The organism is Bradyrhizobium sp. CCBAU 25338 (genome assembly GCF_028128965.1).
GTDB classification, from domain to species: Bacteria; Pseudomonadota; Alphaproteobacteria; order Rhizobiales; family Xanthobacteraceae; genus Bradyrhizobium; species Bradyrhizobium liaoningense.
This window is the reverse complement of the sequence record NZ_LFKY01000042.1, coordinates 662,161-766,535: the sequence shown is the minus strand read 5'-3', so window position 1 is coordinate 766,535 and position 104,375 is coordinate 662,161. Positions and strand designations below refer to the sequence as shown.

The 104,375-nt window shown below is 64.6% G+C and carries 107 protein-coding genes and 2 tRNA genes; 50 read left to right on the top strand and 59 right to left on the bottom strand.

The annotated features are described in order from the left end of the window. Positions 1-132: 132 nt before the first annotated feature. The 3 genes from ACM42_RS33470 to ACM42_RS33460 all read right to left on the bottom strand — a co-directional run bounded on the left by ACM42_RS33470 (position 133) and on the right by ACM42_RS33460 (position 3,004). Positions 133-987 (bottom strand): restriction endonuclease, encoded by an 855-nt coding sequence (locus ACM42_RS33470; protein WP_271532227.1) that lies wholly within the window; start codon positions 985-987, stop codon positions 133-135. 203 nt (positions 988-1,190) lie between these two features. Next, positions 1,191-2,000, bottom strand: coding sequence for a hypothetical protein (locus ACM42_RS33465; RefSeq protein WP_271532225.1), 810 nt, complete (start codon positions 1,998-2,000; stop codon positions 1,191-1,193). A gap of 365 nt (positions 2,001-2,365) precedes the next feature. Continuing rightward, the gene (locus tag ACM42_RS33460; RefSeq protein ID WP_271532223.1) at positions 2,366-3,004 is read right to left on the bottom strand and encodes a hypothetical protein; all 639 of its coding nucleotides are present in this window, start codon (positions 3,002-3,004) and stop codon (positions 2,366-2,368) included. 172 nt (positions 3,005-3,176) lie between these two features. Here ACM42_RS33460 and ACM42_RS33455 point away from each other — a divergent pair, with 172 nt between their 5' ends. Together ACM42_RS33455 and ACM42_RS33450 are read left to right on the top strand one after the other, a co-directional pair. After that, positions 3,177-4,148 carry a DUF4238 domain-containing protein gene (locus tag ACM42_RS33455; RefSeq protein ID WP_271532221.1) on the top strand — a complete coding sequence of 324 codons (972 nt, stop codon included), beginning with the start codon at positions 3,177-3,179 and terminating at the stop codon, positions 4,146-4,148. Positions 4,149-4,471: 323 nt separating this feature from the next. After that, positions 4,472-4,687 carry a hypothetical protein gene (locus ACM42_RS33450; protein ID WP_271532219.1) on the top strand — a complete coding sequence of 72 codons (216 nt, stop codon included), beginning with the start codon at positions 4,472-4,474 and terminating at the stop codon, positions 4,685-4,687. A gap of 102 nt (positions 4,688-4,789) precedes the next feature. Here the strand turns inward: ACM42_RS33450 and ACM42_RS33445 are convergent. Both ACM42_RS33445 and ACM42_RS33440 read right to left on the bottom strand, forming a co-directional pair. Further along, positions 4,790-4,864 (bottom strand) — tRNA-Glu (locus ACM42_RS33445). Positions 4,865-4,921: 57 nt separating this feature from the next. Continuing rightward, positions 4,922-5,266 (bottom strand): hypothetical protein, encoded by a 345-nt coding sequence (locus tag ACM42_RS33440; RefSeq protein WP_028178477.1) that lies wholly within the window; start codon positions 5,264-5,266, stop codon positions 4,922-4,924. Between ACM42_RS33440 and ACM42_RS33435 the strand changes: the two genes are divergently transcribed. Further along, the gene (locus ACM42_RS33435) at positions 5,265-6,272 is read left to right on the top strand and encodes an RluA family pseudouridine synthase (RefSeq protein ID WP_271532217.1); all 1,008 of its coding nucleotides are present in this window, start codon (positions 5,265-5,267) and stop codon (positions 6,270-6,272) included. The two genes, ACM42_RS33440 and ACM42_RS33435, sit on opposite strands and share 2 nt — an antisense overlap. A gap of 219 nt (positions 6,273-6,491) precedes the next feature. Then, entirely contained in the window at positions 6,492-7,391 is a 900-nt protein-coding gene (rpoH, locus tag ACM42_RS33430; protein WP_028178479.1) for an RNA polymerase sigma factor RpoH, read from the top strand. A 210-nt stretch (positions 7,392-7,601) separates the two neighbouring features. Here the strand turns inward: rpoH and ACM42_RS33425 are convergent, their stop codons facing one another. The 4 genes from ACM42_RS33425 to ACM42_RS33410 all read right to left on the bottom strand — a co-directional run bounded on the left by ACM42_RS33425 (position 7,602) and on the right by ACM42_RS33410 (position 11,271). Continuing rightward, on the bottom strand, positions 7,602-8,228 hold the full coding sequence (locus tag ACM42_RS33425) for a peptidoglycan recognition protein family protein (protein WP_271532215.1): 627 nt from the start codon (positions 8,226-8,228) through the stop codon (positions 7,602-7,604). A 131-nt stretch (positions 8,229-8,359) separates the two neighbouring features. Beyond that, positions 8,360-9,568, bottom strand: a complete 1,209-nt coding sequence (locus ACM42_RS33420; protein WP_271532213.1) for a GGDEF domain-containing protein — start codon at positions 9,566-9,568, stop codon at positions 8,360-8,362. 660 nt (positions 9,569-10,228) lie between these two features. Then, positions 10,229-10,840: a LysE family translocator gene (locus tag ACM42_RS33415; protein WP_028178482.1), complete on the bottom strand. Its 612-nt coding sequence runs from the start codon at positions 10,838-10,840 to the stop codon at positions 10,229-10,231. A 56-nt stretch (positions 10,841-10,896) separates the two neighbouring features. Further along, on the bottom strand, positions 10,897-11,271 hold the full coding sequence (locus tag ACM42_RS33410; protein WP_271532211.1) for a response regulator: 375 nt from the start codon (positions 11,269-11,271) through the stop codon (positions 10,897-10,899). Between the two features lie 122 nt (positions 11,272-11,393). On the opposite strand from ACM42_RS33410, the gene ACM42_RS33405 reads away from it, so the two are divergent. After that, entirely contained in the window at positions 11,394-12,224 is an 831-nt protein-coding gene (locus ACM42_RS33405; protein WP_271532209.1) for an SDR family NAD(P)-dependent oxidoreductase, read from the top strand. A gap of 146 nt (positions 12,225-12,370) precedes the next feature. Here ACM42_RS33405 and ACM42_RS33400 read toward each other — a convergent pair whose 3' ends face one another. Beyond that, a complete protein-coding gene (locus ACM42_RS33400) occupies positions 12,371-13,177 on the bottom strand; it encodes a lytic murein transglycosylase (RefSeq protein WP_271532207.1) in 807 nt (268 codons plus the stop codon). Positions 13,178-13,320: 143 nt separating this feature from the next. On the opposite strand from ACM42_RS33400, the gene ACM42_RS33395 reads away from it, so the two are divergent. The 3 genes from ACM42_RS33395 to ACM42_RS33385 all read left to right on the top strand — a co-directional run bounded on the left by ACM42_RS33395 (position 13,321) and on the right by ACM42_RS33385 (position 15,217). Beyond that, a complete protein-coding gene (locus tag ACM42_RS33395) occupies positions 13,321-13,851 on the top strand; it encodes a hypothetical protein (RefSeq protein ID WP_271532205.1) in 531 nt (176 codons plus the stop codon). A 293-nt stretch (positions 13,852-14,144) separates the two neighbouring features. Next, positions 14,145-14,465 carry a hypothetical protein gene (locus ACM42_RS33390; RefSeq protein WP_271532203.1) on the top strand — a complete coding sequence of 107 codons (321 nt, stop codon included), beginning with the start codon at positions 14,145-14,147 and terminating at the stop codon, positions 14,463-14,465. A 515-nt stretch (positions 14,466-14,980) separates the two neighbouring features. Then, on the top strand, positions 14,981-15,217 hold the full coding sequence (locus ACM42_RS33385) for a hypothetical protein (RefSeq protein WP_271532201.1): 237 nt from the start codon (positions 14,981-14,983) through the stop codon (positions 15,215-15,217). Between the two features lie 108 nt (positions 15,218-15,325). Here the strand turns inward: ACM42_RS33385 and rpoD are convergent, their stop codons facing one another. Both rpoD and dnaG read right to left on the bottom strand, forming a co-directional pair. Further along, positions 15,326-17,470 (bottom strand): RNA polymerase sigma factor RpoD, encoded by a 2,145-nt coding sequence (rpoD, locus tag ACM42_RS33380; protein ID WP_271532200.1) that lies wholly within the window; start codon positions 17,468-17,470, stop codon positions 15,326-15,328. A 372-nt stretch (positions 17,471-17,842) separates the two neighbouring features. Continuing rightward, a complete protein-coding gene (gene dnaG / locus ACM42_RS33375) occupies positions 17,843-19,864 on the bottom strand; it encodes a DNA primase (RefSeq protein WP_271532198.1) in 2,022 nt (673 codons plus the stop codon). 203 nt (positions 19,865-20,067) lie between these two features. On the opposite strand from dnaG, the gene ACM42_RS33370 reads away from it, so the two are divergent. Then, on the top strand, positions 20,068-20,631 hold the full coding sequence (locus ACM42_RS33370) for a chlorite dismutase family protein (RefSeq protein ID WP_271532197.1): 564 nt from the start codon (positions 20,068-20,070) through the stop codon (positions 20,629-20,631). Here the strand turns inward: ACM42_RS33370 and ACM42_RS33365 are convergent. Next, a complete protein-coding gene (locus tag ACM42_RS33365; protein ID WP_271532290.1) occupies positions 20,628-21,026 on the bottom strand; it encodes a gamma-glutamylcyclotransferase family protein in 399 nt (132 codons plus the stop codon). The genes ACM42_RS33370 and ACM42_RS33365 overlap by 4 nt on opposite strands. 76 nt (positions 21,027-21,102) lie before the next feature. Between ACM42_RS33365 and ACM42_RS33360 the strand changes: the two genes are divergently transcribed. Next, a complete protein-coding gene (locus tag ACM42_RS33360) occupies positions 21,103-21,906 on the top strand; it encodes an N-formylglutamate amidohydrolase (protein ID WP_271532195.1) in 804 nt (267 codons plus the stop codon). A gap of 3 nt (positions 21,907-21,909) precedes the next feature. On the opposite strand, the gene ACM42_RS33355 is transcribed toward ACM42_RS33360, so the two are convergent. Then, entirely contained in the window at positions 21,910-22,530 is a 621-nt protein-coding gene (locus tag ACM42_RS33355; protein WP_199751509.1) for a LysE family translocator, read from the bottom strand. A gap of 149 nt (positions 22,531-22,679) precedes the next feature. On the opposite strand from ACM42_RS33355, the gene ACM42_RS33350 reads away from it, so the two are divergent. Next, positions 22,680-22,994 (top strand): ArsR/SmtB family transcription factor, encoded by a 315-nt coding sequence (locus ACM42_RS33350; protein ID WP_028178721.1) that lies wholly within the window; start codon positions 22,680-22,682, stop codon positions 22,992-22,994. A gap of 28 nt (positions 22,995-23,022) precedes the next feature. Further along, positions 23,023-23,535, top strand: a complete 513-nt coding sequence (locus ACM42_RS33345; RefSeq protein WP_271532193.1) for an SRPBCC family protein — start codon at positions 23,023-23,025, stop codon at positions 23,533-23,535. Between the two features lie 18 nt (positions 23,536-23,553). On the opposite strand, the gene ACM42_RS33340 is transcribed toward ACM42_RS33345, so the two are convergent. Beyond that, positions 23,554-23,730 (bottom strand): hypothetical protein, encoded by a 177-nt coding sequence (locus ACM42_RS33340; protein WP_271532191.1) that lies wholly within the window; start codon positions 23,728-23,730, stop codon positions 23,554-23,556. A 312-nt stretch (positions 23,731-24,042) separates the two neighbouring features. After that, on the bottom strand, positions 24,043-24,816 hold the full coding sequence (locus ACM42_RS33335; RefSeq protein ID WP_271532189.1) for a DUF2189 domain-containing protein: 774 nt from the start codon (positions 24,814-24,816) through the stop codon (positions 24,043-24,045). Positions 24,817-25,054: 238 nt separating this feature from the next. On the opposite strand from ACM42_RS33335, the gene ACM42_RS33330 reads away from it, so the two are divergent. Further along, on the top strand, positions 25,055-27,286 hold the full coding sequence (locus tag ACM42_RS33330; protein ID WP_271532187.1) for an ATP-binding protein: 2,232 nt from the start codon (positions 25,055-25,057) through the stop codon (positions 27,284-27,286). A 1-nt stretch (position 27,287) separates the two neighbouring features. On the opposite strand, the gene ACM42_RS33325 is transcribed toward ACM42_RS33330, so the two are convergent. The 7 genes from ACM42_RS33325 to ACM42_RS33295 form a co-directional block, all read right to left on the bottom strand. Next, positions 27,288-27,731, bottom strand: coding sequence for a hypothetical protein (locus ACM42_RS33325; protein ID WP_271532185.1), 444 nt, complete (start codon positions 27,729-27,731; stop codon positions 27,288-27,290). A 2-nt stretch (positions 27,732-27,733) separates the two neighbouring features. Further along, a complete protein-coding gene (locus ACM42_RS33320) occupies positions 27,734-28,102 on the bottom strand; it encodes a nuclear transport factor 2 family protein (RefSeq protein ID WP_239621402.1) in 369 nt (122 codons plus the stop codon). Between the two features lie 74 nt (positions 28,103-28,176). After that, positions 28,177-28,644 carry a MarR family winged helix-turn-helix transcriptional regulator gene (locus tag ACM42_RS33315; RefSeq protein WP_271532182.1) on the bottom strand — a complete coding sequence of 156 codons (468 nt, stop codon included), beginning with the start codon at positions 28,642-28,644 and terminating at the stop codon, positions 28,177-28,179. Positions 28,645-28,653: 9 nt separating this feature from the next. Continuing rightward, positions 28,654-30,264: an acyl-CoA synthetase gene (locus ACM42_RS33310; RefSeq protein WP_271532180.1), complete on the bottom strand. Its 1,611-nt coding sequence runs from the start codon at positions 30,262-30,264 to the stop codon at positions 28,654-28,656. Positions 30,265-30,391: 127 nt separating this feature from the next. After that, complete coding sequence (locus ACM42_RS33305) at positions 30,392-31,528, bottom strand: epoxide hydrolase family protein (RefSeq protein WP_271532288.1); 1,137 nt, start codon at positions 31,526-31,528, stop codon at positions 30,392-30,394. Positions 31,529-31,655: 127 nt separating this feature from the next. After that, positions 31,656-32,111, bottom strand: coding sequence for a GatB/YqeY domain-containing protein (locus tag ACM42_RS33300; protein ID WP_271532178.1), 456 nt, complete (start codon positions 32,109-32,111; stop codon positions 31,656-31,658). 51 nt (positions 32,112-32,162) lie between these two features. Then, positions 32,163-32,873 (bottom strand): alpha/beta fold hydrolase, encoded by a 711-nt coding sequence (locus ACM42_RS33295; protein WP_271532176.1) that lies wholly within the window; start codon positions 32,871-32,873, stop codon positions 32,163-32,165. A 146-nt stretch (positions 32,874-33,019) separates the two neighbouring features. Here ACM42_RS33295 and carA point away from each other — a divergent pair, with 146 nt between their 5' ends. Further along, complete coding sequence (gene carA, locus ACM42_RS33290; protein WP_271532174.1) at positions 33,020-34,210, top strand: glutamine-hydrolyzing carbamoyl-phosphate synthase small subunit; 1,191 nt, start codon at positions 33,020-33,022, stop codon at positions 34,208-34,210. 46 nt (positions 34,211-34,256) lie between these two features. Here the strand turns inward: carA and ACM42_RS33285 are convergent, their stop codons facing one another. Next, positions 34,257-34,472, bottom strand: coding sequence for a hypothetical protein (locus ACM42_RS33285; protein WP_024340377.1), 216 nt, complete (start codon positions 34,470-34,472; stop codon positions 34,257-34,259). Between the two features lie 142 nt (positions 34,473-34,614). On the opposite strand from ACM42_RS33285, the gene ACM42_RS33280 reads away from it, so the two are divergent. Continuing rightward, positions 34,615-35,136, top strand: coding sequence for a hypothetical protein (locus tag ACM42_RS33280; protein ID WP_271532169.1), 522 nt, complete (start codon positions 34,615-34,617; stop codon positions 35,134-35,136). A 106-nt stretch (positions 35,137-35,242) separates the two neighbouring features. Here the strand turns inward: ACM42_RS33280 and ACM42_RS33275 are convergent, their stop codons facing one another. Beyond that, positions 35,243-35,764 (bottom strand): Dps family protein, encoded by a 522-nt coding sequence (locus ACM42_RS33275; protein WP_271532168.1) that lies wholly within the window; start codon positions 35,762-35,764, stop codon positions 35,243-35,245. 114 nt (positions 35,765-35,878) lie between these two features. On the opposite strand from ACM42_RS33275, the gene ACM42_RS33270 reads away from it, so the two are divergent. Continuing rightward, positions 35,879-36,580, top strand: coding sequence for a class I SAM-dependent methyltransferase (locus ACM42_RS33270; RefSeq protein ID WP_271532166.1), 702 nt, complete (start codon positions 35,879-35,881; stop codon positions 36,578-36,580). A gap of 239 nt (positions 36,581-36,819) precedes the next feature. Here the strand turns inward: ACM42_RS33270 and ACM42_RS33265 are convergent, their stop codons facing one another. Further along, positions 36,820-37,191 carry an ArsR/SmtB family transcription factor gene (locus ACM42_RS33265; RefSeq protein WP_271532164.1) on the bottom strand — a complete coding sequence of 124 codons (372 nt, stop codon included), beginning with the start codon at positions 37,189-37,191 and terminating at the stop codon, positions 36,820-36,822. A gap of 108 nt (positions 37,192-37,299) precedes the next feature. Here ACM42_RS33265 and ACM42_RS33260 point away from each other — a divergent pair, with 108 nt between their 5' ends. The 3 genes from ACM42_RS33260 to greA all read left to right on the top strand — a co-directional run bounded on the left by ACM42_RS33260 (position 37,300) and on the right by greA (position 42,764). Further along, on the top strand, positions 37,300-38,469 hold the full coding sequence (locus ACM42_RS33260) for an MFS transporter (protein ID WP_271532162.1): 1,170 nt from the start codon (positions 37,300-37,302) through the stop codon (positions 38,467-38,469). Positions 38,470-38,611: 142 nt separating this feature from the next. After that, positions 38,612-42,076 (top strand): carbamoyl-phosphate synthase large subunit, encoded by a 3,465-nt coding sequence (gene carB / locus ACM42_RS33255; RefSeq protein WP_271532160.1) that lies wholly within the window; start codon positions 38,612-38,614, stop codon positions 42,074-42,076. A 214-nt stretch (positions 42,077-42,290) separates the two neighbouring features. Then, complete coding sequence (greA, locus tag ACM42_RS33250) at positions 42,291-42,764, top strand: transcription elongation factor GreA (protein ID WP_027563740.1); 474 nt, start codon at positions 42,291-42,293, stop codon at positions 42,762-42,764. Positions 42,765-43,022: 258 nt separating this feature from the next. On the opposite strand, the gene ACM42_RS33245 is transcribed toward greA, so the two are convergent. Next, positions 43,023-43,502 (bottom strand): Lrp/AsnC family transcriptional regulator, encoded by a 480-nt coding sequence (locus ACM42_RS33245; protein WP_028178740.1) that lies wholly within the window; start codon positions 43,500-43,502, stop codon positions 43,023-43,025. Positions 43,503-43,768: 266 nt separating this feature from the next. On the opposite strand from ACM42_RS33245, the gene trxB reads away from it, so the two are divergent. The 5 genes from trxB (at position 43,769) to ACM42_RS33220 (ending at position 47,589) form a co-directional block, all read left to right on the top strand. Further along, positions 43,769-44,734 (top strand): thioredoxin-disulfide reductase, encoded by a 966-nt coding sequence (gene trxB / locus ACM42_RS33240; RefSeq protein ID WP_271532156.1) that lies wholly within the window; start codon positions 43,769-43,771, stop codon positions 44,732-44,734. Between the two features lie 4 nt (positions 44,735-44,738). Next, positions 44,739-45,662: a LysR family transcriptional regulator gene (locus ACM42_RS33235; protein ID WP_028178742.1), complete on the top strand. Its 924-nt coding sequence runs from the start codon at positions 44,739-44,741 to the stop codon at positions 45,660-45,662. 440 nt (positions 45,663-46,102) lie between these two features. Beyond that, positions 46,103-47,011 carry a 4-hydroxy-tetrahydrodipicolinate synthase family protein gene (locus tag ACM42_RS33230; protein ID WP_271532153.1) on the top strand — a complete coding sequence of 303 codons (909 nt, stop codon included), beginning with the start codon at positions 46,103-46,105 and terminating at the stop codon, positions 47,009-47,011. A gap of 153 nt (positions 47,012-47,164) precedes the next feature. After that, positions 47,165-47,314, top strand: coding sequence for a hypothetical protein (locus ACM42_RS33225; protein ID WP_165935876.1), 150 nt, complete (start codon positions 47,165-47,167; stop codon positions 47,312-47,314). Positions 47,315-47,442: 128 nt separating this feature from the next. Further along, positions 47,443-47,589 (top strand): hypothetical protein, encoded by a 147-nt coding sequence (locus tag ACM42_RS33220; protein ID WP_162131096.1) that lies wholly within the window; start codon positions 47,443-47,445, stop codon positions 47,587-47,589. A gap of 77 nt (positions 47,590-47,666) precedes the next feature. Here ACM42_RS33220 and ACM42_RS33215 read toward each other — a convergent pair whose 3' ends face one another. Then, a complete protein-coding gene (locus tag ACM42_RS33215) occupies positions 47,667-48,344 on the bottom strand; it encodes a ParA family protein (RefSeq protein ID WP_100233799.1) in 678 nt (225 codons plus the stop codon). Positions 48,345-48,683: 339 nt separating this feature from the next. Continuing rightward, complete coding sequence (locus ACM42_RS33210; protein ID WP_271532148.1) at positions 48,684-49,025, bottom strand: hypothetical protein; 342 nt, start codon at positions 49,023-49,025, stop codon at positions 48,684-48,686. A gap of 498 nt (positions 49,026-49,523) precedes the next feature. Between ACM42_RS33210 and ACM42_RS33205 the strand changes: the two genes are divergently transcribed. The 3 genes from ACM42_RS33205 to ACM42_RS33195 all read left to right on the top strand — a co-directional run bounded on the left by ACM42_RS33205 (position 49,524) and on the right by ACM42_RS33195 (position 51,885). Further along, positions 49,524-50,690 (top strand): CaiB/BaiF CoA transferase family protein, encoded by a 1,167-nt coding sequence (locus ACM42_RS33205; protein WP_271532147.1) that lies wholly within the window; start codon positions 49,524-49,526, stop codon positions 50,688-50,690. Positions 50,691-50,692: 2 nt separating this feature from the next. Continuing rightward, complete coding sequence (locus tag ACM42_RS33200) at positions 50,693-51,616, top strand: HpcH/HpaI aldolase/citrate lyase family protein (RefSeq protein ID WP_271532145.1); 924 nt, start codon at positions 50,693-50,695, stop codon at positions 51,614-51,616. A gap of 116 nt (positions 51,617-51,732) precedes the next feature. Next, positions 51,733-51,885, top strand: coding sequence for a hypothetical protein (locus ACM42_RS33195; RefSeq protein WP_271532143.1), 153 nt, complete (start codon positions 51,733-51,735; stop codon positions 51,883-51,885). A 415-nt stretch (positions 51,886-52,300) separates the two neighbouring features. Here ACM42_RS33195 and tenA read toward each other — a convergent pair whose 3' ends face one another. Beyond that, positions 52,301-52,975, bottom strand: coding sequence for a thiaminase II (tenA, locus tag ACM42_RS33190; protein ID WP_271532141.1), 675 nt, complete (start codon positions 52,973-52,975; stop codon positions 52,301-52,303). A gap of 173 nt (positions 52,976-53,148) precedes the next feature. On the opposite strand from tenA, the gene ACM42_RS33185 reads away from it, so the two are divergent. Then, a complete protein-coding gene (locus ACM42_RS33185; protein ID WP_271532139.1) occupies positions 53,149-53,427 on the top strand; it encodes an AEC family transporter in 279 nt (92 codons plus the stop codon). Between the two features lie 129 nt (positions 53,428-53,556). Here ACM42_RS33185 and ACM42_RS33180 read toward each other — a convergent pair whose 3' ends face one another. Then, positions 53,557-54,804: a vanadium-dependent haloperoxidase gene (locus ACM42_RS33180; protein WP_271532137.1), complete on the bottom strand. Its 1,248-nt coding sequence runs from the start codon at positions 54,802-54,804 to the stop codon at positions 53,557-53,559. A 185-nt stretch (positions 54,805-54,989) separates the two neighbouring features. On the opposite strand from ACM42_RS33180, the gene ACM42_RS33175 reads away from it, so the two are divergent. The 3 genes from ACM42_RS33175 (at position 54,990) to ACM42_RS33165 (ending at position 56,157) form a co-directional block, all read left to right on the top strand. Then, positions 54,990-55,280, top strand: a complete 291-nt coding sequence (locus ACM42_RS33175) for a hypothetical protein (RefSeq protein ID WP_271532135.1) — start codon at positions 54,990-54,992, stop codon at positions 55,278-55,280. Between the two features lie 175 nt (positions 55,281-55,455). Further along, complete coding sequence (locus ACM42_RS33170) at positions 55,456-55,869, top strand: nuclear transport factor 2 family protein (RefSeq protein ID WP_271532133.1); 414 nt, start codon at positions 55,456-55,458, stop codon at positions 55,867-55,869. Positions 55,870-55,920: 51 nt separating this feature from the next. After that, positions 55,921-56,157 (top strand): AEC family transporter, encoded by a 237-nt coding sequence (locus ACM42_RS33165; protein WP_271532131.1) that lies wholly within the window; start codon positions 55,921-55,923, stop codon positions 56,155-56,157. Positions 56,158-56,303: 146 nt separating this feature from the next. On the opposite strand, the gene ACM42_RS33160 is transcribed toward ACM42_RS33165, so the two are convergent. The 3 genes from ACM42_RS33160 to ACM42_RS33150 form a co-directional block, all read right to left on the bottom strand. Then, positions 56,304-57,428: a nucleotide-binding protein gene (locus ACM42_RS33160; protein ID WP_271532130.1), complete on the bottom strand. Its 1,125-nt coding sequence runs from the start codon at positions 57,426-57,428 to the stop codon at positions 56,304-56,306. A gap of 175 nt (positions 57,429-57,603) precedes the next feature. Beyond that, positions 57,604-57,680, bottom strand: a tRNA-His gene (locus ACM42_RS33155). A gap of 478 nt (positions 57,681-58,158) precedes the next feature. Then, positions 58,159-58,593: a phasin gene (locus ACM42_RS33150; protein WP_271532128.1), complete on the bottom strand. Its 435-nt coding sequence runs from the start codon at positions 58,591-58,593 to the stop codon at positions 58,159-58,161. A 676-nt stretch (positions 58,594-59,269) separates the two neighbouring features. Here ACM42_RS33150 and ACM42_RS33145 point away from each other — a divergent pair. Further along, on the top strand, positions 59,270-62,740 hold the full coding sequence (locus ACM42_RS33145) for a PAS domain-containing sensor histidine kinase (protein ID WP_271532126.1): 3,471 nt from the start codon (positions 59,270-59,272) through the stop codon (positions 62,738-62,740). Positions 62,741-62,745: 5 nt separating this feature from the next. Here the strand turns inward: ACM42_RS33145 and ACM42_RS33140 are convergent, their stop codons facing one another. Next, positions 62,746-63,306, bottom strand: a complete 561-nt coding sequence (locus tag ACM42_RS33140; RefSeq protein ID WP_271532125.1) for a YybH family protein — start codon at positions 63,304-63,306, stop codon at positions 62,746-62,748. Positions 63,307-63,399: 93 nt separating this feature from the next. Between ACM42_RS33140 and ACM42_RS33135 the strand changes: the two genes are divergently transcribed. Beyond that, positions 63,400-64,380 (top strand): LysR family transcriptional regulator, encoded by a 981-nt coding sequence (locus ACM42_RS33135; RefSeq protein WP_271532123.1) that lies wholly within the window; start codon positions 63,400-63,402, stop codon positions 64,378-64,380. 60 nt (positions 64,381-64,440) lie between these two features. On the opposite strand, the gene ACM42_RS33130 is transcribed toward ACM42_RS33135, so the two are convergent. From ACM42_RS33130 to ACM42_RS33080, 11 genes are all read right to left on the bottom strand, one after another. Beyond that, positions 64,441-65,613, bottom strand: coding sequence for a thiolase family protein (locus ACM42_RS33130; RefSeq protein ID WP_271532121.1), 1,173 nt, complete (start codon positions 65,611-65,613; stop codon positions 64,441-64,443). 283 nt (positions 65,614-65,896) lie between these two features. After that, the gene (gene serA / locus ACM42_RS33125; RefSeq protein ID WP_271532119.1) at positions 65,897-67,486 is read right to left on the bottom strand and encodes a phosphoglycerate dehydrogenase; all 1,590 of its coding nucleotides are present in this window, start codon (positions 67,484-67,486) and stop codon (positions 65,897-65,899) included. 217 nt (positions 67,487-67,703) lie between these two features. Then, positions 67,704-68,876, bottom strand: coding sequence for a phosphoserine transaminase (locus ACM42_RS33120; RefSeq protein WP_271532117.1), 1,173 nt, complete (start codon positions 68,874-68,876; stop codon positions 67,704-67,706). Between the two features lie 79 nt (positions 68,877-68,955). After that, on the bottom strand, positions 68,956-69,147 hold the full coding sequence (locus ACM42_RS33115) for a hypothetical protein (RefSeq protein ID WP_271532115.1): 192 nt from the start codon (positions 69,145-69,147) through the stop codon (positions 68,956-68,958). Between the two features lie 266 nt (positions 69,148-69,413). Continuing rightward, entirely contained in the window at positions 69,414-69,878 is a 465-nt protein-coding gene (locus ACM42_RS33110; protein ID WP_131869240.1) for a GNAT family N-acetyltransferase, read from the bottom strand. A 17-nt stretch (positions 69,879-69,895) separates the two neighbouring features. Beyond that, positions 69,896-70,486, bottom strand: a complete 591-nt coding sequence (locus tag ACM42_RS33105; protein ID WP_271532113.1) for a glutathione S-transferase family protein — start codon at positions 70,484-70,486, stop codon at positions 69,896-69,898. A gap of 69 nt (positions 70,487-70,555) precedes the next feature. Then, positions 70,556-71,437, bottom strand: a complete 882-nt coding sequence (locus ACM42_RS33100; protein WP_271532111.1) for an outer membrane protein — start codon at positions 71,435-71,437, stop codon at positions 70,556-70,558. Positions 71,438-71,604: 167 nt separating this feature from the next. Continuing rightward, entirely contained in the window at positions 71,605-72,435 is an 831-nt protein-coding gene (locus ACM42_RS33095) for an outer membrane protein (RefSeq protein ID WP_271532109.1), read from the bottom strand. Positions 72,436-72,662: 227 nt separating this feature from the next. Further along, the gene (locus ACM42_RS33090) at positions 72,663-73,913 is read right to left on the bottom strand and encodes an MFS transporter (RefSeq protein WP_271532107.1); all 1,251 of its coding nucleotides are present in this window, start codon (positions 73,911-73,913) and stop codon (positions 72,663-72,665) included. A gap of 283 nt (positions 73,914-74,196) precedes the next feature. After that, a complete protein-coding gene (glmM, locus tag ACM42_RS33085; RefSeq protein WP_028180072.1) occupies positions 74,197-75,540 on the bottom strand; it encodes a phosphoglucosamine mutase in 1,344 nt (447 codons plus the stop codon). 222 nt (positions 75,541-75,762) lie between these two features. Further along, positions 75,763-75,930: a hypothetical protein gene (locus tag ACM42_RS33080; RefSeq protein WP_162832046.1), complete on the bottom strand. Its 168-nt coding sequence runs from the start codon at positions 75,928-75,930 to the stop codon at positions 75,763-75,765. Between the two features lie 114 nt (positions 75,931-76,044). Here ACM42_RS33080 and ACM42_RS33075 point away from each other — a divergent pair, with 114 nt between their 5' ends. Beyond that, positions 76,045-77,181 (top strand): alpha-hydroxy acid oxidase, encoded by a 1,137-nt coding sequence (locus tag ACM42_RS33075; RefSeq protein ID WP_271532105.1) that lies wholly within the window; start codon positions 76,045-76,047, stop codon positions 77,179-77,181. Between the two features lie 112 nt (positions 77,182-77,293). Here ACM42_RS33075 and ACM42_RS33070 read toward each other — a convergent pair whose 3' ends face one another. From ACM42_RS33070 to ACM42_RS33040, 7 genes are all read right to left on the bottom strand, one after another. Beyond that, on the bottom strand, positions 77,294-77,920 hold the full coding sequence (locus tag ACM42_RS33070; RefSeq protein WP_165935879.1) for a hypothetical protein: 627 nt from the start codon (positions 77,918-77,920) through the stop codon (positions 77,294-77,296). Positions 77,921-77,978: 58 nt separating this feature from the next. After that, positions 77,979-78,818 (bottom strand): shikimate dehydrogenase, encoded by an 840-nt coding sequence (locus tag ACM42_RS33065; protein ID WP_271532102.1) that lies wholly within the window; start codon positions 78,816-78,818, stop codon positions 77,979-77,981. 117 nt (positions 78,819-78,935) lie between these two features. Continuing rightward, on the bottom strand, positions 78,936-80,678 hold the full coding sequence (locus ACM42_RS33060; RefSeq protein ID WP_271532100.1) for a SulP family inorganic anion transporter: 1,743 nt from the start codon (positions 80,676-80,678) through the stop codon (positions 78,936-78,938). Between the two features lie 93 nt (positions 80,679-80,771). Further along, the gene (locus ACM42_RS33055; RefSeq protein ID WP_124160417.1) at positions 80,772-81,044 is read right to left on the bottom strand and encodes a helix-turn-helix domain-containing protein; all 273 of its coding nucleotides are present in this window, start codon (positions 81,042-81,044) and stop codon (positions 80,772-80,774) included. Positions 81,045-81,343: 299 nt separating this feature from the next. Next, positions 81,344-83,392, bottom strand: a complete 2,049-nt coding sequence (locus ACM42_RS33050) for an elongation factor G (RefSeq protein WP_271532098.1) — start codon at positions 83,390-83,392, stop codon at positions 81,344-81,346. A gap of 213 nt (positions 83,393-83,605) precedes the next feature. Continuing rightward, positions 83,606-84,085 carry a DUF992 domain-containing protein gene (locus tag ACM42_RS33045; RefSeq protein ID WP_271532097.1) on the bottom strand — a complete coding sequence of 160 codons (480 nt, stop codon included), beginning with the start codon at positions 84,083-84,085 and terminating at the stop codon, positions 83,606-83,608. A 175-nt stretch (positions 84,086-84,260) separates the two neighbouring features. Next, the gene (locus tag ACM42_RS33040; protein WP_028176678.1) at positions 84,261-85,463 is read right to left on the bottom strand and encodes a pyridoxal phosphate-dependent aminotransferase; all 1,203 of its coding nucleotides are present in this window, start codon (positions 85,461-85,463) and stop codon (positions 84,261-84,263) included. 664 nt (positions 85,464-86,127) lie between these two features. Between ACM42_RS33040 and ACM42_RS33035 the strand changes: the two genes are divergently transcribed. The 6 genes from ACM42_RS33035 (at position 86,128) to ACM42_RS33010 (ending at position 90,010) form a co-directional block, all read left to right on the top strand. Beyond that, positions 86,128-86,778 (top strand): glutathione S-transferase family protein, encoded by a 651-nt coding sequence (locus ACM42_RS33035; protein WP_271532094.1) that lies wholly within the window; start codon positions 86,128-86,130, stop codon positions 86,776-86,778. A 155-nt stretch (positions 86,779-86,933) separates the two neighbouring features. Beyond that, a complete protein-coding gene (locus ACM42_RS33030; protein WP_162832045.1) occupies positions 86,934-87,110 on the top strand; it encodes a hypothetical protein in 177 nt (58 codons plus the stop codon). 73 nt (positions 87,111-87,183) lie between these two features. Continuing rightward, on the top strand, positions 87,184-87,342 hold the full coding sequence (locus ACM42_RS33025) for a hypothetical protein (protein ID WP_035672192.1): 159 nt from the start codon (positions 87,184-87,186) through the stop codon (positions 87,340-87,342). A gap of 128 nt (positions 87,343-87,470) precedes the next feature. After that, the gene (locus ACM42_RS33020) at positions 87,471-88,283 is read left to right on the top strand and encodes a PAS-domain containing protein (protein ID WP_271532092.1); all 813 of its coding nucleotides are present in this window, start codon (positions 87,471-87,473) and stop codon (positions 88,281-88,283) included. Positions 88,284-88,355: 72 nt separating this feature from the next. Then, positions 88,356-88,811: a GNAT family N-acetyltransferase gene (locus ACM42_RS33015; RefSeq protein WP_061877462.1), complete on the top strand. Its 456-nt coding sequence runs from the start codon at positions 88,356-88,358 to the stop codon at positions 88,809-88,811. Positions 88,812-89,068: 257 nt separating this feature from the next. Continuing rightward, on the top strand, positions 89,069-90,010 hold the full coding sequence (locus ACM42_RS33010; protein ID WP_271532089.1) for an aldo/keto reductase: 942 nt from the start codon (positions 89,069-89,071) through the stop codon (positions 90,008-90,010). Between the two features lie 13 nt (positions 90,011-90,023). Here the strand turns inward: ACM42_RS33010 and ACM42_RS33005 are convergent, their stop codons facing one another. From ACM42_RS33005 to ACM42_RS32995, 3 genes are all read right to left on the bottom strand, one after another. Then, complete coding sequence (locus ACM42_RS33005; RefSeq protein ID WP_024340421.1) at positions 90,024-90,347, bottom strand: antibiotic biosynthesis monooxygenase family protein; 324 nt, start codon at positions 90,345-90,347, stop codon at positions 90,024-90,026. Between the two features lie 141 nt (positions 90,348-90,488). After that, the gene (locus ACM42_RS33000) at positions 90,489-91,706 is read right to left on the bottom strand and encodes a DUF1501 domain-containing protein (protein WP_271532086.1); all 1,218 of its coding nucleotides are present in this window, start codon (positions 91,704-91,706) and stop codon (positions 90,489-90,491) included. A gap of 2 nt (positions 91,707-91,708) precedes the next feature. Next, positions 91,709-93,220 (bottom strand): DUF1800 domain-containing protein, encoded by a 1,512-nt coding sequence (locus ACM42_RS32995; RefSeq protein WP_271532085.1) that lies wholly within the window; start codon positions 93,218-93,220, stop codon positions 91,709-91,711. Between the two features lie 113 nt (positions 93,221-93,333). Here ACM42_RS32995 and ACM42_RS32990 point away from each other — a divergent pair, with 113 nt between their 5' ends. Continuing rightward, entirely contained in the window at positions 93,334-93,531 is a 198-nt protein-coding gene (locus ACM42_RS32990; protein WP_271532083.1) for a cysteine-rich CWC family protein, read from the top strand. Positions 93,532-93,722: 191 nt separating this feature from the next. Here the strand turns inward: ACM42_RS32990 and ACM42_RS32985 are convergent, their stop codons facing one another. The 3 genes from ACM42_RS32985 to ACM42_RS32975 form a co-directional block, all read right to left on the bottom strand. Further along, the gene (locus ACM42_RS32985; RefSeq protein ID WP_271532080.1) at positions 93,723-94,421 is read right to left on the bottom strand and encodes a glutathione S-transferase family protein; all 699 of its coding nucleotides are present in this window, start codon (positions 94,419-94,421) and stop codon (positions 93,723-93,725) included. Positions 94,422-94,545: 124 nt separating this feature from the next. Further along, positions 94,546-94,776, bottom strand: coding sequence for a hypothetical protein (locus ACM42_RS32980; protein ID WP_271532079.1), 231 nt, complete (start codon positions 94,774-94,776; stop codon positions 94,546-94,548). Next, positions 94,773-95,552 (bottom strand): sulfite exporter TauE/SafE family protein, encoded by a 780-nt coding sequence (locus tag ACM42_RS32975; RefSeq protein ID WP_271532077.1) that lies wholly within the window; start codon positions 95,550-95,552, stop codon positions 94,773-94,775. The genes ACM42_RS32980 and ACM42_RS32975 overlap by 4 nt, the downstream gene beginning before the upstream one ends. Positions 95,553-95,675: 123 nt before the next feature. On the opposite strand from ACM42_RS32975, the gene ACM42_RS32970 reads away from it, so the two are divergent. The 9 genes from ACM42_RS32970 (at position 95,676) to ACM42_RS32930 (ending at position 104,238) form a co-directional block, all read left to right on the top strand. Next, positions 95,676-96,590, top strand: coding sequence for a LysR substrate-binding domain-containing protein (locus tag ACM42_RS32970; protein ID WP_271532075.1), 915 nt, complete (start codon positions 95,676-95,678; stop codon positions 96,588-96,590). 114 nt (positions 96,591-96,704) lie between these two features. After that, positions 96,705-96,929, top strand: coding sequence for a hypothetical protein (locus ACM42_RS32965; RefSeq protein WP_028176666.1), 225 nt, complete (start codon positions 96,705-96,707; stop codon positions 96,927-96,929). Between the two features lie 56 nt (positions 96,930-96,985). After that, positions 96,986-97,213 carry a hypothetical protein gene (locus tag ACM42_RS32960; RefSeq protein WP_028176665.1) on the top strand — a complete coding sequence of 76 codons (228 nt, stop codon included), beginning with the start codon at positions 96,986-96,988 and terminating at the stop codon, positions 97,211-97,213. Between the two features lie 94 nt (positions 97,214-97,307). Then, positions 97,308-100,283 (top strand): excinuclease ABC subunit UvrB, encoded by a 2,976-nt coding sequence (gene uvrB, locus ACM42_RS32955; RefSeq protein ID WP_271532072.1) that lies wholly within the window; start codon positions 97,308-97,310, stop codon positions 100,281-100,283. A 370-nt stretch (positions 100,284-100,653) separates the two neighbouring features. Continuing rightward, on the top strand, positions 100,654-101,100 hold the full coding sequence (locus ACM42_RS32950; RefSeq protein ID WP_271532071.1) for a nuclear transport factor 2 family protein: 447 nt from the start codon (positions 100,654-100,656) through the stop codon (positions 101,098-101,100). 232 nt (positions 101,101-101,332) lie between these two features. Then, complete coding sequence (locus ACM42_RS32945; protein ID WP_271532069.1) at positions 101,333-101,773, top strand: nuclear transport factor 2 family protein; 441 nt, start codon at positions 101,333-101,335, stop codon at positions 101,771-101,773. 260 nt (positions 101,774-102,033) lie between these two features. After that, positions 102,034-102,945, top strand: a complete 912-nt coding sequence (locus tag ACM42_RS32940) for a hypothetical protein (protein ID WP_271532067.1) — start codon at positions 102,034-102,036, stop codon at positions 102,943-102,945. Positions 102,946-103,337: 392 nt separating this feature from the next. Beyond that, positions 103,338-103,760, top strand: a complete 423-nt coding sequence (locus ACM42_RS32935; RefSeq protein ID WP_028176660.1) for a hypothetical protein — start codon at positions 103,338-103,340, stop codon at positions 103,758-103,760. Positions 103,761-104,100: 340 nt separating this feature from the next. Then, positions 104,101-104,238: a hypothetical protein gene (locus ACM42_RS32930; protein ID WP_271532065.1), complete on the top strand. Its 138-nt coding sequence runs from the start codon at positions 104,101-104,103 to the stop codon at positions 104,236-104,238. Positions 104,239-104,375: the final 137 nt, after the last annotated feature.

The window sequence follows — 104,375 nt, the reverse complement described above, 5'->3', positions numbered from 1 at the left end:
GGCAGCGGCTTTCGCCAAAGCGTTCGGTGCGAAGGAATGGCAGAAGGGCAACGGCAAGCCGTGCACGGCGAGCACCCTCTGCGTCGTTGATGGCGAGTCCCAGACTAGGCTAGCGAAGCACCTGAAGCTTCTCTAACGCCGGTTGAGCAAATTGGATAACCAGTGCTTCAGCTTGGGACCGTCCAATAGCTCTAGGCGCGTGGGCAGGAACGGCTTGATGAATGGATCAGTGGCGATCTTCGGGGCAAAGCCCGATGTCGTTGTAATAATGCCCTTCGAGGCATCTTGCTCTCCGCTCAGCACTCCCAGGAGGGCGCGCACGTCGTCGTGCTTCACGAGGTGGCCGGGCTTGTAGGCTTTCACCGAGCCGATGATCTTCACGCACCCGACGCCGCTCTTGATAGCAATGACGTCTCTGCCGTGGTCGCCGGAGCGCGGCGTCAGTGTGACCTTATCGTAGCCATCCTTGTGGAATGCGCCCGCGATAATCTCTTCCCAGACGTGAGGCGGGATCTCGAAGGCACGCGCCCAATCGACGTCGATGTTAGCGACGACCTCAGACCAGAGCACCGATACTGACTTAACGAGCACGCCGTGCGGCACGCGGCTTTCAGGGATGAGGATGCCCGAGAGCGTGAGCACCGGCTTTTCTTTAGTCTCGCTTCGTATTGGCGCTTCGAGCGCTTTAAAGAAGTCGTCGAGCTGCTGTGACGTGTCGCCTGCATAGAATGGCCGGTCCTGGATATGCTCGATCTCTTTCGCCAAGATCGCCTTGCGTTCATCGGCGGTCAGGTTTGGCGACATGAAGACGCGGACCATTGTCTTGTTCTCCGCGTTCTTCGTTATGACGGTCATCTCCTTAATAATGTCCGGGTTCATCTCGATCTCTATGATCTCGACGCCATCCAGACCTGGAGGCAGGTTCATAGGGAAGACGCCCTCGTAAGAGGCCTCCCTGTCGAAGTCATCATCGTCTTTGTCTGACATTGCCGACCCCTGCCGTGTGGTACAATTTATGCGTCAGGCTTGATTGCCTTTTCATGGGTGGCCGTGGCAACGGACGCTCAGCCACGGTGTCGTACTATTCCGTCTCCCGATTGCTCGACAACCGGAGCCGTTACTATCATCGTGACTATCGCGATGAACTACCTCATCTCGCACAGCTTCTAGAAGGCGATCCTTGCCTGGCTCTAGCTCGTTATCGGCTGGATATCGTTCCCCTTCTCGGGGCCGCCATCATCGTCGATCGGAGGCACGTACTTGCTGCTTCGAAGAGCGAGCGGCTCTTTTCGGGCGCCAGATTCTGTAAGGCGAAACGGAACATCCCGCAGCGGCAACGCTACTCCTGAGACAAGAGCCCTGCTCGGACTCACACTTTCGAGGTAGGGTCTGATCGCGACCGGCGACGGGGTGATTTCCTGCTGAGCCGGCGGCGCGGGTTTCAATGGCGGCAGGTTCTCGAAGTGCAGCATCAAGGTGTGGAAGCCCTTTTGCTCTTCCTCCGTGAGGTCCTTCTCTATTTGCTGGATGTCATGAATCGCGGCCTCAAGCTGTTCATTCATCTGCTTGGCGTTGAGGCCTGCCCCCTGGAGCTTCTCGAGCTTCTCCGTCACTCGTTTGATCTTGCCAGGCGTCTGAAGCCGCCGCTCGGTGCGGAATACCTGCTTGTCGGTCGCCTTGGATTGTTGCTTCGTTGCTTCGATCATAAAATCGCCGAACGAGCGCGCGTCCTGCACCATCTCCCCAATGCTTTCCTTGAATCCCTTGTAATCGGCGATGGTCCCGTACGCCATATGCGCTATCTCGAGCGCCCCAAGGACCGTTATCCAGAACTTCGCCGAACCTTCCTCTAGGTCGACATCGATCGTGACGCCGCCCCGATAGAATTCGAGCGCCGCGAATTCCGCGCTCTCCTGTATCGCCGCTCCCAGGCGCTGGATCGTCTCGGCATTCAGCTCATACGGCCGCAGATGCACATAGGTCTGTGCAAGGTGTGCCATTCACTTTCCCCCGTACCCATTGGCACTTTAATACCACCAACGGTTGCCGTCACCCCAGGATTCGGGCGGTCCGAGTAGTTATAAAGAAGAGAGAAGCGGAGAACCACGTTCACGCGCTGCATTACCCGAAGCGTCTACGCGGTCGCCGCATCAATCGCAGTTGTGGCCGCACGCAGTACCGTTCATGGGCGCCGAAGCGCACGTGGAAGCTCGGAGTATTGATGCGGAAGCACGACCCTGCAGCGCTAACGGTACGCGGCGGCAAAGGTAGCCAGTCGAACACGACTGAGGGCGCGTCCGATAGCTTCTACCACCCACCTAAAGTACATGTGAGACCGGTCCTACGGCCCCCTCTCCCACGACCTTTAGGCGTCGAACCCCTTTTTCGATTTCTTCTTGAGCGAACCGTCGGGGTTGCGGGGTACGTTCGCATCGGCGATCTTGTCGATCATGCCGCGTAGCGAGCCGATATCCTTCTCGAACTCACCGAGGAAGCCGGTGCATAGGCTGCTCGCGTAGATGACGATCTCCCCGTCCTCGGCGTCCTTGTGCTCCTTCGCATGCTCGGGCGAGGCCTCGGACAGGTACAGCTTGCGGACTTTCGCTATCCGCGACTCGCGCTTCTTGGGCTCGAGATTATGCGCGATCTCATTCCGTAGTTCCGCTATCGCGTGCATGAGCTGCCAGATGGACATCTCATCCTCGCGCAGCGCGTAGGCGCGCAGGATCTCGACCTTATGGAAGAAGTTCATCCGGGCATCGAGCAGGATATCCGGGTGGAAGAATATCAGCCGGATGACGTTATCGACCACACTCTCCATGATGAGATGGCTTTTGAGCACCACCAAAATGAACGGGTCGACCTCCGCTAGGTGCTTTTGAAATTGTTGGACGTATTTGTCCTCGGTTGGGTCTTTAACTGGCTTCGCCATCAAATCCTCCAGGCGGAGATAGAGCGTGAGATAATCAAGCCGGCGGTTCTTTTTCGCGATCGGAGATGCCACAAGCATCTCACACCGACGGCGGGGCTCTACTTACCGTGAAATCTGACCCATATGAACCGTATAGTCATTGACCGAGCCGGTGATGGCACCCAGGTGACCCGAGATAGCGATTTCCCGTGGGACGAGCTATACACGCTGCCCTCACTCACCGACTCGGCTGGAGCCACGTGCCATGGCGGCGCGTAAACACCATTATGTACCTCAGTGTTATCTGAAGCTCTTCTCGGTATCTCACAAGAAGATCCCGCAGCTCACCGTATTCGACCGTGAGCGCAAGAAGGTCTACAAGGCCGGCATCGACAACGTCGCTGCGCAGCGCGACTTCAACGCCATCGACGTCGAGGGCATGGACGCGGACGCGTTCGAAAAGTCGATGTCCGGCTTCGAGACCGAGCTTGCCGACGCGCTCCAACGCGTCGTGGTCGCCCGCTCGCTCGCCAATGAAGAGGACCGCGCATTTCTGCTCAACCTTGTCGGCCTGACCGCGATGCGTAATCCTCGCCTCCGAGAGACCATACGCTCCGGCCACGAACAGGTCGCACGGCTCATCATGGATCAGGTGCTGTCCTCGAAGGAGATGTACGAGAGCCAGGTCAAAAAAGTGAGGGAGGCTGGTGGACTGCCGGAGAGCAACAAGACCTCTTATGAGGAGATGAAGCGGTTTGTGGAAGGCGGGCAGTACGAGCTGACACTCGACAACACCTTCCAGGTCGGCCAGGAGATGCGGGTCTTCGACAAGATCCTGCCGCTGATATTCCAGCGCGGGTGGATCTTGCTTCGAGCGCCCGAAAACTCCGGCGGCTTCATCACCTCTGACCACCCATTCTGCCTCTTTTGGACCGACCCAAAGCGGCGCGGCGGCTTCTACTCTCCTGGACTGGGGCTTCGGGGGACTGAGATACGGTTCACCATCTCGCCGCGGCTAGCGCTGGTGGGAGCGTTCGAATTGAAGAACGGCGACGTTGATGTATCGGAGGAGAGCGTTGCGGGCGTCAACGGCGGCGTAATCGCGCTGGCGGAGGCACAGGTGTACGCGCGCGATCAGAACTTCCATTACGCCATGCAGCCCGATGAGCCATTGCAGAAGGCCTCGAGGCTCATCACCGACAAGCGCTTCTTGTTGCACCGTGGGGAGGAGGAGTGAGTGTAGGCGAGCTGTCTGCAGTTACCGATGGTGAAGCAGTGGGTGCCTTTGCTTGCTCATTGTTGCTTTCTCGTGAACATTGGACGCAGTTGAATTGCCCCTAGGCCCCTCCGACTAACTGCTGGCTTCCTTTGTCCGGCAACTGAGTGCTGAAGGCCGTCATTAACTTTTAGGTGTTAACGCCGTTAACGTTTGCCGGTTGAGATTTTTGGTGACGACCCGTCCGATTTTTACAAGCTATATCAGAAGCTTAGAGGACGACGAGAGGGGCGATTTTAATCAAATTCCAAATTGCCTGCCATGATCATCGCGAGGTTATAGCGATGAGCAGCGGTTTTGACGCAAATGCAGTTTTAGAGATTTTGAGAGCAGCCGGATCGGTCGGGCTATCAACGTCTGTTGCCATTGTCCTCGCGTTGCAATCACCAAAATTACTGCAAGTGATCCTGACCTTCATCCGCAACATCATCAAAGATTTTCGTACTCCACCGCAGCCGCCAACATCTAGAACTCGACAAAATCCCCTAGCAGAGAAATAAACTTCGCTTCGCGCTTCTTCCAGTTGCAATCGACAAAGTTAAGAGGTGGGGCGGTGCAGCGCTGCCTGACGAGGCCGCATCGTATAATATCGTAGTACAGCATGGCGCTCCCTAGGGGAATCGAACCCCTGTTTCAGCCTTGAGAGGGCCGCGTCCTAACCGCTAGACGAAGGGAGCGTGAGGGCTAGCCAATAACCTCGAAATTTGTCCGCTGCAAGGACCCCGACGGGCCTTTTACGGCTCGTTGGCAAATTTCAGCTTTCCGGCCGGCTTCAGGGTGTGGGCGTCGAAGGTGCGGATCTCGGTGATGCCGCCGACGTCCAGCGTGACCACGAGCCGGTCCCCGGCGACGCCGGTCGCGACGATCCTGGCGCCCTTCGGCAGAGTGGCCGTGACGTCGCCCACCGGTTCGGGCGCCCTTCCCTCCGACTTGAAAAGGCGGTAGCCCACCGCGATCAACACGGCGCAGATCGCCAGCGCCGTGGTCAACCCCGCGATCAGCATCATCCGCCGCACCCGCGCGAACAGCGCGGCCTGCTCGGGGGTCGGTTCGGGAACAGCGGTATCAGACGTCGTCATGGAAAGCTCTGGGTCTGCGCAAAGGTTGGAGGTCGTGGTCGCCGGCGACGAGGGCTCGGCCCGGCTCGACCGCGTGCTGGCGGCGCGTCGGCCGGAGCTGTCGCGATCGAGGCTGAAGGCCCTGATCCTGGCGGGCGCAGTGCACCTGAAGGCCTCCGCGGTCCGCGACCCCGCTTATCACGTCAATCCCGGCGATACGATCATAATCGACGTGCCGGAGGCGGCGCCCGCCGAGCCCAAAGGGGAGGAGATCGCCCTCGATATCGTGTTCGAGGACGACGACATCATCGTCATCAACAAGCCGAAAGGGCTGGTGGTGCACCCCGCGGCCGGGCACGAGACCGGCACCCTGGTCAACGCGCTGATCGCCCATTGCGGCGCCTCGCTGTCGGGCATCGGCGGGGTGCGCCGGCCCGGCATTGTGCACCGGCTCGACAAGGACACGACGGGGCTGATGGTGGTCGCTAAGAACGACCTCGCACATGCCTCGCTATCGGCCCAATTCGCCGACCACGGCCGCACCGGCGAGATGCGGCGCGGCTACAAGGCCTTCGCCTGGGGGGTGCCGAACCGGCATCGCGGCACGGTGGACGCGCCGATCGACCGCCACCCGCATGCGCGCGAGAAGATGGCGGTGCGCCAGGGCGGCCGCGAGGCGGTGACGCATTGGGAGATCCTGGACAGCTTTGCGGGGCGCGACGGCAAGCCCGTCGCCGCCCTGCTCGCCTGCGAGCTCGAGACCGGCCGCACCCATCAGATCCGCGTCCACCTCGCTCATATCGGCCACCCCCTGATGGGCGATGCCGTCTATGGCCCGCATTTCAAGACCAAGGCCAACCAGCTCGGCCTTGAGGCGCAGGCCGCTTTGGCAGCGCTGGGGCGGCAGGCCTTACATGCTTACCTACTGGTATTGCAGCACCCGAGAACAGGAGAATTACTCCACTGGGAGGCGGCTCTGCCGGAGGATTTGCTTCTCCTCGAACGCGCCCTCAAAGCGGCGCTATGACGCAGGCCGCTTCAGAAAGCCTTTACATTACAAAAAGTTATAGCTGCCACACGGGGACGTGACGTCAGCAATCCTTCCCTTTTCGACCCCCGATGAGGTATATTGCGCCTGCGTTGAAATGACCAACGCGGAACATCGCAGCTACGGCCGGCTTTAACACAGCGGTCGTCTGCCTGGCCCGCCGCTATCGGGGGCCTGAACCTTTTTGGAGGGCGCACTATGGCCCGTACCGCTGCTTTGCCGGTCCTCAATGGAGAATCCGGCCTTTCTCGCTACCTCGCCGAGATCCGCAAGTTTCCGATGCTGGAGCCCCAGCAGGAATACATGCTCGCCAAGCGTTGGCGCGAGCATGACGATCGCGACGCGGCGCACCAACTCGTCACCAGCCACCTCCGGCTCGTGGCCAAGATCGCCATGGGCTATCGCGGCTACGGCCTGCCGATCTCCGAGGTCGTCTCGGAAGGCAATGTCGGCCTGATGCAGGCGGTGAAGCGTTTCGAACCCGAGAAGGGGTTCCGTCTCGCCACCTACGCCATGTGGTGGATCAAGGCGTCGATTCAAGAGTACATCCTGCGTTCCTGGTCGCTCGTGAAGATGGGCACCACCGCGAACCAGAAGAAGCTGTTCTTCAACCTGCGCAAGGCGAAGAGCAAGATCAACGCGCTGGACGAAGGCGATCTCCGCCCCGACCAGGTGAAGATGATTGCCAAGCGCCTCGGCGTCACCGATCAGGACGTGATCGACATGAACCGCCGCCTCGGTGGCGACGCGTCGCTCAACGCTCCGATCCGCGACGACGGCGAAGCCGGCGAATGGCAGGACTGGCTGGTCGACAACACGCCCAACCAGGAAGCCCTGATGGCGGAGCACGAGGAGTATGATCACCGCCGTGACGCGCTGAACGGCGCGATGGGCGTGCTCAACCCGCGCGAACGTCGCATCTTCGAGGCGCGCCGCCTCGCCGATGAGCCGATGACGCTGGAAGACCTTGCTGCCGAGTTCGGCGTGTCGCGCGAGCGCGTCCGCCAGATCGAGGTGCGCGCCTTCGAGAAGGTGCAGTCCGCGGTCAAGGGCACGATCGCAAGGCAGGAACAGGCCGCACTGGAAGCCGCGCATTAAGCGGGCTTTCGCCGCGGAGACAGATTGGCGGATCGAAAGAGACGAAAAGCCGGCGGCAACGCCGGCTTTTTTGTTGGCATGCACGAGACCTGCTCGAGCGATGAGCCTCAACTCAAGCTTCAGCGTCATGCCCCGGCTTGACCCGGGCGGTGCAGCTGCTCCCGTCATTCCGAGGCGCGCCTTTTGGCGCGAGCCCGGAAGGACGCCGTCTCACTCCCCCCATTCCCTTGCCATCGTCGCGAGCGTGCACCCTTCGCAATAGCGCGCGTCCTTGTAGTCGATCCAGTTGTGCGCGTAGACGCGATCGAGCGGGATGCCGTAGCGCGCGCGCAGCACCTGCACGAGGATCTTCCACGCCGCGACCTGTGCTTCGGTCGGGCCCCTTGTCACGTCGGGATAGTTGCCGGCGAACTCGACGCCGATCGAGTTGTCGCGCACCACCTGGCGATAGGTCGAGCTGTTGTCGATGTACTTGTTGTCGTTGCGGTTGGCACCGTCGCCGTGGGTCGGCACCAGATTCTCGGCGACCGCCCAATAGACCGTGCCGTCGGTCTCGACCCACACCGTGACGCCGCGCCGTGTCGGGTTCTTCGCCTGCGCTTGCGCGCCGCCGCGCGCCGAGCCCGCAGGTCCCTCGGTCTGGTGCACCATGATGTTGCGCCATGGCTTGGCGTTGCGGACGTCGCCCCATGGCGCCAGCCAGACGATCTTCAAGCCGGGAATGTCGGGCGTGCCGGAGGTGCGCGCGAGCTTTGCGAGCTCGGCGTCGGTGGCGGCGGCAGGAGTGATCAGAAGGAGAGCGGCGAAAACGGCCGCGGGCCGGCGAAACATCATCATGCGAGGTCCAATGCGGCCGAAGCCTACAGCATGATCCGGAAAAGTGTGCAGCGGTTTTCCGGAAAGATCATGCTCAAACAACAACCTTAAGCGCGATGGCGATTCCTGATCGCGTCGCGCCTTGGCGGGCTTTACGCGAATTTCCTCAACGCCTCGATCAACTCCGGCGAAAGCGGCGGGGCGGGATCATGGATCGCGAAATCGTTCTTGCCGTTCTTCTTGGCGGCATAGAGGGCATGGTCGGCATTGGCCATCAGGCGATCCGGGAATTCCCCGATGTCGCGGTCCCACTGCGCGACCCCGATCGAGATCGCGATCGGAATGTCGCTGCCGGTGCAGCTGGCGGCATCCTGACGGCAGACCTCGATCACGCGGCGGGCGATCGCGGCAGCCTCGCGCAGGGACGAGGACGGCAGCACGATGCAGAACTCGTCGCCGCCGGTGCGGGCGAGCATGTCGCCGGGCCGGAGGCGCGTCTGCGCCATCAGGGTGAAGTGCTTCAGGCAGGCATCGCCGGCGGCATGGCCATGGGTGTCGTTGATGGTCTTGAACCCGTCGAGATCGATCAGCAGCAGCGAGAACGGCGCGCCACTGCGCTCCGAGCGGGCGCATTCCTCGGTCAGGCGCTGCAGCAGATGCCGGCGGTTGGCGACGCCGGTGAGATCGTCGAGCAGTGCGAGGTCGGCAACCTCGTTGCGCAGCCGCTCGATCGCCATCAGCAGACAGGCGAAATTCCAACCCATGGCCAGGAACACCAGGAGCAGAATCATCACGGCCTGCAGGCCGTTGAAATTGATCGCGGTGATGGCGCCCCCATAGCCGAGCAGCGCCGCGCCGGAGCGGACGACGTGGATGGACAGGAGCAGCAATCCCACGATCGCAGCGAGGCGAGCACCGGGATTTTCCCGCCCGTTCTGCTCACCGAGCAGCAGCGGCAGCGTCAGCAGGATCGGCGTCGATTGCGCCAGCGAGTAGATCACGACCCGCATCGGCATGTCGTCGGCGACGACCAGGAAGAAGGCGAGGCCGGCGCTGCAGAGCAGCGAATGGGCGATCGCCGCCGGCCAGGACACCGGCCGGTGATAGAACCGGATCACCCCCATGCAGGCGAGCCAAGAGGAGAAGATCATCAGGCCGCCGCCGCCGATCAGCGGAAAGCGCGGATCCATCACGTCACGCAGCATCGATATCGCCGCGCCTGCTGCAGCCAGCACCGCCGCCGCCGTCCAGTACCGCGCCGCCTCGAACTTGGGATAGGCGCGCGCCACATAGGCCCAGACCAGGCCCAGCGCCAGGAAGTTGATGACGATGACGGTCCAGAGTGTCGGCACGCTCAGCATGGCGACTGCAGGACGCGCATGGTCCCGCCCTCTTCGTTTGGCAACTGCCCGTACATACCCGCCCCCGTGTTCTTGCGGGCGATCATGTGCGCGGCGCGCTTAATGGAGTCTCACCGCAATCGCGCAAAGTCGGGCATTGGTTTTGGATTGATGAATCCGCGAACGGATTGCGGCATCGTTAATCAAACCTTGCTGCGGAGGAGCGGGCCGCGCCGCGGGAGCGCGGCGAGGCGGATTCGCGGCCAAAACTCACCCGAAGATGCATCTGAGCTGTGGATAACGCAGTGACGGAGATATGACAGAGCGGGGCAGCCGGCTCCGAATCTGCTGAGTTTGTCATCGAGGATGTTGCGAGGCTGGCCCTCCGCCGAGCATCCCTCGTGTCGCGTTCCACCATTAAACCCTTGAGAGGATACTATGGCTAAGAAAGCGAAGAAGGCGGCGAAGAAGAAGGCGAAAAAGGCCAAGAAGGCGAAGAAGAAGTAACGAGGCTTCTGTTTCTTTGCCCGGGTGGAGTCTCGCTCCGCCCGGGCGTCTGGTCGGATCGGGTGGGTTTGAAGGTGGCGGGCGCAAGGCCCGCTTTTTTATTGGGTGAGTGTTCGAGGCGCGTTGCCCTGGACAAGCCCGGGCATGACGACCTTTCGAGACGTGACGAAGAACCTACCGCTCCGAAAACGCGAGCTTGGCGCCGAGCGCGGCAAATCCTGCGGCGAAGCTCCGCCGCAGCCAGGCCATGACGCGGGGGCGGGAGATGACGCGCTCGCGCACCGAGGCGGCGCAGAGGCCATAGAGGACGAACACCGCGAACGTCATCGCCATGAAGGCGCCGCTCAATTCCAGCATGCGCGCCAGCACATGGGCCTCGTCCGCCGCGATGAACTGCGGCAGGAAGGCGAGGAAGAAGATCGACAGTTTCGGATTGAGGATGTTGATCAGGAAGCCGGTGACGATGACGCGGCCGCTCGACCGCTCCTTGATCTCGCCGTCAACCGCGAGCGTCCCCGTCTCGCGCAGCGCCTGCCAGGACATGTAGAGCAGATAGGCGACGCCGCACCATTTCAGCACGGCGAAGGCGAGCGCGCTGGTGTGGAGCACGGCGGCAAGGCCGAGCATCGCCGCCACCATATGCGGCACGATGCCGAGCGTGCAGCCGAAGGCGGCCGCCATGCTGGCCCGCGAGCCGCGAGTCAGCGCCGAGGCGAGCGTGTAGAGCACGCCGGTGCCTGGCGATGCGACGACGATGAGCGAGGTGAGCAGGAAGGACAAGGTCATGGGCGGACCTTATCACCGCGGCTCGCGGTGAGAAAGCGTGCCCGCGGGGGCAGCCGTCAGGACAGCTGAGCGATCTCCGCCTCGCGCAGCACGTCGAGCGGCGCCCAGGGTTTGGCCCAGAACTTGGCGCCATCGGGCAAGGGCTGCTTCAAGGGGCGGCCGGAGGTGACGACGACGTCGAGGTTCGGATTGCGGTGCTTGGCGACGTGCGCGAGCTCGACGCCGTTCATGCGGCCGGCAAGCTGGACGTCGGTCAGCATCAGACAGAGCGCGCCGGCGCTCTTGTCGAGGACGCGCTCGGCGGCCTCCGCGCTTTCGCACTGGATGACCTGGTAGCCGCTCTCTTCCAGGAGAACGCAGAGCATCTCCCGCTGCATGACGTCGTCTTCAACGATCAGCGCGGTCGCGCGAAACGGCTTTGCTTGTCCCATCGGCGGCTCCCAATGCATGCCTCCACAACGCATGTTAAAAACCGAGGCCGGCAACGGTTCGGTTTCATTTCAAAAAAAAGTAACTCATAGTTCCACGATCGGGGGACTTGACGGGGGAATTCATGACGACGATTCGGGGCGCGGCCGCCATCACGGGAGCGGCGAGCGGCATCGGCAGGGCGCTGGCCATCGAGCTGGCGCAGCGCGGCTGCGATCTCGCGCTGGCCGATCGCGACGAGGCCGGATTGAAGGCGCTCGCGGCGGAGATCGAAACAACGCGCAAGGTCAGCGTGCATCGCGTCGACGTCGGCGAGCCCGCCGACATCGCGCAGTTCGCAAGCGAAGCGACCACCGCGCATCCCACCCTCGGCATCGTCGTCAACAATGCCGGCGTGGCGCTGATGGGCTCGTTCGAGGAGATCGACCAGGCGCAGATGGACTGGTTGTTCGACATCAATTTCTGGGGCGTGGTGCACGGCACGCGCGCCTTCCTGCCGCATCTGAAGACGAGGCCAGAGGCGCACATCGTCAACCTCTCCTCGATCTTCGGCATCATCGCGCCGCCGGGGCAAGCGGCCTATGCGGCGGCAAAGTTCGCCGTGCGCGGCTTCTCCGAGAGCCTGCGGCATGAGCTTTCGGCGGCAGGAAGCCCGGTGAAGCTGTCGGTGGTCCATCCCGGCGGCGTCGCCACCGCGATCGCGCACAACGCGCGCACCGGGGTCGGCGTCACCGACAATGCCCGCCGCGCGCAATCGATCGAGCGGTTCGAGAACGCAGCGAAGACCACGCCGATGGATGCCGCGCTGCGCATCATCAGGGGCATCGAGAACAACGAGCCCCGCATCCTGATCGGCAACGACGCCCGCTTCATGGACCTGTTGCAACGCTTCCGCCCGGGAACGTACTGGGCGCCGCTGCAGCGGCGACTGGAGAAGATGGCGAAGGGGACGTGAGCTGGGCACGGGACGGCGTCGCCTCACACTCCACTGTCATTCCCTGCGAAAGCGGGGTACGCCGAGTCTTATCGATTGAACCACAACCGCCTCGGAGTACTGGATCGCCCGGTCAAGCCGGGCGATGACACCGTATATGTGGCCCCTCACTGCCCCGCCAGCCGATCCGCGAAATACCCGATCGTCTTGCGATAGACCACCGCCCTGTTCCACTCCCTCATCGCCTCGAAATTCGGCGTGCCTTCATCATAAGGCTGGCCCATCTTGAAGCCGCTGGTGTGCAGTAGGTTCGCGGTCGAGGCGAGCACGTCGGGGACGCTGTGGCGGAGATCGACATGGCCGTCGCCGTCGAAATCGACGCCGTACTTGATGTAGGACGACGGCAGGAACTGGGTCTGGCCGATCTCGCCGGCATAGGCGCCGATGAGGTCGCGCAGCGGCAGGTCGCCGCGCTGCACGATCTTGAGCGCAGCGAGCAGCTCGCCCTGGAACAGGTCGGTGCGGCGGCAATCATGCGCGAGCGTCGCCAGCGTGCGGATCACCGGCAGCTTGCCGGTGTCGCCCTTGCCGAAATCGCTCTCCAGCCCCCAGATCGCGACCAAGATATAGCGGGGCACGCCGAACTGCTGCTCGATGCGGGAGAGCAGCGCGGCGTGACGCTGGAGCATCGCGCGGCCGCCATTGATGCGGCCGGGACCGACACGGGTCGAGACGTACTGCTCGAAGCTCTTCTTAAAGGTGTAGCGCTGGCGCCGGTCGAAGGCGAGCACAGCAGCGTCCTGGGTCACGCCGCCGAGCGCCGCATTGGTCACGCCCGCCGAGACGCCGGCGGCCTGCGCTTCCTGCGCCATGCTGGCGACAAAACTGTCGAAATCGCCGCCGCAGCGGGCGGCCTGCGCCGACCCGCCGGCCAGACAAACGACGAAGGCGGCGGCGAGAAGCGGTCTCAGCATGTGCGGCAGTTCCCCAAATTCCTTGCGCGAAGCAGCTCGCGATCATGCCCGGGAACGCAGCGAGGGTCAAAGCGGCAGGCTTGATCCGCATCAATCCATCTCACGCCGTGCTTTCTAGATTGAGGCAAACAGGAGAACGGCACATGACCGGAATCACCTTGACCGCTGAGCAGATCCGCAATGCCCCCGCTCCGGTGCGGCAATGGATCGAGCAGGAGGTGATCGCCACACTCGGGCTTGCGCCACGGACACCGGAGGCCGCGCCGCCACCACAGGCGGCCCATCTCGTCGCCTGCAGCGTGGAAGAGATGGCCGGCGTGCTCGAGCACATCCGCGGCGTACTTCCTGCGGTGAACGTGCTGTTCGAGCTCGGCCGCCCCGGCATCAGCTTCGGCCGCCCCGCGGTGATGACGTTCCGCCTGATGGACATCCTGCATCACACGCGCCTGCAGGACGTCGGACAGGTGATGACATGCCTCGAGATGATCAACCAGGCGCTGACCGAGGTGAAGAAGGACCCGACGGTGCGGTTCTGCGGCTTCGACAATGAGGGGCACTGCCTGATCGCGCCGCAGACGCAGGCGAGCATCGCAACGCTGTGGCAGACCATGATGGAGCGCCAACAGGCGGCGCAGGCAAGCGAGGCGGGCAACCGGGTCGCGCCGGCGGCATGAGACGGACGGCGGCGGGTTTCCGAACGATCGAGTTCCAAAGGTCGAGACGCAGCTGTACGAGATGAGTGGTCGCGCCACACCCTCCTTTGGTCATTCCGGGGCGCGCGTAGCGCGAACCCAGAATCTATCGGGCGGCAGAGACGGTCGATGAATGGATTCTCAGGTGCGCAATTGCGCACCATAGCTCGCGTTTCGCGCGCCCTGGAATGACGGATGAGAGAGTTGGCATTATGATATCTCTACTTGCGCCGCGCAGTCAGTCGATGCGTTGAGCCCGCACGAGGCCATCAGCTATGCCGATCCCCGCCCTCCTCCGCATTCCGCTGTTCCGCCTGCTCGCCATCAACCTCGCGATCGGCGCCTGCGCCGCCGCGCTGCTGGTCGGCGGCCTGCTCTGGCTCAATCCCGGACATCTGCGCGAGCTGATCTTCGCCGACCGCGCGCCCGGCGTGGCGCTTCTCCTGCTGCTCGCCTCCTTCCTCATCACCTTCGGATCGGCCGCGATGGGCAGCGCGATCATGGCGCAGGGGCGCAAGGAGGACGCCGACAAGAGCGGCGGGCACGGGTCGCGGCTCGCCGTGCAGGTGTTGACGCAGCGCACACACACGCATTGAGATACGCGCTGGGAAGGATGGCACCGGCTTTGCTTTTGCGATCACAGAGCACGCAGACGGGAATACGTGCAGGCAAACGCACTTTCCTACCGAGCGCGTCGCTCTCGCAGCGTCGCAAGAGCAAGCGAGATGAACAAAGTGATTTGGCAGTCCGAAGCACTGTCTCGATGTATGGCCACGTCGCACATCGGAACAAACGCATATCTGATGCGCTCGCTGCGACATCGACACCACCACGATTTGCCTTGCCATCGCAGCGCGCCTTCTATAGTCTTCTATTTTAAGTTGTCGCCCTGCCAGCCCCGGGCGACGGTGAAGACCAAGATAAACGGCGGGCTTCGGGCCCGCCGTTTATTGGAGGCGAAAGTCTCCTCGAAGGGTCGCAGCGGATCTCTGGCTCCTCCCCGCATCAAGTACCTTCACAGCCTCGTCAAGCCTGCCGCGTTCGGTCACGGCGGTGGTCGATCACCGCCAAAGTCATTTGACTGCGGCGCGGCTATCGACGAAAAGCCGCCATGGCCAAGAAACCCGGAACCAATCCCAAAGGCGAATTCGCCTTCTTCAACGTCGTCTATGAAGACGATTCCCAACGCTCCAATCGCCGCGTGCCCGCCGAACTCCTCGGCGGCCTCGACGGCGACGAACCCGCCCGCGGCTTCATCATGGAGCAGGACCGCGAGATCGCCGAGAAGAGCGGCCGCCCGCCACTAGAGATCAAACGGCTCGAGCGGGTCGGGGCGAAGAAGAAATAGCGCGGTGGACGCGTGATACTCGAAACTCCAGCACAAACAAAAACGGCGGGCTTTCGGCCCGCCGTTTTCGTTTGGATGGATGCCCGGATCGAGCCCAGGCGATCCGAATTAGTTGTCCAGGAACGACCGCAGCTTCCGCGACCGCGACGGATGCTTCAGCTTGCGCAGCGCCTTCGCTTCGATCTGGCGGATGCGTTCGCGCGTCACGCTGAACTGCTGGCCGACTTCTTCCAGCGTGTGGTCGGTGTTCATGCCGATGCCGAAGCGCATGCGCAGGACGCGTTCTTCGCGCGGCGTCAGGGACGCCAGCACGCGCGTCGTGGTTTCGCGCAGGTTGGACTGGATCGCGGCGTCGATCGGCAGGATCGCGTTCTTGTCCTCGATGAAATCGCCGAGATGTGAATCCTCCTCGTCACCGACGGGCGTCTCCAGCGACAGCGGCTCCTTGGCGATCTTGAGGACCTTGCGGACCTTCTCCAGGGGCATGCCGAGCTTTTCGGCGAGCTCTTCTGGCGTCGGCTCGCGGCCGATCTCGTTGAGCATCTGGCGGGACGTGCGCACGATCTTGTTGATCGTCTCGATCATGTGCACCGGGATGCGGATGGTACGGGCCTGGTCGGCGATGCTGCGGGTGATCGCCTGCCGGATCCACCACGTGGCGTAGGTGGAGAACTTGTAGCCGCGGCGGTACTCGAACTTGTCGACCGCCTTCATCAGGCCGATGTTGCCTTCCTGGATCAGGTCGAGGAACTGCAGGCCGCGATTGGTGTACTTCTTGGCGATCGAGATCACGAGACGGAGGTTGGCTTCCACCATCTCCTTCTTGGCCTGACGGGCCTCGCGCTCGCCCTTCTGCACGGAGTGCACGATCTTGCGGAACTCGACGATCTCGAGGCCGGTGAGCGCGGCGAGCTGATGCACCTCGTGGCGAAGGTCCTTGATGCGGTCCTTCTCGTGATGGACGAAATTCTTCCAGCCTTTTGCGGAAAGTTTCGAGACGCGGTTGAGCCAGCGCGGATCGAGCTCTGATCCGGTGTAGTTGCGCAAAAAGTCCTCGCGCGCGACGCCGTGGCTGTCGGCAAGGCGCATCAGGCGGCCCTCATGCGAGACGAGGCGCTTGTTGATGTCGTAGAGCTGCTCGACGAGCGAGTCGATGCGGGCCTGGTTGAGGCGCAGCGACTTCACCTCGACGATGATCTCGTCCTTCAGCTTCTTGTACTTGCGCTCCTGGTGCGGCGAGAGCGACTCGTTCTGGAGCTGGTTCTGGATGTCCTGCTCCTGAAGTTTGCGCAGCTTCTTGTAGCTGTCGGCGATCTTGTCGAAGATCTCGACCACCTTCGGCTTGAGCTCGGCCTCGATCGCCGCGAGCGACATCTGGTTCTCGAACTCGTCGTCGTCCATGTCGGCTTCGGCGGCGGCCTCGCCCGGATCCTTCTCCTCGCCGGCCTCGGCGCCAGCGGCGGCAGGCGCGGCACGGAACGGGGTCGGCGCCGGCGGCGCCGCAGGCGGCGCCACATGCGCGGGCGCAGCGGTGGAGACGGCGGCGGCCTCGCCGCCCTCAGCCGAAGCTTCGCCGGCCTCGCCGCTCGGACCTGCGATCATCGCGGTGTTCATGCCGCCCTTGGCGTCCGGGCCGGCATAAGTCGCTTCGAGATCGATGATGTCGCGGAGGAAGATCTTGCCTTCGTTGAGCTCGTCGCGCCAGATGATGATGGCCTGGAAGGTCAGCGGGCTTTCGCACAGCCCTGCGATCATCGCCTCGCGGCCGGCCTCGATGCGCTTGGCGATCGCGATTTCGCCTTCGCGGGAGAGCAGCTCGACCGTGCCCATCTCGCGCAGATACATGCGCACGGGATCGTCGGTGCGCTCGCCCGGCTCGCTCTTCTTGACCTCGGTGACGGCCTTCTGGGTGACCTCGACGAGCTCGTTATCGGTCTCGTCGTCGCCCTCGTCCTTCTCCTCCTCGCCTTCGGTGTCGTCGGCTTCGGTGACGTTGATGCCCATGTCCGAGAGCATCGACATGATGTCCTCGATCTGTTCGGGCGAGGTCTGGTCGGACGGCAAGACTTCGTTGAGCTGATCGAAGGTCACGAAGCCGCGCTTCTTGGCCTGCTTGATCATCTTCTTCACGGCGGCGTCGGACAGGTCGAGCAAGGGCGAGGGCGCGTCCTGGGAGTCCTTCTCCGGCGCGTCCGCTGCCTTGTCGTCCTTTTCCTTGTCCTTCGCCTGCAGCGTCTTTGCCTTGGTGGCCATCCATTGCTCCTAAACGCGCTTCATGCGAGACGCCCGCCGCGCCTGCCTGAATTCACTTGAACCTGTTGCTCGACGCTCTCGCTTCGGCAGCTCTCGACACGGAAAGGGCGGCGCACAAACCTCTCGCCACCCCCAACTTTCTCTCGCCGGAATTGCCTAACGCTTCGTCAGCCTCTTTGTCGCGGCGGATGCAGGTGTAGTGCCAACAGCGATTGCGCGGATTCATTCCTGACGCGTCTGTTCTGCCTGCGGCCGCCTCTGGGCCAAAGTGCTACAAGACCGTTAAGCCTCGATTAACCCTGTTTCTGCCGCCAAACCTTGGATTTGGCGAGTCTTTTAGCGGTTCCGGCCCCGGCCGTCCGCATGATTCTTTCATACGCTCTTCTGAAGCCGGCCCGACAATTCGCCAAAACCCTCGATCAGGGCCTCGGTGCCGTCGACCTCGGCCATCCGAGCCTTGACGTCAAGCAGCCATGCCAAATTGGCCTCGCTGGGATCCTCCCCCAAGGCCAGCTCGGCGTCCTTCAGCTCCCTAAGTAGTGAATGCCATTGCCGATGCAAGACAACGAGTTGGTGCCAGGTCGCAAGAACGTCATCCCGCGCCGCGCCTTCGCGGGCCCCCCACACCGCCTGGGTCGTGATACCATTCTCAACCCTTTGAAGAGCTTGGGAAAATCCACCCCGTTCGAGATCGCTACGCATCTTTTCGGCCAGCTCGCCGGGCTCCGGCAAGTGGTGGTGGTCGTTGGCGAAGGCGGCGATGATGCCGGCCCGGAGCTTGTGGGCCTCGGGATGGGCGAGTTCCAGGGCGGCGACCTCCTCGAGGTGCTCATGCAGCAGCCAGGGGTGGTTGATCAGGCATTGCAGGATGAGGGCTTCCCGGCGGGACATGGCGCTGCGCTGGCCCTTCATGATCGGGCTTGCCGCCAGCTGGGGGCTCGCCGCCTGGTAGGGGCCGGACGGGATCGGGGTCGGGCCGGGGACGCCGCGGCGGCCGCCGCCAAATCCCTGGCCGCCAAACCCCTGGCCGCCGAATCGATTCGCACTTCCCCCTGCCCGCGGCTGGAACGGCCGGCCGCCGCCGGAGCGGAAATTGCCCCGGCCGCCAAAGCCGCGCCCACCTTCGGGCGCGAAGGTGCGCTGCAGCCGCTCGACGAACTCATCGCGATAATAGCGCCGCACCACCTCGTCACGGATGCCGTTCGTGAGCTCCTTGATGCGCGCTTCCAGCGCGGCGCGACGTTCGGGCGTGGCGAAATTGCCGCCTTCGAGCTCGCGCGACCAGATCATGTCGGCAAGCGGCCGCGCCGCCCCGATCACCTCCTCGATCGCGCCGCGCCCGCCGGAGCGCACGAGATCGTCGGGGTCCTGCCCCTCAGGCAGCAGCGCAAAGCGAAGGCTCTTGCCGGGGCTGAGGAACGGCAGCGCGAGATCGGCGGCACGGTAGGCCGCCTTCTGTCCGGCGCGGTCGCCGTCGAAGCAGAGGATCGGCTCGTCCGCCATCTTCCAGAGCAGTGCGAGCTGGCTCTCGGTGAGCGCGGTGCCGAGCGGCGCGACCGCTCCGGCAAAGCCGGCAGTGACCATGGCGATGACGTCGACATAGCCTTCGACCACGATCAGAGCGCTGCCGTCATGCGTGGCTTTGCGCGCGGTCTGGTGGTTGTAGAGATTGTCGCCCTTGTGGAAGAGCGGCGTCTCCGGCGAGTTCAGGTATTTTGCCGGAACGTCCTTCTCCAGCGCGCGTCCGCCGAAGGCGATGACGCGGCCGCGCAGATCCGTGATCGGAAACATCACGCGATCGCGGAAGCGGTCGTACGGCACGGGGATATCGTCACCGCCGATCAACAGGCCGGTCTCGACCATGTCGTCGACGGAGACGCCGAGCTTGCCGAGATGCTCTTTCAGCGCGAAGCGGTCGGGCGGGGCGTAGCCGAGGCGGAACTGCAATTGCGTCGCCGGCGAGATGGCGCGGTCGGCAAGGTAGCCGCGCGCCTTGGCGCCGAGACGCGAGGCCAGCGTCTCCGCGAAGAATTTTGCCGCGAGATCCATGACGTCATGCAGCGACTTGCGCCGCTGCTCGTGCCGCGCCGCATCAGGAGTCACCGCCGGCAGCGGCAGGCCCGCCATGTTGGCGAGCCGCTCGACGGCCTCGGCGAACGGCAGACCGTCGGTCTCCATCACGAAGGTGATGATGTCGCCGTGCTTGCCGGAGGAGAAGTCGTGGTAAAAACCCTTCTGGTCGTTGACGTAGAAGGACGGCGTCTTCTCCTGCTGGAACGGCGACAGCCCCTTCCACTCCCGCCCCGCCTTCTTCAACTTGACGCGCTTGCCCACGACTTCGGAGACCGAAAGCCGGGCACGAAGCTCGTCGAGGAACTGGGGCGTGAAGCGCATGGACTGTGTGTAGCGCGAAACCGGGTGAGTCGGGCGAAGGATCAGGGATATAGGTACGGCCTGCTCGAAAGTCAGGTTTGTCCGGCTTATCCGGGTTATTCGACCTATGCACAGGGGCCCTTGGTCCGTCATTCGGGCACGCTCCGTCACCCGGAATGACAAGAACTCTTGAACCGCGCCCGGTTCCACGCTTCCATACCCCCATGTTCAGGACCTTTCGAGGCGGCCAGAGCGGGGGCTGGCGTGTGACCTCGATTTCGCCCGTGACGGGCGAGCCCCTGCCCTTCGTGCCGGCGCTGTCGGTCACCGACAGCGATGCCGTCTCGTTGCCGCTGGTGCCCTCGCGCAATGCGTGGCGGCTGGTGGGTGTTGAGAGCAGCTTGCGCTACACGGAGCGCCCCGAGAAGCAGCAACTCGTGGCCGTGCAGGCCGGTCTCGGCCGGTTAGAGGCAACGAGCGCCGCGCTGATCCCGATCCGCAAGTCCCAAGCCTGGTGGGAGCTGACGCAAGAAGAGCGCCGCAGGATCTTCGAGGACAAGTCGCATCACATCGCCAGCAGCCTGCGCTTCCTGCCTGCGATTGCGCGCCAGCTCTATCACTGCCGCGACCTCGGCGGCCCCTTCGACTTTCTGACCTGGTTCGAATTCGCTCCCGCGCACGCCGCACTGTTCGAGGAGCTGGTGGCAATGCTCAGGCAGACCGAGGAGTGGACCTATGTCGAGCGCGAGGTCGACGTGCGCATGGTGAAGGAAGTGCTGTCGGCCTAGTGCTCGAGGAAGCGCCCGGACTCGATGCGCGGCAGACCGGTGACGGACCAGTTGTAGACGTAGGTCCAGGCCTTCTCGGTGGCGCCGTCGGCGCGCGTCACATCGACCAACTGGCGCAAATATTCGGTCGGCTCTGGAAACCCCTCGCCGCAGGCCTCGTACATGTCGAGCTCGCGCAGGAGCTCGTCGGGCACGCGCAGGCGGAAGAGCTCGCCGTGAACGAGGTCGGTCGGCGCGTCGGAGAGCAGCAATCCCGGATAGTGCTTCACCAGAACGAGCCGGCCGCGGCAGGTCACCTCACCCAGAAAATCCGCATGGCCCGCGAGCAACCGCGCCATCGGATGGTCGAAGCCGCGCATCAGGGTGCCGTAGACGAAGAGACGATCGGAGCCCATGGTGTTCCAACGTTGCGAGGACGGCGCGATACCGTTAATCCGTTTACACACGTTGTTCTTCCATAGGCAAATCAGGATGGCTTTGGACATAGCCGAGGCGACCGACCAACTGCTCGGCGAGGGCGACATTCCGCCCGTGCATGAGGTGAATGCGGCTGGCGCATCGCCCTTCCTGCTCACCGCGGATCATTACGGACGGGTGCTGCCGCGCGCGCTCGGCGATCTCGGCCTCGCGGATAGCGAGCTTGTCAGGCACATCGCCTGGGACGTCGGCATCGCCGGTGTCGCCGAGCGGCTCGCGCGCATGCTGGATGCGCATCTGATCGCGCAGCGCTATTCGCGCCTCGTTATCGACTGCAATCGCCCTCCGGACGCCGCGAGCTCGATCCCCTTGACCTCCGAGGCGACCGCGATCCCCGGCAATGAAGATCTATCGGCCGCGGCCAAGGAGATGCGCCGGCGCGAGATCTTCGATCCCTATCACGGCCGGATCGGCGCGGCGATCGATGCGCGCGGGCGGGCGGGCAAGCCGACGGTGCTGGTGGCGTTGCACAGCTTCACGCCGATCTATCACGGCGATCCGCGGCCCTGGCACATCGGCACGCTCTATCACCGCGACACTGTGCTGCCGCGGCTGATGCTGCAGCAGCTGCGGGGCGAGAGCGACCTCGTCGTCGGCGACAACCAGCCTTATGCGGTGAGCGACGTCACCGACTACACCATCCCCGTCCACGGCGAGGCGCGCGGGCTGATCAACACCGGCATCGAAATCCGCCAGGACCTGATCTCCGACGAGACCGGCCAGCAGCAATGGGCCGAGCGGCTGGCGCGGATCCTGCGCGAGATCGCAGCAACGCTGCGCAAGGACGGAATGGCGTGATGCTCACTTCGCCCGTGTCAGCGCCAGCCAGATGCCGCCGCCGATCATGAAGCCGCCGGAGATGCGCGACATCATCCGCGTGCGGCGCGCCGAGAAGAATTTTCGGGCGCGGCCGGCGGCGATGGCATAGAGCGCATCGGTCATTACCGCCGTCACCATGAAGGTGGCGCCCAGCAGCGCGACTTGCGGAAAGTGCGGCTGGTTCATGTCCATGAACTGCGGAATGAAGGCGCCGAAGAACACCAGCACCTTGGGGTTCGACAGCAGCACCAGGAATCCCTGCAGGAAGAAGCCGCCGCGCGGCGGCGGTGGCGGCGCCTCGAGATCGACGCCCTCGACCGGCGCCCAGATCAGCCTGATACCGAGCCAGATCAGATAGGCGGCGCCGGCAAAGCGCACCCAGTCGAACCAATAGCCCATGGTTGCCATCAGCGAGGTCAGGCCGACCGCGACGATGCCGATCACGATGGCAAGGCCCGCTTGCGCGCCGGCGACGTTGGTGAGCGCCGCGCGCGTGCCGTGGCGCAGCCCGTTGGCGATGACGAGGGTGACGATCGGCCCCGGCAGCAGCGCCAGCGCAATACAGGCGGCGACGAAGGCGAGATAGGCTTGCATGGACATCATGGGAAGGACTCGCTGCGGTTTGTGCGCATTAATGCATGGCGGAGGCGGGAACGGAAGCTGGCCCGTTCCTCTCCCCGCTCGTAGCCGATCAGGCATGCCGAGAACGGCATCTTGACATGAAACCATTCAGTTGCCTATCTTGCGCAGCCATGGATGAAGTCTTCAGAGCGCTCGCCGATGGGTCGCGACGGTCGCTGCTGGACAGGCTTCACGCCAGGAACGGCCAGACACTGAACGAACTCTGCGAGGGCCTCGCGATGACGCGTCAGGCCGTTGCCAAGCACCTTGTCATTCTGGAGAAGGCCAATCTGGTCACGACCATCAGACATGGCCGCGAGAAGCTGCACTACCTCAACCCCGTGCCCATCCATCAGATCGGCGAACGCTGGATCAAGAAATTCGAACGCGGCAAGCTCGCTGCACTCAGCGAATTGAAGCGTCAGTTGGAGAAGCGCGAGGAATAGGCCTGCTCAACGAAGGATTTGATGCGCGATGGATCTCGACCAGTTCAAGCCGCTCACAGTCTACACAATCTACATCGCCTCCACGCCGGAGCAGGTGTGGCAGGCCCTGACGTCGGCCGAGTTCAGCCGGGAGTACTTTTCCGGGTTCGCGGTGGAGATGGAGCCCAGGCTCGGCGGCACGTTCATCGTGCGCGCGCCGGACGGATCGGAGCACATCTCGGGCAAAGTATTCGAATACGATCCGCCCAAGAAGCTGACGGTGACCTGGAACGTCAACTGGCCCGACCTCGTCGAGAAACTCGGCACCACGCTCGTCACCTACGAGATCGAGCCCGCCGGCGAGGCCGTCCGCCTCACCCTGAGCCAGCGTCATGATCGTGAACTCAGCGAAGACATCCTCTCAGGCGGCCGCACCGGTTGGCCCGCGATCCTGTCGGGGCTGAAGAGCCTGCTGGAGACGGGCAAGGCGCCGCAGATCAAGATGTCGCCGCCAGTAAAGATGCTGGAAGCATTGAAGGCGATGGGGATCAAGATACCGTAGCGGCCGGCCCCCGCCTCCTCATCGCTTCTTGTTCAGCGGCGGGTGGATCTCGTCGATCTTGCGACGGCAATCCGCTTCCGAATCGTGCGGGCCCGAGACAAAGGTCCCGCTGACCTTGATCGCGTACCAACCCGACTCAACGCCGAGCCGGAGCGCTTCTTCTGTCTTGACCTGCCGTGGAGAGAGAACTTGCATCTGGTGCTTTCGGTTGGCGTTCGACCTCAAATCGAACCGCGGTGACGTTTCAGGCAATGCAGCAGGCGCCCGTTCACCCGCCAAAACGGGCAATGCACAAAACGACCGCCCCTACGGCGTCGCGATGTGCTCGCTCAGCCGGTGCGGGGAATGAGCCATCTCAGGTCGCCCGCGCACAGTCGAGGAGCTACGTGTACGCGGAAGCGACAGGCCTTTCGAACGTTGCCGCACCGTGCGCGCATTTACGGCAATTAGCTATCGATTTCTCGCCCGCACGCGGGTGAGCGCCTGACCGGTGCGACCGGCTCCCTCTCAGGCGACCGGCGCCACCAGCCGCCGGTAGAGATGCCAGGTCGCATGCCCAAGCACCGGCAGCGTCACGATCAGCCCGAGAAAGTAGGGCAGCGCCGAGACGATCAGCAGCATCACGATCACCGCGGCCCACGAGATCATCGGCAGCGGGCTCGCGACGACGGCACGTACGCTCGTCACCATGGCCGTGACGAAATCAACGTCGCGATCGAGCAGCAGCGGGAACGACACCACGGTCAGCGAGAACAGGATCAACGACAGCACGGCACCGACCGCGTTGCCGATGCCAAGGAACAGCAGGCCCTCGTTGGTCGTCAACACCACCGTCATGAATTCCTGCAAGCTCGAGAACGAGGCATTGAGGCCGAGCAGCAGCGCGATCAGGAGCCGCACCTGGTACATCCAGACCACGAACACGAACAGCGTCACGAAGGCCATCCAGCCGATCTCGCTGCGCGAACGGATCGCCGACCAGATCGCACCGAACGAGACCGGCTCGCCGCGCTCGCGGCGGCGGCTGATTTCGTAGAGGCCGATCGCCACGAACGGCCCGATCAGCGCAAAACCCGCGGCAAGGGGATAGACCAGATAGACCATGCCGAAGGCGGTGAGGCAGAGCACGATGGCGATGCCGCCGGCGGCGTAGAGCGCGCCGAAGCAGAGACCGTAAAGAGGCAGCGCCTGGAAGTCGCGCAGGCCTTCGACCAGCGCCTCGGCGATGTCGGTCGCCGCCACGGGACGCACCACCGGATCGACCTTGCCCGAGATGGACATCAGCTTCCTCCGCAAACCGGCGCGATTATTCGTTGCGCGCTTGCGGCGATATTAGCGCCGCCGCGCGGAGGCGCAACTTGATGCCGGCCGGCGCGAAGAGAGCGGCGACGCGACAATGATCGCTGCGAAATCTTTAGCCTTTGGTGCGATATTCGCGCCGATGACCATGGACGGGGCAGATGATCGTGCCTCAAATTGTACCTCCGAGCCCCCTCGCCTGAGAGCCGATCGCCCACCGATGAGCCTGCGTACCCGGTTACTGATCCTCGTCATCGCGGCCATGCTCGTGCCGGCGATCCTGGTCGGGCTCCGTTTTGTGCAGAACCGGGCCAGTGAGATCGACGCGGCGCTGGCCAATCTGGTCGCATCCGCCGACGACATCGCGGGCGATTTGGACGAGAAGATCAAGGGCACCGCCCAGCTTCATTATGGGCTCGCCCGTGCCCGGGATCTCGACACGCGCGACAAGGCGGCGTGCTCAGCATTTCTGTCTGATGTCCGCGAAGAATATCCGCAGTTCACGGGCATCCTGACCATCGATCCCGACGGCCGTCTGTTCTGCGACTCGCTGCGGACCAACCGCACGCTCGACCTGAATGACCGCGGCTATTTCAAGCAGGTGAAAGGTCTTCATGGCGTCGTCGCCGTGGAGCCGGTGTTCGGCCGGCTCACCGGACTATCGGTGCTGCAGATCGCCTATCCCGTGCGATCGGAGGCGGGTGCACTGAAATTCGTGCTGCTCGCGTCATTCAACCTCAACAAGTTCGCAGAATTTCACGACAAACGGCTGCTCGCCGAGAAGGACATCCTGCTGATCGACGCCAAGGGTACGGTGCTGGTCGCCCCCAAGGGCGGCGGCTGGAGCGAGCCCGTCGGCGGATCCATTGCTGGTTCCGACCTGTTCCGCTTTGCGGCAGCGCCCGATCGCGAGCCGTTTCGCGAGGTGAGCGACCGCGAGGGCCGCACACAGATCTGGGCCGTTGCCCGCTCACCTTCGATCCGCAAGGCCGGCCTCTACGTCCTGGTCGGACGATCCAAGGACGGACTGGTGGCGGCGGCCAATCGCCGGCTGTTGGAGGACATGGCAATCCTTGCGGTGGCTTCGCTTCTGTTGCTCGCCGGTGTCTGGATCCTTGCGACCGTGAGCGTCGGGCGCCAGGTCGGACGGCTCGCCGCCATGGCCAAGAGTCTCGGGCGTGGCGATCTCAGCGCGCGCATTCCGGAGCCCCACCCGGGCGGCGAACTCGGCGGATTGATGAGCCTGCTCAACAGCACGGCCGAATCGCTCGAGCAGCAGCGCGCCGCCATCGCGGATCTCAGCCACAAGCTCAGCCAATCCCAGAAGATGGAAGCCATGGGCCAGCTCACCGGCGGCGTGGCGCACGATTTCAACAATCTCCTGACCGTCATTCTCGGCAACTCGGAGCACCTCGCCCACAGGCTCGCGGGCAACAAGGAATTGCAGCGGATCGCTGACGACATTGCGACCGCCGCCGAGCGCGGTTCCGACCTGACGCGGAGCCTGCTCGCCTTCGCGCGCAAGCAGCCGCTGCGACCGCGAGAGATCGACATCGCCGAGCAGGTGACCGGCATGAAGCAGCTTCTGCGGCGGACCCTGGGCGAGCACATCGACTGCAGCTTCACGATCGCGCCGGATCTATGGCTCGCCAGCGTCGATCCCAGCCAATTGGCGACGGCCGTGCTCAACCTCGTGCTCAACGCGCGCGATGCGATGCCCGACGGCGGCAAGCTGATGGTCGAGGTACGAAACATCTCGCTCGGTGAATCCGACCTCGACGTCAACGGCGAGCCGCGGCCAGGCGACTACGTCATGCTGGCTGTGCAGGATACGGGGACCGGCATGAGCAGCGAGGTGTTGGGGCGCGCGTTCGAACCGTTCTTCACCACCAAGGAGGTCGGCAAGGGGACCGGTCTCGGCCTCAGCATGGTCTACGGGTTTGTGCGACAATCCGGCGGACTTGTGCAAATGCAATCCGAACCGGGTCAAGGCAGCGTCGTCAGGCTGTTCTTTCCCCGCCTCGCGACGCCGCCGAATGAGGAACCGCTGCCGGCAGAGCAGGTCATCGCACCCGACGGCTACGAGACGATTCTCGTCGTTGAGGACGACGACATGGTGCGAGCCTATGTCGAGAACGAGCTGAAGACGCTCGGCTATCGCGTCATCGCGACATCGAACGGGCCGGCGGCGCTGGATGTGCTGCGCCAGCCCGGAGACATCCAGTTGCTATTCACTGATGTCGTGATGCCCGGCGGCGTGTTCGGACCGGAGCTGGCGAGGCAGGCAACCGGCCTGCGGCCTGGTCTCAAGGTTCTCTTCACCTCCGGCTACAGCCAGAGTCCCGTCAGGACGCCCGACCAGATCGGCGACGCCCGCATTCTGAACAAGCCGTTCCGGCGCAAGGATCTTGCTGCGATGCTGCGGGCCGCCCTCTCGGAGCCGTCGCGGTAGATCAGGAGCCGATTGCGAGCTGGAGCGCCACGCCGAGATTCGCCGCGAACAGGGCCGCGTCGATGACGAAGATCCGGAGCATCGGGCCCTTCAACACGGGCCAGTAGGCCACCCCGACGCGGCCTCCGCGCATCAGCACCGGAACGTTATAGGCGAACTGGCTGAAATGGCAGGCGGCGAAGAACAGGAACAGCGCCAGCTGCGCTTCGCTCGGCTGGAAGAAGGATGGACGGGCGGCCAGAAGATAGAGCGACAGCAGCCCGATCGGCAGATTCATCCCGCCCAGGAACGCCACGCTGGCCGCCAGGGTCGGCGCGATCGGATTGCTGCGCTCTTCCCGCGGCAGCAGGATCTTCAACGTGTTCGCTTGCGCGATGCTGAACTGGATGAAAGCGCCGACGAACCAGAGCGTGTTGAGAAGCAGAACGAAATCAGAAACGTGCATCGTCATTTTCCATAGAAGGCTTCGCTGCGTACGACGCGGCCGGCATCGTCGAAATCCATGAATTCGCTGGCGCGCGTGTCGCCCAGCTGCCACCACACCGTGAGGCGCGCGATCGCCTCGTCCCAGCTCCAGCTCAGGATCTTCAGGTCAGCGCTTTCGACGTGGCCATAGGCCTTCCGCCAGTAGGCACGGATGTTCTCGGCGCCGGTGACGACAGGAGAACCCGTCAGTGTGAGAGCGAGAGGGCTGCGCATCTGCGCATCGTCGGCGAAATGCGCGACGACCGCGTCGATGTCGACCCTGCACCAATTTGCGCACCACGCCGCGACAAAGCCTTCGGCAGTCGCGCGGCTCATTGCCTGTCCGCTCATGACACGGATCCTCCCTGGCAGGGAAAGTGGCAAAGCCCGCGCTTCATGTCAATCATGTTGACTTGAGAATTCCGTCAGTTGTTGTCGGCGATCGCCTCCATCACGCCCATCCACCCGGCCGCACCCGACGCCCCGACGCGATCGAACGCCTCGCGCAGCACCTTGCGCTCGTGGTCGGAGGCCCGCTGCTCGATGCGCCGCCCCGCTTCCGTCAGGCGCAGCAATTTCGAGCGGTGTTGCTCGGGCGAACGCTTCGACGTCAGGAGCTTGCGCTCCACCAGCAGATTGAGCGGCCGGTTGAGGGCTTGCTTGGAAATGCCGAGGATCTCGATCAGCGCGCCGATCGCGATGTCGGGCCGGCGCGCCACCACGTAGAGGATACGATGGTGCGGACGCGACAGGCCCTGCTTCGCAAGATATGCGTCGGCCTCCAGCGTCATCCCGCGCCAGCCGTAATACATGAGCTCGAGCGCCGCATCCAGATCGTGCAGCTTCGTCAGTGAGGCGCGGTGGAGTCCCGCGGCTTGAGGCGCCTTTGCCATCGCAGGAAGCTAGCCTCTCGCCCGCAGCTCGCGCCGCAGCACCTTGCCGGTCGCCGTCATCGGCAGCGTCTCGGCAAACTCGACGAAACGCGGATATTCGTGGGCTGCGAGCTGCACCTTGACGAACTCCTGGATCTCGCGCGCGAGCGTGTCGCTGCCGGTAAAGCCGGGCCGCAGCACGATCCACGCCTTGATAGATTCGGTCCGGATCGGATCCGGAATGCCGACCACCGCTGCCATTGCCACCGACGGATGCTTCATCAGCGTGTGCTCGATCTCGGACGGCCCGACGCGATAGCCGGCGGTGGTGATCACGTCGTCCTCGCGGCTGACGTACCAGAAATAGCCGTCCTCGTCCTGCACGCCGAGATCGCCGGTCAGCAGGAACTCGCCGGCATATTTCTTCGCCGTCGCCTCCGGATTGCGCCAATATTCGAGCATGGTGACGGGGCATGGCTGGCGCACGCCGATGATGCCGCGCTGTCCCCGCGGCAATTCCTCGCCCTTGTCGTTGACGATGCGGACATCGAAGCCCGGCGTCGCCTTGCCCATCGAACCGGGCCGGATCGGAAACAGGTTCGAGTTGCTGCCGATCACGAGATTGCACTCGGTCTGGCCGAACACTTCATGAGCGTCGATGCCGAACGTCTCGCGCACCCAGCCGAGCAATTCGCCGCCCAGCGACTCGCCCCCCGTAAAAATGCTGCGCAGCTTGACGCCGGAGTGCTTCACGCCGGCCTGCCGCATCAGCTTCAGCGCGGTCGGCGGCAGGAAGACGTTGCGCACGGAAAGATCGGCCATCATCTGCATCGCCGCCTGCGGCTCGAATTTGCGTGCGCGGTGACCGACGAGGGGAATGCCATGATACCAGAACGCGAACAGGCCGTTGATGAGCCCGCCGATCCAGGCCCAGTCCGCCGGCGTCCACATGAGATCGCCGGGGCGCGGCAGGAAGTTGTGACACATCTCCACGTTCGGCAGATGGCCGAGCACGACGCGGTGCGCATGCAGCGCCCCCTTCGGATTGCCCGTCGTGCCCGAGGTGTAGATGATCAGCGCGGGATCATCGCACGAGGTGTCGACCGGCGCGAAGTCGGGCGATGCGGCCTTCACCGCATCCCAGAACGATGTCGTTCCCGCCGGCGCGCGCCCGCCGACCACATAGACAGTCTTCAGGTCGGGCAGACGATCGCGAATTTTTGCGAGCTTCTCCCAGCCCCCCTCGTCGGTGACGATGGCTTTCGCCTCCGAATTCGACAGGCGGAATTCCAGCGCGTCCTCTCCGAACAGCGCAAACATCGGGATCGAGATCATGCCGGAGCGGAACGCCGCCATATGCGCGATCGGCAATTCCCGGGACTGCGAGAGGAACACCGCGACGCGGTCGCCACGGGAAAGCCCGTCCGCCTTCAGCACATTGGCGAAGCGGCGCGACATCTCGGCGATCTCGTCGAAGGAGGTGCGGCTGGTGGCGCCGCTCTCGTCGACATAGATCAGCGCAAGCCGCCCCGTGCCGTCAGCATGGCGATCGCAGCACGCTTCCGCAATGTTGAAGCGCGCGGGGATGTCCCAGCGAAAATTGCGATAGAGCTCGTCATAGGTCTTTGCTTCGGTGAGCATGGGCTTGAATCGTTTCCCGGTGTCTTGTTGTTCTCGTCAGTCTAGGGCTGCGAACGCACGGGACAAGCCCCGCGACGTCATTCCGGGCTCGACGCTGGCGCGTCGCCCCGGAATGACAGCGAGAGAGCTATCGCACCGTCGCGAAGAACTTCCTGACATCGCGCACAAACAGCTCCGGCTGCTCGAAGGCGGCGAAATGACCGCCCTTCTCCATCTCGCTCCAGTGGGTGATGTCCGGGAAGTTCGGCTCCATCCAGCGCCGCACCGGCGTGATGATCTCCTTGGGAAACACCGCGACGCCCGTCGGCACCTTCACCACGGGCGTGGTGCGGCGCTTGCCAAAACTCTCCCAGTAGAGCCGCGCCGAGGAGGTCGCCGTCTGCGTCGCCCAATAGAGCATGACGTTGTCGAGGAGCTCGTCCTTGCTGAAAATGTTCTCAGGATGCCCGTTGCAGTCGGTCCAGGCCCAGAATTTTTCCAGGATCCAGGCCGCCTGCCCGCTCGGTGAATCCGCGAGGCCATAGCCGAGCGTCTGCGGGCGCGTTGACTGCTGCTTGGAGTAGCCGGAATCGAGATCGACATAGTGCTTGAGGCCGGCGAGAGCGCGCTTCTCCTCCGCCGTCGGCTCGCCCTCGACCTTGGGCGCCGCATTGAAGGCGAGCGTGATGTGGATGCCGGCGCAATGCTCGGCATCCTGTGCGCCGAGCGAGGTCGTCACCGCCGAACCCCAGTCGCCGCCTTGCGCGCCGTAACGCGCATAGCCGAGCCGGTCCATCAGCTTCGCCCAGGCCGCCGCGATGCGGTCGACGCCCCAGCCGGTGGTCTTCGGCTTGGCCGAGAAGCCGAAGCCCGGCAGCGAGGGACAGATCACGTGAAAGGCGTCGGCAGGATTGCCGCCATGCGCGGCCGGATCGGTGAGCGGCGCGATCACCTTCTGGAACTCGACGATCGAGCCCGGCCAGCCATGGGTGATGATCAGCGGCAGCGCGGACCGCTCCTTCGAGCGCGCATGGATGAAGTGGATGTCGAGCCCGTCGATCTCGGTGGTGAACTGCTCGAAGCGATTGAGTTTTGCCTCGCGGGCCCGCCAGTCGTAATCGTTGGCCCAGTAGGTGCAGATCTCCTGGATCCACTTCAGCGGAGCGCCCTGGCTCCAGTCGTCGACGAGTTCAGCATCCGGCCAGCGGGTGCGGACGAGGCGTGACTTGAGATCGGAGAGGATGTCGTCGCCGATGTCGATGCGAAACGACTTGATGGCGTTTATCGGTTGCCTCCCTTGTTCTTCTTGTCATTCCGGGGCGCGCGTAGCGCGAGCCCGGAATCCATTAAGCAACGGACTCAGCAGCGCGATGGATTCCGGGTTCACGCTACGCGTGCCCCGGAATGACGACTTAGCCCGACAGCGCCGCCTTGACCAAGCCGCTGGCCTTGCCGAAATCCATCTGGCCGGCGTATTTCGCACGCAGCACGGCGATCACCTTGCCCATGTCCTTCATGCCGGCGGCGCCGATCTCAGCGATCGCGTCCGCGATCGCCTTCTTCACGTCATCCTCCGACATCTGCTTCGGCAGGTAGGCCGAGATCACCGCGATCTCCTCGCGCTCCTGCGCGGCAAGCTCGGCGCGGCCGCCCTTGTCGTAGAGCTCGACCGCCTCCTGGCGCTGCTTGATCATCTTCTGCAGCACGGCGAGGATGTCGGCGTCCGACAGCGGCGGCTTGCCGTTGCCGCGGGCATCGATGTCGGCATTCTTGATGGTCGAGTTGACCATGCGTAGCGTGGACAGCTTGCGCTCGTCCTTGGCCTTCATGGCCTCCTTGACCGCATTGTTGATGTCGTCGCGCAGCATGATCGTGATCCCTTCGAATATCCGACGCCTGATCTAGGCCGTTCGTGGCCTTCAGACAACCTCGGTTCCGAGCCATTCGGCGAGCGCCCGCACTGTCGCTTCCGGCTGTTCGGCTTGCGGCAGGTGCCCGCAGCGATCGAGGATCACGAGCCTGGCGCCGGCGATGCCCTCGGCCATCTCCTTGGAGAGCGCATTCGGGATGGTGTTGTCGGTATCGCCCGTCAGCACCAGCGTCGGGCACTTGATGGCTGAAAGCGTCGGGCGCGAATCCACCCGTGCGATGATCGCGGTCTGCTGCCGCAGATAGCCTTCGACGCCGACGTCCTCGTCCTGCGCATGCACGAGCGCGAGAATATCGGCATCATCGCGCCGCGACGGATGCACGAGCTCCGGAAAACTCTCCTGGCGGACGGCGCGGAGTTCGCCGCGCCTGGCGCGCTCCATCTGGGCGTGCCGGCGCGCGGTTGCCTCCGGCGTGTCGGGCCGCGCCTGCGTGTTGATCAGCGCGAGCTTGGTCACGCGCTCGCCCGCCTGGCGCATGATCTCGAAGGCGATGTAGCCGCCCATGGAATGGCCGGCGAGGGCGAAGCGCGGCGGCGCCTCGGCGAGGATGCGGCGGGCGATCGCCGCGATGCTGTCGTCGCGGATGTGGTTGGCAATCATCACGGGGCCAAACCGCCATAGCGCCGGGATCACCGGGGCGTAGATCCGGGCCGAGGAGGCCAGCCCCGGAACCAGCAGAATCGGGGTGGTCTGGTCCATTATTGCCTCGCAAGCCCAGGAAATTGCCGGAAATTGTGCCGCCGAGCTTAAGTGCCCGAGACGGGCTGTCAAATATGCAAAAACGCATGTGAATCGGCGGTTCTCCGCTTTGACGGCGGCGCCTGCGGAGACTATGAAGCGGGCTCATGACACAACATGACAACGATACCGCCTGGCCGGACCATAAACCGACCGCGCTCCTCGTGCTTGCCGACGGCACGGTGCTCGAGGGCTTCGGTCTCGGCGCCGAAGGCCACGCCGTCGGTGAAGTCTGCTTCAACACCGCGATGACCGGCTACGAAGAGATCCTCACCGATCCTTCCTATGCCGGACAGCTCATCACCTTCACCTTCCCGCATATCGGCAATGTCGGCACCAACGAGGACGACATCGAGACGGTGAACATGGCGGCGACGCCGGGCGCGCGCGGCGTGATCCTCCGCACCGCGATCACCGATCCCTCGAACTATCGCGCCACCAAGCATCTCGACGGCTGGCTGAAGGCGCGCGGCATCATCGGTCTCTCCGGCATCGACACCCGCGCGCTGACCGCCTTGATCCGCTCCAAGGGCATGCCCAACGCCGTGATCGCGCATTCCAGGACCGGCGAGTTCGACCTGCATGGCCTGAAGGAAGAAGCGCGCGAATGGCCGGGCCTCGAGGGCATGGATCTCGTGCCGCTGGTCACCTCCGGCCAGCGCTTCACCTGGGACGAGACGCCGTGGGTGTGGGACAAAGGCTTTGGCCGGCAGGAGAAGCCGGAATTCAACGTCGTCGCGATCGACTACGGCATCAAGCGCAACATCTTGCGCCTGCTCGCCGGGGTCGGCTGCAAGGTGACGGTGGTGCCGGCAACGACCTCAGCCGAGGACATTCTGGCGATGAAGCCGGACGGCGTGTTCCTGTCCAATGGTCCGGGCGATCCGGCCGCGACCGGCAAGTATGCCGTGCCCGTGATCCGGGACGTGATCAAGTCGGGCACGCCGACCTTCGGCATCTGCCTCGGCCACCAGATGCTGGGCCTCGCCGTCGGCGCCAAGACGAAGAAGATGCACCAGGGCCATCATGGCGCCAATCATCCCGTCAAGGACGAGACCACCGGCAAGGTCGAGATCACCTCGATGAATCACGGTTTTGCCGTCGACGAGACGACGCTGCCGAAGGGCGCGACGCAGACCCACATTTCCTTGTTTGATGGGTCCAACTGCGGCATCCAGCTCGATGGCAAGCCGGTGTTCTCGGTGCAGTACCATCCCGAGGCCTCACCGGGCCCGCGCGACTCGCACTATCTGTTCAAGCGCTTTGCCGACCTGATGCGGCAGAGAAAGAGCGCGTAAGGCGACAAGACCGCCCGGCGGATCAGTCCGCCGAGGCCCGGCTCCGTCACGGACGCATGAACATGAAGTCCGTGTCGGGATCGCAGTTCTCGGCGATGAAGCGCAGCTCCGCCTGGATGTCGGCGACCGACCTCGTCTCCAGATATTTCGAAATCACCAAATTGAGCAATGCCCGGCAGACCGCTTCGTGCCCGAGGCCGGCTGTCTCCGCCTCGTCGACGGCCGCCGAGAAATGACGCTGCGCAACGTCGGATGCGTACATGGCGTTCCCTCTCCTTCGCTTTGATCTGCGTGCCCGCCAATGGCCGCCAGCGCCTTGATCTCGGTCAAGCCGGCGTATGGAGTGAGGAACAAGAGGGCCTGCACCCTCTTGATTCCAGCCCGTTGCCAGTGGGAGCCCCCCCATGTCCGTCGTCCGCGACAATGCCGAGCCGCTCGCCATCGTTTTCGAAGACGACGGCCTCGTGCCGAACAACATCCTCCCGTTCCTGGTCTACCAGGGCGCGGTGAAGCTCGATCCGAAGCATCCGGAAGAGACCATCGAAGACCTGTTCGAAGGCAACGGCTGGGGCGGGACGTGGCGCAACGGCGTCTACGACTATCTGCATTATCACGCGACGGTGCACGAGGTGCTCGGCGTCGCGCGTGGCAGTGCAAGCGTCCGTTTCGGCGGCGATCATGGCCAGGAGCTTCAGATCAAGGCCGGCGACGTCGCGATCCTGCCGGCCGGCACCGGGCATCAGTGCATCAAGGCGAGCGATGATTTCTGCGTGATCGGCGCTTACCCGCCGGGATCGAAGATGGAGATCACGCGGGCGACGCCCGAGAACCACGCCAGGGCGCTGAAGACGATTCCAAACGTGGCACTGCCGCCCGCCGATCCCGTGACGGGCAAGGACGGGGCGCTGATGCGGCTGTGGCGGTAGCTGCGGGCGCGGTGCCGTAAGGTGGAAAGCGTAATCCACCTCTTCCATTCCGCCGAGACAGACGTGGTGGGTTACGCCGTCGGCTAACCCGCCCGACACATCCCTGCTACGCCTCGTTGGTACCTTCCTGCCGGGTCGCCTCGAACAGGAACCAGGTGCGGCGCTCGGTCTCGTCGATGAAGTTTTCGAGGATGCTGGCGCTGGCGACGTCACCGGCCTCGTCGCAGACCTCATGCGCCTTGCGCATCGCGGCGGCGACGTGCTTGTTGTCCTGCATCAGCTCGCGCAGCATCTCGCGCGGCGGGACGTAGTCCTCGTTGTTGTCCTTGATGGTCTGGAGCTTTGCGACCTGGCCGATCGACTTCAGCGTGGTACCGCCGATCTTGCGGACGCGCTCGGCGAGCTGGTCGGTGGTGGCGAAGATCTGGTCGGACTGCTCGTCGAGCAGCAGATGGTAGTCGCGGAAATGCCGGCCGCTGATGTGCCAGTGGAAATTCTTGGTTTTGAGGTAAAGCGCGAACGCGTCGGCCAGAAGCACGTTGAGCGCCTCCGAGACCTTCTTGACCCCATCGGACGACAGATCAGTAGGGGTATCGAGATCGGGCGAGACCTTGCTGGTTTTGCTCACGGGAAACCTTCCTGTTAGGACGCGGACATTGACGGCGCGCCGTCGCACCCCTAACGCAAGGCGGGCAGCGCCGGTTCCTCCATCGGAACCGCTTGGCCGGGATCTTCGAATAGCATGGACGATTGGATCGATTATTACGACTCGACGCATACGATCTATGTCAGCAAGCTGCATCGCGACCTGCATTTCCAGATCATTGCGCGGGACATCATCGGCTACATCCCCTCGCCCGATGCGACGGTGCTGGACTATGCCTGTGGGGAAGCACTGTCGGCGAGCGAGGTCGCGGCCGCCTGCGGCAAGCTGATCCTGGCCGAGCCCGCGCCGGGTGTGCGTGGGCGGCTGATCGCGCGGTTTGCCCCGAACACCAAGATCCGCGTCCGCTCGCTCGACGATATCCGCAAGATGCAGGACCAGTCGATCGACCTCGTCGTGATGAACTCGGTCGCACAATACATGACGCCGGAGGAGCTCGATGTCGCCCTCCTCAACATCCGCCGTATCCTGAAGCCCTCCGGCAAGCTGGTGCTCGGCGACATTCTCCAGCCCAATGTCGGCATGGTCAGGGACGTGATGGCGCTGCTCGGCTTCGCCCTGCGCCATGGCTTCCTGAAAGACGCGCTGATCGGGCTGATCAGCACCGCGCTGTCGGATTATCGCCAGCTGCGCTCGCGCATCGGGCTCCAGCGCTACAGCGAGAACGAGATCACCGCCAGGCTGAAGGCGGCCGGATTCGCGGTCCAGCGCGCCCGCAGCAATATCGGCCACAATCGCTGGCGCATGACCTTCATCGCGCGGCCGCCTCTGGTCCGTTAAGCATAAAAACCAGCCGTGGTAGCTTGTCGCATGCCGATCGGGAATAATCCGGATGGCCCGGTGGCGGAAGTGTCTACGCGGGGGCGGTGCATCGCTCTTCATCCTGGTTCAAATCCAGGCCGGGTCTCCAGCCTTCGCTGCTGACGCAGCTTCGGCTCGGCAAGCCCTCTCGTAGCGAAGGCTGCCGCGGCGAAGCCCGAAGGGGCGAAGCCGGGCCTGTGTCGGCAATCCGCTCAGCCTCAATCCACCTTTACCACGTTACACCCAGACAACAGCTGAAGCCGGTCCGCATCCCTGGCTGCGGAGCTGATCACGGCGTCAAGCAGGCCGGGGAAACGCGCGTCCAGATCCTCGCGGCGCAGGCGCATGAACCGGTTGGTTCCGGCCAGGCGCGTCTGCATCAGCCCGCATTCGCGCAGCTTGGCGAAGTGATAGGCGAGGTTGGACTTGCCACCCAGCCCGCTGAAATCGCCACAACAGAGCTCGCTGCTGACACGTTCTTGCTCGGCGAGCTGGTAAACGATGGCGAGCCGGATCGGATCGCTCAGGCAATCCAGCACCATCGGCAGCTCGATCTGCTCCCGGGTCGGATGAAGAGGTGTACGGCTCATGTCCCGATCATAGCGAAGCGGCCGTTATGTTCAATAGTTCTTGAACCAATTGACTCCTGGACCACGACGTCGAATAGTTCAATAAACGTTGAACATGAGACTTTCCCAATGAGCGTGTTCTGGCTGGCCCTCGCAGCCTTTGCGATCGGCACTGAAGGCTTTGTCATTGCAGGACTTTTGCCGGCAATCGCCACCGACCTTTCGATTTCGGTCTCGGCCGCGGGCCAATTGGTCACCGCCTACTCCCTCACCTATGCCGTGGGCTCGCCGATCCTCGCGGTGGCGCTGAACAACATCGACCGCCGCACCGTGCTGGCCCTGGCGCTGGCGACGTTCATCGCCGGCAACCTCGCGGCGATGGTCGCATCCAACTACGTCCTGCTGCTGGCCTCGCGGATGCTGATGGCATTGGGCTCGGGGCTTTGCATGCCGACGGCAATGGCCGTGTCCGTGGCGGTCGCCGCGCCCGAGCGCCGCGGCCGCGCGGTGGCGCTGGTCACCTCGGGGATGACGGTCGCGACCGTGATCGGCGTTCCCCTCGGCAATCTCGTCGGCAGCCTGCTCGGGTGGCGCGCGACCTTTGCCATGGTCGCCCTGATCGGCGCGGTCGCGCTCGCCGGCCTGCTGCTCGGCCTGCCCAAGGGCTTGCCCCGCAATACGGCCTCGCTCAGCGAACGGCTGGCGGTGGCGCGCCACAGCCACGTTCTGGTCGCGCTCCTGATCACCATGTTGTGGGCGCTGGGCGGCTTCACTGTCTTCACCTATTTCGCGGTCCCGCTGCGCGGGCTCGGTTTCGATGCCTCGCAAGTCAGCCTCGCTCTGCTGGTGTTCGGCAGCGCGGCGGCGATCGGGAACATGCTTGGCGGCGTCCTGGCCGACCGGCTCGGCACGCTCGCCACCGCAGGCCTCGGGCTCGCCGGCATGGCGGGTGCCCTGATCCTGCATTCGCTGATCCTGAAGCTGATGCCGGGACAGGCGCATTACGCGGTGCTGGGCGCGATCTTCCTCTGGGGCCTCTCGGGATGGGCGTTCTATCCGGCCCAGCTCGCGAGCATCATCCGGATCGAGCCGCAGGCTTCGATGATTGCGCTCTCGCTCAACGCCTCGTCGATGTATCTCGGCTTCGCCATCGGCGGAGCACTGGGCGGCGCGGTGCTGGCGACCCTCTCATCGACCGACCTCGGCTGGATCGGCGGAACGAGCGTTGCGGCCTCGCTCCTGGTGCACCTCGCCCGTGGCTGGCAAGCCCGGCCCAAACCCGTCAAAATTGCCGGTTGATGGGCATTTTTCGGGGTTTCGCCGCCTCTAAAACTGGTCTAAGACCCACCCGCGCGCGAGGGAGACCACCGCGCTCTCGGCCAAAGGGACGCGCAGCAGCGCGCCCTTTTTTTGTGCCAAAATTCCACTTCGGCGAGAGTTGATGCCCAAACGTACAGACATCACCACCATCCTGATCATCGGCGCCGGTCCCATCGTGATCGGCCAGGCCTGCGAGTTCGACTATTCGGGCACCCAGGCGGTGAAGACGCTGAAGGAAGAGGGCTATCGCATCGTCCTCGTCAATTCCAACCCGGCCACCATCATGACCGATCCGGAATTGGCCGATGCGACCTATATCGAGCCGATCACGCCCGAGATCGTCGCCAAGATCATCGAGAAGGAACGTCACGTCATTCCCGGCGGCTTCGCGCTGCTGCCGACCATGGGCGGACAGACCGCGCTGAACTGCGCGCTGTCGCTGCGCCGCCAGGGCACACTGGAGAAGTTCGACGTCGAGATGATCGGCGCCACCGCCGACGCGATCGACAAGGCCGAAGACCGCCAGCTGTTCCGCAATGCCATGGAGAAGATCGGGCTGCAGACGCCGAAGTCGCGGCTCGCCAACGCGTCCGAGCTGAAGAAGTCGTTCCGCGACAAATACCACGCCGAACGCGAGAAGCTGTCGGGCGCGGCGCTCGAAGAGCTCGACCGGCAATGGACTCTCGGCGAAGGCGACCGGCGCAAGCGTTATCAGGAATATGCGCTCGGACAGGCGATGATGGCGCTGTCCGAGATCGGCCTGCCCGCGATCATCCGCCCTTCCTTCACCATGGGCGGCACCGGTGGCGGCATCGCCTACAACAAGGAAGAGTTCCTCGACATCATCGAACGCGGCCTCGATGCGTCTCCCACCAACGAAGTGCTGATCGAAGAATCCGTGCTCGGCTGGAAAGAGTACGAGATGGAGGTGGTGCGCGACAAGAACGACAATTGCATCATCGTCTGCTCGATCGAGAACCTCGATCCGATGGGCGTGCACACCGGCGATTCCATCACGGTGGCGCCGGCGCTGACGCTGACCGACAAGGAATACCAGATCATGCGCGACGCCTCGCTGGCGGTGCTGCGCGAGATCGGCGTCGAGACCGGCGGCTCCAACGTGCAGTTCGGCGTCAATCCCGAAGACGGTCGCATGGTCGTCATCGAGATGAATCCGCGCGTGTCGCGCTCCTCAGCGCTGGCCTCGAAGGCCACCGGTTTTCCGATCGCCAAGGTCGCCGCCAAGCTCGCCGTCGGCTACACCCTGGACGAGATCGCCAACGACATCACCGGCGGCGCCACGCCCGCCTCGTTCGAGCCGACCATCGACTACGTCGTCACCAAGGTGCCGCGCTTCGCCTTCGAGAAATTCCCGGGCGCCTCGACCACGCTGACCACGTCGATGAAGTCGGTCGGCGAAGTCATGGCGATCGGGCGCACCTTCCAGGAAAGCCTGCAAAAGGCGCTGCGCGGGCTCGAGACCGGGTTGACCGGCCTCGACGAGATCGAGATCGAGGGCCTCGGCCGCGACGACGACAAGAACGCGATCCGCGCCGCGCTCGGCACGCCGACGCCGAACCGGCTGCTCCAGGTCGCCCAGGCCATGCGGCTCGGCTGGTCGAACGAGGACATCTTCAAGTCCTGCAAGATCGATCCGTGGTTCCTCGGCGAGATGCGCGGCATCGTCGACATGGAGGAGAGGGTCCGCAAGAACGGCCTGCCGGGCAACGCTTTCGGCATGCGCACGCTCAAGGCCATGGGCTTCTCCGATGCACGCCTCGCCGTGCTCGCCGAGACGACGGAAGCGGAGGTGACGGCAAAGCGGCACGCGCTCGGCGTTCGCCCCGTCTACAAGCGCATCGACACCTGCGCGGCCGAGTTCGCCTCCCCCACCGCCTACATGTATTCGACCTATGAGGCGCCGTTTGCGGGCGCGCCGGCGGACGAGAGCGCGCCGTCCGACAAGAAGAAGGTCATCATTCTCGGCGGCGGCCCCAACCGCATCGGCCAGGGCATCGAGTTCGACTATTGCTGCTGTCACGCCTGCTTCGCGCTGCATGACGCCGGCTACGAATCCATCATGGTCAACTGCAATCCGGAGACGGTGTCGACCGATTACGACACCGCCGACCGGCTCTATTTCGAGCCGCTCACCGCCGAGGACGTGCTGGAGATCATCGCGAAGGAGCGCAGCAAGGGCACGCTGCACGGCGTGATCGTGCAGTTCGGCGGCCAGACGCCGCTGAAGCTGGCGCGTGCGCTGGAGGCCGCCGAAGTGCCGATCCTCGGCACCTCGCCGGACGCCATCGACCTTGCGGAGGACCGCGACCGCTTCAAGCGCGTGCTCGACAAGCTTCGTCTCAAGCAGCCGAAGAATGGCATCGCCTATTCGGTCGAGCAGGCGAGGCTCGTCTCCGCCGACCTCGGCCTGCCGCTGGTGGTCCGCCCATCCTACGTGCTCGGCGGCCGCGCCATGCAGATCATCCGCGAGGAGAACCAGCTCAACGACTATCTGCTCGGCACGCTGCCGGAGCTGGTGCCGGCCGACGTCAAGGCGCGCTATCCGAACGACAAGACCGGGCAGATCAACACCGTGCTCGGCAAGAACCCGCTGCTGTTCGATCGCTATCTGTCGGACGCGACCGAGATCGACGTCGATTGCCTCTGCGACGGCAAGGACACTTTCATCGTCGGCATCATGGAGCACATCGAGGAAGCCGGCATCCATTCCGGCGACAGCGCCTGCTCGCTGCCGCCGCACTCGCTCGATGCGAAGATGATCGAGGAGCTGGAGCGCCAGACCCGCGAGCTCGCGCTCGGCCTCGACGTCATCGGCCTGATGAACGTCCAATATGCCATCAAGGACGGCGAGATCTACGTGCTCGAGGTCAATCCGCGCGCTTCACGCACGGTGCCGTTCGTCGCCAAGGTGGTCGGCACGCCGGTCGCCAAGATCGCCGCGCGCATCATGGCGGGCGAGAAGCTCGCCGATTTCAAGCTGAAGAAGGCCAGGCTCAAGCACGTCGGCGTCAAGGAATCGGTCTTCCCGTTCGCGCGTTTCCCCGGCGTCGACACGGTGCTCGGCCCCGAGATGCGCTCGACCGGCGAGGTCATGGGCATCGACCGTTCGTTTGCGGTGGCCTTCGCCAAGAGCCAGCTCGGCGGCGGCACGCGGGTGCCGCGCAAGGGCACGGTGTTCGTCTCGGTGCGCGAAAGCGACAAGACGCGCATCGCCGAGGCCGTTCGCGAATTGCACTCGCTCGGCTTCAAGGTGCTGGCGACCTCGGGCACCCAGCGCTTCCTGACCGACCAGGGCATCCCGACCGAAAAGGTAAACAAGGTGCTGGAGGGGCGGCCGCACATCGTCGACGCCATCACCAACGGGGACGTCCAGCTCGTCTTCAACACCACCGAAGGCCCGCAGGCGCTGGCCGACAGCCGTTCGCTGCGGCGCGCGGCCCTCTTGCATAAAGTGCCGTATTACACCACTCTTTCCGGGGCCGTGGCGGCCGCGCAGGGCATCCGCGCCTATTTGGGCGGGGACCTTGAGGTTCGTACCCTGCAGAGCTACTTTTCGGAAACCTGATCGCTAGCTCCGGCGAAGCCGCTGCTAAGTGATTGGCGATGAAGCCACAATGGCCGGAGGAACTGTCCGGCCAGGTGGTGGTTCTGTTCCGGCGCTAAAAGCCCATATCTGTCAACGTCCGGCAGTCCCTGCGTTGGGCTCCGGAAACACTGACGAATCAAGGTTGCGGCGCCCATCCGCGTTTGGGGCGCACGATCGAAGGACGAGAGAGACGATGGAAAAGGTTCCGATGACCCAGGCCGGCTTTGTCGCGCTCGGGGAAGAATTGAAGCAGCGCCAGTCCGTGGATCGTCCGCGGATCATCGAGCATATCGCGGAGGCGCGCTCGCACGGAGACCTGTCGGAAAACGCGGAATATCATGCCGCGAAGGAAGAGCAGTCCCACAATGAAGGCCGCATCGCCGAGCTCGAGGACAAGCTCGCGCGCGCCGACATCATCGACATTTCCAAGCTCTCCGGCGACACCATCAAGTTCGGCGCCACTGTGACGCTGGTCGACGAGGACACCGAGAAGAAGACGGTGTGGCAGATCGTCGGCGAGGTCGAGGCCGACGCCAAGAAGGGCCGCATCTCCATCACCTCGCCGCTCGCGCGCGCGCTGATCGGCAAGAAGAAAGGCGCCTCGGTCGAGGTCAACACGCCCGGCGGCGCCAAGGCCTATGAGATCACCAAGGTGGAGTGGCGGTAAGGATTTGCCGCCTGCGTGCGACGATGTTTCGAAAAGGCCGCGCCCCGCGCGGCCTTTTTCGTATCTGCGTGTTGCTCGTTAAGACGGAATGTGGAGCGGCAGCATCTCTCGTGTCCCCGACGCGCTCCAGCGCCCTTGGCGTTGCGGCGCAGAGCCGGCCCCAGAAGGCAGCACGGGTACACGCGGTAAGATGGGCCCCAGCTCTGCAGCGCATCGCTGAAGGAGCGCTGCGCTGCGTCCGGGGCCGAGATCGGGGCCCTACCTTCTTCCCTTCACATCCAGCGGCACGGCCGCCTCGTATTTCGAATTATGCAGCACCAGCGAGGTCCGCACGTTGCGGACATGTGGCGCGGCAGTCAGGTGCGTGACGAAATCCTGGAAAGTCGCCATATCGGGCGCGACGCATTTGAGGATGAAATCGACCTCGCCCGACAGCATCCAGCATTCCCGCACCAGGGGCTCGGCGCGGACGAAATCCTCGAATGCGCGCAAATCCGCCTCGGCCTGACTGGACAGGTGCACGGCCGCGAACACGGTGACGTCGAAGCCGAGTTTGCGGGCGTCGAGCAGGCCCCGATAGCCGTGGATGTAGCCCTCCTCCTCCAGCGCCCGGACACGGCGCAGGCAGGGGGGCGGCGAGATGCCGACGCGCTTGGCCAGCTCGACATTCGTGATTCGACCGTCGGCCTGAATCTCGGTGAGAATCTTCAGGTCGATCTCGTCTAGGTTCCGCGACACGTGATTGGAACTCCTGCCCTTTGCAGCGGTATTGGATGGTTTGTCGAAATCCTCATAGCCCAGTCGGCACGGGCAGCGCAATTTTATTGCGCGTGCAACGCAATCGACTTTTGTTCCCTGTTGGAAAAATCCGCCGAGAGGGAATGCAATTCTTGCATAGCTCACCAGAAGGCTTAGATTAGCTCTGATATTTCAGCGCCTCCGCGAGGCCTCCCGGCACCTTCCGCGCCCGCGCTGCAAATCCCCCGTGAAAGGCGTCCATCGAAATGTCCGCTCCTGTTCATGCAAAGGTCGTCATTATCGGCTCCGGCCCTGCTGGCTACACGGCGGCGATCTATGCCGCGCGGGCGATGCTCGAGCCGATCCTGATCCAGGGCATCCAGCCCGGCGGGCAGCTCACCATCACCACCGACGTCGAGAATTATCCGGGCTTCGCCGACGTGATCCAGGGCCCCTGGCTGATGGAGCAGATGGAGAAGCAGGCGGTCCATGTCGGCACCAGGATCGTCACCGACCTGGTCACCAAGCTGGAGACGGCGCAGCGGCCGTTCCGCCTCACCTGCGACAGCGGCGACGTCTATCTCGCCGACACCGTGATCCTCGCCACAGGCGCGCAAGCGCGCTGGCTCGGGCTGCCGTCCGAAGCGAAGTTCCAGGGCGGCGGCGTATCGGCCTGCGCCACCTGCGACGGCTTCTTCTACCGGGGCAAGGACGTGATCGTGGTCGGCGGCGGCAACACCGCGGTCGAGGAAGCCCTGTACCTCACCAATCATGCCTCGCAGGTCACTATCGTGCATCGTCGCGATCACTTCCGCGCCGAGCGCATCCTGCAGGAACGCCTGTTCAAGCACCCGAAGATCAGGGTGATCTGGGACTCGGCCGTCGACGAGATCTGCGGCACCGAGAACCCGAACAAGGTCACCCATGTCCGGCTCAAGAACGTCAAGACCGGCGCGCTCGCGGACGTGAGGACCGACGGCGTCTTCATCGCCATCGGCCACGCGCCCGCGACCGAGCTCGTCAAGGACCAGGTCAAGCTGAAACCGTCGGGCTATGTCGAGGTCGCCCCGAACTCGACCGCCACCTCGGTGCCCGGCCTGTTCGCCGCCGGCGACGTCGCCGACGAGACCTATCGCCAGGCCGTGACGGCCGCAGGCCTCGGCTGCATGGCCGCACTCGAAGCCGAACGTTTCTTGGCCCTTCGCGCCAGCGAGCGCGCGGCAGCGGAATAACATCATGCCTCGAACACGCGACGGATTTACGGATATGGATTGGGACAAGCTGAAGGTGTTTCACGCGGCGGCGGAAGCGGGCAGCTTCACGCATGCGGGCGAGCAGCTCGGCCTGTCGCAATCGGCGGTCTCGCGCCAGGTCTCGGCGCTGGAGCAGGAGCTCTCGGTCTCGCTGTTCCACCGCCACGCCCGCGGCCTGATCCTCACCGAGCAGGGCGACCTGCTCTTCCGCACCGCGCATGACGTGTTTATGCAGCTGCAGGCGGCGCGCGCCAAGCTGACCGACAGCCGCGAGCGGCCGAGCGGCGACCTCAAGATCACCACCACGCCCGGCGTCGGCATCAACTGGCTGATCCCGCGGCTCGGCGAGTTCACCGCGCTCTATCCGGAGATCCGCATCTCGCTGATCGTCACCGACGAGGAGCTCGATCTGTCGATGCGCGAGGCCGACGTCGCGATCCGCACCCGCAAGCCGACGCAGCCGGACCTGATCCAGCGCAAGCTGTTCGCAATGGGCTTCCACGCCTATTGCTCGCCGGAATACATCAAGCGCTTCGGCACGCCGCGCACGCTGGAGGAGCTCGACTCCCACCGCATCATCACGCTCAGCGATGGCAGCTTCGCGCCGCATCTTCAGAATCGCAATTGGCTGATCGAAGCCGGGCGCAACGGCTCCGGCCCGCGCGAAGCCTATTTCAAGGTCAACAACATCCTCGGTCTCGTGCGCGCCTGTCAGCAGGGCCTCGGCATCGCCGCGCTGCCGGACTATCTCGTCGAGGAACAGAACAAACTCGTGCAGCTGTTCGGCGAGTCGGATTCGATCCAGCTCGACACCTACTTCGTCTATCCCGAGGAGTTGAAGACGGTCGCACGCGTGCAGGTGTTCCGCGACTTCGTGGTGAGCAAGGCGCAACGCTGGCCGTCCTGATTTCCGCATGACTGACATGCGGCCTCGGCTGTTGCTGCATGACACTGGGCGAGCCCATAATGTTTGCACGCTGAGCCTTCGCGTTGCGCATTTGTCCCCCTCCTCCAGTGGCGCGGGAGTTCAGTAATCCCTCTTGGAAGGTGATTGTGTCGGCCTCACGTGGCCAATACCTAAGCCGGGCCTTCGGGTCCGGCTTTTTTTCGTCTGCATGAGCTTTCGCCCTCCGCGTGTATTGACAGTTCCAGGCACACCCCGCATCATTTGCAGATGATCACGAAGTCGTGCGCAGCCAATTCGAAAAAAGGCCCCCATTCGGGGACCTCGGATTTTTGCGCGCACTAGCTGACTTCGTCATCGCTGCAAATCCCGAAAACCCCGCCGCCTGGACGGGGTTTTTTCATGTGCCCTCCGTCTCAGGTTTCCCGAGAAGGAGATGGAACATGACCGGACTTGAAGATTACTTGCGCGGGCTGTGGCTGCCGCTGGTGACGCCGTTTCACGGCGGCGCGCTCGACGAGAGATCGCTGCGGCGGCTGACGCGGCACTACGGCGCGGGAGCCGTCGACGGCTTCATCCTGGGGGCGACCTCAGGCGAAGGCATGACGCTGCGCGAGGCCGAGCTCGAGCGTCTCGTCGCCGTGGTGCGCGACGAGATGGCGGCCAGCGGCCGCATCGTGCCGATCTGCCTCGGACTCTCGGGCGCGGACACCTCGCGGCTGAAGGAGCGCCTCGACGAGACCGCGGACTGGCCGATCGACGGTTACCTGATCGCGAGCCCCTACTACGTGCGGCCGTCGCAGCGCGGCCTGCTGGCGCATTTCGAGGCGCTCGCCGACCACGCGGCATGGCCGCTCGCGCTCTACAACATCCCCTATCGCACGTCCGTCAACATCACCAACCAGACGCTGCTGCGGCTCGCCGAGCACAGGAACATCGTCGGCCTGAAGGATTGCGGCGCGAGCCGCGAGCAGTCGATCGCGCTGCTGCGCGACAGGCCGAAGGCCTTTCGCGTGCTCACCGGCGAGGATTCCAACTATTTCGAGGCGCTCAGCGACGGCGCCGATGGCGGCATCGTGCTGTCGGCCCATGTCGAGACCGCAACGTTCGCAGCCGTCCATGCCGAGCTGAAGCGCGGCAATCATGATGCTGCGCTGGCGCGCTGGAACGAGGTCGCCGAGCTGACGCGGCTGCTGTTCGCCGAGCCGAGCCCCGCGCCGGCGAAGTACTGGCTGTGGCGCAGCGGCCTCATCGACAGCCCCGAAGTGCGCCTGCCGATGGTTGAAGTGAGCAGCGAGCTCGCAGCGGCGATCGATCGCGAGATCGAACGACGGACGAAAGTCGCGGCGTAGCGGCTTCGCTTACCCTCCCCCTCCAGGGGAGGGTAAGCGCACCGCCCCGTGGTTAACCGCGCATCAACGGCCTTCGCTCCCGCCACATGGCGCATCCACGGCTCGTTTACGCAATCGCGCCTATCCTCCGGGACCTACAGAGGGGGAATGACCATGGGACATCGCATCCGGCCGACGGCCGCGCGGCAATTCGCGCCCGCCGATCTCCTGCAGGGAATTCTGGTGGTGTCGTCGTTCGGGTTCTGGGCGGTGATGCTCGGCCTGATGCCGGTGCTGCTGTTTCGCCTCTGGCTGGTCGGCTGACGGACGCGCGCGGGATGGTTAACCCGCGGTAGCACCTGTGTTCAAAATGCCGGGGCAGCTGCGATCCGGATCTTAAAACATCCCCGCTAACACTGACGCCCATAAGCGAAGAAATCGCGGAGGCGTTTGTGAATAGTCAGAATGAAATGGCGTCGCATTACGACGCCGGACAGCAGGGCTTTACCACCGAGGACATTCTCTGGGCCGCCGGCATCTGGTCGGTGATCCTCACCCTGTCGCCGGTCATCGTGTTCTACATGCTGATGGTGGCGTAACTCATCTTCACCGGTGCAGAAACGCAAAACGCGCGGCTTGTCCGCGCGTTCTTCGTCCGGGGAATGAACAATGAAAATTAAGCCGCCTGCTTGTGCATTGCGCCGGAAGCCGACGCCGTGCCGCGAATAGCCTTGACCGAACGCTCGATCGCCGCCCACAGCCGTGCAATCTCCTGGGCCGCACGGCTCTCGGCCTGATACTCGCGCGCACCCTCGCCGTGGCTCAGCGCCATCAGCAGGTCCGAACGATTGGTGATCTGACCGCCCCACACCGGAGCACGGAATTTGGCCAGCGCTTCGCGGGCGATGGTGACGATCGGGCTTTCGGCATCGTCGCGGCGCGCCGGCGCACCGTTGAGCACGACCGCGTAGGGCTTGCGCGCGGCGCGGCACATCTGGATGGTTTCCTGCACCGCGTTGACGTCGAACACGCCGGGACGCGCCGGAATGATCACCATCGTCGCGTTGCGGATCGCGTCGTCGACGACGGCCGACAGGTTCGGCGGCGTGTCGATCAACACCCATTCATAGCCGTCGCGTTTGGCAGCGGAGACGATGCCGCTGACGGAGTTCACGGCAGCCTTGATCGGCGGCTCGTTGGTGCCACGCAGCTTGTGCCACAGCGTGAGCGAGCCCTGCGGATCGGCATCCACGAGCATGACCTGCTTGCTCGCCTTGATCTGCGCGGCGAGATGTGCAGCCAGGGTACTCTTGCCCGAGCCGCCCTTACGCGATGCAAAAACAATAACGTTCATACCTTCGGCCTCCAGATTGACCCCAGGCCGCGAAAATGAATCAGCGCGCTGATTCGGGAAAGAAAAATTTATCAGGGGTTGCGTTACAGCCACGAAATAACAAGGCGTGTTGGCTTTTGAGTCACACTGCTCCGCGGGAAAGAGACCCAGACCCAAGCGAAACACCGCTCGCCCGGGCTTTTGTGCGTTATTTGAGCAACAAGCGGGACAACGCAACCTTGCCGCGCAAACCTGCAGGCGACTCTTTTCCGTCGCCCGCGGCTGCCATGGCCGCAAGCCTTGCGCGGCGTCGCGTGAACAAAAGGAGTCCGGTGGCTGTCGCGAAGCCGGCGTCCGCGCTCAGCCTTCGCTGGATTTCCTTCTGGCCACCTTCGGCGCCGGCTTTGTGGTCTTCGCAGCCTTGGGCGCGATGTTGGTCGGCTTGCCGGCGCGGACCTCGCCCGGCTCGGGGCGGAAGAACACCCGGCATTGCGGCGAGAGCTGCGCCTTCTTCTTGATCATGCAGGCGGTGATGGCATCGACGTTCGGAACGAACTCGCTGCACAGCCGCATCGCATCCGGCGAGCAGGCCTGCTGCTCCTCCTGGGTGTAGGCGAAGCCGGCGCGCGGCAGGGCCAGAACGGCGAGGGCAAGCCCGAGGGTTGCGGCGGCCAGTGACTTCTTCAAGCGAAATGCCGGCATCGATTTCCCCACGTGATGAGTCAGGGGGAATAGTGGGTGAACGGCGGTGCGTTGGCAACGAGGGCAGATGCGAAAGCCGCGACGTGTGCGGTCTCGGCAACAGGGCGCCGACTGAGGCGAAACGTTGGCGGCGCGGGGCTCGACCGGGCGACCCAGTATTCCAGAGACGCCTGAAGTTCCTCGATAAGCCGCGGCGTACTGGATCCCCCGCCCCAGTGCGCACTTGCGCGCAAGGCGGGGGACGACACCTGCTCGCTGGGAGAGACCGCAGCTCACACTCACCCGAGTTCGGCCCCCTCACAACACAAAACTTGAGAAAACAACCCCATGCACAGTAGCCAAGTGACGGCAATCCCTCAGCATTTCCATTCTTAGGATTTAACGAAGTCGAGTTTGACTTGTCGGGCAAAACAGGGGCATGATGGCATCATCAAAAGATGCGCGTGGGGTGGCCTGTCTCCTGCGCTGATCAAAAGCGTGGGAAGTGGAGGCGATCGCATGGAGGGGAATGAGGCGGAACTTCCGCTCTCGGGGGTTACGGTTGTCTCGCTCGAGCAGGCGATCGCGGCGCCGCTGGCCAGCCGGCACCTGGCGGATTGGGGCGCGCGGGTCATCAAGATCGAGCGGCCCGGAAGCGGCGATTTCTGCCGGGACTACGATCATGTGATGAACGGCATGTCGAGCCAGTTCGTCTGGACCAATCGTTCGAAGGAAAGCCTCGCGATCGACATCAAGAGCCCCGAAGGCCGCAAGGTGCTCGAAGCCCTGCTGCCGCGGGCCGATGTGTTCATCCAGAATCTCGCGCCCGGCGCGGCGGAGCGGCTCGGTCTGGACGCCGCATCGCTCGTGCGAAAATTTCCGCGCCTCATCGCCTGCGACGTCTCGGGCTATGGCAGCGGCGGACCCTACAGCAACAAGAAGGCCTATGATCTCCTGGTGCAGTGCGAGGCCGGCGTGCTCGCCATCAACGGCACCGAGGCGGAGCCCGCCAAGGTCGGGCTTTCCGTGGTCGACATCGCCACCGGCATGTACATCCTCAACGGCGTGCTGATGGCGCTGTACGCCCGCGAGCGGACCGGCAAGGGCACGGCCTTCCAGGTCTCGCTGTTCGATTCCATCACGGACTGGATGAGCTATCCCGCGTTCTACACCGAGAGCACCGGCCGGCCGCTGCCGCGCACCGGCGCGAAACATGCGACGATCGCGCCCTACGGCCCGTTCCGCGTCGGCGACGGCAACACCATCTTCTTCGGCATCCAGAACGACCGGGAATGGCGGTCGCTGTGCCGCATCGTGCTGGGCGATGCCGGCTTTGCCGACGACCTGCGCTTCCGCACCAATCCGCTGCGCATGCAGAACCGCGACGATCTGCAGGCGCATATCGAGCAACGCTTTGCATCCATGACCAGCGAAGAGGTGCTGCGGCTGCTGGACGAGGCCGCGATCGCCAATGCGCATCTGAACTCGGTCGAGGCCTTCCTGAAGCACGAGCAGCTTCATGCACGCGGGCGGGTGCAGAGCGTGGGATCGCCGAGCGGGCCGGTGATGAGCCTCCTGCCCGCGCTCACTATTCCCGGCGTGACGCCGCGGATGGATCCGGTGCCTGATGTCGGCGAGCACAACGAGGCCATCCTCGCTGAACTCGGCCTGGCCAAGGAGACGTGACGATGGCCTCGCTGCGGCCGAGCCGGGCCTATCTGGCTGTTCCCGCGCATCGCGCCCGCGTCGTCGCCAAGGCCGCGGCTTCAGGCGCGGATGCCGTGTTCATGGATCTCGAGGACGCCGTGCCGCCCGCCGAGAAGGGCGTTGCGCTGGAGGAAGCCGTCCAGTCGTTGTCCTCGCTCGACTGGGGCAATAAGCACGTCGCGGTCAGGCTCAACGCCGTCGACAGCCCGTTCATTGCAAACGAGATCCGCACGCTGGCGGCGCTGCCGCGGCTGGATGCGGTGATCGTGCCGAAGGCAGAGCGTGCCAGCGACATCGTCGCCATCGCCGATCAGCTCCGCGCCGCCGCGCCGGATCGCGCTGCGCCTGTTACGCTCGAACTGCTGATCGAGACGGCACTGGGCCTCGTCAATGTCGACACGCTCGCCGCCGCGCACGACAGCGTGGCCGCGCTGCATCTCGGCGTCGGCGACTTCGCGGCCTCGCTCGGCGCCCGCACCTCCGACATCGGCATCTCGCCGGACGGCTACCGCCATGTCGGCTCCGCGCAAAGCGGCTACGCCGCCGCGCCGCTCGACCTGTTCGCCTATCCCATGATGCGCCTGCTGGTCGCCGCGCGCGCCTTCGGCCTGCGCGCCATCGACGGCCCCTGCGGCGCGTTCCGCGATGCCAGGCTGACTGAGGCCAGCGCGCAAAAGGCCGCCGCGATGGGCTTCGACGGCAAGCAGGTGATCCATCCCGACCAGATCGAACCGACGCTGCGTGCGTTCACGCCGTCGGCCGAGGAACTGGCCCAGGCGCGGCGGGTGGTCGAAGCGATGGAGACGGCTGAGGCGCAGGGCCAGGGCGCGGTCACGCTGGACGGCAAGATGATCGACTATGCCAATGTGCGGATGGCGCGCAGGATCATCGAGCTGGGGTCGTAACGGCCCTTGGCCACATTGCTGATCGTCGCGCTGGTGTTTGCGCGGATCGCAGCCGGCATGATGCCGGCGACGGCGTTCGTGCTGGCAAAGCTGCTCGGTCTGCCGCCGGCGTCATCGTGCTGTTCGCGGCGATGCCGACCGACGCGAACGCCTACATCTTCGCGGTCCAGTATCAACGGCTGGTGAGCCCGGAGTCGGGCGCGGTGGCGCTGCGGACGCTGCTGGCGGCGGCTGCGAAGCTGCCGGTGGTGGTGTGGGTGGTGAGGTAGGCTCGCGATGGCCCACCGGACCAATCGAAGGCGAGCATTTTGACTCAGCCTAGGCAGCCCAGTCCATGATCGCGTCGATGAAGGTCTGAGCCTGGCGGATCGCGTCGAGCCTCGTCGCACAGACACCGACCGACACTGTTCGGCCCTTTCCGACAGTCCACTTCCAACCAGCCGGGTAGCTCATTTCAACGATTGAGAAGCTTACGCCGCGATGTTCCACGGAGAACCTCCGCTAACATGTTGCTGTGTCTGAAAAGGCTACTCCAAATGGCGAATTTGTCCAGCCGAACGCAGGCCCACAATTCGCTCGTGCGGCTTGGATATCAGCGTTCAGGAGAGCGCATGGAGACTTATTGCGGTGGTGGTGTTGATGGTGGCGGGCGGAAGTAGGGGCGCCTGACGATTGCCGACACCCCTATGCGACACCTTGGCCTGCGCGCCAGGCCATCTCCCAGAAGTCTGCCTCGAGGCGGGTGGCTTCCTTGAAGATCGCAATCAGCTCGGCCTCGCGGGCCGGCGTGGCGTAGAGATCGGCGAGCTGCTCCATATGCGCTAGAGCCTTGGCAGCGACCTCCTGGTACGCCACGCCGGCGTACTCGGCGATCCAGACGCGATAGGCGTTCCTCGCGGCGTCAGCATCGGGGCGCGAAGCGAGCCGCGTTGCGATCTCCGCGTACCCGATCACGCAAGGCGCAAGCGCGACCTTGAGCGCCAGCAGATCGCCGCGCATTCCCGAATCTAACACGTAGCGCGTATAGGCCAGCATCTCGGCCGCCGGAGGGGCTTGTTCGAGGTCGCTCGGGGACAGGCCCCATTCGGCACAGAGCTTCACATGCAGGTTCATCTCGACATCAAGGATGGCCGAAAGGCCTGCCGTGGCTTCACGCATGTCGGCAAGGCTGGGGGACTTGTAGACCGCGAGCGCGTACGCGCGAGCAAACTCGATGAGGAACAGGTAGTCCTGAACGAGGTAGTGACGAAACGCCGCTTCGGGGAGCGAGCCGTCCGCCAATCCGTTCGTGAAGGGATGCTCCGTATAGGCCCGCCACTCAGTGGACGCGGCTGTCTTGAGACGCTCGAAAAAACTCACGATCTTTTCCGCCTGCTTGCTTGTCCATCAAACGTCATTAGCTCGCTACCGATAGCGCATTGCGAACGGAGGAGCTACGGTGGCGGCGGACAAAGCTGGCTTTGAGCAACGTTGCGGATAGGCCCCGCTTCGAGCCGCACTGATCGCTTGGCATCAACCCGCCCCGCTTCGCGGTGAAGGGCGAGAAGCTGAGCATCCCGGTGATGTGCGCGCTGAAGCTGGCGGTGATGCCGGTAGCGGCGTTTGTGCTGGCGAGACTGCTCGACCTGCCGCCGATCGCCGCCGGCGTCATCGTGCTGTTCGCGGCGATGCCGACCGGCGCAAACGCGTACATCTTTGCCGTGCAGTATCAGCGGCTGGTGAACCCGGTCTCGGGCGCGGTGGCGCTGGGAACGCTGCTGGCGGCGATCACGCTGCCGGTGGTGGTGTTGATGGTGGCGGGGGTGAGATAGGCGCCCTCACAAATGCAAGATATCTGCTTCGGAGCGGGCAACAAGCCGCAATGAAAAGCAGGCAGAGCACTGGCGGCCCTGCCCGCCCTGTTCAGACGTCTACTTGCTCTGCCTGGATGCGAGACACACTTACTGCTTCGGATCAACTCGCGCTTCCAGCCCGCGAAGCTGGGTCCTGACAGTCAAATCACCGATCTTCCTGCCCATGTCCTTTCCGACCTCGGTCGAGAAACGGTAATGGAAACCGGCATAGATGCGCGCATTTGCGACCTCATCGCTATAATCCTGGAGCTTGGCCCATTTGCGAGTCACACCTGACGCAGTGGGGCTGGTCATCGACAACTCCATTTCGTCGCCGGCGATGGACCGGAGAACCGTGGAAACCGCAGCTGATACGATGCAGTGGGCGCAGGGGTATTCGGGATGCATTGGCGTTTCACCCAGCGGCAACCAGGACGCTTCGCGTGGCGTCATCGGGTTGTGCGTGATGTCCGCGTTGCGAATGGCCGTCATTGGCCGCCAGAAATTGTAATGATACTTCGCATCAAAGACGGCAACGATGGCGTCGTTCGCAGCGATCTCGGCGAGGGCGAACAGACGAGCGCAATCGACGACGTCCATGTGCTTGGCCGATGCGACTTGCCGGATGATTGGATTGAAACTGGGAGGCCCGACCAGGAACCAGAAGCGTCCGATCGCCGTCTGCTCTGGTGTTCGGGTGGTGCTGTTGCGAGCACCGAGCTCCCGAATTTCGTTGACGTCTCTGGTCCAGGTCTCGGAATCGAGCGCCGGTGGTGGCACTGGACGGAATTGTGAGCCCGACGTGATGACCCAAGGGGAGGTTGCTCCAGACGTCGAGGCAGCCGGCACCACGGTCGGCACATAGACACCCGGGGCTGTATAGGGGCGATAAATCTCCTGAGCGTCACTGCCGTCATCCCTGCGCAACGCTATCACGCCGGAAGCGGCAATGTTTCCAAGCTCGATTCCATTCGCCTTTCCGTCCGTATCCGGAATGCCGGAAAGCGATGCAAGCAACGCCGCATCAAGGGCTGACTTTTGGTCCGGGTAGATCGTCAGAAGAATGTTGTAAGCCGCAGCCGACGCTGCGGCTTCCTTGGACGTTGAGCGGTCTGCTACGAGATCCAGCTTGTATGGAGCGTACCGTCTTTCGATCGCGTTGACGGCCTCGAACATGGCAACGTGAAGCATCGACATCGTCCGGGCCTGCGGCGCAGGTAGGATCTTCTTTTCAGCGGCAATCGCATCTGCTTTCGCGTTCCAATCCATGATGACATCGGCACGCGCGGTGCCGACGCAAACTGCGAGAGCGGCGATGATCAAGAATGGAGATTTCGTTGCAAGGAACGTCTTCATCTTCATGCTCCTCGTTGTCAAGAGAGCGACACCTTGTACGGACGGGCCGCGCAAGAACATGGAAGTGCAGAACGATCTTAAGATGACAGCAAGCCTGCTGATGTGAGACACTTTACACTCATCAGTGCCTTCGCTGTAGAATTCTGAAGACGCGATCCAAAAAGTAAGATCGACTGCCTTACCTGATGCGCGCCCCCTCATCTCGGCAGTCTCGGTACACCCATCGCATCCTTGGCGTAGCGGGATCGGCGGCGGGGCCCATCGCGCTCGGCATCAACCTGTTCCGCTTCGAGGTCAAGGGCGAGAAGCTCAGCATCCCGGTGATGTGCGCGCTCAAGCTGCTGGCGATGCCGGCGGCCGCGTTCGTGCTCGCACGACTGCTCGACCTGCCGCCGTTAGCCGTCGTCGTGCTGTTCGCGGCGATGCGACCGGCGCGAACGCGTACATCTTCGCGGTGCAGTATCAGCGGCTGGTGAGCCCGGTGTCGGGCGCGGTGGCGCTGGGGACGCTGCTGGCGGCGGTGACGTTGCCGGTGGTGGTGGTGGTGGTGTGGGTGGTGGCGCGCTGAGCACTTGCACCACGGTCCCGATGATTTTGCGTTTACACGCAAAGGTCGCTAGTCTGTCCTGATACGTCTTCAGGGAGGTTAACATGGGACAACGCGAAGAGATGCTCGCAGTGGTCAGGAGTGCCTACGCCGCGCGCGACGGCAGTGACGCTGAGGGCCTAGTGACAGCTTTCCATCCGCAGGGTCTGTTTACCTTGATGGGCGACAAAAGCGCGCTCGAACTGACAGGGAGCATGCAGGGGCACCCCACGCTGCGTGGTGCCTTCGGTAAATTGATTGAGGCCTTCGGCTTCGAAGGCCGCGAAATCCTGGCTGAGCTGGTTGACGGGGATCGGGTCGCCGTCCATTCCCGAGTTGTCGTTCGATACCGTCCAACCGGGCAGGCTTCCAGCACCGAGATCCTGGACCTGTTCAGATTTCAGGACGGCAAAATCGCTGAGCTGATCGAGTTTGCGGACACTGCGCAGATCAAGGCGATGACCTCCTGCGCACGATGAGATTGGATCTTCTTCGCGCTTGAAGCGGGCGAGAAGCTCGGCATCCTCGTGATGCGCGCACTCAAGCTGATGGCAATGCCGGCGGCGGCGTTCGTGCTGGCAACATTGCTCGACCTGCCGCCGTTAGCCGCCGGCGTCGTCGTGCTGTTCGCGGCGATGCCGACCGGCGCCAATGTGTACATCTTCGCGGTGCAGTATCAGCGGCTGGTGAACCCGGTGTCAGGCGCAGTGGCGCTGGGCACGCTACTGGCGGCGGTGACGTTGCCGGGGGTGGTGTGGGTGAAATAGTCGCTGACCATGCTGCATCTGAATAGACGCGTCATCAGAGTGAGCACACAATGTGACACGCGGATGCGCGCCGCCTCCTTACGTCTCCTGTAGCAGCAACTTTGCTGGTGATTGTTCTGACGACGGTGGACTTTAGCGTGTCGGCCTTATCCGCCTCCGGGGTTGAACTCACGTCGGATGGTCGCAAGGATCTCGCCGAACGTCTCTCTGATATTCCCCTTCGCAAATGGAATGTATTGCACACCGGCAAGATTAGAGAACTCTGCGCAACCATCTTCCAAGAGCACGATAGCTCGACGAAAACCTAAACGGCCCTGAAACAGACCAACCTCGTGGATGACATTCTCTCGTGCGTGCAGCTCGCCCTTGTGATCCTCATTTTCGCCTGTCATCACCAAGATTGCGAAACTCGCCTCGTCTTCCATGATGTCCAAGACGTCCGCAATATGAAGGCCCACGCGGGGTCCGGTCTCGTACGCAGTTACGTTGTAGCCATGCTTCTCGTGCAGATGGTCCTTGACGTCTCGCCATGCTGGATTGCGGCCGTGCCCCACGAAGATAGCTAGCTTCTCTTTTAGGAACTGCTCTGTCTTCTCAGGAGGCAAAGCACAAGCGCTTGCAGAGCCTTCGAAGACCTCGAAGATATGTTCAATCTCGTTCCTGGAATCTTTTCGGACCCTGATCCGCGTAGCGTTGTAGTAAAACGAGACCGAAAGATTGGCCTGACCGCCCAGTTCTTGGAAATTGAACTCGGCACTCACCGTGTCGGGTGCGCGGTATGCCGCAAAGAACTCGTCCATCTCGTCAAAGGACCAGCCCGCTTCGTTGGCAGCTTCAACATCCATTGAAACCGGCCTCATTTTCTCCTTCGGTCCTAACCGGTTTAGGGCCTCCCTAAGCACCTCTGGTGTGAACTTGGTCCGCGCGTATCGCTTTTTCTTCGTCAATGCCATTTCGCTACCCTGGGCTACAAGCCTGCGAACCGTTCTCTCGTCATATACTTGGCAAGCGTATTGACCCGCTTCGGGATAAGAGGATGGTCGGGATACAATGCCTTCGGTCTCCGACTTGAACCATTTGTACCACCGACCTGCGAGCGCAATAGCGTTGAGCCGAATGAAAGGTTGACCTTCGCCGTTCCGCTGAGCGCGAAGCGTGGCAATGCGCGTTTCGATCTTAGCTTTCCAATCGCCAAGACGCGTCTTTGCCTCGTGCCGTAGTGTGTCTGCCGGGAGCTTGAGGTGGGCCTCCCGCTTGACGCCGTAGAGCATCTGGTACTCCTCGCGGACATCCTCGGGATGCCCTTGCGCGCAAACCAGCGACCATCAGGAGTCCGAATTAACGCAACCATACGCAATGCCAATGTGACGCCTTTTGTATTTTAGGCAGCGCAAATACGCGAGATCTATCAGCAAGATGCTGGGAAAGCCGAGTTTATCCGCAAAGTGGTACAGTTGGGTGGGCTCGAACCACCGACCTCCTGTTCCACAGACAGGCGCTCTAACCAACTGAGCTACAACTGCATCCTGGCGAGCCGCGCCTTGGGGCGCCCTTGGATAAGGGCCGATGCCGAGGGGGCTGGACGGGGCGGAAACTAGGTGCAACGGGCGTTTTTGGCAAGGCCGCAGACGGACGAAAAACCAGCTGAAATCATGTTCGGTGCGATGAAATCGGGCTTGATCACGGCCATCAAGGCGTTGCGCCCCCCTCTCCGACTTGTGGCAGGGCACCGCACATGACGCTCGCGGCTCGGGCGCGTAGCTTCCACACCGTCATGGCCGGGCTTGTCCCGGCCATCCACGCCTTTGCCCGCGGCACCAAGAACGTGGATGCCCGGGACAGGCCCGGGCATGACGACCTTCCTGGATTCCCATATGCGCAAGCGGGAGAGGCGAAGAAAAACCCGGGCGTTTCGGCCCGGGTTTCTATTGTTTGGCATGATCTGATCGGAAAACCACTACACACTTTTCCGGATCATACCGACCAAACCGGCCTCACCGCTCAGGCGGCGGGCGGCATGTACTTCGAGGCGCTGGCCTTGATCGGCTCGGCGGTCTCGGCGGCGACGCGCTGGCTGAGCTCGACCAGCTCCTTGGCCTGGGACTGCAGGGTCTCGAACTGCTTGCGGGTGTGGCCGGTCCACAGCTCCAGCGCTTCGGCCGGCGACTTCAGGCCGAACAGCTGCTGGGCGAAGTCGAGCTGGGCGCTGGTGTTGGCCTTCATGAACTCGACCAGCTTGGCGGTGTATTCGCTCGCGCCTTTGCTGGCGCAGGTGAAGACAGCCTCGACGGTGCCGTTGTGGGTCTCGGCGGCGTCCTTGAACTTGGCGTAGTTTTCGCGGGCCTGCGCAGCGCCCTTTTCGGCGAACGCACGCATCTGCTCTGGAACCTCGAACGGGATGATCGAGGCAGAAAACGGATCAGTCGCACCTGTCATGGTTGTCCCTCACGCTAAATGAAAAAATCGAGTGAGCCTTCTGGCGCGCCCGCCGGCCCCGATCTTGGGCCCTCGCATTCAGCGGGTACGAAGTCTGGAAACGCGAAACGAATGAGATGGCTCGCCCAGCGCCCAGCACCATATGTGCCTATCATGTCAACATTGTGCATCGCAACGCGCCACGAAGGTGCGCTGCGAAATTTAATCTCGGGGAGGGTGAGGTTCCGGTACGGGGGAACCGGAGGTTGGGGTAATGGGGTGCGGAGAGCGCGCGATGACGAGCGGCTTTTCTTACCCTCCCCTGGAGGGGGAGGGTCGATCGCGCGCAGCGCGAGCGGGGTGGGGTGATCTCTCCACTCGGGCACCGCCTAAGTGGAGAGCCTGTCACCCCACCTCGGTTCGCATTCCGCTTCGCTGCGTCCGAACCGATCCTCCCCCTCCAGGGGAGGATGGGCACCTCTTGTGCGGCACGGGCTTTGAACCGCACCCACCCGCGAATCCCTTGGATGCAACGGCGCTGCGGCTTGCGGGGTTGGCACCATTAAGGTTATCGCGGCTTAGGGGTGCCCTTTCAGGGCCGGGGCCGTGGACCTGCCCGCGCCTCTCGGGCGATAACTCTTTCTTAAGGCTGCCATTCCGGCAGCCGCCATCTGATGCGCGAGCGACAGCCGGCCTTATGACGCGTTCGGATTTCCAGTTGCGAGGTGTGGGCGATCCGCGGCTGGCCGTGCATGCGACCTCGCCGCTGGCCACCTGGCTGTGGTCGGTCGACGGCTCGCGCGTGCTGTGGGCCAATCCGGTCGGCGCAAACCTGTTCGGCGCGGCGAACAGCGCTAGCCTCGCGGACAAGGTGTTCGGCCCGGCGGATCGCCATCGCCGCCAGGTGGCGCGGCTCGCGGGCCAGCTGCCGGCGAACGGCACCGTGCGGCTCGAACGGCTGCGCGGCTTCGGTGCCCGGCTCGGCACGCTGATGACCTGCGCCTGCGCGCGGCTCGACTTTGCCGATGGCGGCCATGCCGTGCTCGTCACCGCCATGGATCCCACCTCGCGCCCGATGCCGCTGGTCGAGCGGCTGCATCGCCTGGTCGCGGGCGCCAGCGTGCCGATGGCCGCGTTCGCGCCGGACGGACTGTTCGTCGGCGCCAGCGAGGCCGCCCGCTCCCTGCTCGGCTTCCGCGATCTCTTTGAGGCCGGCCTCGACCGGGCACGCAGCGATGCGCTGGCGACCGGCCGCGCCGCGACGCCGATCGGCATCGGCCAGATGGTGCTGCAAAGGGTCGGCGCGGGGGCCGATGTCGGCCTGGTCGCGCTGATCGAGCCTGCCGCCAACGCAGCAGCAGCGCGCGAGGCCGCGCCCGAGGTGGCGCCCGATATCGCACGGGGCCAGCCGGCCCGGCCCGCGCCCGAAGTCACCCCCGTCGAGCCTGCGGCCGCGGGGCGGGAGGACGCGCAGCCCGCGCTGCCGAACGCGGCGCCGTCCGCATTCGCGCTGTTCGACGCCCTCACCGATCCGGTCGAAACAGCTGCGCCAGCCGAGACGATCGCGCACACGCCCGAGCAGCCCGCCTGCGAGGCGATACCGGACGTCGCACCGGTCCAGACCATTGAAGAGCCGATCGCCCCCGCGGCGGCCGACGCCGCGCCCGAAACTCCGGTTGAAAACCCGGCAGAGGCCATTGTGGCGCCGCAGGTTGTGCCGATCACTCACGGCATGGTCGAGCCGCCGTCGGGCCAAGAGTCCTCGGGCCAGCAGGAGCCGCCCGCACCGCATCAGCATCCGCTGCGCTTCCTCTGGCAGATGGATGCAGAGGGCCGCTTTGTGCTTCTCTCCGATGAATTCATCCGATTGATCGGCGCGCACACGGCCGCCGGCTTCGGCCGCCCCTGGCGCGAGATCGCCGAAACATTCTCGCTCGACCCGGACGGGCGCGTAGCGCAGGCGCTTGCGAGCCACGACACCTGGGCCGGCATCACGGTGAACTGGCCGGCCGACGGCGACGAGCGTCTCCCGGTCGAGCTCGCGGGCCTGCCGGTCTACGACCGCGAGCGCAATTTCGCGGGCTTCAGGGGATTTGGCGTCTGCCGCGATCTCGACGGCCTCAACCGGCTCGAGGCGCTGCGCCGCTTCGAGCTGCTCGTCGCGCCGCCGGCGCAGCAGGACCTCGCCGCTGACGACGCCGGGCCCGATCCGGAGCCGAAGGCCGAGCCCGAAGTTGAGCCCCAAGCAGAGCCAGAAGCAACTGCAGCGCCGCCGCCGATCGAGCCGCCCGCACCCGAGCCTGAACTGCCAGAGTCCACAGCCGACGCGAATTTACACCCAACCGATCTGGAAACGCCCGTGGAAACGCCTCCCAATGTCGTGCCGTTCCGACCGTCCGGCGACACGCGACCGCCGACGCTGACGCCGGTCGAGAACAGCGCGTTCAACGAGCTCGCGCGGCAATTGTCCGAACGGCTCGAACGCGATCGCGAGACCATCGCGGCCGATGCGGCCGAGCCGGCGGCGGAGACCGCAGCCGAGCCATCGGCGCCGGAGCCCGAGGTGCCGCACACCGCGGCCGAATGGCTGAGCGAGCCCGCGGCCCCGGCGCGCGGCGCCAGCGCGCGCGACCGCACGCTGCTCGATCTGTTGCCGACGGGAATCCTGATCTACCGGCTCGACCGCCTGCTCTACGCCAATCCCGCCTTCCTCGCGCGTATGGGCTATGCCAGCCTCGGCGCGCTGGAGAATGCCGGCGGGCTCGATGCGCTCTATGTCGAGCCGGGCGTGTCGTCAGCGAGCAGCACCTCGCAAGGCGGCACGCCCGTCACGATCAGCGCGACGGTTGCGAACGGCGAAGCGCCGCTTGCGACGACCGACGCGCATCTGCACACGATCGACTGGGACGGCGAGAGCGCGCACGCGCTGATCTGCGCACTGCCGCAGGCCCCAGCCGTTGCCGCGGCGCCTGTCATCGCAGACACCGTGATTGCCGAATCCGTCGTCACCGAGTCCGTCGTCTCAGCGTCCTACTCCTACGAACCCGAATCCGCGGCGGGCGAAGCCGAGGCCGAGGATCTCGCCGCCATCCTCGACACCACGGCCGAGGGCATCGTCATGTTCGATGCCGAAGGCAACATCCACGCCTGCAACCGCAGCGCCGAGGCGCTGTTCGGCTATGACGGCGAAGCGCTGCTTGAGCAGAACCTCTCGACGCTGTTCGCGCCCGAGAGCCAGCAGATCGTCGCCGATTATCTCGAAAGCCTGAAGAGCCAGGACATTGCGAGCCTGCTCGACCACGGCCGCGAGGTGCTCGGACGCGAGAAGAAGGGCGGCGTCATTCCGCTCGCGATGATCATGGGCCGCACCCGGCCCGACGGCCCGAACTTCTTCGCCGTGTTCCGCGACCTCTCGCAGAGCAAGAAGGGCGAGAGCGAATTGACGCAGGCCCGCCGCCTCGTCGACGGCGCGGCCAATGCCAAGGCCGACATGCTGGCGCGGATCAGCCACGAGATCCGCACGCCGCTCAACGCCATCATCGGCTTTGCCGAGGTGATGATTTCCGAACGCTTCGGCGCGCTCGGCAACGAACGCTATGGCGAATACATGAAGGACATTCGCGCCTCCGGCGAGCGCGTCATCGCCATCATCGACGACCTGCTGGAGCTGTCGCGGATCGAGACCGGCAAGCTCGACCTCACCTTCGACAACCTCAACCTCAACGACCTCGTCGAAGCCTGCGTCGCGGTGATGCAGCCGCAGGCCAACCGCGAGCGCATCATCATCCGCACCTCGCTCGCCCATGCGCTGCCGCAGGTCAACGTGGATGCGCGCGCGATGCGGCAGATCACCATGAACCTGATCTCGAACTCGATCCGGCTCGCCAGCGCCGGCGGCCAGGTCATCGTCTCGACCGCGCTGACCGACCATGGCGAGATTGCCTTGCGCATCCGCGACACCGGCCACGGCCTCACCGAGCGCGAGGTCGCCGCCGCGATGGAGCCGTTCCGCACCCCGCCGCCCGGCGATGCCGCGGACAGCTCGGCGCTGAGCCTGTCGCTGACCAAGGCGCTGGTCGAAGCCAACCGCGCCCGCTTCAACATCAAGAGCGCGGGCCACGGCACGCTGATCGAGGTGGTGTTCGCGCCGGCGCTGGCCAAAGCCTGAGGCGCTCACTGGCTTGCGGGAAGACCGCGCCCAAGCGCCGCCGCCTGCTGCAGGCTGATGCCGTTGGCCAGCGGGTCGGCGTGGCGATGCGCCAGGTGCCACTCGGTGCCCACGCGCCGGTAGACGAGCGTCACGCGCAGAGCCCATTCCTGCGCGGGCAGCCCTCCGACCTCGACGCTGTCCCGCTCGATCAGCGCCAGGACGACCATGTCCTGCGAGCCATAGGTCTGGACGACCTCCTGCCTGTGCGTCCCGTTCCTGAAGAACCGGCCCATCCGCTCCCACCTTTCGGGCGTGTACTCCGCGGCCTTTGACGGGACCCCGCCGAAGGGAGACATCAGCACGAAGTCGTCGGTGATGGAGATCATCTGCCGGTAGGCCCCGACGTCGCCGCGCATCAGCGCCGCGTTCGCCTGCTGGGTATGGTCGATCAGTTTCGCGATCACGTCGTCGGCCGTGGCCGCCTCGGCGACGACGAGCGGCATGCACGCCATCCCTGCGAGCGTGTGACGCCTGGACACCGCCGCGGGCGCGGGCGCGCGATGCGGATCTTGATCGTTCTTCATTCGAGGGCTCCGGTGTTGAGGGTCCGACGTGGCTGTACGAGACCCTGGATGCCGCTTTGAGCGTCATGAATCCAGTGATAAGATCTCAGGATCATGATGAATCCTGCTCAGCTTGCCCGGATCGACGTCAGCCTCCTCGTCGTGTTCAGCACCGTGCTGGAGGAGCGCCAGGTCTCGCGCGCAGCGGACAAGCTCAAGCTCACGCCCTCGGCGGTGAGCCACGGATTGGCCCGGCTGCGGCGCATCTTCCACGATCCGTTGTTTCTGAAGACGCCGAGCGGCGTGAAGCCGACGGAGCGCGCGCTCGCACTTGGCGGTCCAGTCGCCGAACTCCTGGCGCGCCTCGATGCGATCGTGTCGGCAGCCGAGCCCTTTGACGCGCGAACGGCGAGGCGATCGTTCACGATCGGCGCACCGGATGCGTTGGCGGCGGTGTTTCTCGCTTCTCTCCTCGAGATCCTGGCCCGGGAAGGCCCGGGGATCGACATCCGGCTGCTGCAGCTGATGCCGCAACGTCATGGCAAGTCGTCGAGCCAGGTCTGGCAGGACACGCTCTCCGAGCTTGATTCACACCGGCTCGACCTCGCCGTGCTGCCGGTCGGTCCGTTGCCGTCCCATTACGCAGAACGGCTGCTGTTCGAGGAGGACTTCGTCGTCGCCATGCGCAAGGGCCACACGATGGCCCGCAAGGTCACGCTCGCGACCTATCTGGCAGCACGGCACATGCTGGTCTCGGCCACCGGTGATGCGCTCGGCATCGTCGACGTCAGGCTTGCCGAACGCGGCCATTCCAGGCGCGTGGCGCTGACCGTGCCGAACTTCATGTTGGCGCTGGCGCAGCTCGCCGAGAGCGATTTCATCGCGACCTTGCCGCGCCATCTGGTCGAACGCCATGCCGCGCGTTTCGATCTGGTGATGCGTCCCGTGCCGTTTCCGTGGACGCCCGACCCGGTGCGTGTCGTCGCCTCACAAGCTGCGATGGCGGATGCCGGTGTCGCCTGGCTGTTCGAGACGGTGGCGCGCTGCTTGGGTCCGGTGGCGCGTTCAGCGCCCAAGCGTCGCGTCTCCGCCTGACGCCGGATGACGAAAAGGGCACGGCTTGCGCCGTGCCCTTTCGCATTCCTGTCGCCTGGATCAGCTGTAGATCTCGAACAGGCCGGCGCCGCCCTGGCCGCCGCCGATGCACATCGTCACCACGCCCCACTTGGCCTTGCGGCGGGCGCCTTCCTGCAGCAGGTGGCCGGTGAGACGGGCGCCGGTCATGCCGAAGGGATGGCCGATCGCGATCGAGCCGCCGTTGACGTTGTACTTGGCGGGATCGATGCCGAGCTTGTCGCGACAATACAGGCACTGGCTCGCGAAGGCCTCGTTGAGCTCCCACAGATCGATGTCGTCGATCTTGAGGCCGGTGCGCTTGAGCAGCTTCGGAATCGCGAACACCGGGCCGATGCCCATCTCGTCGGGCTCGCAGCCGGCGGTCGCCCAGGCGACGAAGCGGCCGAGCGGCTTCAGGCCGCGCTTCTCAGCGTCCTTGGCTTCCATCAGCACCACGGCGGCGGCGCCGTCGGAGAGCTGGCTGGCATTGCCGGCGGTGACGAACTTGCCGGGCCCCTTCACCGGCTCGAGCTTGGCGAGACCTTCCAGCGTGGTCTCCGGCCGGTTGCACTCGTCGCGATCGACGACGTAGTCGACGATGCTCTCCGCCTTGGTCTGCTTGTCGACGACCTTCATCCTCGTCTTCATCGGGACGATCTCGTCCTTGTACTTGCCCGCCTGCTGCGCCGAAGCCATGCGGCGCTGCGATTCCAGCGAGAACTCGTCCTGATATTCGCGGCTGAGCTTGTAGCGCTCGGCGACGATGTCGGCGGTGTCGATCATCGCCATGAAGATGTCGGGGGCGACCTTGAGCAGCTCTGGATCGATCGATTCCTTCGGCGTGGCGCCGCCCGGAATCGAGATGCTCTCGACGCCGCCGGCGACGATGCAGTCGGCGCCGTCTGAGCGGATCGAGTTGGCGGCCATCGCGATGGTCTGCAGTCCCGAGGAGCAGAAGCGGTTCACCGAGACGCCGGCGGTGGTCTTCGGCAGACCGGCGAGCAGCGCGGCCTGGCGGCCGATGTTCGGCGCGCCATGGGCGCAATTGCCGAGATAGCAGTCCTCGACATAGTCCTTCTCGACGCCGGCGCGGTCGACCGCGTGCTGGATGGCGTGGGCCGCGAGCGACATCGGCGGCGTGATGTTGAACCCGCCGCGGCCGGATTTTGCCAGGCCCGTGCGCGCATAGGAAACGATGACGGCTTCACGCATTGTTTTCTCCCTTTCGAACGATTGGTACGGAGCGTCCTGGCGCCATTGGTACACAAAGTTTGACGGCCGCGGGGAAAATAAAACGGGGCGCAGCATCGACAAAACGCCGCCCTCGCGGGAGGGCGGCGTTGTTCCGCATGTCGGAATATATGATGACCGTCATTCCGTGGGGTGCTATCCACGCGTCGTGCCCGGGCCTTGTCCCGGGCATCCACGTTCTTCGTGCCAGTGGCAAGACGTGGATGGCCGGGTCAAGCCCGGCCATGACGAAGGTGGGAGCCGATCAGAACGTCAGCGCCTTGGCCTGCTTGACCTGCGGCAGGGCCTGCACCTTGGCGAGCAGGTCGGCCGGCACCGCGCCGTCGACCTCGACCAGCGCAATGGCATCGCTGCCGGGTGCGACGCGGCCGAGATGGAAGGTGGCGATGTTGATCTTGGCATCACCCAGAAGGCTCGCGAACTTGCCGATGAAGCCCGGCTTGTCCTCGTTGGTGACGTAGATCATCGACTTGCCGAACTCGGCGTCGACCCGGATGCCCTTGATGTCGACGAGGCGCGGCTTGCCGTCGGCATAGACGGTGCCCGAGACCGACCGCTCCTGCCGCTCGGTGGTGACGGTGACGGTGATCAGGCTCTCATAGTCGCTCTGGGCGGCGCGCACGATCTCGTCCACCACCATGCCGCGCTCCTTGGCGATGACGGGCGCGGACACCACGTTGATCTCGCCCAGCATCGGGCGCAGCAGGCCGGACAGCACGGCGGAGGTGATCGCCTTGATCTTCATCTCGGCGACGTGGCCCTCATAGGTGATCTCGACCTTGAGGATGCCGGTCTCGGTGAGCTGGCCGGCGAAGGAGCCGAGCTTCTCGGCAAGCGCGATGAACGGCTTCAGCTTCGGCGCTTCCTCGGCCGTGATCGAGGGGAAGTTGACGGCGTTCGAGATCGCGCCGGTGAGCAGGTAATCCGACATCTGCTCGGCGACCTGGAGCGCGACGTTCTCCTGGGCTTCGGTGGTGGATGCGCCGAGATGCGGCGTGCAGATCACGTTGGGATGGCCGAACAGCACGTTCTTGGTCGCGGGCTCCTCGACGAACACGTCGAAGGCGGCGCCCGCGATCTGCTTGGAGTTGAGCGCATCGACCACCGCCTGCTCGTCGACAAGGCCGCCGCGGGCACAGTTGATCAGGCGCACGCCCTTCTTCATCCTGGCGATCGCAGCCGCGTCGATGATGTTCCTGGTCTTGTCGGTGAGCGGGGTGTGCAGCGTGATGAAATCCGAGCGCTTCAGGAGATCGTCGAGCTCGACCTTCTCGACGCCGATGTCCTTGGCGCGCTCCGGCGACAGGAACGGGTCGAACGCGATCACCTTCATGCGCAGGCCGAGCGCGCGGTCGGCGACGATCGAGCCGATATTGCCGCAGCCGACGACACCGAGCACCTTGCCGGTGATCTCGACGCCCATGAAGCGATTCTTCTCCCACTTGCCGGCCTGGGTCGAGGCGTCCGCCTGCGGGATCTCGCGGGCCAGCGCCAGCATCAGCGTGATGGCGTGCTCGGCGGTCGTGATCGAATTGCCGAACGGCGTGTTCATCACGATGATGCCCTTGGCCGTGGCGGCGGGAATCTCGACATTGTCGACGCCGATGCCGGCGCGGCCGATCACCTTCAGCTTCGCCGCCTTCTCGAGGATCTTGGCGGTTGCCTTGGTCGCCGAGCGGATCGCAAGGCCGTCGTAATTGCCGATGATCTCGGCGAGCTTGTCCTTGTCCTTGCCGAGGTTGGGCTGGAAGTCGACCTCGACGCCGCGATCCTTGAAGATTTGCACGGCGGCGGGCGAGAGCGCGTCGGAAATGAGAACTTTGGGTTTGGTCATGGGGATGTGTCCTTCACCGTCCCTGAGGGAGGATCGGCCCGAGGGCCGGAAATGCGTGAGTGACCGGAAGCTTTTTGCTCTCCCTCTCCCCGTCCTTACGGGGAGAGGGTTGGGATGAGGAGCAGCCACAGGCGAAGTGCTCGTGGAGAGAGCCCCTCACCCGGATCGCTGCGCGACCCGGCCTCTCCCCGTCAGAACGGGGAGAGGCGAAGAAAACTCACGCTGCCTTGGGCAGAGCGGCCTTGGTCTCGGCGAAGGCCCAGTCGATCCACTGCGTCAGCAGCTCGACGTCCCTGGCCTCGACAGTGGCGCCGCACCAGATGCGCAGGCCGGCCGGCGCATCGCGGTAATAGGCGAAGTCGAAGCCGGCGCCTTCCTTCTCGACCAGCGCGACCAGCTTCTTGCAGAAGTCGGCCTGCGCGTCCGCCGAAAGCGAAGTGATCGCGGGATCAGTGAACTTGAGGCACACCGAGGTGTTGGAGCGGATCGAAGCATCCCTGGCGAGGAAGTCGATCCAGGGTGTCTTCGCCTTCCAGTCGGCGAGCACCTTGGTGTTGGCGTCCGCACGCGCGATCAGCGCCTTGAGGCCGCCGATCGACTTGGCCCAGTTCAGCGCGTCGAGATAATCCTCGACGCAGAGCATCGACGGCGTGTTGATGGTCTCGCCGACGAAGATGCCTTCGTTGATCTTGCCGCCCTTGGTCATGCGGAAGATCTTCGGCAGCGGCCAGGCCGGCTTGTAGGTCTCGAGCCGCTCCACCGCGCGGGGCGACAGGATCAACATGCCATGCGCGGCCTCGCCACCGAGCGCCTTCTGCCAGGAGAAGGTGACGACGTCGAGCTTCGGCCAATCAAGAGCTTGCGCGAATGCGGCGGACGTCGCGTCGCAAATGGTCAGGCCTTCGCGGGTCGCGCTGATCCAGTCGGCGTTCGGCACGCGCACGCCCGAGGTGGTGCCGTTCCAGGTGAAGACGACGTCGCTCTTGGGATCGACCTTCGACAGATCGGGAATCTCACCGTAAGCCGCGTTCAGCTTGGTGACGTCCTTGAGCTTCAATTCCTTGACGATGTCGCTGACCCAGCCCTCGCCGAAGGACTCCCAGGCGAGCGTGGTGACGGGGCGCGCACCGAGCAATGACCACAGCGCCATCTCGACCGCGCCGGTATCGGAGGCCGGCACGATGCCGATGCGGTAATCGGCGGGGACCTCGAGCACCTCGCGCGTCAGGTCGATGGCGAGCTTGAGCTTGGTCTTGCCGATCTTCGCGCGATGCGAACGGCCGAGCGCTGCGTCCTTGAGATTTTGGGCGTTCCAGCCGGGGCGCTTGGCGCAGGGACCGGAGGAGAAATGCGGCACGGTCGGCCGCGAAGCGGGCTTCGCTACAGTCATGATCTACCCTTCCAGATAGTAAGCCTCCCGTTGGGGGGAGGTGTCCCGCCGCGGCTGATACGGGAATCGGGAAGACCAGTCAAGGAAGTTCCGGGACCTCACGTGCGAGTGATGGCGCCTCGGGTGCGATCTCCGGGGATTGGACGACGGCGAGCGCATTCAGCAAGTCCGTGGCATCGCTGATCAATTGCGCGGCCCTGCGGCGGCTGCCGACCTTCAAAATGCACTTGTCATGGGCCTGCACAACGTAGTCGTTGCCGACCTTGATCATTGAATAGCTTGTCATCGAAATCCCCGAACCGACCGAGCTCGGTGCCAGAAGCTGCCGTAGCACCGTTCGTTCCCGATTCAACGTGAACGACGGACGGGTAGTTTACCGCCCATTAAGATGAACGAATGCGCGATCCGAATTTGCTGATCGTGCAAGGCTCGCGGCCAGAGCCCCATTCCGATACAATCGCACCGGGACTCTGGCTTCTTGTATTGACGCATTCTCTTTACGCGAACCGGTATCCACTTCGCTCCGCTTCCGCTACCTCAAAAGCGGACAGTCATGCCCACATGGCTCGCGGCAAATCCGAGGCGCTTGTAGAAGCGCTGCGCGTCGACGCGCGTCTGATGCGTCAGCAGTTCGACGAGATTGCAGTTGCGCGCCTTCGCTTCCGCGACCGCCCATTGCACCAATTGCTCGCCGATGCCGCGGCTGCGACAATCGGAAGCAACGCGGACGTCCTCGAGCAGGCCGCGCACGCCGCCTTGGGAACTCAGGCCCGGCAGGATCGCGAGTTGCAGGCAGCCGACCACCCTGCCCGCGCTCTCGGCAACGACGAGCGTGAGATTCGGATCGCGCTCGACCCGCGCAAATGCGTCGTAATAGGAGGCGGGCAAAGGATCCTCCACGCGCTCCCGCGCGCGGCCGAGATGATCGTCGGCGAGCATCGCCACGATCGCAGCGACGTCCTCGCGGCGCGCGGGACGGATGGAAACGGCTTCAGCATTCATGTCAGACAACTCCGGACTCAGCGCGCTGGCGCAAGGCCGAGAAACGCTTCGACTTCGCCGATCCAGCGACGGACGGACGCATGGCGACCGAGATCGAAACCACCTTCATGCGCGACACGCGTATAGGCGAGCAGCGACACGTCGGCGAGCGAAACCTCATCGCCGGCGAAGAAGCGGCTGCCGGAGAGATGCTGCTCCATGCGGTCGAGCGCCGCATAGCCGCGCTTGACCTTCTCGGGATCGAGCTCGGATGCGTCCTTGCCCAAGTAGACGAGGAGGAAGCGGCATACCGCGATATAGGGCTCGTGGCTGTACTGCTCCCAGAACAGCCATTCGTCCATCTTGGCCGCCGTAAAGGCGTCGCGCGGAATGAGCGTACTGTCGCGGGCGAGATAGCGGATGATGGCGTTGGACTGTGCGAGCGTGCGGCCGTCGTCGAATTCAACGGTCGGCACCTGGCCGGCGCCGTTCATCCTGAGGAATTGCGGCGTACGCGTCTCGCCCTTGCGCGTGTCGATCTCGATCCACTGGTAGGGCACTGCGAGCTTGTCGCAGACCCACTTCACCTTCAGACAGTTTCCGGAATTGCCGTCGCCGTAGATCTTCATCGCTGCCGCCCCGTCTTCGGGCGACAGAGCATCAGGACAGAGGGAATCTGTCAACAGGAGGCGGACAGCTCAGAACTTGTAGCCGAGCCCGACGCGCGCGTTGTTCAGCGTGACCTGCGTGTTCATGACGGGCGAGAATCTCACATACTCGTATTCCACGCGCGCGAACAACCCGTCCCAAATGCAATATTCGAGCCCGAGGCCCGCGGTCCAACCGACAGCGAAAGTGTTGGTCCTGTGCTGGCTCTGAGTCTGCGACTGCGCCGGAACAGCATACGTATTGCTCGTGGTCGTCGTAACGCCGCCGACCGTTGTCGATACGACCTGCGTGAGCGTCACGTCGCTCGTCACCGTGCGGGAGACGTCCATTCGGCCAACCGCGGCGCCGAAGAAGGCATACGGCATGAAATCGCCGCCATCCCAGCCTACGCGGCCACGGAGCGAAATCATGTCCTTGACCTTCGCCGCGGCGGTGCCGGTCAAGGTCACGTTGTAATTGTTGGTCGTGCCCTCGGGCGGGTTATCCCCGGGCGGGTTGGTGATAACGAGCGAGTTGTAGCCGCTGGTCTGCGTGTAGAGATTGTCGAAGTAGCTGTAGGTGCCTTCAAGACCGAGAATGGCATCGTACCATTGCCAGTTGCGGCCGATGAAGCCGCCGAAATTGACGCCTTGCGTGTTGGCTTTGTTCAGGAGCGACCAGTTCGCGGTTGGTTGCTGCAGGACGCTGTCGCGGAAGATGTAGTTGGTCAGGCCGACCACGCTCTGGCTGAAATCGGTCGCGTCGGTCGTGTAGCCGGCGTTGCCGCCGATATAGACGCCATCCCAGTTGCGGGTCGTCTTCGACAGGCCGTCGGTGAAGCCGCCGCGCAGGACGGGCAGATCCGGCATGTCGGCCGCGTGCGCGGCAGACACCGTCCCCAACATCGCCGCCCCCAACAAAAGCCCACGCATCGCAACGCTCCATCGACTCGAACTTTCGCCCGTGATCATGGCTCGTTAACCTTAACCAATGGTTGCGGTAGGCAATTTCGTCAGTGCGAGCCGTGAGAAATACGCAAAGCAAAACGGCGCGGGATGATCCCGCGCCGTTAAGAGACGTTAAGCGATGAGGCTGACGATCAGCCCTTGGTGACGAGCGGCGGCGGCATATAGGCCGGCGGGCTGTTGAGATCCCAGCGCACGCCGAGCTTGATGTCGTGCGAGGTGATGTCCTTGATCTTGATCGAGGTCGGGCCGGAGGCACTGTTGTCGAACAGGCGGTAGTTGCCGGGCGCGGCGTCGCCGAGGTTCATGTAGCTGTAGGCCAGTTCGACCGTGAAGCCGGGGTTGACCTTGTAGGCGAGACCGGCGTGAGCGGCCCAGGCGAAGTTCCACTTGCCGCTATCGGCGAAGTAAGCGACGCTGTTGTTGAGCCCCGGGCTGTATGAAACGCCGTCGTCGCGGAAGCCGCTAATCTTGTTGTAGGCGCCGCCAACACCGGCACCAATGAACGGCGTGATGCACCACCAGGTGCCGAGGTCGACGTAGGCGTTGGCCATGACGACCCACTCGGACTTGCTGCCGCTGTAGTTGTTGGAGCCGACGAAGCCTGGCCCGATGACGTTATCAGCACCATGCAGAGTGGCCTTGCCCCGGTACTGGCCGATCACGTCCGCACGAAACCAGTTGTTGAAGCGATAGCCGACGCCGAGACCGAACAGCGGCGACGAGTCGAAGCCGAACCCCTCCGTCGTCTTCTGATACCCAGCCGGCAAGGCGGCGTCGATGCTCTTGGCGCGCTGGTTGGTCATGCCGATGTCGCCACGCAGATACCAGCCGCCGAAGTCGGCGGGCGGGGCCGGCGGCGCGTACATGGGAGGGGGCGCGGCGATCGGCATATCGGCGGCGAACGCCATCGACGAGATCAGGGTTGCCGCACTTGCGGCAAGCAGAGACTTAACGCTACGCATTGCTTCGTCCTTTTGGCCGGTGAGGCAAAGACGGGCGCCCCACGTTCTGGAAACTCACGACCCGGACGATGGCAGCAAATGTTTAAGCGCCACTTAACCCTAATTTTTAAGGTTGATTTTTTCTCACCGCACACGCCGATGCGGCGGCAGCGTTGCAGAAATGCAGCGCGGGGCGCGCCGCATTTCCTAACGATGTATGAAGCTGCAATGCAGCGAGTGAGAATGCGTTAACGGGCGTGCCGCGGCAGCTTGGGCAGGAACACCGCGAGCAGCCCGATCGCCGGCAGATAGGCGCAGACCTGGTAGACGAACTCGATCGAGGTGTGGTCGGCGAGCTTGCCCAGCACGGCGGCCCCGAGACCGCCGATCCCGAATGCGACGCCGAAGAACACGCCGGAGATCATGCCGAAACGGTGCGGCACCAGCTCCTGCGCGAACACGATGATCGACGAGGTCGTCGAGGAGATGATAAGGCCGATGACGACGCTGAGCACGGCGCTGGCAACGAGCCCGGCATAGGGCAGCGCCAGCGTGAACGGCAGCGCGCCCAGGATCGAGATCCAGATCACGATCTTGCGGCCGAAGCGATCCCCTAACGGACCGCCGACAAACGCACCCACGGCGTTCGCGGCGAGGAAGAGGAAGAGATAGATCTGGGCTGCCTGCGTCGACACGCCGAAACGATCGATCAGGTAGAAGATGTAGTAGCTCGACAGGCTCGAGACGTAGAGCTGTTTCGAGAACAACAGCGCGACGAGCACGGCCAGCGCCAGTGCGACGCGGCGCGAGCTCGGCGCGTCGGGATGGGCCTGAACCGTGGCCGTCTTCTTCGCCTTGATCTGCGGCGCATACCAGCGGCCGATGCGCCAGAGGACGAGGATCGCGAGGAACGCGATCGAGGAGAACCAGGCGATGCTGCCCTGACCGAACGGCACCACGATCAGCGCGGCGAGCACCGGCCCCATCGAGGTGCCGAAACTGCCGCCGAGTTGGAACACCGACTGCGCGAAACCGTAACGACCGCCGGACGCGAGTCGCGCGATGCGCGCCGACTCGGGGTGAAACACCGCCGAGCCGAGGCCGACCAGCGCCGCAGCGACGAGGATGACGAGATATTGATGCGCGGCGCTGAGCAGCAGCAGGCCGAAGAAGGTCGAGGCCATGCCGATCGCCAGCGAATAGGGCTGTGCCTTCTTGTCGGTGTAGTGCCCGACCACCGGCTGGAGCAGCGAGGCCGTGAATTGAAAGGCCAGGGTGATCATGCCGATCTGCGCGAAGTCGAGCGCGTAGGTGTCCTTCAGGATCGGATAGACCGAGGCGATCAACGACTGCATGGTGTCGTTGAGGAAGTGCGAGAAGCTGATGCCGGCGAGCACGATGTAAGCCGGCCCTGCCGCTCTGGCGGCGGCGGGCGACACGTCGCTGACCACTACGGGCTCGGTCAGCGTTTCCTCGGAGACGACGACAGGCTTGTTCAATGGAGCGGTCCCGGCGGGCGCGGCGAACCGCCGCATCCGCTAGTTACGATGCAAGCGGCGGTCGAACCACCGTCAATCGTCGATGGCTGGGATGCGTGGGTGTTCTCGTCGCTTACCCTCCCCTGGAGGGGGAGGGTCGGCTCATGTTGAGCGAAGCGAGACATGAGACGGGGTGGGGTGACGGTCTCTCCGCATCCCACAGTGCCCGAGTGGAGAGATCACCCCACCCCGCTCGCGCTTCGCGCGATCGACCCTCCCCCTCCAGGGGAGGGTAAGAAAAACATCACGCCGCGGCCTGGCCGAGCGCCAGGACGATGGTGTCGACGACGTCCTCGACCAGGATGCGGTCCTCGCCCTCGCCCATGACGCGGATCACGGGCTCGGTGCCGGAAGAACGGATCAGCAGACGGCCGTGGCCGTTGAGGCGCATTTCGCCGTCGGAGATCGCCGACTTGACGTCGGAATCGTCGAGCGGCTTGCCGCCCTTGTGACGGACGTTCTTGAGGATCTGCGGCAGCGGGTCGAATCGGTGGCAGACTTCCGAGACCGGCCGGCGCAGCTTCTGCACCACGGCCAGCACCTGCAAGGCAGCCACGAAACCGTCGCCCGTGGTGGCGTAGTCGGAGAGGATGATGTGACCGGATTGCTCGCCGCCGAGATTGTAGCCGCCGTTCAGCATCTGCTCGAGCACGTAGCGATCGCCGACCGGCGTACGCACGAGATCGAGCCCCTGCCCTTTCAGGAAGCGCTCCAGGCCGAGATTGGACATCACGGTGGCGACGATGCCCGGGCGCGACAGGCGTCCGTCCTCTTTCCAGCTCTGCGCGATCACCGCGAGCAGCTGGTCGCCGTCGACGATGTGGCCGCGCTCGTCGACCAGGATGACGCGATCGGCGTCACCGTCCAGCGCGATGCCGATATCGGCGCGCATCTCGCGCACTTTCTTCGACAGCGCTTCGGGCGAGGTCGAGCCGCATTCCTTGTTGATGTTGAAGCCGTCGGGCTCGACGCCGATCGCCACCACGTCGGCGCCCAGCTCCCACAGCGCTTCCGGCACCACCTTGTAGGCGGCACCGTTGGCGCAATCGATCACGACGCGCAGGCCATCGAGCGACAGGTCGCGCGGCAGCGTGCGCTTGGCGAATTCGATGTAGCGGTCGTGCACGCCGTCGATACGGCGGGCGCGGCCCAGGCTCGCACTTTGTGCCAGCCTCCTGTCGAGAGATTCGTCGAGCAGCTGCTCGATCTGCTTCTCGACGTCGTCGGAAAGCTTGAAGCCCTGCGGGCCGAACAGCTTGATGCCGTTGTCCTCGAACAGATTGTGCGAGGCCGAGATCATCACGCCGAGATCGGCGCGCATCGACTTGGTCAGCATCGCGACCGCCGGCGTCGGCATCGGGCCGACCAGCAGCACGTCCATGCCCACCGAGGTGAAGCCTGCAACCATCGCGTATTCGATCATGTAGCCGGACAGACGGGTGTCCTTGCCGATCACGACCCTGTGGCGGTGGTCACCGCGCTGAAACGCAAGGCCTGCGGCCTGGCCGACCTTGAGCGCGAGCTCCGGCGTGATCAGTCCGTTGGCGCGGCCCCGAATCCCGTCCGTCCCGAAATATTTGCGGCTCATATCGTCCCCCAAAGGCAACAACCAGGGGATCCCCTCTACAACCACGGGGTGCCCGAAAGAGCCCCGCATCCCTGATTTGCTGGGATCTTATAATGCTATCGCGGCTAACTTGGCTTCAAAAAATATGATGAATCATTACGGAACCGAGCGGGCACCGGCTCAGTAAGATCTTGTTAACACTATATTTCCGACCGGAACACGCCGCCGAGACGGAACCCGCCCCTACCGGGTGCGCTTCACATGGCCGTCCTCGCGGCTCGGCGCCGGCTGGGTGACATTGACGGGATCGGAGCCCGGAAAGGTCTCTTCCAACCCCTCTTCCAGCGCCTCCTCGAGATCGCGCTTCTCCTTGATCTCTTCCGGCGAAGGTCCAGCGTGCGGCCTCGTCATCGCGCCCTCCTGCAAAACGTTCTGCAAACGATTTGGCTATGCATCCAACCATGCTAGATGACCCCGAAATCTTCCGATGCAAGACTTCCAAGTAAGACGGGCCGGGGAAAAGACATGAAGCACATCACCTGTATCGACGATCTTCGCGCGCTGCATCAGCGCCGCGTGCCGAAGGCGTTCTTCGATTATTGCGACCGCGGGTCCTATGCGGAGGAAACGCTGCGCGCCAACCGCGAGGACATGCAGGCGATCAAATTCCGCCAGCGCATCCTGGTCGACGTCTCCAAGCGCGACACCTCGACCACGATTTTGGGCGAACCCTCGACCATGCCGCTGATGCTCGCGCCCGTCGGCCTGCTCGGCATGCAGCACGGCGACGGCGAGATCCACGCCTGCCGCGCCGCGCAGGCCGCCGGCATCCCGTTCACGCAGTCGACGATGTCGATCTGCTCGATCGAGGACATCGCCGCCAATGTCGAGAAGCCGTTCTGGTTCCAGCTCTACGTGATGAAGGACCGCGGCTTCATCAAGGCGCTGATCGAGCGCGCGATCGCGGCGAAATGCTCGGCGCTGGTGCTGACCGTCGATCTCCAAGTGATTGGACAGCGCCACCAGGACATCAAGAACGGCATGACGGTGCCGCCGGAATGGTCGCTGTCGAAGCTGATCGATTTCGCCACCAAGCCGGCCTGGGTGTCGGGCGTGCTCCAGGGCAAGCGCCGCACCTTCGGCAATCTCGCGGGGCATCTGAAGGTCAGTGACGACATCACCTCGCTGTCGACCTGGATCAACTCGCAGTTCGACACCTCGCTGAACTGGAACGACATCGACTGGATCCGCTCGATCTGGCCGGGCAAGCTGGTCCTGAAGGGCATTCTCGACGTCGAGGACGCCGAGCTCGCCGCAAAAACCGGCGCGCAGGCGATCGTGGTCTCCAACCATGGCGGCCGTCAGCTCGACGGTGCACCGTCCTCGATCGAGGTCCTGCCCGAAATCGTCGACACAGTCGGTGACAAGATGGAGATCATGTTCGACGGCGGCATCCGCTCCGGCCAGGACGTGATGCGCGCGCTCGCGCTCGGCGCAAAATCCTGCATGATCGGCCGCGCCTATGCCTATGGCCTGGGTGCCGGCGGCCAGGCCGGCGTCGCCAAGGCGATCGACATCATCCAGAAGGAGCTGCTCACGACCATGGGCCTGTGCGGCGTCAACCGGATCGACGAGATCGACGATCATATCATCGCGGTCTAACACTCGCCGTTCCGGGATGGTCCGAAGGACCAGACCCGGAACGGCGAAATTCTCAGGTGCGCGAGTGCGCACCATAGTTCGCGCCCTGCGCGCCCCGGAACGACACTTCGTGTCACATCGGCGGCGCCAGGCCGTCGCGGCCGACGCTGACGCGATTGGTCTCGAACGAGCCGTCGGGCAATTGCTTCATGAAGGCGATGACCTTCGCACCCGGCTTCAACTCAGATTTGTCGCTCGGCACGAAGGTCACCACCGGCGTGTTGTCGGCGACGAACACCTTCTTCTCGCCGTCCTTGTACTTGACCAGCAGCGTGTGACCGTCATTGCCGACGACGCTTTCGGCCACCGTCGCATTGGTCATGCTGGAGTTCGGCTTGAGGTCCCAGGGCCGGGAGCCCTCGCCGGTGCCGCGCATGCTCTCCGGAAACACGTGAACCTCGACCGCGTTCTGGCTGCCGTCCGGTCCCGGCACGGTGGTCGCACCGATGAACGAACCCGGCTTGATGTCGGCGAGTGAAATCCTGGTGATCCCCGACACGTTCACGTCGGAGGCGATATGAAGCTTGACGTCCTCACCGCTGCGCGACTTGACCTGCATGGTGTCGCCATTGACGCTCTCGATCGTGCCGCGCACGCGCGTCGGCACCGGCGCCCTCTGGGCAAAGGCGCAGTAAGTTGAGACGGCCACCATCGCGACGGCGATCAGCGGACGTGTGAAAGTTGCACGTTGAACAGACATGACGGTCTCCGATTGCCCCCACGGGATAGAGAACTCCGGAAGACCGCGCGCTATTCTCTCAAGTCTTTGTGAGATCGGCCTCGACCAATGCGCGCAGCTCGGCCGTGACCTCGGGCCGGCGGCCGAACCACAGCTCGAAGCCGCGCACCGCCTGATGCAGCAGCATGCCGAGCCCGTCGGCGGTCTTCAGGCCGCGCGCCGTTGCTGCGGCCAGCAGCGGCGTCACCAGGGGAACATAGACGATGTCGGCAACGACGGCCGTTTGCGGCAGGCGCGCGACATCAACATCGAGCGAAGGCTGGCCATGCATGCCGAGCGAGGTCGTGTTCACGAGAAGTTTTACGCGCGGCAGCACGTCGTTGATCGCATCCCACGGCAGCGGACGCACGTTCGGCCCGAACTGCCTTGCCAGCGTCTCGGCCCGCGCGACGGTGCGATTGGCGACATGCACGCATTTGATGCCGCGTTCCAGCAGGCCGAACACGACCGCACGCGCGGAGCCTCCGGCGCCCAGCACCAGCGCCTCCTCGGCCGCGCCCCAGCCGGGCGCGCTGGCGTCGAGATTGTTGATGAAACCTTCGACATCGGTGTTGGTCGAACGCAGCTCGCCGTCGGCAAACCACAGCGTGTTCGCAGCGCCGACCGCCGTTGCGCGGGCGTCAGGCGTCGACAGCGCCAGCACGCTTTCCTTGTGCGGGATGGTGACGTTGGCCCCGACGAAGCCGCGGAGCGACAGCCGCAGCACGAAATCGCGCAGATTCTCGGGCGGCACCGCCTCGATGACGTAGCCGCCTTCAATGCCGAGCGTGCGCAGCCAGTAGTGGTGGATCAGCGGCGAGCGCGAATGCGCGGCCGGCCATCCGATCAGACAGGCTGCGGGAGCCTTGGTCAGGGTCATCCGTCCCTCGGGAAGTGTGGGAGGCGATCCATTTCGCGTCCCGCAGGCCCTGTCAAGACGCCGGCCCGCGAGGCCGCGGCAGGGTCGGTCAGATCGGCCGGCGGGATAACAGCGCCGTCAGCTCGCAGCAGCCTCGTCGGCGGCCCGGCCCTTGATGTCGGCGATGGCGCGCTCGAGGCTCGTGCGATAGCGCGCGCGCGGCGGCGTCACGCCATGGGTGAGCAGCGCGCGGCGGACCGTGGGCGAGGCCCCCGTGATGAACAGCTTGATGCCCTGGCGGTGCGCCTTGGCGGCGACGCGGCCGAGCACGTTGGCCGCGGTCGAATCCAGGAACGGCACCGCGGCGAAATCGACCACGAAGGCCTTGCGCCTGTCGGCGATGCCGTCGAGCACGCCGCCGATCGCCGAGGCCGCGCCGAAGAAGAACGCACCGCTGATGCGGTAGACCAGCACGTCGCGGTCGACCGCAAGGGCGGAATCGTAAGGAACGCGATCGCCATTGCCGTCGTCGGGGCGATCGGCCGCCACCAGCGGCGTGCGCTCCTCGATGCCGGTCATCTCCGCCATGCGATGGATGAACAGCACCGCGCCGAGCGCGAAGCCGACCAAGATGCCCTCGGTGAGGTCGCGGAAGACCGTGAGCAGGAAGGTCGCGAGCAGCACGACGGCATCGCCCCATGATGAACGCAGGAGCGTGGCGAATTCGTGCTTCTCCGCCATGGTCCAGGCCACCACGACCAGCACGGAGGCGAGCGCGGCCAGCGGAATGTAGCTCGCCAGCGGCGCCGCGATCAGCATGAACAGCAGCAGGAACACCGAATGCAGCATCCCCGCGAGCGGGCCGCGCGCGCCGGCGCGGATGTTGGTGGCGGTGCGCGCGATCAGGCCGGTGACGCAGATGCCGCCGAACAGCGCCGAGCCGACATTGGCCGCTCCCTGCGCCACCAGTTCGCAATTGGAGCGGTGACGGCGGCCGGTCATGCCGTCGGCGACCACCGCCGACAGCAGTGATTCGATGGCGGCCAGCAGCGCGAAGGCGATCGCATCCGGCAGCACCGCTCTTGCCTTCTCCAGCGAGAACGCCGGCAGCGCGGGCGAGGGCAATTCGCGCGGAATACCGCCGAAGCGCGAGCCGATGGTCTCGACCGGGAGCGACAGAACCGCAGCAGCAACCGCCGCAAACACGACCGCGATCAGAATGCCGGGCCAGGACGGCCGCCAGCGGCGCAAGCCGGCGATGATGGCGATGCTGACGATGGCGACAGCGACGGCGGACGGATTGATGGTGTTGAGGCCGCCGGCGAGCGCCATGAGCTTCGGCACGAACTCGCTGGGCTCTTTTCCTGCGAGCGTGATGCCTGAGAGATCGCGGAGCTGGCTGGCGAAGATGATCACGGCAATGCCGGCGGTGAAGCCGACCGTCACCGGATAGGGAATGAACTTGATGTAGGTGCCGACCCGCAACAGCCCTGCGGCGATCAGGAACAGGCCCGCCATCATGGTGGCGAGGATGACGCCATCGACGCCCTGACGCTCCGCGGTCGCTGCGACCAAAACGATGAACGCGCCGGCCGGTCCGCCGATCTGGAACCGGCTGCCGCCGAGCAGGGAGGCGATGAAGCCGCCGACGACGGCGGTATAGAGACCGCGGTCCGGCGTCACACCCGAGGCGATCGCGATCGCCATCGACAGCGGCAGCGCGACGATCGCAACCGTCAGGCCGGCGAAGACGTCGGCACGGAAATCCGCGAGGCCGTAGCCTTCGCGCCAGACGGTGACGAGTTTCGGCAAATACAGTTCGGCGAAGGTCGGCTGACGCAGCTGGTGCAGCCGGCTTGCCTGATCGCTCGTGATGCTCATCCCCACAATGCTCCAAAGCATCGTGCGCACCCTCGCTCCCGAGGTGCGACGATGCGCTAGCCCATCCTGATCCCGGGCACGATCAACGCGCGATCATGCTCCGACGCGGCGCGGCTGCCCCGGCTCCTTCAGGCGAACGCCACGCCCGCCGCCGTCGCTGCGGGCCTGCTCGCCGATCAGCTCGACGCCGGCCCGGTCGAACGCCTCGACCACCTTGATCAGGGTTTCGACCACGCCACGAACATTGCCGGTGCTGGCCTCCATCCGCTGGATGGTCGGCAGCGAAACGCCGGCGAGCTCGGCCAAGGTTTTCTGGTCAATGCCGAGCAGCGCGCGGGCTGCCCGCATCTGGAATGACGTGATCACCTTGGCCTCACATATCAGAGCTTATATATGATGCTTAGAACATATACAATGATGTATAATACATCATTATTGCTCAAATGCAAGGCTGTCTGCGCCGCCATCGCGAGGAGCTCTTGCGACAAAGCAACCGAGGCCGGCTCGTCGGAGACAGTCCGGGTTGCTTCGCTCGCAGCAATGACGAAAGGAGGCGGTTGGGCCGGATGGAACGCCACCCTCCTGGATACAGCCTTTCCACCCTCTCCCCGGTCTGAACAATCAGGGCGGGAGAGGGTGAGAGAGAGGGGTGCCTCCCTTCCAAATCACGCCGCGTGCTGATGCGCGGCGATGATCTGGTCGGCGGCGCGGCCGGTGACCTCGGCCATGTGGTCGAACTGGCGGGTGAAGCTGCCGGCGCCGGCGGTGGCCGAGCGCAGCTCGACGATCAGTTCCCCGATTTCAGCTTCGGGCATCATGGCGCGGACGCAGTCCCAGCCGCTCCAGCCCTCGCGGGTGTCGAAGCCGAGAATCTGGCCGCGCCGCGCCGACAGGATCGCGTTGATCTTGGCAGTGGCGTCGGTCGGGCAGACGATCTCGACCATGTGGATCGGCTCCAGCAAGACCGGCTGGCATTGCGGCAGGCCTTCGTTCAACCCGACCCGCGCGGCCGTACGGAAGGCGAGATCGGACGAGTCGACGCTATGATAGGAGCCGTCGGTCAGTGTCACCTCCACGTCGGTGACGGGGAAGCCGAGCGGGCCGCGCGCCAATCCGTCGACGACGCCTTCCTCCACCGCCGGGATGTAGTTGCGCGGCACCGCGCCGCCCACGACCTTCTCGCCGAACCTGAAGCCGTCGCCGCGCGGCAGCGGCCTGATGTCGAGCACGACGTCGCCGAACTGACCGTGGCCGCCTGACTGCTTCTTGTGCCGCCCGCGCTGGGTGATCGGCTTGCGGATGGTTTCCTGGTAGCCGATCCCGGGCGGATGCGAGGTGACCTTGACGCCGAAGCGATCGCGCAGCCGCTCGCCGGCCACGCGCAGGTGCATCTCGCCCTGCCCCCACAGCACGGTGTCATGGGTCTTGGCGTTCTGCACGACGACGAGTGACGGATCCTCCTCATGCAGCCGCGCCATCGACTGGCCGAGCTTGACGTCGTCCTTGCGATCGACGGCCGCGATCGAGATCGCGAGCACCGGCGGCGTCGGCTCGATCGTGATCAAGGCCGCGGGTGGCGTCTTGCCGTTCGACACCGTGTCGCCAGTCTTGATCGCATCGAGCTTGGCGAGCGCCACCGTGTCGCCGGCTTCGGCCAAGGCACGCTTGGTGTCGTAGGCGCCGTTGACGGCGAGGATGCCGGAGATGCGCCCCAAGCCCCCGGAGGCGGATTGCAGCGTCGCTCCGTCGTCGAGATGGCCGGCAAGCAGGCGCGTCAGCGACAGCTTTCCGCCATGCTGCGAATGCAGTGTCTTGAAGACGTAGCCGAGCGCGTCCCTGGACTCGGGAACGCCGAGACGTTTCGCCGTCTGCGCGATGCCGGGCGCCTCGTGGCGCAGCGCCTTCATCAGGCGCAGCACGCCGTTCTCGCGCGCAGCCGAACCCAGCAGCACCGGGCAGATCAAGCCTTCGCGCAATTCGCGGGCGAGATCGTCGAACACCGCATCGCGCGGCGGCTGGATGTCCTCGAGCAGTTGCTCCATCAGCGCATCGTCGTGATCGGCAAGCTTCTCCAGCATCGAGAAGCGGGCTTCCTTCTCGCGATCGAGATCGCCGCCTTCGAGCGCGATCACCTCGGAGGCCTTGTGCTCGCGATAGATGAAGGCGCGTTCCAGCGCGAGATCGACGAAGCCCTCGATCAACTCGTCCTTCCAGATCGGGATCTGGCGCAGCACCAGCGGCACGCGCGAGGCGGGCTGCAGCATGGCGAGCGTCTCGCGGATGCGCTTGTTGGCGCGGTCGATCTTGTTCAGGAATAGGAAACGCGGGACCTTCAGCTCCTCCAGCTCGCGCAGGATGATCTGAAGCTGCGGCAACTTCTTTTCGTCGGCCTCACAGACCACGATTGCGGCGTCGACCGCGGGAACCGCGGCGCGCATGTCGTGGGCAAACTCGACGGAACCGGGACAATCGAGAAAGGTGTAGCTGTCGCCCATGAAGCTCGTGGTCGCGGCAGTCAGACCGACGGTCATCTTGTGATGACGGGCCTCCGGCGTGGCGTCGCCGACGGAAGTTCCGGCATCGACGCTGCCGGCGCGCGGGATTGCACCCGTTCGCGCCAGGATTGCTTCGAGAAGTGTGGTTTTACCGCTTTGGAAAGGGCCCACCAGCGCGATGCACCGTGGACCTCGGGGACTTCTGACGTCTTGTCCCATTCGCCGCCTCCTTGGTGTGGAGCTCGGCCCGTGATTGGGTCGGCAAACGCCAATGCTCTGCCCGTCCCCGAGATTTGGCAAGCATCAAACGTCGCTGCGGTGCGTCGTCAGTTGGATCTAGTTTTATAGTGCCTGTCGGGATTCAATCGGCCTATCGGCGCTGTTCCACCTCTCCCCGAGCGGGAGAGGTGAACGCAATACCAGCGTTGGAGCTCAACGCCCCGGACGCAGTTCCAGGCTTTCTAAGCCGGCGGCGATGTTGAGGCCGACCTGGCCCTGCACGCTGAGCGGCTGGAGCGCGATCGAGTTGTTGGAGCCGCCGACCAGAACGTTGCCGCCAAGTCCGACACCGACCGAGGCGCTGCCCTGCGCGCCCGCGTAGTTGCCGGAGAGGTCGCCGGGGCCGAGCCGGTCGACCGGTGCGAACACGCCCCAGGCCAGGGCCGTCTCCTGGGTGATGCCGATGTCGAGGCCGACCTTGCGGATGGTCGCGACGTAGCGGTCGTCGGGCAAGCCGTCGGCGCGCAGCACACAGCCGAGATGGGTCACCGATCCCACGATGAAGCCGACACTGGCGCCGCCGCGGCACTCGAGCACGCCGACCCGCGCCATCCGCTGCTGCGCGCCACTGTTCGCGACGGAGGCAAGGAGGCTGGCGGCGGTGAGCCCTGCGAGGAGGAATGAACGGCGCATGAAATGTCTCCGGCGATGATGTGATGCGAGCAGAGAGAGCGCCCCACCCGCGTTGCGTGATGGTCTATGCCACAACAGCCTTGGCGGTGCCAGATCGCGCACGAGGATAAGCGTGCAAACAACTAAAAAGGCCCGCCAGCAGCGGGCCTTTTCGATGTCTTGTCGCGGCAGAGCCTCAGCGCAGATTGCCGCAGAAGCGCTGAATGCGCTTGCAGGCGTCTTCGAGGTCCGAGGTCTTGGTCGCGTAGGAGATGCGGAACGCAGGTCCCAGGCCGAAGGCCGAACCCTGCACCACGGCGACGCCTTCGGTCTCCAGGAGCTCTGTGACGAACTGCTCATCGTTGGAGATCACATTGCCCGACGGCGCTTTCTTGCCGATGGTGCCGGCGCAGGACGGATAGACGTAGAACGCGCCTTCGGGCCGTGGGCACTCGATGCCGCTCGCCTGGTTGAGCATGGAGACGACGAGGTCACGGCGCTCCTTGAAGACCTTGTTGTTGGCAGGAATGAACTCCTGAGGCCCGTTCAGCGCCTCGACCGAGGCCCACTGCGCGATCGAGCACGGGTTCGAGGTCGATTGCGACTGGATCGTCGCCATCGCCTTGATGAGATGCGCCGGGCCGCCGGCATAGCCGATACGCCAGCCGGTCATGCAATAGGCCTTGGAGACGCCGTTCACGGTGAGCGTGCGGTCGTAGAGACCCGGCTCGACCTGCGCGACGGTGGTGAACTGGAAGTCGTCATAGACGAGATGCTCGTACATGTCGTCGGTCATCACCCAGACATGGGGATGCTTCACCAGCACGTCGGTGAGCGCTTTCAGTTCCGAACGCGTGTAGGCAGCTCCCGTCGGGTTCGACGGCGAGCACAGGATGACCCATTTGGTCTTCGGCGTGATCGCACGCTCGAGCGCTTCTGCCTGGAGCTTGAAGCCGGTCGCGGCGGTGCATACCACCGGCACCGGCTCGCCGCCGGCGAGCGCGACCATCTCGGGATAGCTGACCCAATAGGGCGCGGGAATGATCACCTCGTCGCCCGGATTGATGGTCGCCATCAGCGCGTTGTAGAGCACCTGCTTGCCGCCGGTGCCGACGATGATCTGGTTCGGCTTGTAGGCGACGCCGTTCTCGCGCTGAAACTTGGCGATGATGGCTTCCTTCAGCTCGGGGATGCCGTCGACCGCGGTGTACTTGGTCTTGCCGGCCTCGATGGCGTGGATCGCCGCCAGCTTGATGTTGGCGGGCGTGTCGAAGTCGGGCTCGCCGGCGCCCAGGCCGATGACGTTGCGGCCAGCCGCTTTCAGCGCGCGTGCTTTATCCGTGACCGCGATGGTCGCGGACGGCTTCACACGGTCGAGCGCAGCGGCAAGGAAGGACATCATCATCTCCTGGCGAGCGTCGTGAAGCCTTTCGCCTCACGGCCCTGATTGTGGGAATGAGCTACCCTAAAACGTGTGCCGCTGCGCCGCAAGAAAACTTCGGCCCGATCTCGGAAAAGTTTGCGGATTCACGCGGGTTCGAGGGCATGATTCACCGCAATATTCCGCAACTTTGCCGCCGAAACCCCTCATAACCGGCAAGGCTTGTCCTCGGAGCAATTTGGGTGCTCGCCAGGAGGTCGTCATGCCCGGCTTGCGGTCTTCTGACGCTTCGCCGGCTCAACCCTGAGCAGCCCCGGAGACTGAGCAGCCTCGGCAAAACTTGGCTTAGCGAGGTCCCGGCATTCACGTCCTTCGCACCGCGTGGCAAGACGTGGATGGCCGGGACGAAGCCCGGCCATGACGGTGTGGAATCTTCAGTGCTTAACGAAATCGCCGAACGTCTCGCGACGATGCGCGGAAATACGTCCCGCGCGTTGACGCAAGTGTGAACTGAAGTGCGTCGTCGCGCGGAAATGATCTTCCGCAGCATTGCAGTGCGGCAGGGTTTTCGAGTTTTTCTATCGGCCGGCTCTTGCGGCGGATTCGCATCGGCATCATTGTTTAGCCGCCTCGCGGGAGCAACGATTGCCGCGTCTTCACGTCCTCGGATTCGAACTGCAGAATGTACAAGCTCTATTCGATGCAACGCTCGGGCAACAGCTACAAGGTCCGCCTTGCGCTGGCGCTGCTCAACCTGCCTTACGAAGCGGTGGAGGTGGACATCCTGCGCGGCGAGAGCCGCACGCCGGACTTTCTCAGCAAGAACCCGTCGGGACAGGTGCCGCTGCTCGAGGTCGGCGAGAGCCGCTATCTCGCCGAGTCCAATGCCATCCTCTGGTACGTCGCCGTCGGCACGCCGCTCGCGCCGGAAAACCGCATCGACCGCGCCGAGGCGCTGCAATGGATGTTCTTCGAGCAGCACGCGCTCGAGCCGAACATCGGCGCCGCCTATTTCTGGCTGTCGCTGGTCAAGGGTGGCCGCGATCTCCAGACCCATTCGCTGGAGGACTGGATGGAGCGCGGCTATGGCGCGCTCCAGGTGATGGAGAACCATCTCAAGACCAACGCCTATTTCGCCGCGCGCCAGCTCACGGTCGCCGACATCGCGCTGTACGGCTACACCCACCTCGCCGACCGCTGCGACTTCGATCTTTCCACCTTCCCGGCGATCCGAGACTGGCTCAAGCGCGTCCAAGCCGCACCCGGCTTCGTGACCATGGACTGGCGCGCGGCCGACATCGACGACCCCGCCAGCATCGCGGCGGGCGCCTGACGGCGCGCCGCGCTCGGGCGAATAGCGGGCAAAAGGGCCCCCTTTGCCGCAATCCAGCCATTTTTGGCGCGTTGGCCGCCGCAATATTGCCGGTTGAAACTGGGAAATTCCTGGGAGTCGCGGGTGATTCGCTCGCGTGTTGAAGGATTTAGACCATGATGCGGGCGTCCGGCACGGCAGGCTTTCAGAGCCCATCCGCTACCGTCGCGTCTTCCCGGCTCACCCATGCGGTCGCGGCCTCGCTCGCCGTCGCCGCGCTCTCGCTGTGCCTGATCGTCACCCTGACGGTGCTGTCGACCAAGGCGACCATGGCGATGGGCCTGCCGGTCTGATTCCCGTTTCATCCTGGACCTGCCTTCAGGGCGCCGTACGGCCCGCGCCGACCGGCATCGCGACAGGACGTCGATGAAATCACCTGTGGTAGTCGTTGCAATCACCCTGACCGCGGCCATCCTGGTCGCGGCGTCGCTGCTGATCATCGTCGGCACGCGCAAGGGTGTGGGGACGTCGACGCTGAATGCGCCCGCACTGCAACAGCGCGTCAAGCACGCGCACATGGTCTAAAATCATCCGAAAGCTTTAGGCTTGCACGCAAGCGCGCCTTAAGCACGCTGCACGAAACCGCATCGCTGTCGCGCAACAATCAGTCAGTGTTGCGGCCTGACCTCGTTCGTGAGGATCGAGACTGGTCCATGCGGTTCGGATGGCGCGCGATCTCCGGTCCGGCGCTGACGGCAGCGGCCCTGCTGCTGGCAATGCTGTTCGATCGCCTTTTCCCTACCCCCTCGCCCGCGCCGCTGTTCGTCTGCATCGTGGCTCTCGCCGGCGCGCTCGCGGGTCTCGCCTCCGCCATGACGACCGCCGTTGTCGCCGTGATCGGCGCGGCGCTGTTCTTCCTCAACCGCCACGGCGTTTCCGGCTATGGCGCCGCCGATCTGGTCCGGCTCGGTCTCCTGACTGTCACGGCTGTCGGCACCGCCGGCATCACCGGCCTGATGCGCGAGCGGCTGCTCGGCACGGTCGCGGCCGAGCGCCGGAGCCACGCCACGGCCGCGCGGCTGTCGGCCGCGCTCGACCAGGTCGATATCGGCATCGTGCTGCTCGATGCCGAGACCCGGGCCGAATTCATCAACCGGGCGTTCCGCGATTATTTTGCGGTGTCCGACCAGATCGCCGAAAGCAAGCCGCCCTTCATCGCGCTGATGTATCACGGCCGCGACACCGGCGCGTTCGAGCTGCCGGAGGACGAGCTCGGCACCTTCATCGCGCGACGCATGGAGATGGTGCGGGGCGGCGATGCCACGCCGATCAACATCAAGTTGCGCAGCGGCGAGGTGCTGCGCTTCGTCTGCACCGCGCTGCCCGACGGTGGACGCATGCTGAGCTACACCCCGGTGACCGACCTCGTGCGCCACACCGACGAGCCATCACGCGCCGACTACTACCGCTCGCTGCGCGACCCCGCAAACCGCAAGCTGACCCGCTACCTGCGCGTCGCGGAGTAATGCAACGGCGCGATTGATCGGCAGTGCGACCATCACGTATGAAGGACGCTTCATCGATCGCGGGAATTTCACATGTCGCTCACCATTCGCGCCGTCACGAGGCAGGACTACGATCAATGGCTGCCGCTGTGGGACGGCTACAACGCCTTCTACGGCCGCTCGGGCCCGACCGCCCTGGCGCCCGAAATTACGAAGATGACGTGGCAGCGCTTCTTCGATGCCTATGAGCCGATGCACGCGCTGGTGGCCGAGGACGACGGCCGCCTGCTCGGGCTGACGCATTATCTGTTTCATCGCAGCACCACCGCGATCGAGCCGTCCTGCTATTTGCAGGATCTGTTCACGCTCGAATCCGCGCGCGGCAAGGGCGTCGCCTCGGCGCTGATCCATGGCGTCTATGAGCGGGCAAAGCTCGCGGGATCGCCGCGCGTCTACTGGCAGACGCACGAGACCAATCTCACGGCGCAGCGCCTGTACGACAAGGTCGCGGAGCGGTCCGGCTTCATCGTCTATCGCAAGATCTTCTGAGTCCTGCGCCCTTGATCCCTGTGGATAACTCCGCCTGTCACCCGCGCGTAACACAGCGAGACTAGGCTGCACCTGCGTCTGGTCAGGCCCCCCGTCACCGATCAAGCGCCCCAAAGCGGTCCCCGTCAGTCGCCGCGTCTGACAGGGGCCGCATTTTTTTGTCCGGGATCGTCTGCATGGCAGCAGCGCAGGCATCAGCTTGCTGATGCGGCGCACGGTGGTCACAATGCGCCGCTGCTCATCTGACAGGATCTCCCATGGAAATTCGCAATCTCGGCGCCTCCGGCCTTCGCGTGTCTGCGGTCGGCCTCGGCTGCAACAATTTCGGCCAGCGCACGGATCTGGAGACCTCGCGCAAGGTGATCCATCGCGCGCTCGATCTCGGCGTCACGCTGTTCGACACCGCCGACATCTATGCCGGGATGGGCGGCTCGGAGACGGTGCTCGGCACCATGCTCGGCGATCGCCGCAAGGACATCGTGCTCGCCACCAAATATGCCAAGCCGATGGCGACCGACGGCACCAGGCAGGGCGCCTCGCGCCGCTACATCATGGATGCGGTCGAGGCGAGCCTGAGGCGGCTCAAGACCGACTACATCGACCTCTACCAGCAGCACGATTACGATCCGCTGACGCCGATGGAGGAGACGTTGCGTGCGCTCGACGATCTCATCCGGCAAGGCAAGGTGCGCTACATCGGCAACTCCAACTTCCCGGCCTGGCGGATCGCGGAAGCCGAGTTCACCGCACGCGCGATGAATGTCAGCCGCTTCGTCTCCTGCCAGGACGAATACTCATTGCTGGTTCGCGACATCGAGAAGGACCTGCTGCCGGCTGCGCAAGAGTACAGGCTCGGCCTGCTGCCGTTCTTCCCGCTCGCGAGCGGCCTGCTGACGGGCAAGTACCAGCGCGGCACGGCGGCGCCCGCCGACACGCGCTTTGCCAAGGCGCCGGCGCTGCGCGACCGTTACGTCACGCCGCGCAACGAGGACATGGTCGAGAAGCTCCAGGCCTTCGCCAAGGCGCACGGCCGTTCGATGCTGGAACTCGCCTTCTCCTGGCTCGCCGCGCGCCCGCAGGTGTCGAGCGTGATCGCAGGCGCCACGCGCGTCGAGCAGATCGAGGAGAACGTGAAGGCGATCGCCTGGAAACTCACCGTGGATGAGATGGTGGAGATCGACAAGATCACTCTGGGCTGAGCGCTGCGGCCCGCTACTTCGCGCCGCGCCCGACCGTCTGCACCACCTCGAAGCCCTCGAACTGGGGATGGCCGAGATAAAGCGGCTTGTTGTCACCCGCCTTGTGATGCGCCGCGCGAAACGCCTCCGACTTGGTCCAGGCCTCGAACGCGGCGTGGTTCGCCCACACGGTGTGGGAGGCGTAGAGCGTGTGGTCCTCGAGCTCGGGACCCCTCAGCAGATGGAATTCGACGAAGCCGGGCACCTTGTCGAGATGGGTGTCGCGCGAAAGCCAGACCTGCTCGAAAGCAGCCTCGGAGCCCTTGGCGACGCGGAAGCGGTTCATGGCGATGTACATGGATGGTCTCTCCTGATGCTCGGATCATCATGTCGTCATCCGGGACGCGCCGCAAGGCGCGGGCCCGGAATCCATTTTGCGGCAGAACGCGGTGAGGAATGGATTCCGGGTTCGCGCTGACGCGCGCCCCGGAATGACGACTTAGACAACCAGCCCCTTCATCGGCCTTGCTCCCGCGCTGTCCGGAAACACCGTCTCCGCCAGCACGCGATCGGACAGGCCGAACCGGTCCTGCAGCACGCCCTTGATCACGGAACGCAGGTCCGTCGTCGGCTTGAGGTCGCGGCCCTCATACAGGTTGGCGAGCTTGAGGCCAGGCCAGTCCGCGATGACGCGGCCGCCTTTCACCGCGCCGCCGGCGAGCAGCGCAATCGTTCCCGTGCCGTGATCGGTGCCGTCGGTGCCGTTGATGCGCGCGGTGCGGCCGAACTCGGTGGCGACGACGACGACGGTCTCGCGCCAGCGATCCCCCAGGCCGCTTTCGAACTCGGCGAGCGCGCCGTCGAGGCCGCCGAGCAGGAAGGCGAGACGCCCCACAGGGCCGCCTTCATTGGCATGCGTGTCCCAGCCGTCGAAGGCGAGCGCGGCGATGCGCGGGCCGTCATCGGCCGCCATCAGCTTTGCGGTGCCGCGCGCGACCTGCCGCATCTGCGCGACGGCGTTGCCGCCTTTCGGCTTCATATCTGCGCCGGCTGCGACCTTGTCGAGCTGGAGCCCTTGCGACAACGCCGAGGCCAGTGCGGGATCGCGGTGACGGTAGAGCTCCATGAGGCGCATCGCGGTGTCGTCATCCGCCTGCGGCAGCGCCACCGGCGCCCAGCCGACGGTGGGCGCGTTGCCACGCAGCACCAGCGGCGTGGTCGGCCCGACGGCGAGACCGCTCGACACGCGCTCGCCGCGCGGCAGCGCTTCCAGCGCGCGGTTGAGCCAGCCGGACTGCACGCGGCCCGGGCCGGCATAGCCGCTTTCGAGCACGTCCTGGCCGTCGAAATGCGAGCGGTCGCGGTAGGGCGTCGCCACCGCGTGGATCACCGCAGCATGCCTGTCGCGATACATGCGCGCAAATTCCGGCATCGCCGGATGCAGCGTGAAGAAGGAATCGAGCATGATCGCAGGATGCGCACCATCGGCGGTGAGCGTGATCGAGCCGTGCAGGCCGGCATAGTCAGGGTCGCCGATCGGCCCGACCGTAGAGAGACCGTCGAGCGCGCCGCGCAGGATCACCACGATCAATCGCGGATCGCGCCCATCGGCGGCGCGGGCGAATTTCGGCAGGTAAGCCCAGGCTGCAAAGGAGGCGCCGCCGAGCAGCAGGCCGCGGCGCGAGGTGAGGAGCCGGTTCTCGACGCAGTCGATCATCTTCATCTCCTCTGCATTTCCGGCGACATCAACAGCAGCGCCAGCGCCTGCTGTCGCGACTCCGCGCGCTCGATGCTCCGCCGCGTCTCGGTCGAGGCTGCATCGGCGGCTGCGAACCCCAGGAGGTCGAGCGGATCGATGTTGTTGCCGAGCCGCGCGCCGATCTGCGCGGCGATGTCCAGCCTGAGCTTGATGCCTTCAGGCGCGGCCCAGGCGGCATTGGTGTCGGGAAAGCCGTTGGGGCCGGGCGGCGACCATAGCGGCTGACCGAGCAGGTTGAGGCCGTTGAGATAGCGGCCAGGGTCCTCCGGCACCTGCGCGAGCAGCCGGCCGCTCGCGACCAGGAAATCGTAAGGCGAGCGCATCTTGGTCGGCGGCGCCTTCCACGCTTCATCGGAATCGACCAGCGCCACGGCAAGCGCCTTGAGATCGCCGTCGGTCTTGACGAAGACGTCACGCAGGCGCGCAACGAGCGCCGGCGGCGGATCATCTGCGACGAAGTGACGAACGAATTTGGTGGCGATGAAATTCGCGGTCGACGGATGCCGCGCGAGGTCGACGAGCGCGGCTTCGCCCTGTGCGAGCCCGGTGGCTTCGTAACTCTTGCCGAGCAGGACTTGCGGCCCGGGCTGATGCGCATTGACGTTGAAGACGAAGGAGCCGGGGGACCCTAGCTGCCCCTGCCGGCCGGCAAAGGTCCAGCCGGTGATGATGCGCGCGAGCGAGGTGACGTCGCCTTGCGTGTAGCCGCCGCCGACACCGAGCGTATGCAGCTCCATGATCTCGCGCGCGAGATTTTCGTTCAGCCCGCGCTTACGGTTCTGCCCGGCGCGCGAATCCGGACCGAGCGATTGCTGGTTGTCGAGAAAGAACAGCATCGCGGGATGCTGCTCGACCGCCCTCAGCATGTCGGCGAAGCGCCCGAGCACGTGCGGCCTGATCGCCTCGCGCTCGAACGCACCGGCCCAGATCCGTGTCAGCTCGCCCTTGCTGGCGGAGATGCAGAAATGGTTGGACCAGAACGCGACGAGGCGCTCGGTGAAGCCGCACTCGACCAGCGTCGCGCGCTGCAACCGCGCCAGCGCCTCGGCGCGAAACGTCTTCTGGATCACGTTGAGCGGCTGCGACGCCGGCTTTGCCGCATTGTCCGCCGGCTTCGCCTCCGCCATCCGGCCTGCGATCTCCGTCGCCGCCGCATTCAGCGAGGGATTGCGGCGGAGCCCGGCGTTCCGTTCGGTCGGCGCGGCCGGCGGCGTCTCAGCGGGCGCGGCGGCCTTCGCCGCCTCGCGCGCCTGCTTGACCTGGTCCTGATAGGCAAAGACGGCCTGCCCGAGTTGCGGCGTCGATTGCAGTCCCGGCGCTTCCAGCAGCACGCCGTTGGGACGCGCAAGCTCGGCCTTCACGAAGCCGCGCGGGTCGGAGCTTGCGTTGATGAGATCGCCCGACGCGCCGCCGCGGGCGCCGAAGCCAAAGCGGTTGAGCGCGACGAGGGCAGCTTGCGTATCGCGGGCCATCGGTCTGTCCTTGGCGCGTTGGAGCCGCTTTCCTGATGCGTGCGCGGCGCGTAATATACCGCAGCGACAGATGAACCCGACATGAAAATGACGGCGAAGCTTCGGCGTAGATCATGACAAATCCGAAAGAATCCGCGTTGCAGGAACCACGCCGCCTCGCCTGCTCCCGCTGCGGCACCGAGTTCGGCTGCGACCTCTCGGGCACGTGCTGGTGCGCGGAGGAGACGGCAAAACTGCCGATGCCGCTCGAGGGCGAGGATTGTCTGTGCCGGGAGTGTTTGCGCAAGGCGGCGGCGAGCGCTGCTCGTTAGATGCGAGAGCGCGCGACACACGCCAGTGTCGTCCCCGCGCACGCGGGGACCCATAACCCCAGGAAGAAGTTTGGCGAAGACTGGACGTTCGGGACGAATACCATCAGCAACCGATAGATCACGCGGTATGGGTCCCCGCGCCCCGTGCGCAATTGCGCACTAGGCGGGGACGACAGTGGAAAGAGTGTGCCCTACACCGCAAAGCCCGGCGATGTCCGCGCCATGCCGTCGAACGCGTCGAGCAGTCTTTCGCGCCAAGCATAGACCGGATCGTCCGCCTCCAGCAGCTTGAACGGGCTGACCACGCGCGCCCATTGAAAACCGCCGAACACGATATAGTCGGCGTAGTTCGGCGCGTTGCCGCCGAGATAGGGCTGTTTCTTCAAGGCCTGCCGCATCACCTCCAGCGACTTGCGGAACGCGACCACGCCGGTGTCGCGGCTCGCCATGACCTCTTCCAGGCTCTTGCCGCCGAAGCGCGCCTCGCGCGACTTGCGGAAATAGACGGCGTCGACCTCGGCAAGGTTGTTCGGGATGTCGGCGACGATCAGCGGAAAGATGCCCCCGACGATGGCGATGTCGCCGAAGGCATTGATCATGCGCGCCATGGCGCGCCCGCCCTCGCCGCCGAACAGCGACGGGCGATCCGGGAAAGTGTCCTCCAGATAAGTCGCGATGGTCCAGGAATCGACCACGGGCCTATCATCGTGCAGCAGCACCGGGACCTTTTCCGAGCCGTGGGGCGCGATCGCACTCTTCTCGGTAAAGCGCCAGGGCAGTGATTCCGCCGACAGCCCCTTGTGCGCCAGCGCCATCCGCGTGCGCCAGCAATACGGGCTGAAGGGACGGGAGGCGTCGGTGCCAACGAGTTCGTAGAGCTTGAGTGACATGGGCTGGCAGCCTCCTCATGCTCCGTCATTGCGCGGAGCTCTTGCGCCGAAGTAATCCAGACTTGTCGCCGCGGAAGCCATTCTGGATTGCTTCGCTGGCGCTCGCAATGACGATGTGGAGAGATCACCGCCCGTTCGTGCGCAGCAATCTCTCGCCGTCCTCCGTCACCGCGATGACCAGCCCCACGCCGGCTATCGTCTCGCGGACGACGTAGCCGCGATCCGCGGCGTCTTCCCAGATGGTGAGGCGCGGGCAGGAGGTTTTCCAAGTCGCGATCACCTCGGCATAGGCGCGCGGCTCGCGCGCGACCCATTCGACGAAGTCCAGCACCAGCGGATCGACGTTGCGGCTCATTGCAAACCTCCCTTGTCGAAGGCGGCCAGCACCGGGGTACGAACCAGGAGCCAGCCGCCATAGGCGATGTAGCAGCAGGCGATGGTGGTAATCAGCTTGTTCGACCAGCTGACGAATTGCTGGTCGGTCATGGCTTCGAGGATGCGCCGCGCCAGCGTGGTGCCGAGCATCGAGGCTGCAATCGCGACGCCGGCGAGCACGGGATCGAGGCTCGCGGCCTGGTCGATGATGCCGCCGAAATAGACCAGCTTGGTGAAATGGCTGACGAGCTGGCACATCGCCTTGGTCGCGACCTTCTCGCGCCGGCCGAAATTGCCGCCGAGGAAGAAGGTGTCGAGCAGCGGGCCGGAGACGCCGGTCATCAGCATCAGGCCCATGCAGATCGTGCCATAGACCGTGCCCTGCCAGAGACGGTCGGGATCGGGCTTGATGTTCGCCGGCAAGAGCCGCGCCATGAACGGCGTGACACCCAGCATCAGCAGCGCGACCGGCTTGTCCGGCACGTAGCGGGTGAGCGACCAGGCCGCGAGCGCGACGGCAGCGCCGACCATATAATTCGCGACCGGCCGCCAGCGGATATGCGCCCGCCACAGGAAAGCGCGCCAGCCGTTCGAGGCCATCTGCGTGATCGCATGCAGCACCATCGCGGTCGGCAACGGCATCAGGGCCAGGAGCACGCCGATCAGGATCAGCCCGCCCGCCATGCCGAACAGCCCCGACAGGAACGCGGTGCCGACCATCAGCAATCCGAGGGCAGCGATCATGAGGGGCGTCACGCGCAGGATCTCCAAGTTCTCGGGTCAGGGGACCGGGCTGCTAAGGTGAACGTGCCTCGCTTGCCCCTTCTCCGCAAACTGAGTTATCTTGCCCTGGCATCAGCTTTCCTGAGGGTCGGGCATTTGCGGCGGTTGCTGTTTCTCAACGGCATCAAGGCGTTCGAGGCGGCGGCGCGGACCGGCAGCTTTGCTGCGGCCGGGCTGGAGCTGAGCGTGTCGGCGGCCGCCGTCAGCCGCATGGTGCATTTGCTCGAAGAGCGGCTCGGCGTCGCGTTGTTCGAGCGCAAGGCCAACCGCCTGGTGCTGACCCAGGCCGGCCGCGCCTATCAAAGCGGGCTGACCCCGATCTTCGATGCGCTGGCGAGCCTCACCGCGCAGGTGACGGCGCCCTCGAGCGTGCGCGTGCTCACCATCGGCGTCGGCCACACCTTTGCGATGCGCTGGCTGATCCCGCGCCTGTCGGAGTTTCGCAGCGAGGAGCCTGACATCGAGGTGCGCTTCACGACCGGCGGCGCGTCGGTGCCGTTCGGCGAGGACTGGAGCTGCGGCATCAAGCTCGGCACCGGCGACTGGCCCGGCCTCGTCGCCGAGCCGCTGTTTGCCGGCGACCTGACGCCGGTCTGCGTGCCACGCCTCGCGGGCGGGCTGAAGCGCCCGGCCGACCTGAAGGGACCGAGCCTGATCCGCGTCGCGCACTCCGCCGAGGACTGGCCGATCTGGCTGAAGGCCGCGGGCGTCGCGCGGATCAACGCGCGTGGGCCCGAGTTCCAGTTCTACGGCCAGGCACTGCAGGCCGCTGCCGACGGGCTCGGCATCGCCATGGGCATCCGCCCCTATATCGACGACGATCTCGCCGCCGGCCGGCTGGTGGCGCCATTCGACCTCTCGGTGCCCAAGGGAATGCGCTGGTACCTGCTCTATCGCAGCTTTCAAACCGAGCAGCGCGACTTTGCCGCCTTCCGCCGCTGGATCATGCGCGCGGCCTCGGAACCCGCCGCCCGCCCCCGCCGGATCGGCCGCGCCGGCGCGCGGAACTGAAGTCTTTTCGACAAGCTTGAGCAAAAAAACCGCGTGGCTTGTGAACCGCTTCACATTCTGAAACCCGCAATCGTGGTCCCCTGACCCTCCGAAAAAAAAGTGGGACCTACACTCATGACGACCCTTTACGACGGCTTTGACATCGAATCCTTCGAAGCTGGCAAGGGGCTGTGGCACGCGCGGATCCGCCGGGCCGATTTCAGCCCGGTAGCCATCGACGGCGTGCTGTTTCCTGCCATGGAAGTCGGCTTCGCCTGGCCCGATCCCGATGCGGCGATCGCCGATGCCAAGCACCACATCGATCGCTTCCGCCGGCGGGCCGAAGGCGACGACGAATAGCCCAGCGGGTCCGCGGGCGGACCAGAGAAAAAAGGGCGCAGGGGGGAACACCGGTCATGTCCATCATCGAAACCGACGCAGCGCGGCCGCGGATCTACACCCGCGCGGTGCTGTCCAACTGCCCGGAATGCGACGGCGATCTCGCGGTGCTCCGCGTGATCGCCGGCCGCGCCGGATGCGAGTACTGGACCATGCGCTGCAGCGATTGCGGCGGCATCCATCTCGACATCCTCGAGCCGCATGTCCCGGCCGAAGACGACGGCGGGCCGCTGCCGGCGGCCTGAAGGTCCCGGCCTGCTGCCAACCTGCTGTCAGCAGCCTGCATGGAGGCGGGCATTCGCCCTTTATCGCGGGGCGGACTCGTCCCATATTCGCCTGATGGCGAAGAAACCTGCATCCTCCGAAAAGTCCGGCAAATCCCCCAAGACCAAGGCCCCGAACTCGAAGGCACATCGCCCCGATGTGCAGCCGATCGGGCCGGCGCTGGCCGAGTTGCTCAATCCCGCCATCAATCGCGGCGATGCCGGCCTTGGATCCGGCACCGGGCTGCAGCCGCCGCCGGACAATTCGCGCGACCGCCGCGCCGGGGGCGAGGCCGCCGCGCACCGCGCGCGCGCTTCGACGCCGAAGGAGTTCCCGCAGGATGCCGCGCGGCCGATGCCGCTGCGGCCCAATCCGCAGCCGCCGGGCACCCGTCAGTCCAGTGAGCTTGCAGGATTGGAGGAAGCGCCGCAGGCCAATTACGGCACCGCGGCCACGATCCCGACGCTTGATCCGGAACTGGCCCGCCAGCTCGGCCTTCCCACCGAGGAGGACGATGCTGAAGCGCTGGCCCGCCCGCCGCGCAGCAAGATGGAGGCGCTCGGCGTCAAGGCCACAGCGGATGCGCTGGAGTCGTTGATCCGCGAGGGCCGGCCGGAGTTCCGCAAGGGCGACGGCTCCATGAAGGTGTGGACGCCGCACCGACCGCCGCGCCCGGAGAAGTCCGAAGGCGGCATGCGCTTCGAGATCAAGTCGTCCTACGAGCCCAAGGGCGACCAGCCGACCGCGATCGCCGAGCTGGTCGAGGGCATCAATCGCAACGACCGCAGCCAGGTGCTGCTTGGGGTCACCGGCTCGGGCAAGACCTACACCATGGCCAAGGTGATCGAGGCGACGCAGCGCCCGGCCCTGATCCTCGCGCCGAACAAGACGCTCGCCGCCCAGCTCTACGGCGAGTTCAAGAACTTTTTCCCGGACAACGCGGTCGAGTACTTCGTCTCGTACTACGACTATTACCAGCCGGAAGCCTACGTTCCGCGCACCGACACCTATATCGAGAAGGACTCCTCCATCAACGAGCAGATCGACCGCATGCGCCACTCGGCGACGCGCGCGCTGCTCGAACGCGACGACGTCATCATCGTCGCCTCGGTGTCCTGCATCTACGGTATCGGCTCGGTCGAGACCTACACCGCGATGACGTTCGCGCTGAAGAAGGGCGAGCGCATCGACCAGCGCCAGCTGATCGCCGACCTCGTCGCGCTCCAGTACAAGCGAACCCAGGCCGATTTCACCCGCGGCACCTTCCGTGTCCGCGGCGACGTCATCGACATCTTCCCGGCGCATTATGAAGACCGCGCCTGGCGCGTGAACCTGTTCGGCGACACCATCGAGACCATCGAGGAGTTCGACCCGCTCACCGGCCACAAGCAGGACGAGCTCGAATTCATCAAGATGTACGCCAATTCGCACTATGTGACGCCGCGCCCGACGCTGGTGCAGGCGATCAAGTCGATCAAGTCGGAGCTGAAGCAGCGGCTCGACCAGCTGCACGACCAGGGGCGCCTGCTCGAGGCGCAGCGGCTGGAGCAGCGCACCACCTTCGACCTCGAGATGATGGAGGCCACGGGAAGCTGCGCCGGCATCGAGAACTATTCGCGCTACCTCACGGGACGCCGTCCCGGCGAGCCGCCGCCGACGCTGTTCGAATACGTCCCCGACAACGCGCTGATCTTCGCCGACGAGAGCCACGTCACCATCCCGCAGATCGGCGCCATGTTCCGCGGCGACTTCCGCCGCAAGGCGACGCTGGCGGAATACGGCTTCCGCCTGCCCTCCTGCATGGACAACCGCCCCTTGCGCTTCGAGGAGTGGGACATGATGCGGCCGCAGACCGTCGCCGTCTCCGCCACGCCCGGCAGCTGGGAGCTGAATGAGAGCGGCGGCGTCTTCGTCGAGCAGGTCATTCGCCCCACCGGGCTGATCGATCCGCCCGTCGACATCCGCCCGGCCCGTACCCAGGTCGACGATCTCGTCGGCGAGGTGCGCGCCACCGCGCAGGCCGGCTATCGTTCGCTGATCACGGTGCTCACCAAGCGCATGGCGGAGGACCTCACCGAATACCTGCATGAGCAGGGCATCCGCGTCCGCTACATGCACTCGGACATCGACACCATCGAGCGCATCGAGATCATCCGCGACCTGCGCCTCGGCGCGTTCGACGCGCTGGTCGGCATCAACCTGCTGCGCGAAGGCCTCGACATTCCCGAATGTGCCCTGGTCGCGATCCTCGACGCCGACAAGGAAGGTTTTTTGCGCAGTGAAACGTCCTTGATTCAGACCATCGGCCGCGCCGCGCGCAACGTCGACGGCAAGGTAATCCTCTATGCCGACCAGATGACCGGCTCGATGGAGCGCGCCATCGCCGAGACCAACCGCCGCCGCGAGAAGCAGGTCGAGTACAACACCGCCAACGGCATCACGCCGGAGAGCGTGAAGAAGCAGATCGGCGACATCCTCAACTCGGTCTACGAGCGCGACCACGTGCTGGTCGAGGTCGGCGGCCACGACATGACCGACGACGTCATCTCGATCGGCCACAATTTCGAGGCCGTGCTCGCCGATCTCGAAACCCGCATGCGCGAGGCCGCGGCCGACCTGAACTTCGAGGAAGCCGCCCGCCTGCGCGACGAAGTCAAGCGCCTGCGCGCGACCGAGCTCGCCGTGGTCGACGACCCCACCGCCAAGCAGCGCACCGTGCAGGGCAAGGCCGGCGCCTATGCGGGAGCGAAGAAGTACGGCGACGCCGCGAATTTGCCGGTCAGCGCGATGAAAAAGAAGACCGTAAGCTCCGCGCTGAAAGCCAGCGGCGGCGGCAGCGGCTCGAAAGTGCACAAGCCGCATCTCGACGAGATGCACGGCCCGGAATCCCTGCCCTACCGCGAGGGTCGCGCGCTCCCGTCAAAGCCGTTCGGCAGCACCAGCCGCATCATCCAGCCGACGGACTCGAGGCAGTCCGGTCCGGAGTTCGGGCCGGCGCCGAAGTCGACGGGCGGGATGCCGGGGCGACGGGGCGGGTGGAAGAAGAGGTAGGCGCAACCGTGCGAGTGGTGGCTATGGATTCCGGGCCCGCTGCTTCGCGCGCCCCGGAATGACAGGGAGTTAGAGCTTCCCTGCCCGTTGATCTGGCTCTGCCGAGCGATTTCGTGGATCGATACTCCACGTCGCGGTTCCATGCGCCTGCGCCGCCGTGACGTTGCGCATTGCGCCATGCGCGCCACGCAACCGGACGGGCGGGAATTCCTGCATACCGCAATTCAACCCGCAATTGCACGCCATGAACCAGGCATGGCGCTCGCGCGTCATATCGTCTGCAACATCCCCGTGACTTTGCGGATTGCCGGGGCGCGAGACCGCGCGTTGGCGTTGCGCGACGGCACGGGGCCAAACGAGGACGGGCGGGATGACGGTCGAGAAGCTGAATCGCCAACGCGTGCTGCATCTGCTCGACGCCTTCGCGCGCGGGGATATCGAGACGGCGCTGTCCTGCTGCACCGACGACGTCGACTTCCTCACCCACGCGCCGACCGACGTGCTGCCGCACATGGTGCCGCGCCACGGCAAGCAAGAGCTGCGCGAGCTCTGGCAGACGGTCTGGTCGCGCTATTCGGAAATCCGCTACAAGGCGCCGCACATCCTCGCCGAAGGCGAGGCGGTCGCGACCTACATGCACACCTATTTCAGGAAGCGCAGCAACGACCGCATCGTGCAGTTCGACATGGCGGTGTTCTACACCTTCCGCGGCGGGCTGGTGGCGGAGATCCGCGAGATCATCGATTCCTACGACCTGGTGCAGCAGGTGCTGGAGCGGGAGATCGGGCCGCTGATCACGGGGGCGCGGGGGGATTGATGCTTCTCCCCTTGCCTGGAACCCGCGTCGGCTCGCGTACGGACCCGGAAGATTACGGGGTTCTGTTGTAAATCTCACAAAATCCGTTCAATGGTGCATTGCAAAAATGTGAATTGCGTTTTGGCCGAAACCGCTTATTTTATTCGTATACAAACGAGTTGAACCCCGGCACCGAACTGTGCGTGGGGTTGTTTTCCGTTTCTTTCGCAAGCCAGCTTCAGGACTGCCCAAAATGACAGAGCACAGTCTCTGGCGTTTCTCGCGCGCGTTGCACCGCGCGATCAACGACCGGCATTTCGAGGACATCGAGACGCTTATCGACGAGGACGTCGAATGGGCGCTCTACGGCCCGATCGACATGTTTCCGTTCCTCGGCGCGCGCCAGGGCAAGGAGGCCGTGCTCGACGTCATCCGCCAGCTCGCCGACAATTTCCACGTTCGCCGCTTCGACCGCGAGAGCATCATGCTCGGCGTCGATTCCGCCGCCTCGATGCTGCGCTATTCACTGACCGCACTGGATTCCAACAAGCCGATCAGCTTGCGCGTGGCGCAGTTCGCCCAGTTCAGGGCGGGCAAGCTCGTCAGCATGCGCGTGCTGATCGACACCTTCGATCTGGTCGAGCAGGCACTCGGCCGCGCCATTCATCTGCCGAAGATGACCAGCGTCGGCTGAGGGGGACGCCAACGGGCCCCGCTTGTCGGGACCGATGACAAGGCTACCGCGACGTCCTGGCCTCCAGCCCCGCCGGATGCCGTCGCATCAAGAGCTCGTCGTCGGGCGCGCGTGGTTCGCGCGGCCCGTTGGTTCGCGGCCCCTTGGAGAACCGCCACAATTCCGCAACGATGGATCAGCATCCTGTGAGCGGAATGGCGCATGGCTGAACGCCGATGTATATCATCGGGAGGCGTGCGCTGGGGTTCGCGGGCAGGACGATGGAATTCTCGACAGGGTTTGGCTGGACCAGGCTGCCGGTGCTGGCGGTCGCATTCATTCTGGGCTCGGTGCTGACGGTCTCGGCGCAGATCATTCCGCCGGTCGCAGCAGTGCCCGACGAGGAGGCCGAGACCGAGGCCGCCGAGACCCCCGACGTCAACGACCCGGACGTGCTCAAGGGCATCGACGTCGACAAGCTCGACTGGAGCCAGCTCGCGGTCGATGCCGGGACCGGTATCGACCCCATGGCCGCCAAGAAGCGCGCCCAGGCCGCAGCCAGGGACGGCCTGGACTGGTCCTCGAACCCCAACGCAAACGGCTCCTCGGCAGTGACCGTGAAGCAGTCCGTGTCCTCGTTCTGGGATACGCGGATCGGCGCCGACATGACGGTGACGAGCGAGCCGCGGACGATGTCCGAACTGCTGGCGCAGAAGGCTACCAATGGCGGCAGCCTGCCGCAATCCTCCGGCAGCGCCTGGGCTGCGGCGACCGCGCCGGGCGCGGGCTCGCTCTGGGACAAGACCGCCGTGGAAGCCCGGGTCGATCCCGGTGCCGAGCACAGCAAGATCGGGGCATCGCTGACCAAGTCGGTGCCGCTGTCGGGCGACACCTCGCTGACGCTGCAGAACGGCTACAGCGTCAACCAGCAAGGTACCACCGCAGTCCCCGGCATCGGCGGACACGTCACGCGCAATTACGAGACCGACCAGACCGCCAAGGTCACCCTCACCGACACCGGCACCAGCATCACCGCCGGCCAGACGCTGTCGACCACCGACGACAAATGGCTGCGCAAATTCGGGGCCGAGCAGAAGCTGTTCGACAACGTCACCGTCTCCGGCTCGGTTGGCGAGACCGCGCAAGGCACGATCAACAAGAGCCTGACGGCCGGGTTCAAGAAGAGCTGGTGAGCCCTTCGCCTCTCCCCACGTGCGGCAGGGCTATCGCACATTAGACGTGGCTATGGGCACCGACTGTGTCCACGGCGTCATGGCCGGGCTTGTCCCGGCCATCCACGCCTTTCCACGCAGCACAAAGAACGTGGATGCCCGGGACAAGCCCGGGCATGACGACCTCTGCAAAATTCAAATGCGATTCCCTGCCGCCTGCGGGGAGAGGGCCATCACCGCGACAGCGTTCATACTCTCCTAACCATGCGCCACGGCAAAACCCCTGAATCGTCCGGCCTTGCCGCATCTCGGCCCATTTGCGGCCAAATTCGGACGCACAGATGGGGGAGCCTCACAGACGTCGTCGTGCGGGGGACACTCGCGCTGCGCTCAACGCGAACAGGGGAACAACGATGAACGCCACCCGTCCCGAAAAGATCGAAGCCACCGAGACCGAGACGGTCGACACCAACCTCGCCGCCGTGACCGAGGTCGAAGCCGGCATCCGCGATTTCGTCCGCAACGACATCGCCTATCTGCGCCGCCCGGCCGCGACCACCACGGACGCGCCGCCGCTCGACCCGAGCGCGGAAGCCACCGTCAACAACGTCAACTCGCTGATCCAGCGCGTCGCCGGCACGTCGCTCGCCGAGATCGAGAACTTGATCTCCGAACTCGAGAGCCTGCGCGACCTGCTCCACGCCGAAGGCCAGCGCGTCCAGCGCGAGATCTCCGGCTACGCCCAGCTCAGCCAGGCCGCGATGAAGTCGACCCGCATGATCGCCGACAACGTCGCGCAGTGGAAGCGCGCCGCCGACGGCCTGCGCAACAGCTGATCGCTGGACCGACGCATCATTGCCCGCCGCGTTCCCGGAAGGGAGCGCGGCGGTTTGATTCAGGGGGTGCGATCTCCCCAACGAAGGTGTCGTCGCCCGACTTGATCGGGCGATCCAGTACTCCGGGACGGTGACGCAAGAGCCGAGAGGCCGCGGCGTACTGGATGCCCCGGTCAAGCCGGGGCATGACAGTGGAGGGTGTTGCTGCGAAGGACATGGCAGCGCGGCAGTGAACACGCGGTCACGGCCCGACACAGCCCCACCTTTGAACCCTCCACCCCTCTCCGGCGACAAACGCCAAGCGCTCGTGGCCGTTTTGGCCGAGCCCTGGGGACATGTCATGGAAAGCATTCGGCCCGACAACACGGACCCTATATCGCTGCGGCCCGCGCCGAATCAGCTCGGCATCATCATGCTGCGCTTTGTCGGATTGCTGGCGGTTGCGATCGCGGTGCTGGCGTTCGTCTACAGTCGCTGACAGAGGGCCGGACGCCGGCCCCCTTAAAGCGCGATGCGATTCGGATGAAGCGTCGTCGCGGTCCAGATTGTCGTTTAAGCAGATCGTTCCTGAAACCGCTGCGCGCTTTTCCCAATCATGCTTCAGAAATCAACGAC

Bases quoted from the DNA above. Each gene is read 5' to 3' on its own strand.
- ACM42_RS33470 (WP_271532227.1), bottom strand. From the start codon at position 987: ATGTCAGACAAAGACGATGATGACTTCGACAGGGAGGCCTCTTACGAG.
- ACM42_RS33465 (WP_271532225.1), bottom strand. From the start codon at position 2,000: ATGGCACACCTTGCACAGACCTATGTGCATCTGCGGCCGTATGAGCTG.
- ACM42_RS33455 (WP_271532221.1), top strand. From the start codon at position 3,177: ATGGCGGCGCGTAAACACCATTATGTACCTCAGTGTTATCTGAAGCTC.
- ACM42_RS33450 (WP_271532219.1), top strand. From the start codon at position 4,472: ATGAGCAGCGGTTTTGACGCAAATGCAGTTTTAGAGATTTTGAGAGCA.
- ACM42_RS33435 (WP_271532217.1), top strand. From the start codon at position 5,265: ATGGAAAGCTCTGGGTCTGCGCAAAGGTTGGAGGTCGTGGTCGCCGGC.
- ACM42_RS33440 (WP_028178477.1), bottom strand. From the start codon at position 5,266: ATGACGACGTCTGATACCGCTGTTCCCGAACCGACCCCCGAGCAGGCC.
- rpoH (WP_028178479.1), top strand. From the start codon at position 6,492: ATGGCCCGTACCGCTGCTTTGCCGGTCCTCAATGGAGAATCCGGCCTT.
- ACM42_RS33425 (WP_271532215.1), bottom strand. From the start codon at position 8,228: ATGATGATGTTTCGCCGGCCCGCGGCCGTTTTCGCCGCTCTCCTTCTG.
- ACM42_RS33420 (WP_271532213.1), bottom strand. From the start codon at position 9,568: ATGCTGAGCGTGCCGACACTCTGGACCGTCATCGTCATCAACTTCCTG.
- ACM42_RS33415 (WP_028178482.1), bottom strand. From the start codon at position 10,840: ATGACCTTGTCCTTCCTGCTCACCTCGCTCATCGTCGTCGCATCGCCA.
- ACM42_RS33410 (WP_271532211.1), bottom strand. From the start codon at position 11,271: ATGGGACAAGCAAAGCCGTTTCGCGCGACCGCGCTGATCGTTGAAGAC.
- ACM42_RS33405 (WP_271532209.1), top strand. From the start codon at position 11,394: ATGACGACGATTCGGGGCGCGGCCGCCATCACGGGAGCGGCGAGCGGC.
- ACM42_RS33400 (WP_271532207.1), bottom strand. From the start codon at position 13,177: ATGCTGAGACCGCTTCTCGCCGCCGCCTTCGTCGTTTGTCTGGCCGGC.
- ACM42_RS33395 (WP_271532205.1), top strand. From the start codon at position 13,321: ATGACCGGAATCACCTTGACCGCTGAGCAGATCCGCAATGCCCCCGCT.
- ACM42_RS33390 (WP_271532203.1), top strand. From the start codon at position 14,145: ATGCCGATCCCCGCCCTCCTCCGCATTCCGCTGTTCCGCCTGCTCGCC.
- ACM42_RS33385 (WP_271532201.1), top strand. From the start codon at position 14,981: ATGGCCAAGAAACCCGGAACCAATCCCAAAGGCGAATTCGCCTTCTTC.
- rpoD (WP_271532200.1), bottom strand. From the start codon at position 17,470: ATGGCCACCAAGGCAAAGACGCTGCAGGCGAAGGACAAGGAAAAGGAC.
- dnaG (WP_271532198.1), bottom strand. From the start codon at position 19,864: ATGCGCTTCACGCCCCAGTTCCTCGACGAGCTTCGTGCCCGGCTTTCG.
- ACM42_RS33370 (WP_271532197.1), top strand. From the start codon at position 20,068: ATGTTCAGGACCTTTCGAGGCGGCCAGAGCGGGGGCTGGCGTGTGACC.
- ACM42_RS33365 (WP_271532290.1), bottom strand. From the start codon at position 21,026: ATGGGCTCCGATCGTCTCTTCGTCTACGGCACCCTGATGCGCGGCTTC.
- ACM42_RS33360 (WP_271532195.1), top strand. From the start codon at position 21,103: ATGGCTTTGGACATAGCCGAGGCGACCGACCAACTGCTCGGCGAGGGC.
- ACM42_RS33355 (WP_199751509.1), bottom strand. From the start codon at position 22,530: ATGATGTCCATGCAAGCCTATCTCGCCTTCGTCGCCGCCTGTATTGCG.
- ACM42_RS33350 (WP_028178721.1), top strand. From the start codon at position 22,680: ATGGATGAAGTCTTCAGAGCGCTCGCCGATGGGTCGCGACGGTCGCTG.
- ACM42_RS33345 (WP_271532193.1), top strand. From the start codon at position 23,023: ATGGATCTCGACCAGTTCAAGCCGCTCACAGTCTACACAATCTACATC.
- ACM42_RS33340 (WP_271532191.1), bottom strand. From the start codon at position 23,730: ATGCAAGTTCTCTCTCCACGGCAGGTCAAGACAGAAGAAGCGCTCCGG.
- ACM42_RS33335 (WP_271532189.1), bottom strand. From the start codon at position 24,816: ATGTCCATCTCGGGCAAGGTCGATCCGGTGGTGCGTCCCGTGGCGGCG.
- ACM42_RS33330 (WP_271532187.1), top strand. From the start codon at position 25,055: ATGAGCCTGCGTACCCGGTTACTGATCCTCGTCATCGCGGCCATGCTC.
- ACM42_RS33325 (WP_271532185.1), bottom strand. From the start codon at position 27,731: ATGCACGTTTCTGATTTCGTTCTGCTTCTCAACACGCTCTGGTTCGTC.
- ACM42_RS33320 (WP_239621402.1), bottom strand. From the start codon at position 28,102: ATGAGCGGACAGGCAATGAGCCGCGCGACTGCCGAAGGCTTTGTCGCG.
- ACM42_RS33315 (WP_271532182.1), bottom strand. From the start codon at position 28,644: ATGGCAAAGGCGCCTCAAGCCGCGGGACTCCACCGCGCCTCACTGACG.
- ACM42_RS33310 (WP_271532180.1), bottom strand. From the start codon at position 30,264: ATGCTCACCGAAGCAAAGACCTATGACGAGCTCTATCGCAATTTTCGC.
- ACM42_RS33300 (WP_271532178.1), bottom strand. From the start codon at position 32,111: ATGCTGCGCGACGACATCAACAATGCGGTCAAGGAGGCCATGAAGGCC.
- ACM42_RS33295 (WP_271532176.1), bottom strand. From the start codon at position 32,873: ATGGACCAGACCACCCCGATTCTGCTGGTTCCGGGGCTGGCCTCCTCG.
- carA (WP_271532174.1), top strand. From the start codon at position 33,020: ATGACACAACATGACAACGATACCGCCTGGCCGGACCATAAACCGACC.
- ACM42_RS33285 (WP_024340377.1), bottom strand. From the start codon at position 34,472: ATGTACGCATCCGACGTTGCGCAGCGTCATTTCTCGGCGGCCGTCGAC.
- ACM42_RS33280 (WP_271532169.1), top strand. From the start codon at position 34,615: ATGTCCGTCGTCCGCGACAATGCCGAGCCGCTCGCCATCGTTTTCGAA.
- ACM42_RS33270 (WP_271532166.1), top strand. From the start codon at position 35,879: ATGGACGATTGGATCGATTATTACGACTCGACGCATACGATCTATGTC.
- ACM42_RS33265 (WP_271532164.1), bottom strand. From the start codon at position 37,191: ATGAGCCGTACACCTCTTCATCCGACCCGGGAGCAGATCGAGCTGCCG.
- ACM42_RS33260 (WP_271532162.1), top strand. From the start codon at position 37,300: ATGAGCGTGTTCTGGCTGGCCCTCGCAGCCTTTGCGATCGGCACTGAA.
- carB (WP_271532160.1), top strand. From the start codon at position 38,612: ATGCCCAAACGTACAGACATCACCACCATCCTGATCATCGGCGCCGGT.
- greA (WP_027563740.1), top strand. From the start codon at position 42,291: ATGGAAAAGGTTCCGATGACCCAGGCCGGCTTTGTCGCGCTCGGGGAA.
- trxB (WP_271532156.1), top strand. From the start codon at position 43,769: ATGTCCGCTCCTGTTCATGCAAAGGTCGTCATTATCGGCTCCGGCCCT.
- ACM42_RS33235 (WP_028178742.1), top strand. From the start codon at position 44,739: ATGCCTCGAACACGCGACGGATTTACGGATATGGATTGGGACAAGCTG.
- ACM42_RS33230 (WP_271532153.1), top strand. From the start codon at position 46,103: ATGACCGGACTTGAAGATTACTTGCGCGGGCTGTGGCTGCCGCTGGTG.
- ACM42_RS33225 (WP_165935876.1), top strand. From the start codon at position 47,165: ATGGGACATCGCATCCGGCCGACGGCCGCGCGGCAATTCGCGCCCGCC.
- ACM42_RS33215 (WP_100233799.1), bottom strand. From the start codon at position 48,344: ATGAACGTTATTGTTTTTGCATCGCGTAAGGGCGGCTCGGGCAAGAGT.
- ACM42_RS33210 (WP_271532148.1), bottom strand. From the start codon at position 49,025: ATGCCGGCATTTCGCTTGAAGAAGTCACTGGCCGCCGCAACCCTCGGG.
- ACM42_RS33205 (WP_271532147.1), top strand. From the start codon at position 49,524: ATGGAGGGGAATGAGGCGGAACTTCCGCTCTCGGGGGTTACGGTTGTC.
- ACM42_RS33200 (WP_271532145.1), top strand. From the start codon at position 50,693: ATGGCCTCGCTGCGGCCGAGCCGGGCCTATCTGGCTGTTCCCGCGCAT.
- ACM42_RS33180 (WP_271532137.1), bottom strand. From the start codon at position 54,804: ATGAAGACGTTCCTTGCAACGAAATCTCCATTCTTGATCATCGCCGCT.
- ACM42_RS33175 (WP_271532135.1), top strand. From the start codon at position 54,990: ATGCGCGCCCCCTCATCTCGGCAGTCTCGGTACACCCATCGCATCCTT.
- ACM42_RS33170 (WP_271532133.1), top strand. From the start codon at position 55,456: ATGGGACAACGCGAAGAGATGCTCGCAGTGGTCAGGAGTGCCTACGCC.
- ACM42_RS33165 (WP_271532131.1), top strand. From the start codon at position 55,921: ATGCGCGCACTCAAGCTGATGGCAATGCCGGCGGCGGCGTTCGTGCTG.
- ACM42_RS33160 (WP_271532130.1), bottom strand. From the start codon at position 57,428: ATGCTCTACGGCGTCAAGCGGGAGGCCCACCTCAAGCTCCCGGCAGAC.
- ACM42_RS33150 (WP_271532128.1), bottom strand. From the start codon at position 58,593: ATGACAGGTGCGACTGATCCGTTTTCTGCCTCGATCATCCCGTTCGAG.
- ACM42_RS33145 (WP_271532126.1), top strand. From the start codon at position 59,270: ATGACGCGTTCGGATTTCCAGTTGCGAGGTGTGGGCGATCCGCGGCTG.
- ACM42_RS33140 (WP_271532125.1), bottom strand. From the start codon at position 63,306: ATGAAGAACGATCAAGATCCGCATCGCGCGCCCGCGCCCGCGGCGGTG.
- ACM42_RS33135 (WP_271532123.1), top strand. From the start codon at position 63,400: ATGATGAATCCTGCTCAGCTTGCCCGGATCGACGTCAGCCTCCTCGTC.
- ACM42_RS33130 (WP_271532121.1), bottom strand. From the start codon at position 65,613: ATGCGTGAAGCCGTCATCGTTTCCTATGCGCGCACGGGCCTGGCAAAA.
- serA (WP_271532119.1), bottom strand. From the start codon at position 67,486: ATGACCAAACCCAAAGTTCTCATTTCCGACGCGCTCTCGCCCGCCGCC.
- ACM42_RS33120 (WP_271532117.1), bottom strand. From the start codon at position 68,876: ATGACTGTAGCGAAGCCCGCTTCGCGGCCGACCGTGCCGCATTTCTCC.
- ACM42_RS33115 (WP_271532115.1), bottom strand. From the start codon at position 69,147: ATGATCAAGGTCGGCAACGACTACGTTGTGCAGGCCCATGACAAGTGC.
- ACM42_RS33110 (WP_131869240.1), bottom strand. From the start codon at position 69,878: ATGAATGCTGAAGCCGTTTCCATCCGTCCCGCGCGCCGCGAGGACGTC.
- ACM42_RS33105 (WP_271532113.1), bottom strand. From the start codon at position 70,486: ATGAAGATCTACGGCGACGGCAATTCCGGAAACTGTCTGAAGGTGAAG.
- ACM42_RS33100 (WP_271532111.1), bottom strand. From the start codon at position 71,437: ATGCGTGGGCTTTTGTTGGGGGCGGCGATGTTGGGGACGGTGTCTGCC.
- ACM42_RS33095 (WP_271532109.1), bottom strand. From the start codon at position 72,435: ATGCGTAGCGTTAAGTCTCTGCTTGCCGCAAGTGCGGCAACCCTGATC.
- glmM (WP_028180072.1), bottom strand. From the start codon at position 75,540: ATGAGCCGCAAATATTTCGGGACGGACGGGATTCGGGGCCGCGCCAAC.
- ACM42_RS33080 (WP_162832046.1), bottom strand. From the start codon at position 75,930: ATGACGAGGCCGCACGCTGGACCTTCGCCGGAAGAGATCAAGGAGAAG.
- ACM42_RS33075 (WP_271532105.1), top strand. From the start codon at position 76,045: ATGAAGCACATCACCTGTATCGACGATCTTCGCGCGCTGCATCAGCGC.
- ACM42_RS33070 (WP_165935879.1), bottom strand. From the start codon at position 77,920: ATGTCTGTTCAACGTGCAACTTTCACACGTCCGCTGATCGCCGTCGCG.
- ACM42_RS33065 (WP_271532102.1), bottom strand. From the start codon at position 78,818: ATGACCCTGACCAAGGCTCCCGCAGCCTGTCTGATCGGATGGCCGGCC.
- ACM42_RS33060 (WP_271532100.1), bottom strand. From the start codon at position 80,678: ATGAGCATCACGAGCGATCAGGCAAGCCGGCTGCACCAGCTGCGTCAG.
- ACM42_RS33050 (WP_271532098.1), bottom strand. From the start codon at position 83,392: ATGGGACAAGACGTCAGAAGTCCCCGAGGTCCACGGTGCATCGCGCTG.
- ACM42_RS33045 (WP_271532097.1), bottom strand. From the start codon at position 84,085: ATGCGCCGTTCATTCCTCCTCGCAGGGCTCACCGCCGCCAGCCTCCTT.
- ACM42_RS33040 (WP_028176678.1), bottom strand. From the start codon at position 85,463: ATGTCCTTCCTTGCCGCTGCGCTCGACCGTGTGAAGCCGTCCGCGACC.
- ACM42_RS33035 (WP_271532094.1), top strand. From the start codon at position 86,128: ATGTACAAGCTCTATTCGATGCAACGCTCGGGCAACAGCTACAAGGTC.
- ACM42_RS33030 (WP_162832045.1), top strand. From the start codon at position 86,934: ATGATGCGGGCGTCCGGCACGGCAGGCTTTCAGAGCCCATCCGCTACC.
- ACM42_RS33025 (WP_035672192.1), top strand. From the start codon at position 87,184: ATGAAATCACCTGTGGTAGTCGTTGCAATCACCCTGACCGCGGCCATC.
- ACM42_RS33020 (WP_271532092.1), top strand. From the start codon at position 87,471: ATGCGGTTCGGATGGCGCGCGATCTCCGGTCCGGCGCTGACGGCAGCG.
- ACM42_RS33015 (WP_061877462.1), top strand. From the start codon at position 88,356: ATGTCGCTCACCATTCGCGCCGTCACGAGGCAGGACTACGATCAATGG.
- ACM42_RS33010 (WP_271532089.1), top strand. From the start codon at position 89,069: ATGGAAATTCGCAATCTCGGCGCCTCCGGCCTTCGCGTGTCTGCGGTC.
- ACM42_RS33005 (WP_024340421.1), bottom strand. From the start codon at position 90,347: ATGTACATCGCCATGAACCGCTTCCGCGTCGCCAAGGGCTCCGAGGCT.
- ACM42_RS33000 (WP_271532086.1), bottom strand. From the start codon at position 91,706: ATGATCGACTGCGTCGAGAACCGGCTCCTCACCTCGCGCCGCGGCCTG.
- ACM42_RS32995 (WP_271532085.1), bottom strand. From the start codon at position 93,220: ATGGCCCGCGATACGCAAGCTGCCCTCGTCGCGCTCAACCGCTTTGGC.
- ACM42_RS32990 (WP_271532083.1), top strand. From the start codon at position 93,334: ATGACAAATCCGAAAGAATCCGCGTTGCAGGAACCACGCCGCCTCGCC.
- ACM42_RS32985 (WP_271532080.1), bottom strand. From the start codon at position 94,421: ATGTCACTCAAGCTCTACGAACTCGTTGGCACCGACGCCTCCCGTCCC.
- ACM42_RS32980 (WP_271532079.1), bottom strand. From the start codon at position 94,776: ATGAGCCGCAACGTCGATCCGCTGGTGCTGGACTTCGTCGAATGGGTC.
- ACM42_RS32965 (WP_028176666.1), top strand. From the start codon at position 96,705: ATGACGACCCTTTACGACGGCTTTGACATCGAATCCTTCGAAGCTGGC.
- ACM42_RS32960 (WP_028176665.1), top strand. From the start codon at position 96,986: ATGTCCATCATCGAAACCGACGCAGCGCGGCCGCGGATCTACACCCGC.
- uvrB (WP_271532072.1), top strand. From the start codon at position 97,308: ATGGCGAAGAAACCTGCATCCTCCGAAAAGTCCGGCAAATCCCCCAAG.
- ACM42_RS32950 (WP_271532071.1), top strand. From the start codon at position 100,654: ATGACGGTCGAGAAGCTGAATCGCCAACGCGTGCTGCATCTGCTCGAC.
- ACM42_RS32945 (WP_271532069.1), top strand. From the start codon at position 101,333: ATGACAGAGCACAGTCTCTGGCGTTTCTCGCGCGCGTTGCACCGCGCG.
- ACM42_RS32940 (WP_271532067.1), top strand. From the start codon at position 102,034: ATGGAATTCTCGACAGGGTTTGGCTGGACCAGGCTGCCGGTGCTGGCG.
- ACM42_RS32935 (WP_028176660.1), top strand. From the start codon at position 103,338: ATGAACGCCACCCGTCCCGAAAAGATCGAAGCCACCGAGACCGAGACG.
- ACM42_RS32930 (WP_271532065.1), top strand. From the start codon at position 104,101: ATGGAAAGCATTCGGCCCGACAACACGGACCCTATATCGCTGCGGCCC.